At 67.4% G+C, this 110,320-nt stretch carries 122 protein-coding genes and 1 tRNA gene; 34 read left to right on the top strand and 89 right to left on the bottom strand.

The annotated features are described in order from the left end of the window. Positions 1-30: 30 nt before the first annotated feature. Genes recO through ACFWPK_RS22855 form a run of 3 tightly spaced genes read right to left on the bottom strand, consistent with a single transcriptional unit; the run spans position 31 to position 2,319 of the window. Positions 31-819, bottom strand: coding sequence for a DNA repair protein RecO (gene recO, locus ACFWPK_RS22865; protein WP_378918855.1), 789 nt, complete (start codon positions 817-819; stop codon positions 31-33). Between the two features lie 47 nt (positions 820-866). Further along, entirely contained in the window at positions 867-1,466 is a 600-nt protein-coding gene (locus tag ACFWPK_RS22860; RefSeq protein ID WP_378918853.1) for a TetR/AcrR family transcriptional regulator, read from the bottom strand. Further along, positions 1,453-2,319, bottom strand: a complete 867-nt coding sequence (locus ACFWPK_RS22855; RefSeq protein WP_378918852.1) for an alpha/beta fold hydrolase — start codon at positions 2,317-2,319, stop codon at positions 1,453-1,455. Before ACFWPK_RS22855 ends, ACFWPK_RS22860 begins: the two co-directional genes overlap by 14 nt. Positions 2,320-2,461: 142 nt before the next feature. Here ACFWPK_RS22855 and ACFWPK_RS22850 point away from each other — a divergent pair, with 142 nt between their 5' ends. Then, positions 2,462-3,889, top strand: a complete 1,428-nt coding sequence (locus ACFWPK_RS22850; protein WP_378918850.1) for an amidase — start codon at positions 2,462-2,464, stop codon at positions 3,887-3,889. A 21-nt stretch (positions 3,890-3,910) separates the two neighbouring features. Here the strand turns inward: ACFWPK_RS22850 and ACFWPK_RS22845 are convergent, their stop codons facing one another. The 9 genes from ACFWPK_RS22845 to hrcA all read right to left on the bottom strand — a co-directional run bounded on the left by ACFWPK_RS22845 (position 3,911) and on the right by hrcA (position 14,370). Further along, positions 3,911-6,751: an ABC transporter substrate-binding protein gene (locus ACFWPK_RS22845; RefSeq protein ID WP_378918848.1), complete on the bottom strand. Its 2,841-nt coding sequence runs from the start codon at positions 6,749-6,751 to the stop codon at positions 3,911-3,913. A 90-nt stretch (positions 6,752-6,841) separates the two neighbouring features. Then, positions 6,842-7,753 (bottom strand): GTPase Era, encoded by a 912-nt coding sequence (gene era / locus ACFWPK_RS22840; RefSeq protein WP_378918846.1) that lies wholly within the window; start codon positions 7,751-7,753, stop codon positions 6,842-6,844. After that, complete coding sequence (locus tag ACFWPK_RS22835; protein WP_378918844.1) at positions 7,746-8,081, bottom strand: cytidine deaminase; 336 nt, start codon at positions 8,079-8,081, stop codon at positions 7,746-7,748. The genes era and ACFWPK_RS22835 overlap by 8 nt, the downstream gene beginning before the upstream one ends. After that, a complete protein-coding gene (locus tag ACFWPK_RS22830; protein WP_378918842.1) occupies positions 8,074-9,432 on the bottom strand; it encodes a hemolysin family protein in 1,359 nt (452 codons plus the stop codon). Before ACFWPK_RS22830 ends, ACFWPK_RS22835 begins: the two co-directional genes overlap by 8 nt. Further along, positions 9,429-9,977: an rRNA maturation RNase YbeY gene (gene ybeY / locus ACFWPK_RS22825; protein ID WP_364410399.1), complete on the bottom strand. Its 549-nt coding sequence runs from the start codon at positions 9,975-9,977 to the stop codon at positions 9,429-9,431. Before ybeY ends, ACFWPK_RS22830 begins: the two co-directional genes overlap by 4 nt. 63 nt (positions 9,978-10,040) lie before the next feature. Then, positions 10,041-11,105 (bottom strand): PhoH family protein, encoded by a 1,065-nt coding sequence (locus tag ACFWPK_RS22820; protein WP_378918930.1) that lies wholly within the window; start codon positions 11,103-11,105, stop codon positions 10,041-10,043. 200 nt (positions 11,106-11,305) lie between these two features. Next, positions 11,306-12,046: a 16S rRNA (uracil(1498)-N(3))-methyltransferase gene (locus ACFWPK_RS22815; protein WP_378918840.1), complete on the bottom strand. Its 741-nt coding sequence runs from the start codon at positions 12,044-12,046 to the stop codon at positions 11,306-11,308. 4 nt (positions 12,047-12,050) lie between these two features. Continuing rightward, a complete protein-coding gene (gene dnaJ / locus ACFWPK_RS22810) occupies positions 12,051-13,205 on the bottom strand; it encodes a molecular chaperone DnaJ (protein ID WP_378918838.1) in 1,155 nt (384 codons plus the stop codon). 130 nt (positions 13,206-13,335) lie between these two features. Continuing rightward, the gene (gene hrcA / locus ACFWPK_RS22805) at positions 13,336-14,370 is read right to left on the bottom strand and encodes a heat-inducible transcriptional repressor HrcA (RefSeq protein ID WP_101463915.1); all 1,035 of its coding nucleotides are present in this window, start codon (positions 14,368-14,370) and stop codon (positions 13,336-13,338) included. A gap of 352 nt (positions 14,371-14,722) precedes the next feature. Here hrcA and ACFWPK_RS22800 point away from each other — a divergent pair, with 352 nt between their 5' ends. After that, the gene (locus ACFWPK_RS22800; protein ID WP_378918836.1) at positions 14,723-15,136 is read left to right on the top strand and encodes a hypothetical protein; all 414 of its coding nucleotides are present in this window, start codon (positions 14,723-14,725) and stop codon (positions 15,134-15,136) included. Next, entirely contained in the window at positions 15,133-16,518 is a 1,386-nt protein-coding gene (locus ACFWPK_RS22795; protein ID WP_378918834.1) for a hypothetical protein, read from the top strand. The genes ACFWPK_RS22800 and ACFWPK_RS22795 overlap by 4 nt, the downstream gene beginning before the upstream one ends. A gap of 66 nt (positions 16,519-16,584) precedes the next feature. Here the strand turns inward: ACFWPK_RS22795 and ACFWPK_RS22790 are convergent, their stop codons facing one another. The 3 genes from ACFWPK_RS22790 to ACFWPK_RS22780 all read right to left on the bottom strand — a co-directional run bounded on the left by ACFWPK_RS22790 (position 16,585) and on the right by ACFWPK_RS22780 (position 18,850). Further along, entirely contained in the window at positions 16,585-16,827 is a 243-nt protein-coding gene (locus ACFWPK_RS22790) for a hypothetical protein (protein WP_378918832.1), read from the bottom strand. A gap of 322 nt (positions 16,828-17,149) precedes the next feature. Then, entirely contained in the window at positions 17,150-18,370 is a 1,221-nt protein-coding gene (hemW, locus tag ACFWPK_RS22785; protein WP_378918830.1) for a radical SAM family heme chaperone HemW, read from the bottom strand. 51 nt (positions 18,371-18,421) lie between these two features. Next, positions 18,422-18,850, bottom strand: a complete 429-nt coding sequence (locus tag ACFWPK_RS22780) for an SgcJ/EcaC family oxidoreductase (RefSeq protein WP_378918828.1) — start codon at positions 18,848-18,850, stop codon at positions 18,422-18,424. 433 nt (positions 18,851-19,283) lie between these two features. Here ACFWPK_RS22780 and ACFWPK_RS22775 point away from each other — a divergent pair, with 433 nt between their 5' ends. The 5 genes from ACFWPK_RS22775 to ACFWPK_RS22755 are packed head-to-tail and all read left to right on the top strand — an operon-like array spanning position 19,284 to position 24,844. Beyond that, positions 19,284-21,068 (top strand): nitrite/sulfite reductase, encoded by a 1,785-nt coding sequence (locus ACFWPK_RS22775; protein WP_378918826.1) that lies wholly within the window; start codon positions 19,284-19,286, stop codon positions 21,066-21,068. A 20-nt stretch (positions 21,069-21,088) separates the two neighbouring features. Next, positions 21,089-21,808 (top strand): phosphoadenylyl-sulfate reductase, encoded by a 720-nt coding sequence (locus ACFWPK_RS22770; protein WP_378918824.1) that lies wholly within the window; start codon positions 21,089-21,091, stop codon positions 21,806-21,808. Beyond that, positions 21,787-22,764 carry a sulfate adenylyltransferase subunit CysD gene (cysD, locus tag ACFWPK_RS22765; RefSeq protein ID WP_266298608.1) on the top strand — a complete coding sequence of 326 codons (978 nt, stop codon included), beginning with the start codon at positions 21,787-21,789 and terminating at the stop codon, positions 22,762-22,764. The genes ACFWPK_RS22770 and cysD overlap by 22 nt, the downstream gene beginning before the upstream one ends. Next, positions 22,764-24,059, top strand: coding sequence for a sulfate adenylyltransferase subunit 1 (locus tag ACFWPK_RS22760; RefSeq protein ID WP_378918822.1), 1,296 nt, complete (start codon positions 22,764-22,766; stop codon positions 24,057-24,059). The genes cysD and ACFWPK_RS22760 overlap by 1 nt, the downstream gene beginning before the upstream one ends. Beyond that, positions 24,059-24,844 (top strand): sirohydrochlorin chelatase, encoded by a 786-nt coding sequence (locus ACFWPK_RS22755; protein ID WP_378918820.1) that lies wholly within the window; start codon positions 24,059-24,061, stop codon positions 24,842-24,844. Before ACFWPK_RS22760 ends, ACFWPK_RS22755 begins: the two co-directional genes overlap by 1 nt. Here the strand turns inward: ACFWPK_RS22755 and ACFWPK_RS22750 are convergent. After that, positions 24,802-26,418 carry a hypothetical protein gene (locus ACFWPK_RS22750; protein WP_378918818.1) on the bottom strand — a complete coding sequence of 539 codons (1,617 nt, stop codon included), beginning with the start codon at positions 26,416-26,418 and terminating at the stop codon, positions 24,802-24,804. The two genes, ACFWPK_RS22755 and ACFWPK_RS22750, sit on opposite strands and share 43 nt — an antisense overlap. Positions 26,419-26,529: 111 nt before the next feature. On the opposite strand from ACFWPK_RS22750, the gene ACFWPK_RS22745 reads away from it, so the two are divergent. Both ACFWPK_RS22745 and ACFWPK_RS22740 read left to right on the top strand, forming a co-directional pair. After that, the gene (locus ACFWPK_RS22745; protein WP_378918816.1) at positions 26,530-27,180 is read left to right on the top strand and encodes a hypothetical protein; all 651 of its coding nucleotides are present in this window, start codon (positions 26,530-26,532) and stop codon (positions 27,178-27,180) included. Positions 27,181-27,301: 121 nt separating this feature from the next. Next, a complete protein-coding gene (locus ACFWPK_RS22740; protein ID WP_378918815.1) occupies positions 27,302-28,291 on the top strand; it encodes a hypothetical protein in 990 nt (329 codons plus the stop codon). Between the two features lie 100 nt (positions 28,292-28,391). Here the strand turns inward: ACFWPK_RS22740 and ACFWPK_RS22735 are convergent, their stop codons facing one another. After that, on the bottom strand, positions 28,392-29,015 hold the full coding sequence (locus ACFWPK_RS22735; RefSeq protein WP_378918813.1) for a TetR/AcrR family transcriptional regulator: 624 nt from the start codon (positions 29,013-29,015) through the stop codon (positions 28,392-28,394). 102 nt (positions 29,016-29,117) lie between these two features. On the opposite strand from ACFWPK_RS22735, the gene ACFWPK_RS22730 reads away from it, so the two are divergent. Further along, entirely contained in the window at positions 29,118-30,536 is a 1,419-nt protein-coding gene (locus ACFWPK_RS22730) for an MFS transporter (RefSeq protein ID WP_378918811.1), read from the top strand. 12 nt (positions 30,537-30,548) lie between these two features. Then, entirely contained in the window at positions 30,549-31,244 is a 696-nt protein-coding gene (locus tag ACFWPK_RS22725; RefSeq protein ID WP_378918809.1) for an SGNH/GDSL hydrolase family protein, read from the top strand. 59 nt (positions 31,245-31,303) lie between these two features. Here the strand turns inward: ACFWPK_RS22725 and ACFWPK_RS22720 are convergent, their stop codons facing one another. Then, the gene (locus tag ACFWPK_RS22720; RefSeq protein ID WP_378918807.1) at positions 31,304-32,242 is read right to left on the bottom strand and encodes a helix-turn-helix transcriptional regulator; all 939 of its coding nucleotides are present in this window, start codon (positions 32,240-32,242) and stop codon (positions 31,304-31,306) included. Positions 32,243-32,336: 94 nt separating this feature from the next. Between ACFWPK_RS22720 and ACFWPK_RS22715 the strand changes: the two genes are divergently transcribed. Next, positions 32,337-32,735 carry a VOC family protein gene (locus ACFWPK_RS22715; RefSeq protein WP_378918805.1) on the top strand — a complete coding sequence of 133 codons (399 nt, stop codon included), beginning with the start codon at positions 32,337-32,339 and terminating at the stop codon, positions 32,733-32,735. A gap of 4 nt (positions 32,736-32,739) precedes the next feature. Here ACFWPK_RS22715 and ACFWPK_RS22710 read toward each other — a convergent pair whose 3' ends face one another. Together ACFWPK_RS22710 and ACFWPK_RS22705 are read right to left on the bottom strand one after the other, a co-directional pair. Then, positions 32,740-33,537, bottom strand: a complete 798-nt coding sequence (locus ACFWPK_RS22710; RefSeq protein ID WP_378918803.1) for an HAD family hydrolase — start codon at positions 33,535-33,537, stop codon at positions 32,740-32,742. Between the two features lie 115 nt (positions 33,538-33,652). Beyond that, the gene (locus ACFWPK_RS22705; RefSeq protein ID WP_378918801.1) at positions 33,653-36,001 is read right to left on the bottom strand and encodes an Hsp70 family protein; all 2,349 of its coding nucleotides are present in this window, start codon (positions 35,999-36,001) and stop codon (positions 33,653-33,655) included. A gap of 524 nt (positions 36,002-36,525) precedes the next feature. On the opposite strand from ACFWPK_RS22705, the gene ACFWPK_RS22700 reads away from it, so the two are divergent. After that, positions 36,526-37,287 carry a glucose 1-dehydrogenase gene (locus tag ACFWPK_RS22700; RefSeq protein WP_378918799.1) on the top strand — a complete coding sequence of 254 codons (762 nt, stop codon included), beginning with the start codon at positions 36,526-36,528 and terminating at the stop codon, positions 37,285-37,287. A 58-nt stretch (positions 37,288-37,345) separates the two neighbouring features. Here the strand turns inward: ACFWPK_RS22700 and ACFWPK_RS22695 are convergent, their stop codons facing one another. The 7 genes from ACFWPK_RS22695 to ACFWPK_RS22665 all read right to left on the bottom strand — a co-directional run bounded on the left by ACFWPK_RS22695 (position 37,346) and on the right by ACFWPK_RS22665 (position 44,415). Beyond that, on the bottom strand, positions 37,346-38,932 hold the full coding sequence (locus tag ACFWPK_RS22695; protein WP_378918797.1) for an FAD-dependent oxidoreductase: 1,587 nt from the start codon (positions 38,930-38,932) through the stop codon (positions 37,346-37,348). A gap of 12 nt (positions 38,933-38,944) precedes the next feature. After that, positions 38,945-39,958: a diiron oxygenase gene (locus tag ACFWPK_RS22690; protein WP_378918795.1), complete on the bottom strand. Its 1,014-nt coding sequence runs from the start codon at positions 39,956-39,958 to the stop codon at positions 38,945-38,947. Between the two features lie 360 nt (positions 39,959-40,318). Beyond that, a complete protein-coding gene (locus ACFWPK_RS22685) occupies positions 40,319-41,314 on the bottom strand; it encodes a sulfate/molybdate ABC transporter ATP-binding protein (protein WP_378918793.1) in 996 nt (331 codons plus the stop codon). Next, positions 41,311-42,117 carry a sulfate ABC transporter permease subunit CysW gene (gene cysW, locus ACFWPK_RS22680; protein WP_378918791.1) on the bottom strand — a complete coding sequence of 269 codons (807 nt, stop codon included), beginning with the start codon at positions 42,115-42,117 and terminating at the stop codon, positions 41,311-41,313. Before cysW ends, ACFWPK_RS22685 begins: the two co-directional genes overlap by 4 nt. Beyond that, positions 42,114-43,016: a sulfate ABC transporter permease subunit CysT gene (gene cysT, locus ACFWPK_RS22675; protein WP_378918789.1), complete on the bottom strand. Its 903-nt coding sequence runs from the start codon at positions 43,014-43,016 to the stop codon at positions 42,114-42,116. Before cysT ends, cysW begins: the two co-directional genes overlap by 4 nt. A 35-nt stretch (positions 43,017-43,051) precedes the next feature. Then, a complete protein-coding gene (locus ACFWPK_RS22670) occupies positions 43,052-44,101 on the bottom strand; it encodes a sulfate ABC transporter substrate-binding protein (RefSeq protein ID WP_378918928.1) in 1,050 nt (349 codons plus the stop codon). Positions 44,102-44,325: 224 nt separating this feature from the next. Beyond that, positions 44,326-44,415 (bottom strand): Ms4533A family Cys-rich leader peptide, encoded by a 90-nt coding sequence (locus ACFWPK_RS22665; protein WP_019045829.1) that lies wholly within the window; start codon positions 44,413-44,415, stop codon positions 44,326-44,328. A 74-nt stretch (positions 44,416-44,489) separates the two neighbouring features. Between ACFWPK_RS22665 and ACFWPK_RS22660 the strand changes: the two genes are divergently transcribed. Beyond that, on the top strand, positions 44,490-45,539 hold the full coding sequence (locus ACFWPK_RS22660; protein ID WP_378918788.1) for a M48 family metallopeptidase: 1,050 nt from the start codon (positions 44,490-44,492) through the stop codon (positions 45,537-45,539). A gap of 111 nt (positions 45,540-45,650) precedes the next feature. Here ACFWPK_RS22660 and ACFWPK_RS22655 read toward each other — a convergent pair whose 3' ends face one another. Next, the gene (locus ACFWPK_RS22655) at positions 45,651-45,887 is read right to left on the bottom strand and encodes a hypothetical protein (RefSeq protein WP_378918786.1); all 237 of its coding nucleotides are present in this window, start codon (positions 45,885-45,887) and stop codon (positions 45,651-45,653) included. Between the two features lie 141 nt (positions 45,888-46,028). Here ACFWPK_RS22655 and ACFWPK_RS22650 point away from each other — a divergent pair, with 141 nt between their 5' ends. Then, a complete protein-coding gene (locus tag ACFWPK_RS22650) occupies positions 46,029-47,996 on the top strand; it encodes a glycoside hydrolase family 15 protein (protein WP_378918784.1) in 1,968 nt (655 codons plus the stop codon). Between the two features lie 45 nt (positions 47,997-48,041). On the opposite strand, the gene ACFWPK_RS22645 is transcribed toward ACFWPK_RS22650, so the two are convergent. Both ACFWPK_RS22645 and ACFWPK_RS22640 read right to left on the bottom strand, forming a co-directional pair. After that, a complete protein-coding gene (locus ACFWPK_RS22645) occupies positions 48,042-49,844 on the bottom strand; it encodes a GTPase (RefSeq protein WP_378918782.1) in 1,803 nt (600 codons plus the stop codon). 47 nt (positions 49,845-49,891) lie between these two features. Further along, positions 49,892-51,922, bottom strand: coding sequence for a hypothetical protein (locus ACFWPK_RS22640; protein WP_378918780.1), 2,031 nt, complete (start codon positions 51,920-51,922; stop codon positions 49,892-49,894). 280 nt (positions 51,923-52,202) lie between these two features. On the opposite strand from ACFWPK_RS22640, the gene ACFWPK_RS22635 reads away from it, so the two are divergent. From ACFWPK_RS22635 to ACFWPK_RS22625, 3 genes are read left to right on the top strand one after another with little or no spacing between them, the layout of a single operon-like run. After that, the gene (locus tag ACFWPK_RS22635; protein WP_378918778.1) at positions 52,203-52,634 is read left to right on the top strand and encodes a hypothetical protein; all 432 of its coding nucleotides are present in this window, start codon (positions 52,203-52,205) and stop codon (positions 52,632-52,634) included. A gap of 35 nt (positions 52,635-52,669) precedes the next feature. Next, entirely contained in the window at positions 52,670-53,362 is a 693-nt protein-coding gene (locus ACFWPK_RS22630) for a response regulator transcription factor (RefSeq protein ID WP_378918776.1), read from the top strand. Then, positions 53,359-54,630 carry an ATP-binding protein gene (locus tag ACFWPK_RS22625; RefSeq protein ID WP_378918774.1) on the top strand — a complete coding sequence of 424 codons (1,272 nt, stop codon included), beginning with the start codon at positions 53,359-53,361 and terminating at the stop codon, positions 54,628-54,630. The genes ACFWPK_RS22630 and ACFWPK_RS22625 overlap by 4 nt, the downstream gene beginning before the upstream one ends. A 21-nt stretch (positions 54,631-54,651) precedes the next feature. Here ACFWPK_RS22625 and lepA read toward each other — a convergent pair whose 3' ends face one another. Next, positions 54,652-56,526 (bottom strand): translation elongation factor 4, encoded by a 1,875-nt coding sequence (lepA, locus tag ACFWPK_RS22620; protein WP_378918772.1) that lies wholly within the window; start codon positions 56,524-56,526, stop codon positions 54,652-54,654. 124 nt (positions 56,527-56,650) lie between these two features. Here lepA and ACFWPK_RS22615 point away from each other — a divergent pair, with 124 nt between their 5' ends. Continuing rightward, on the top strand, positions 56,651-57,202 hold the full coding sequence (locus ACFWPK_RS22615; RefSeq protein ID WP_101463946.1) for a type II toxin-antitoxin system PemK/MazF family toxin: 552 nt from the start codon (positions 56,651-56,653) through the stop codon (positions 57,200-57,202). A 54-nt stretch (positions 57,203-57,256) separates the two neighbouring features. On the opposite strand, the gene ACFWPK_RS22610 is transcribed toward ACFWPK_RS22615, so the two are convergent. The 4 genes from ACFWPK_RS22610 to ACFWPK_RS22595 all read right to left on the bottom strand — a co-directional run bounded on the left by ACFWPK_RS22610 (position 57,257) and on the right by ACFWPK_RS22595 (position 61,546). After that, positions 57,257-58,033 carry an aquaporin gene (locus tag ACFWPK_RS22610; protein WP_378918770.1) on the bottom strand — a complete coding sequence of 259 codons (777 nt, stop codon included), beginning with the start codon at positions 58,031-58,033 and terminating at the stop codon, positions 57,257-57,259. A gap of 66 nt (positions 58,034-58,099) precedes the next feature. After that, complete coding sequence (locus ACFWPK_RS22605) at positions 58,100-58,942, bottom strand: transglutaminase domain-containing protein (RefSeq protein WP_378918768.1); 843 nt, start codon at positions 58,940-58,942, stop codon at positions 58,100-58,102. Next, the gene (locus ACFWPK_RS22600; protein WP_101463949.1) at positions 58,939-59,916 is read right to left on the bottom strand and encodes an alpha-E domain-containing protein; all 978 of its coding nucleotides are present in this window, start codon (positions 59,914-59,916) and stop codon (positions 58,939-58,941) included. The genes ACFWPK_RS22605 and ACFWPK_RS22600 overlap by 4 nt, the downstream gene beginning before the upstream one ends. A gap of 4 nt (positions 59,917-59,920) precedes the next feature. After that, positions 59,921-61,546, bottom strand: coding sequence for a circularly permuted type 2 ATP-grasp protein (locus tag ACFWPK_RS22595; RefSeq protein WP_378918926.1), 1,626 nt, complete (start codon positions 61,544-61,546; stop codon positions 59,921-59,923). 309 nt (positions 61,547-61,855) lie between these two features. On the opposite strand from ACFWPK_RS22595, the gene rpsT reads away from it, so the two are divergent. Together rpsT and ACFWPK_RS22585 are read left to right on the top strand one after the other, a co-directional pair. Beyond that, positions 61,856-62,116: a 30S ribosomal protein S20 gene (rpsT, locus tag ACFWPK_RS22590; protein ID WP_056821462.1), complete on the top strand. Its 261-nt coding sequence runs from the start codon at positions 61,856-61,858 to the stop codon at positions 62,114-62,116. Positions 62,117-62,226: 110 nt separating this feature from the next. Continuing rightward, on the top strand, positions 62,227-62,481 hold the full coding sequence (locus ACFWPK_RS22585) for a hypothetical protein (RefSeq protein WP_378918766.1): 255 nt from the start codon (positions 62,227-62,229) through the stop codon (positions 62,479-62,481). 17 nt (positions 62,482-62,498) lie between these two features. Here the strand turns inward: ACFWPK_RS22585 and ACFWPK_RS22580 are convergent, their stop codons facing one another. The 3 genes from ACFWPK_RS22580 to ACFWPK_RS22570 all read right to left on the bottom strand — a co-directional run bounded on the left by ACFWPK_RS22580 (position 62,499) and on the right by ACFWPK_RS22570 (position 66,863). Continuing rightward, positions 62,499-63,707 (bottom strand): LCP family protein, encoded by a 1,209-nt coding sequence (locus ACFWPK_RS22580; RefSeq protein WP_378918764.1) that lies wholly within the window; start codon positions 63,705-63,707, stop codon positions 62,499-62,501. A 192-nt stretch (positions 63,708-63,899) separates the two neighbouring features. Next, a complete protein-coding gene (holA, locus tag ACFWPK_RS22575; RefSeq protein ID WP_378918762.1) occupies positions 63,900-64,871 on the bottom strand; it encodes a DNA polymerase III subunit delta in 972 nt (323 codons plus the stop codon). A gap of 9 nt (positions 64,872-64,880) precedes the next feature. After that, positions 64,881-66,863 carry a ComEC/Rec2 family competence protein gene (locus ACFWPK_RS22570; protein ID WP_378918924.1) on the bottom strand — a complete coding sequence of 661 codons (1,983 nt, stop codon included), beginning with the start codon at positions 66,861-66,863 and terminating at the stop codon, positions 64,881-64,883. A 43-nt stretch (positions 66,864-66,906) separates the two neighbouring features. Here ACFWPK_RS22570 and ACFWPK_RS22565 point away from each other — a divergent pair, with 43 nt between their 5' ends. The 5 genes from ACFWPK_RS22565 to ACFWPK_RS22545 all read left to right on the top strand — a co-directional run bounded on the left by ACFWPK_RS22565 (position 66,907) and on the right by ACFWPK_RS22545 (position 70,324). Then, positions 66,907-67,389: a hypothetical protein gene (locus ACFWPK_RS22565; RefSeq protein WP_378918760.1), complete on the top strand. Its 483-nt coding sequence runs from the start codon at positions 66,907-66,909 to the stop codon at positions 67,387-67,389. After that, positions 67,386-67,679, top strand: coding sequence for a hypothetical protein (locus ACFWPK_RS22560; protein WP_378918758.1), 294 nt, complete (start codon positions 67,386-67,388; stop codon positions 67,677-67,679). The genes ACFWPK_RS22565 and ACFWPK_RS22560 overlap by 4 nt, the downstream gene beginning before the upstream one ends. A 190-nt stretch (positions 67,680-67,869) precedes the next feature. Then, the gene (locus ACFWPK_RS22555) at positions 67,870-69,690 is read left to right on the top strand and encodes an FtsK/SpoIIIE domain-containing protein (RefSeq protein ID WP_378918756.1); all 1,821 of its coding nucleotides are present in this window, start codon (positions 67,870-67,872) and stop codon (positions 69,688-69,690) included. A gap of 36 nt (positions 69,691-69,726) precedes the next feature. Then, entirely contained in the window at positions 69,727-70,029 is a 303-nt protein-coding gene (locus tag ACFWPK_RS22550) for a hypothetical protein (protein ID WP_378918754.1), read from the top strand. Positions 70,030-70,045: 16 nt separating this feature from the next. Then, positions 70,046-70,324 (top strand): hypothetical protein, encoded by a 279-nt coding sequence (locus tag ACFWPK_RS22545; RefSeq protein ID WP_378918752.1) that lies wholly within the window; start codon positions 70,046-70,048, stop codon positions 70,322-70,324. On the opposite strand, the gene ACFWPK_RS22540 is transcribed toward ACFWPK_RS22545, so the two are convergent. Continuing rightward, complete coding sequence (locus tag ACFWPK_RS22540) at positions 70,321-71,487, bottom strand: helix-turn-helix domain-containing protein (RefSeq protein WP_378918750.1); 1,167 nt, start codon at positions 71,485-71,487, stop codon at positions 70,321-70,323. The genes ACFWPK_RS22545 and ACFWPK_RS22540 overlap by 4 nt on opposite strands. Positions 71,488-71,601: 114 nt before the next feature. Between ACFWPK_RS22540 and ACFWPK_RS22535 the strand changes: the two genes are divergently transcribed. From ACFWPK_RS22535 to ACFWPK_RS22515, 5 genes are all read left to right on the top strand, one after another. Further along, complete coding sequence (locus ACFWPK_RS22535; RefSeq protein WP_378918748.1) at positions 71,602-71,784, top strand: hypothetical protein; 183 nt, start codon at positions 71,602-71,604, stop codon at positions 71,782-71,784. Then, entirely contained in the window at positions 71,781-72,029 is a 249-nt protein-coding gene (locus ACFWPK_RS22530; RefSeq protein ID WP_378918747.1) for a hypothetical protein, read from the top strand. The genes ACFWPK_RS22535 and ACFWPK_RS22530 overlap by 4 nt, the downstream gene beginning before the upstream one ends. After that, entirely contained in the window at positions 72,026-72,457 is a 432-nt protein-coding gene (locus tag ACFWPK_RS22525) for a hypothetical protein (protein ID WP_378918745.1), read from the top strand. Before ACFWPK_RS22530 ends, ACFWPK_RS22525 begins: the two co-directional genes overlap by 4 nt. A gap of 41 nt (positions 72,458-72,498) precedes the next feature. Continuing rightward, positions 72,499-72,657, top strand: a complete 159-nt coding sequence (locus tag ACFWPK_RS22520; protein WP_378918743.1) for a hypothetical protein — start codon at positions 72,499-72,501, stop codon at positions 72,655-72,657. Positions 72,658-72,800: 143 nt separating this feature from the next. Then, positions 72,801-73,238, top strand: coding sequence for a hypothetical protein (locus ACFWPK_RS22515; protein WP_378918741.1), 438 nt, complete (start codon positions 72,801-72,803; stop codon positions 73,236-73,238). Between the two features lie 19 nt (positions 73,239-73,257). Here ACFWPK_RS22515 and ACFWPK_RS22510 read toward each other — a convergent pair whose 3' ends face one another. Genes ACFWPK_RS22510 through ACFWPK_RS22495 form a run of 4 tightly spaced genes read right to left on the bottom strand, consistent with a single transcriptional unit; the run spans position 73,258 to position 75,546 of the window. Further along, positions 73,258-74,076 carry a hypothetical protein gene (locus ACFWPK_RS22510; RefSeq protein WP_378918739.1) on the bottom strand — a complete coding sequence of 273 codons (819 nt, stop codon included), beginning with the start codon at positions 74,074-74,076 and terminating at the stop codon, positions 73,258-73,260. A 54-nt stretch (positions 74,077-74,130) separates the two neighbouring features. After that, the gene (locus tag ACFWPK_RS22505; RefSeq protein WP_378918738.1) at positions 74,131-74,682 is read right to left on the bottom strand and encodes a hypothetical protein; all 552 of its coding nucleotides are present in this window, start codon (positions 74,680-74,682) and stop codon (positions 74,131-74,133) included. A gap of 11 nt (positions 74,683-74,693) precedes the next feature. After that, a complete protein-coding gene (locus ACFWPK_RS22500) occupies positions 74,694-75,152 on the bottom strand; it encodes a hypothetical protein (RefSeq protein ID WP_378918737.1) in 459 nt (152 codons plus the stop codon). Between the two features lie 4 nt (positions 75,153-75,156). Further along, positions 75,157-75,546 (bottom strand): hypothetical protein, encoded by a 390-nt coding sequence (locus ACFWPK_RS22495; protein ID WP_378918735.1) that lies wholly within the window; start codon positions 75,544-75,546, stop codon positions 75,157-75,159. An 86-nt stretch (positions 75,547-75,632) separates the two neighbouring features. On the opposite strand from ACFWPK_RS22495, the gene ACFWPK_RS22490 reads away from it, so the two are divergent. Further along, on the top strand, positions 75,633-76,421 hold the full coding sequence (locus ACFWPK_RS22490) for a hypothetical protein (protein WP_378918733.1): 789 nt from the start codon (positions 75,633-75,635) through the stop codon (positions 76,419-76,421). Here the strand turns inward: ACFWPK_RS22490 and ACFWPK_RS22485 are convergent. The 38 genes from ACFWPK_RS22485 to ACFWPK_RS22300 all read right to left on the bottom strand — a co-directional run bounded on the left by ACFWPK_RS22485 (position 76,409) and on the right by ACFWPK_RS22300 (position 106,198). Continuing rightward, positions 76,409-76,600 carry a hypothetical protein gene (locus ACFWPK_RS22485; protein ID WP_378918731.1) on the bottom strand — a complete coding sequence of 64 codons (192 nt, stop codon included), beginning with the start codon at positions 76,598-76,600 and terminating at the stop codon, positions 76,409-76,411. The two genes, ACFWPK_RS22490 and ACFWPK_RS22485, sit on opposite strands and share 13 nt — an antisense overlap. Positions 76,601-76,603: 3 nt before the next feature. Beyond that, entirely contained in the window at positions 76,604-76,906 is a 303-nt protein-coding gene (locus tag ACFWPK_RS22480; protein ID WP_378918729.1) for a hypothetical protein, read from the bottom strand. Further along, a complete protein-coding gene (locus ACFWPK_RS22475) occupies positions 76,906-77,223 on the bottom strand; it encodes a hypothetical protein (RefSeq protein ID WP_378918727.1) in 318 nt (105 codons plus the stop codon). The genes ACFWPK_RS22480 and ACFWPK_RS22475 overlap by 1 nt, the downstream gene beginning before the upstream one ends. Positions 77,224-77,226: 3 nt before the next feature. Continuing rightward, on the bottom strand, positions 77,227-77,826 hold the full coding sequence (locus tag ACFWPK_RS22470) for a glycine-rich domain-containing protein (RefSeq protein ID WP_378918724.1): 600 nt from the start codon (positions 77,824-77,826) through the stop codon (positions 77,227-77,229). Next, positions 77,826-78,950: a hypothetical protein gene (locus ACFWPK_RS22465; RefSeq protein ID WP_378918722.1), complete on the bottom strand. Its 1,125-nt coding sequence runs from the start codon at positions 78,948-78,950 to the stop codon at positions 77,826-77,828. The genes ACFWPK_RS22470 and ACFWPK_RS22465 overlap by 1 nt, the downstream gene beginning before the upstream one ends. After that, the gene (locus tag ACFWPK_RS22460) at positions 78,947-79,702 is read right to left on the bottom strand and encodes a hypothetical protein (protein ID WP_378918720.1); all 756 of its coding nucleotides are present in this window, start codon (positions 79,700-79,702) and stop codon (positions 78,947-78,949) included. The genes ACFWPK_RS22465 and ACFWPK_RS22460 overlap by 4 nt, the downstream gene beginning before the upstream one ends. Further along, positions 79,699-79,971: a hypothetical protein gene (locus ACFWPK_RS22455; RefSeq protein WP_378918718.1), complete on the bottom strand. Its 273-nt coding sequence runs from the start codon at positions 79,969-79,971 to the stop codon at positions 79,699-79,701. Before ACFWPK_RS22455 ends, ACFWPK_RS22460 begins: the two co-directional genes overlap by 4 nt. Continuing rightward, positions 79,968-80,294, bottom strand: a complete 327-nt coding sequence (locus ACFWPK_RS22450) for a hypothetical protein (protein WP_378918716.1) — start codon at positions 80,292-80,294, stop codon at positions 79,968-79,970. Before ACFWPK_RS22450 ends, ACFWPK_RS22455 begins: the two co-directional genes overlap by 4 nt. Then, positions 80,291-80,758 (bottom strand): hypothetical protein, encoded by a 468-nt coding sequence (locus ACFWPK_RS22445; protein ID WP_378918714.1) that lies wholly within the window; start codon positions 80,756-80,758, stop codon positions 80,291-80,293. The genes ACFWPK_RS22450 and ACFWPK_RS22445 overlap by 4 nt, the downstream gene beginning before the upstream one ends. After that, the gene (locus tag ACFWPK_RS22440; RefSeq protein WP_378918713.1) at positions 80,758-81,651 is read right to left on the bottom strand and encodes an N-acetylmuramoyl-L-alanine amidase; all 894 of its coding nucleotides are present in this window, start codon (positions 81,649-81,651) and stop codon (positions 80,758-80,760) included. The genes ACFWPK_RS22445 and ACFWPK_RS22440 overlap by 1 nt, the downstream gene beginning before the upstream one ends. Further along, complete coding sequence (locus ACFWPK_RS22435) at positions 81,648-82,151, bottom strand: hypothetical protein (RefSeq protein WP_378918711.1); 504 nt, start codon at positions 82,149-82,151, stop codon at positions 81,648-81,650. Before ACFWPK_RS22435 ends, ACFWPK_RS22440 begins: the two co-directional genes overlap by 4 nt. Before the next feature lie 16 nt (positions 82,152-82,167). After that, positions 82,168-83,859, bottom strand: coding sequence for a hypothetical protein (locus tag ACFWPK_RS22430; RefSeq protein WP_378918709.1), 1,692 nt, complete (start codon positions 83,857-83,859; stop codon positions 82,168-82,170). Next, positions 83,859-84,776 carry a hypothetical protein gene (locus ACFWPK_RS22425; RefSeq protein ID WP_378918708.1) on the bottom strand — a complete coding sequence of 306 codons (918 nt, stop codon included), beginning with the start codon at positions 84,774-84,776 and terminating at the stop codon, positions 83,859-83,861. The genes ACFWPK_RS22430 and ACFWPK_RS22425 overlap by 1 nt, the downstream gene beginning before the upstream one ends. Further along, entirely contained in the window at positions 84,773-90,292 is a 5,520-nt protein-coding gene (locus ACFWPK_RS22420) for a hypothetical protein (RefSeq protein WP_378918707.1), read from the bottom strand. The genes ACFWPK_RS22425 and ACFWPK_RS22420 overlap by 4 nt, the downstream gene beginning before the upstream one ends. Before the next feature lie 48 nt (positions 90,293-90,340). Continuing rightward, the gene (locus ACFWPK_RS22415; RefSeq protein WP_378918706.1) at positions 90,341-90,718 is read right to left on the bottom strand and encodes a hypothetical protein; all 378 of its coding nucleotides are present in this window, start codon (positions 90,716-90,718) and stop codon (positions 90,341-90,343) included. A 68-nt stretch (positions 90,719-90,786) separates the two neighbouring features. Continuing rightward, positions 90,787-91,131, bottom strand: a complete 345-nt coding sequence (locus ACFWPK_RS22410) for a hypothetical protein (protein WP_378918705.1) — start codon at positions 91,129-91,131, stop codon at positions 90,787-90,789. 98 nt (positions 91,132-91,229) lie between these two features. Then, positions 91,230-92,123, bottom strand: coding sequence for an Ig-like domain-containing protein (locus ACFWPK_RS22405; protein ID WP_378918704.1), 894 nt, complete (start codon positions 92,121-92,123; stop codon positions 91,230-91,232). Between the two features lie 92 nt (positions 92,124-92,215). Beyond that, positions 92,216-92,746 carry a hypothetical protein gene (locus ACFWPK_RS22400; RefSeq protein ID WP_378918703.1) on the bottom strand — a complete coding sequence of 177 codons (531 nt, stop codon included), beginning with the start codon at positions 92,744-92,746 and terminating at the stop codon, positions 92,216-92,218. Continuing rightward, entirely contained in the window at positions 92,743-93,069 is a 327-nt protein-coding gene (locus ACFWPK_RS22395; protein ID WP_378918702.1) for a hypothetical protein, read from the bottom strand. The genes ACFWPK_RS22400 and ACFWPK_RS22395 overlap by 4 nt, the downstream gene beginning before the upstream one ends. A 1-nt stretch (position 93,070) precedes the next feature. Further along, positions 93,071-93,394 carry a hypothetical protein gene (locus tag ACFWPK_RS22390; RefSeq protein ID WP_378918701.1) on the bottom strand — a complete coding sequence of 108 codons (324 nt, stop codon included), beginning with the start codon at positions 93,392-93,394 and terminating at the stop codon, positions 93,071-93,073. Next, a complete protein-coding gene (locus ACFWPK_RS22385; RefSeq protein ID WP_378918700.1) occupies positions 93,394-93,879 on the bottom strand; it encodes a hypothetical protein in 486 nt (161 codons plus the stop codon). Before ACFWPK_RS22385 ends, ACFWPK_RS22390 begins: the two co-directional genes overlap by 1 nt. Beyond that, the gene (locus ACFWPK_RS22380; protein WP_378918699.1) at positions 93,879-95,036 is read right to left on the bottom strand and encodes an Ig-like domain-containing protein; all 1,158 of its coding nucleotides are present in this window, start codon (positions 95,034-95,036) and stop codon (positions 93,879-93,881) included. Before ACFWPK_RS22380 ends, ACFWPK_RS22385 begins: the two co-directional genes overlap by 1 nt. Before the next feature lie 63 nt (positions 95,037-95,099). Next, entirely contained in the window at positions 95,100-95,741 is a 642-nt protein-coding gene (locus tag ACFWPK_RS22375; protein WP_378918697.1) for a hypothetical protein, read from the bottom strand. A gap of 65 nt (positions 95,742-95,806) precedes the next feature. Then, a complete protein-coding gene (locus ACFWPK_RS22370) occupies positions 95,807-97,171 on the bottom strand; it encodes a hypothetical protein (RefSeq protein WP_378918695.1) in 1,365 nt (454 codons plus the stop codon). Next, the gene (locus tag ACFWPK_RS22365; protein WP_378918693.1) at positions 97,171-98,625 is read right to left on the bottom strand and encodes a phage portal protein; all 1,455 of its coding nucleotides are present in this window, start codon (positions 98,623-98,625) and stop codon (positions 97,171-97,173) included. Before ACFWPK_RS22365 ends, ACFWPK_RS22370 begins: the two co-directional genes overlap by 1 nt. Position 98,626: 1 nt before the next feature. After that, a complete protein-coding gene (locus tag ACFWPK_RS22360; protein WP_378918691.1) occupies positions 98,627-100,276 on the bottom strand; it encodes a hypothetical protein in 1,650 nt (549 codons plus the stop codon). Then, positions 100,276-100,731, bottom strand: coding sequence for a hypothetical protein (locus ACFWPK_RS22355; RefSeq protein WP_378918689.1), 456 nt, complete (start codon positions 100,729-100,731; stop codon positions 100,276-100,278). The genes ACFWPK_RS22360 and ACFWPK_RS22355 overlap by 1 nt, the downstream gene beginning before the upstream one ends. 237 nt (positions 100,732-100,968) lie before the next feature. Next, positions 100,969-101,274 carry an HNH endonuclease gene (locus ACFWPK_RS22350; RefSeq protein WP_378918687.1) on the bottom strand — a complete coding sequence of 102 codons (306 nt, stop codon included), beginning with the start codon at positions 101,272-101,274 and terminating at the stop codon, positions 100,969-100,971. A 64-nt stretch (positions 101,275-101,338) separates the two neighbouring features. Further along, complete coding sequence (locus ACFWPK_RS22345; protein WP_378918685.1) at positions 101,339-101,740, bottom strand: hypothetical protein; 402 nt, start codon at positions 101,738-101,740, stop codon at positions 101,339-101,341. A 2-nt stretch (positions 101,741-101,742) separates the two neighbouring features. Continuing rightward, positions 101,743-102,486, bottom strand: coding sequence for a DUF4417 domain-containing protein (locus tag ACFWPK_RS22340; RefSeq protein WP_378918684.1), 744 nt, complete (start codon positions 102,484-102,486; stop codon positions 101,743-101,745). A gap of 132 nt (positions 102,487-102,618) precedes the next feature. Then, positions 102,619-103,062 (bottom strand): hypothetical protein, encoded by a 444-nt coding sequence (locus tag ACFWPK_RS22335; protein WP_378918682.1) that lies wholly within the window; start codon positions 103,060-103,062, stop codon positions 102,619-102,621. 85 nt (positions 103,063-103,147) lie between these two features. Next, on the bottom strand, positions 103,148-103,360 hold the full coding sequence (locus ACFWPK_RS22330; RefSeq protein ID WP_378918680.1) for a hypothetical protein: 213 nt from the start codon (positions 103,358-103,360) through the stop codon (positions 103,148-103,150). Positions 103,361-103,497: 137 nt separating this feature from the next. Then, a tRNA-Met gene (locus ACFWPK_RS22325) sits at positions 103,498-103,574 on the bottom strand. A gap of 44 nt (positions 103,575-103,618) precedes the next feature. Then, complete coding sequence (locus ACFWPK_RS22320; RefSeq protein ID WP_378918678.1) at positions 103,619-103,909, bottom strand: hypothetical protein; 291 nt, start codon at positions 103,907-103,909, stop codon at positions 103,619-103,621. Positions 103,910-104,405: 496 nt separating this feature from the next. After that, on the bottom strand, positions 104,406-104,753 hold the full coding sequence (locus ACFWPK_RS22315; RefSeq protein ID WP_378918676.1) for a hypothetical protein: 348 nt from the start codon (positions 104,751-104,753) through the stop codon (positions 104,406-104,408). A gap of 402 nt (positions 104,754-105,155) precedes the next feature. After that, a complete protein-coding gene (locus ACFWPK_RS22310; protein WP_378918674.1) occupies positions 105,156-105,383 on the bottom strand; it encodes a hypothetical protein in 228 nt (75 codons plus the stop codon). Then, entirely contained in the window at positions 105,383-105,517 is a 135-nt protein-coding gene (locus ACFWPK_RS22305; protein WP_378918672.1) for a hypothetical protein, read from the bottom strand. Before ACFWPK_RS22305 ends, ACFWPK_RS22310 begins: the two co-directional genes overlap by 1 nt. A gap of 399 nt (positions 105,518-105,916) precedes the next feature. Further along, positions 105,917-106,198, bottom strand: a complete 282-nt coding sequence (locus ACFWPK_RS22300; protein WP_378918670.1) for a hypothetical protein — start codon at positions 106,196-106,198, stop codon at positions 105,917-105,919. 173 nt (positions 106,199-106,371) lie between these two features. Between ACFWPK_RS22300 and ACFWPK_RS22295 the strand changes: the two genes are divergently transcribed. After that, positions 106,372-106,593 carry a hypothetical protein gene (locus tag ACFWPK_RS22295; protein WP_378918668.1) on the top strand — a complete coding sequence of 74 codons (222 nt, stop codon included), beginning with the start codon at positions 106,372-106,374 and terminating at the stop codon, positions 106,591-106,593. Positions 106,594-106,698: 105 nt separating this feature from the next. Here the strand turns inward: ACFWPK_RS22295 and ACFWPK_RS22290 are convergent, their stop codons facing one another. From ACFWPK_RS22290 to ACFWPK_RS22255, 8 genes are all read right to left on the bottom strand, one after another. After that, positions 106,699-106,935, bottom strand: a complete 237-nt coding sequence (locus ACFWPK_RS22290; RefSeq protein ID WP_378918667.1) for a hypothetical protein — start codon at positions 106,933-106,935, stop codon at positions 106,699-106,701. Further along, positions 106,932-107,330 (bottom strand): DUF6221 family protein, encoded by a 399-nt coding sequence (locus ACFWPK_RS22285; protein ID WP_378918666.1) that lies wholly within the window; start codon positions 107,328-107,330, stop codon positions 106,932-106,934. Before ACFWPK_RS22285 ends, ACFWPK_RS22290 begins: the two co-directional genes overlap by 4 nt. A gap of 98 nt (positions 107,331-107,428) precedes the next feature. After that, a complete protein-coding gene (locus ACFWPK_RS22280) occupies positions 107,429-107,653 on the bottom strand; it encodes a DUF6221 family protein (RefSeq protein WP_378918665.1) in 225 nt (74 codons plus the stop codon). Positions 107,654-107,789: 136 nt separating this feature from the next. Beyond that, positions 107,790-108,323, bottom strand: coding sequence for a hypothetical protein (locus ACFWPK_RS22275; protein ID WP_378918664.1), 534 nt, complete (start codon positions 108,321-108,323; stop codon positions 107,790-107,792). Continuing rightward, the gene (locus ACFWPK_RS22270) at positions 108,320-108,562 is read right to left on the bottom strand and encodes a hypothetical protein (protein WP_378918662.1); all 243 of its coding nucleotides are present in this window, start codon (positions 108,560-108,562) and stop codon (positions 108,320-108,322) included. Before ACFWPK_RS22270 ends, ACFWPK_RS22275 begins: the two co-directional genes overlap by 4 nt. Beyond that, positions 108,559-108,828 carry a hypothetical protein gene (locus tag ACFWPK_RS22265; RefSeq protein WP_378918660.1) on the bottom strand — a complete coding sequence of 90 codons (270 nt, stop codon included), beginning with the start codon at positions 108,826-108,828 and terminating at the stop codon, positions 108,559-108,561. Before ACFWPK_RS22265 ends, ACFWPK_RS22270 begins: the two co-directional genes overlap by 4 nt. Further along, a complete protein-coding gene (locus ACFWPK_RS22260) occupies positions 108,825-109,832 on the bottom strand; it encodes a hypothetical protein (RefSeq protein ID WP_378918659.1) in 1,008 nt (335 codons plus the stop codon). The genes ACFWPK_RS22265 and ACFWPK_RS22260 overlap by 4 nt, the downstream gene beginning before the upstream one ends. Beyond that, a complete protein-coding gene (locus ACFWPK_RS22255) occupies positions 109,829-110,149 on the bottom strand; it encodes a hypothetical protein (RefSeq protein WP_378918657.1) in 321 nt (106 codons plus the stop codon). Before ACFWPK_RS22255 ends, ACFWPK_RS22260 begins: the two co-directional genes overlap by 4 nt. Between the last annotated feature and the right edge of the window lie 171 nt (positions 110,150-110,320).

The following is a 110,320-nucleotide window of genomic DNA, read 5'->3' as shown; positions in this document are numbered from 1 at the left end:
CGGCCTACGGACGCGGGGCGTCGACCCTGATCAGCCGACCCGACCGACGACAGCGGCAGCGGACCGATCCACGGTCGGGGATTCGATGCGGGATCGCTCGATCAGCGGCAGCGTGCGCAGCTGACGTTCCAGATGCCACTGCAGGTGGGCGGCGACCAGACCGCTGGCCTGGCGGCGGACGTTGTCGGGGACGCTGTCGATGTAGGCCCACTCCCCCTTCAACAGGGCGACGAGCAGATCGAGCACCCCGGTGACAGGCGTGCTCGCGCCCGGCGGACGACAGTGCACACAGACCGCGCCGCCCGCTGCCACATGGAAGGCGCGATGCGGGCCGGGGGTGGCGCAGCGGGCGCATTCGTCGAGCGCGGGTGCCCAACCGGCAAAGCCCATGGCGCGCAACAGGTATGCGTCGAGGATCAGCTCGTGCGGGCGCTGCTTGGCGGCGATGGCGCGCAGGGCGCCCGCGGTGAGTACGTGCAGCTTCGGGGCGGGTGCGCGTTCTTCGCCCGCGAGGCGTTCGGCGGTTTCGAGGATCGCGCACGCGGTGGTGTAGCGGCCGTAGTCGTCGATGATGTCGGCGGCGAACGCCTCCACGGTGATGACCTGGGTGACGATGTCGAGCGTGCGGCCCGGATGCAACTGCACGTCGATGTAGGAGAACGGCTCGAGCCGCGCCCCGAACTTCGACTTGGTGCGCCGCACCCCCTTCGCCACCGCCCGGACAAGACCGTGTTGCCTGGTCAAGAGCGTGACAATGCGATCGGCCTCGCCCAGCTTGTGCTGGCGAACCACTATCGCCTCATCCCGATACAACCGCACGTGGCCAGTCTTCCATGCGTGCCCGACACCGGGGTCACGGACACGGATCAGGACCGGAGCAGGCCGGCAATGAGCAGCAGCAGCGATTGCTGGGTTTCGAGACGGGCGCGCTCGGGGTCGTCGGCGTGGGCGACGATGAGCGAGGCTTCGGTGATGGCGCTGAGCAGTAGTTGCGCGAGCACCGGGACCGGGGCGACCGGAATCAGGTCCGCGTCGGTGGCGCGTTGCAGTTCGGCGGTGATGAGGCCGAGTCCGTGGCGCGCTTCGAATTCGCGGAAAGCGGGCCAGCCGAGAACGGTCGGGGCGTCCATCAGCACGATGCGCAGCATTTCCGGGCGGGCGCAGATGTCGAGGAAGCGGGCCAGGCCCGCGGTCATCCCGCCGATGATGTCGGCGCGGTCGACCGCGGCGACCGCGCTCGCGATCTCCTCGGTGGCCTCGGTCTCGACCTGTTCGAGGACGGCGAGGAACAGTCCGCGCTTGTCGCCGTAGTGGTGGTGCAGGGCGCCGCGAGTCACACCGGCGGCGGCCACCAACTGCTCGGCCGACGTACCGGCGAAGCCGCGCTCGGCGAACAGGCTGCGGCCTGCCTGCTCGAGCGCGGCTCGGGTAGTGCGGGAACGATCCTCCTGACTACGGCGCTGCATGCAGCCGAGTGAACTCCACGATCAGTTCGGTGAGCAACTCCGGCCGGTCCTCGGGGACGAAAGTGTAGGAATTATCGATGGTGCGCAGGCTCGCCCGCGGTAGATCGGCGACCAGGCGTTGCGCCAGCGCCATCGGGAACAGTTTGTCCTCGGTCGACCACACCAAGAGCACCGGCACATCGACCATGGGGAAACGTTCGGCCGCGGCGATGGTGCATCGGTTGTCCACGGCGGCGGCGAAACGGCGCAGGTCGTCGCGGATGGCGGCGCTGCGCCGGGCGGGACCGAGGTAGGACTGCGCGATGTCCTGCGGCAGATCGTGTTTGGTCACCCAACCGAAGCCGAGCGGCAGGCGCTGCGCGAACTTCCAGCGCATCGGTGCCAGCAGCGGACGGATCACACCGGGAATCTTCGCCACCTTCAGCAGACTCGAGAAGGGCTGGGGCGGGAACACCTCGTAGCAGTCGACGGCGGCCAGGACGACGCGGCCGATCCGTTCCGGTCGGCGGGTCATCAGGATCTGGGTGAGCGCGCCGCCGGTGTCATTGGCGACGAGGGTGACATCGGTGAGGTCGAGTGCGTCGAGGAACTCGGCGATCAGGTCCGCGATGCCGACGGGGCTGAGGTCGGCGTCGGGCATCGGGATGGAGTGGGATCCGAGTGGCCAGTCGGGTGTGAGGCAGCGGTGTCCGGCCGCGACGAGGCCGGGTACCACCCCGCGCCAGATGTCGGCGTTGACGAGCAGTCCGTGGACGAATACGACCGGCGATCCGGTGCCGGTGTCGTGATAGCGGACGCGGCCGGACGACAGAGCGATCTCGTGCGCCGGGCCGAGTGCTGAGCTGATTCCCATGGGGTCCTCCCCTGGTCGAGTGCTGGACCCGTCCACTGTTACATACATCCCGTATGTATGTCTATACCCACCCTAGGGGATGTGGACGGGTGACCAGTTACGCGTTACGGTCGAGCCACGTACCAGCAGAGACGGAGCTCACATGTCCGCGCCCGACCACATCGCGCCGAATTCCTCGGCCGACCTCGGCCTCACCGACCTGTCCGCGGCCATTGCCGACGGCAGCATCTCCTCGGTTGCCGCCGTCGCCGACGCACTCGACCGGGTCGAGGCGTCGCAGCCGACGCTCAACGCGTTCCGGGTCGTGCGTCGCGAGGCCGCGCTGCGGGAGGCGGCCGAGGCGGACGCGCGATGGGCCGCGGGGGTGCGGCTGCCGCTGCTCGGCGTGCCGATCGCGGTCAAGGACGACACCGATATCAGCGGCGAGATCACCGCGTTCGGGTGCGGTGGGGAGTTCGCGCCGAAGACCGCGGACGCGGAATCGGTGCGCCGGATGCGCGCGGCGGGTGCGGTGATCGTCGGCAAGGCCAATACCTGCGAGCTGGGGCAGTTGCCGTTCACCAGCGGTGACGCGTTCGGATACACCCGCAACCCATGGGATCGCGCGCGCACGCCGGGTGGGTCATCGGGTGGGTCGGCGGCGGCGGTCGCGGCCGGATTGGTCCCTGCCGCACTGGGTTCCGACGGTGCGGGGTCGGTGCGCATCCCGGCGTCGTGGACGAACCTGATCGGGATCAAGCCGCAGCGTGGGCGCATCTCCACCTGGCCGCTGGCGGAGGCGTTCAACGGGCTCACCGTCAACGGCCCGCTCGCGCGCACCGTGCGTGATGCGGCGCCACTGCTCGACATCGCCGCCGGGCCGCACGACGGCGACCGGCACAAGCCCGCGCCGATCGATGCGAGCGCGGCCGTGGGGCGCGATCCCGGCAAGCTCAGAATCGCCGTCTCCCTGAGCATTCCGTATACCGCGACCAAGACCGCGCTCGATCCGCAGATCGCGGCGGCGGTACACGCGCTGGCCGCCACTCTGCGCACGCTCGGCCATACCGTCACCGTGACGAACTTGCACTACGGGCTGATGATCGGCGCGTCCTTCCTGCCGCGCTCGCTGGCGGGGATCAGCCGGGTGCACCGGAATATGCCCGGGGTCGTCGTCGACCCGCGGACCACCGCCAATGCGCGCATCGGCCGAGTGCTCAGCGGGCCCGCACTCGCTGCGGCGCGGCTCGCGGAACCGCTGCTGCACAAGCGAATCGGTTCATTCTTCGACGACTACGACCTCGTGCTGTCGCCGACCACCGCGACCCCTCCCCCACAGGTGGAAGAGATCGACGGCATCGGCGTCGGCGCGACCAACAATCTGATCACCGCCGCGTGCCCGTACACCTGGCCGTGGAACGTTCTCGGCTGGCCGAGCGTGAACGTGCCGGCGGGCTTCACCGAATCCGGGCTGCCGATCGGCGCGCAACTGATGGGCACCGCCGACAGTGAACCGCTGCTGATCTCTCTCGCGGCCCAGCTGGAATCGGAACTGCACTGGGACCGGCACCGGCCCGAGCGGTGGTGGTGATTCACCAGGTGCGCACGAGCGCTACCCGGCCGGCTCGACCCACCCTTCGAGATCGCTCTTCGTGCCCGACGGACAGCCGTCCTGACCGGTCTGCCGGGGAAACATCATCAGGCAGCGCTGCGGGCCCGATCCGCCGACCGCGGTGGTGACCAGGACCGCGATCGACGAGCCATCGGCGACCCGACTGGTCGAGAAGCCGAGCGTGCCGGTGACGCCGCGATAGTCGGACTCGCGCAACTGGACCGCGATGGCGGTCCGGTTCGGCGGAAGGTCGGCGAGGACGCCACGGCTGTTGCGCACAGCCTGGAGGAACAGGCCGCTCACGTCGAAGGCGAGACCGGTGCGGTCGCCTGCCCAGGTGGGCCGGTAATCGGTGAGGTCGGGGTAGCCACGGAGTTCTTCGATCAACCCGGCCAGTTCGGTGCACAGCTGCTCGTGTTCGAACGGCACCGGCTGGTCGCCCAGTTTGCCGATGCCCCTGACACAATCGGCGCCGCCGAGCATGACCGGCGAAGCCTTGGACACGTAGCGCACGGTGAGGTTGGCGGGCAGTGCCGCGGTGGCTTTCGGATCGGTGATCAGCCTGGTCACCGCGTCATTGCCGAGGATCGCCGGGCCAGCGCCGCTGATGCAGCCGCGACTCACCGATTTGGCGAAGGTCGGGAAGTCGTCGTTGCGGCCCGCGAAGAACAGCAGGGTGCGGCGGTCGAATCCGGCGGTCTCACACGGCGCGGGGAAACGATAGAGCTGCTGCTGTTCACGCCAGCTCATACTCTGCTGCGCCACCCCCCGTTTGGTGAGTTCGGCCTGCACATCCTCGACGAGCGTGGTCACGTACAGGTCACCGGCCGCCTCGGGGTGATAGATCGCCACCTTGTCGTAGCGGGGTGTGCCGTTGCGATCACGGGCACCCTGCACGTAGTCGGCGACGAGGCGAGCCTGCACTCTATTGCTCGGTGCCGCCTGGAAATACAGCGGAGATGCCTGTTCGAGACCATCGGCGGACAGTGTCGTGGCCACCGCGGGCACGCCGAGTTCGCCGAGACGGGCGATAGCCCTGCGGGTTTCGTCGTTGCTGCGATCGATCCCGACGACGCCGAGCACGCTGGGGTCATCGGCCACGAGCTCGCGCAGCGAATTGTCGACTACCCAACCGGCGTGGCGCATATCGGAACCGCCATTGGCGATGATGATGCGCAGCAAGGGTTCCGATTCGTCGGAGGCCAGCAAGGCGCGACGCTGCTGCACCGCCAGGCCGGCGAGTTCCTCGACCTGAGCGTGCGGGTAGCGAACGTTGGTGTCGACGTAGCTGAGGCCGGCGAAATACACCAGCGAGACCAAGGGCCGGTTCGGGTTGCTCGCGCGCGCGTCGGCCGCGGCGACATTGAGCCGGAACACTTCTCGCTGCATCGCCGACAACTCGGGGTCATCGGCGAAGGTCTGGCGGGGGTTGTCGCTGTAGCCGACACATTCACCGTCACGCAGACTCACCGAGACTCCGCCGGTCCACGGCCAGTGCGAACATTCGGCACCACGCAACGGCGGGAAGTAGACCAGGGTCGCGGCCACGGCGAGCACGATCGGGATCAGCACACACAGACCGACGAACCAGCTACGCGCGGCGAGCGGCGGCGCGGGCGGCAGTGCGAGACCACGGAATCGAGCATCGCTGACGCGCGGTGCGGTGTCGGGCGGCAGGATCGCGCGCAAGGGCAGGAACCACGCGTCGGCCTGGCGATGAGTGCGCCGGTTGTCGATCTCGCGCACCCACTCCTGCAGCGGATCGGTCGGCTGCGGGGTCGGGGCGTCGGCGAGACTTTCCAGGGTGCGCAGCGGCCGCAGATCGCTGATGTGCGAGAGCTCGCCGACCTCGCGGCTCGGCCCTTCGTCACGCAGCGCCACGACCACCAGCGGATCGAAAAGGCCCGTCTCGTTACGGATTTCGTTGATCCAGGTGAGGATGCGCGCACCGTCGCTGCCCTCGGCCAGACCACCGAGCAACGCCACCGGATACGCGGTGCGCCGCCAGCTCGACGGGCGCCAGATCCGGCGCCGGTAGGCGTCGCGCAGGTCCTCGAGAAACGCGTGCACGAGGAGCTTGGCGACCTGCTCCTCGTTCTCGTCGACCCGGTGCGACGCCGTGAGCCGGGACGCGAAACCCAGGAAACTGCCCGACAATTCGGGTGCCAGGTAACGCTGGTGCAGGAACCACCGCGTCACCTTCGACATACCGGGAATGCGCCCGGACACCCACAGCCACAACCGCAGCACCGGCCACAGGGCCAGCACACCGAAGACCACGCGCGAAAGCGTGTCGCCCGCAACGCCTTCGGCGGTATCGGAACGGCTGGTCGGCGAGCCGCTGCGCAGCAGTTTGGGCAGTCTGCGGCGCAGTTCGTCGGGTGCCTCGGATTCGTCGGAGGTCACCCGCTGGCGGGTCAGCCAGTCGGCGGTGCGGTAGCGCGGGAACTTGATCGCGCCCATCGCGGTGTCGTCGGCGGCGAAACCGGCAACCAGCTGCTGGACGATCGGGAGGCAGTGGCCGGGGATCTCCTGATCATTGGCGTGCGGACCCGCGTCGATCGCGTTGAGGTCGGGGGTGAGCTGAGTGCGCGGCAGGTCGGGCGCGTGCAGGTCGATCTTGACGCGCGGCGTCGCCCGCCTGCCACCGGATTCACTGAGCCAACTGTAGATTTCGGCGATCAGTGCCGTATGCCCGGCGACGCCGACCACTTCGACGATCGGGCGTGGCAGCGCCCGCCGCCCGTGTACCAGTGCGCGCAGCACCCGCGGGCGGGCGTCGGGAATCTCGAGCGCCCGCAGCAGCTCCAGCAGCTTGCCGACATCATTGGCATCGGGCACTTCTTCGGCCTCCCCGGACGATCAGCGAAGCACGCCGAACGAACCGGCGTGTTCGCCGAACGATACCCCGAACCGCCGACACTCAAACGGTCAAAAGCCCAGCTTCCCCAGCTGTTTCGGGTCGCGCTGCCAATCCTTGGCGACCTTCACGTGCAGGTTCAGGTAGATGCGGGTGCCGAGAATGTGCTCGATCTGCTTGCGGGCATTGGTGCCGACCTCTTTGAGGCGGGCGCCGTTCTTGCCGATGATGATCGCCTTCTGGCTGGGCCGCTCGACGTAGAGCAGGGCATGCACTTCGAGCATGTCCTCGTTCGCCGCGTAGGGCTCGATGTCCTCGATGACCACGGCCAGCGAGTGCGGCAGTTCATCGCGCACACCCTCGAGCGCGGCCTCGCGGATCAGCTCGGCCATGAGGGTTTCCTCCGGCTCGTCGGTGATCTCGCCGTCGGGGTAGAACGCCGGCCCCTCGGGCATCTGCGAGGCGATCACGTCGACCAGCACCTCGACCTGTTCGCCCTTCACGGCCGACACCGGGACGACCTCGGACTCGGGACCGAGCAGCTTCACCAGCGCCATCAACTGGTGGGCGATCTCGTCGCGGCCCACCTTGTCGATCTTGGTGACCACGCCGAGGATCTTGGTCTTGGGCGCCATCATCTTGATCTGCTCGACGATCCAGCGGTCACCGGGACCGATCTTCTCGTCGGCCGGGATGCACAGCGCGATCAGGTCGACCTCGGAGTAGGTGTCGCGGACCAGGTCGTTGAGGCGCTGGCCGAGCAGGGTGCGCGGGCGGTGCAGGCCGGGGGTGTCGACCAGGATCAGCTGGGCGTCCTCGCGGTGCACGATGCCGCGGATGGTGTGGCGGGTGGTCTGCGGGCGCGAGGAGGTGATCGCGATCTTGGTGCCGACCAGTGCGTTGGTCAGCGTCGACTTGCCGGTGTTGGGCCTGCCGACGAAACAGACGAAGCCGGAATGGAATTCCTTGCCGGAATCAGCCACCGTGCACCTCGCTCAGCACGGCGCCGGTGCGGTCGGTGCGGACGACCGTGGCCGACGGGGAGACCTCGCGCACCGCGTCGATGCCCGCGTCGCCCGCGTCACCGCCGACGACGACCGCCGCCTCGAAACCCTCCGCGCCGCTCGAGATCGCGGCGGCAACGGCGGCCTGCAGTGCGGTCAGGCGCAGCGCGGTCAGCGCCACCTCGCCCGCGGCGTAGGTGCGGCCGTCGGTGTCGCGCACCGCGGCACCGCTCGCGCCGCCGGTGCGGCCCAGCGCGCCACGCGCCAGTACCAGCAGTTTGTTGTCCTCGGCGTCCAGTTCACTCATGGTTTTCTCCGTTGTCGTCGGGCACGCGCACCTGGTCGGTGTCGGCGGTTGCCTCGTCGTTGTTGCCCTTGCGTGGCTTGTCGGTCTTCTTCTCTTTATCGGCGGCCCGGCGCACCAGCACGGTGTTGACCCGCATGCGCCCGCGCGCGTCGGCGCCGCCCTCGCCGCGCAGCACCAGCCCGTAGACGGTCACCTTGGAGCCGGGCAGCGGCACGCGGCCCAGCTCGTGCGCGAGCAGCCCGCCGACCGTGTCGACGTCGTCGTCCTCGATGTCGAGGCCGTACAGCTCCCCCAGGTCTTCCACCGACAGCCGCGACGAGACCCGGTATCGGCCGTCGCCGAGGTCCTCCACGGGCGGGGTTTCGTCGGTGTCGTATTCGTCGGCGATCTCACCGACGATCTCCTCGAGCACATCCTCGATGGTCACCAGTCCCGCGATGCCGCCGTACTCGTCGACCAGCAGCGCCATGTGATTGCGGCGGCGCTGCATCTCGTCGAGCAGTTCGTCGAGCGGCTTGGAATCGGGAACGAAGACCGCGGGCCGCATGACATCACGCACCGATACCTTGCGGGCGCGATCGGCATAGGGCACAAGGTCTTTCAGGTAGACCACGCCGCGTACGTCGTCGACGTTCTCGCCGATCACCGGGATTCGGGAATGGCCGGAGCGCACGGCCAGTGACATCGCCTGGGCGGCGGTCTTGTCGTCCTCGATCCACACCATCTCGGTGCGCGGCACCATCACCGCGCGGGCCGGGGTGTCGCCGAGTTCGAAGACCGACTGGATCATCCGGCGTTCGTCGTCGGCCACCACGCCGCGCTCGCGGGCCATGTCGACCACCTCGCGCAGCTCGATCTCGGAAGCGAAGGGGCCGTTGCGAAATCCCTTACCGGGGGTGATCGCGTTGCCGAGCAGAATCAGCAACCGGCTGACCGGGCTGAGCACCGCGCCGATGATCTGCAGCGGCACGGCGGCAGCCAGCGCGATCGAGTAGGCGTGCTGGCGGCCGAGGGTACGCGGGCCGACGCCGATCACGACGTAGGAAACGACGACCATCAGCGTCGCGGTGACCAGCAGCGCCGTGCTCTCGTTCCACAGGTCCAAGGTCGCCGCGGCCAGCAGGACGGTGGCGGTGATCTCGCACAGAATGCGCAGCAGGACAGCGAGATTCACATAACGCGGGCGGTCGTCGACGATCTTGCGCAGTCGCACGGCGCCGGGGCGCTCCTCGCGGACCATGTCGTCGAGCCTGGCCCGTGACACCGTGTTCAGTGCCGAGTCCACACCCGCGAACATCCCACCGATGCCGATCAATCCGATCGCCAGCGGGATCAGGGTCAGTGCTGTCACGCGGGGCCTTCACCGGGTGCGGTGAAACCTGCCTTGCCGAGTAGTCGGTCGTCACGCTCGGCCAGCTCGGCGCGGCGCTGTTCCTCGCGCAGGCTCACGTACCACTCCTCGAGCAGCTGTGCCTGCAGCGCGAACATCTCCTTCTCCTCCTCCGGCTCGGCATGGTCGTAGCCGAGCAGGTGGAGCACGCCGTGCACGGTGAGCAGGGCCAGCTCGTGGTCGAGCGAATGATCGGCCTTCTGCGCCTGACCCATCGCGAACTCCGGGCACAGCACGATGTCACCGAGCATCGACGGGCCGGGCTCCGGGCTGTCGGGGCGACCGCCGGGCTCCAGCTCGTCCATCGGGAACGACATCACGTCGGTGGGGCCGGGCAGGTCCATCCAGCGCACGTGCAGGTCGGCCATCGTGTCGAGATCGACGAGCACCATCGACAGTTCGGCGGCCGGATGTACGTCCATCCGGCCGATCACGAAACGTGCGACGCTGACCAGGTCTTCTTCGGGAACGTCCATGCCCGATTCGTTGGCGATCTCGATGCTCACCTGTTCAGGGTACGGTGCCGACCCGACGCCGCCGGGAGCGGCATCGGGCCAGCGTGGCGCCGGTTAGCGCCGGTCGGTGCGACCGGCGGCCCTGCGCTGGGCTCGATTGCCCGGGTAGTGCGGACCCGGCACGGCGCGGGTGTCGGATTCGAAGCGGTCGTAGGCGTCGACGATGTCGGAGACCAGCCGGTGGCGGACCACGTCGGCGCTGGTGAGCTCCGAGAAGTGGATGTCGTCGATATCGGTGAGGATCTCCGCGGCCGCCCGCAGACCCGAGCGCTGCCCGTTGGGCAGGTCGACCTGCGAGATGTCACCGGTCACCACCATCCGCGAGCCGAAGCCGAGGCGGGTGAGGAACATCTTCATCTGCTCGGCCGTGGTGTTCTGCGCCTCGTCGAGAATGATGAACGAATCGTTGAGGCTGCGACCACGCATGTACGCCAGCGGCGCGACCTCGATGACACCGGACGCCATCAGCTTGGGAATGGCCTCAGGGTCCATCATGTCGTGCAGGGCGTCGTAGAGCGGGCGCAGGTACGGGTCGATCTTGTCGTTGAGCGTGCCGGGCAGGAAGCCGAGACGCTCACCCGCCTCGACCGCGGGCCTGGTCAGGATGATGCGGGTGACCTGCTTGGACTGCAGGGCCTGCACCGCCTTGGCCATGGCCAGATAGGTCTTGCCGGTGCCCGCGGGGCCGATGCCGAACACGATGGTGTTGTCATCGATCGCGTCGACATAGCGCTTCTGGTTCAGCGTCTTGGGGCGGATGATCTTGCCGCGCCGCGACAGGATGTCCAGGCTCAGCACCTCGGCGGGCGATTCGTGCACGCCCTCGTCGGTGAGCATCGAGATGGTGTGGCGGACCGCCTCGGGGGTGATCACCCGGTTGCGGCCGGTCAGCGCCACGAGCTGCTCGATGACCCGCTCGGCCAGCGCCACATCGCCCGCTTTACCGGTGATGGTGACGGTGTTGCCGCGGACATGGATGTCGGCAGGAAGCAGTTTCTCCAGCTGACGCAGGTTCTGGTCTGCCGAGCCGAGGAAACCGAAAACCGACTCCGGGGCGAGCTCGATGCTGGAACGCACGGTTCGCGCCGCGGGACCAGCATTGTTTCCGCCTGTGCCGATGTCTGATACGGGGTTGGTGGGGTTGCCGATCTCGCCTGAGTTCTTCAAAAGTGGCTACAGCCTGCTTCCGGTTTCGACCTGGTGTTCGATGAGATCAGTTTACCGCCGAGCACTGACACCGCACAGTGGTTAAAAATGTGCCCGTGGTATGCGGTTCGCGACACCATGGGAATACCCGATCCCGGGCGGTCCACTCCTGCTCACCAGCGTGCGGTCAACGCCCCCAGCGCACCTAGCGCGACCGCGGCCGCGGTGGAGGTGCGCAGGACGGTCGGGCCGAGGAGCACGATGTCGGCTCCGGCCTCCGCCAGTGCGGCCAGCTCGGCGTCGTCGAGGCCGCCCTCGGGGCCGACGATCAGCACCACTTCGCTCGCCTCGTCCAGCCGCAGTTCGGTGAACTTGCCCGCGCCGGATTCGTGCAGGGCAGCGACGATCGCGCCGTCCGCCTTGGCTTTTCGCACCAGCTCCACCAGGTCGCGGGTGCGGTGCAGTCCGGCGATCTCGGGGATGTAGGCGCGACGGGATTGGCGCGCAGCAGACTTGGCTGCCGCACGCCACTTCTCGATGCCCTTGGCGGCCTTGGCTTCCCAGTTCGCGACGCAGCGCGCGGCCTGCCACGGCACGATCAGGTCCGCGCCCGCCTCGGTCATCAGCTCGACGGCCAGCTCGGAGCGGTCCGACTTGGGTAGCGCCTGCACCACGGTCACCGCCGGGGTGGGCGGCGCGGCGACACGACGGTCACGGACCGCTAACTCGAGCCGATCCTTCTGGGCCGCAACGACTTCCGAGTCCGCCAGTATCCCGTGTCCATCGGACAGCGTGATCGGCTCACCGACTTTGATCCGGCGCACGGTCGCGGCATGGCGACCCTCCGGACCGTCGAGCACCGCGACGGCACCCGGCTCCGGCACCTCATCGAGATAGAAGACCGTCGCGGCCACGGGCTCAGCGTCCGCTGAACGACGCGCGCAGCCGGGCGAACAAGCCGCTGTTGTGCTCGGACTGGGTCGACATCACCTCGGCGCGATCCTTGTCGCGCATGCCCTTGAACTTGCGCAGCAGATCGGTCTGCTTGCCGTCGAGCTTGCTCGGCACGACGATGTCGAGGTGGGCGAGCAGGTCGCCACGCGCACCCGAGCGCAGGCGCGGCATGCCGTGCGCACGCAGCTGGATCACCTCGCCGGGCTGGGTGCCCGCCGCGATGGAGAGCTCGGTGGGGCCGTCGAGGATGGTGTCGACGACCACGGTGGTGCCGAGGATCGCGTCCACCATCGGCACCCGGACGGTGCAGTGCAGGTCGTCGCCGTCGCGAACGAAGGTGTCGTGGGGCTGCTCGACGACCTCGACGTAGAGGTCACCGGCATGGCCGCCACCGGGGCCGACCTCGCCCTGAGCGGCCAGGCGAACCCGCATACCGCTGGCGACACCGGCCGGGATGGGCGCGGCGATCTCGCGACGGGCGCGCACTCGGCCGTCGCCACCGCACTTGTTGCAGGGGTCGGGGATGGTCTCGCCCGCGCCACGGCAGGTGGGGCAGGGACGCGAGGTGAGCACCTGGCCGAGGAACGAGCGCTGCACCGACTGCACCTCGCCCGCACCGTCGCAGGTCTCGCAGCGGATGGGCTTGGAGTTGCCGTTGGTCCCCGAGCCCACGCAGACATCGCACAGGATCGCGGTGTCGACGGTCAGGTGCTTGGTGACACCGACCGCGCATTCGGCCAGGCTCAGCCGGGTGCGGATCAGCGAGTCGGCGCCGGGCTGCACGCGGCCACGCGGCTTGCGCTGGCCACCGCCCTGGCCGCTCATCCCGCCGAAGAAGGCCTCGAAGACGTCGCCGAGACCGCCGAAGCCCGCGCCGTTGAATCCTGCTCCGCCGCCGCCGTTTTCGAGCGGGTCACCACCGAGGTCGACGATCCGGCGCTTCTCGGGGTCGGTCAGCACCTCGTAGGCGGTGGAGACTTCCTTGAAGCGGGCCTGCGCGCCCTCGTCCGGGTTCACATCGGGGTGCAGTTCGCGGGCCAGTTTGCGGTAGGCGCGCTTGAGCTCCTGGTCGGTGGCGTTCTTGCCGACGCCGAGCAGTCCGTAGTAATCCCGTGCCACGTGAGTTCTCTAGTCCTTGGTCGCTGTGGGCCGGCCGAGCGCCGGGCGCATCCCTTAGTCGAATCCACTCAACTTTACCGGCCGAAGTCTCGACCTTAACAGTCCGGTTGTTGTGGTTCCCGAGCTGGCTTCACCTTTCGGCGAGCACTTCACCGATATAGCGGGCGACGGTCGCCACCGACGCCATGGTGCCCGGGTAGTCCATGCGCGTGGGGCCGAGCACGCCCATCCCGCCCAGTACGGCACCGGCCGCGCCGTAGCCGGTGGAGACCACCGAGGTGCCGCGCATCTGCTCGACCTGGGTCTCCTCGCCGATCTGCACCATCACCTGGCCCGGTTGCTGCGCGGCGGCGAGCAGTTTGAGCACGATGACCTGTTCCTCCAGGGCTTCCAGCACGGTGCGCAGGGAGCCGGGGAAGCCGAAATCGGCGACATTGCGGGTGAGATTGGCCGTGCCGCCGAGGACCAGGCGTTCCTCGGGATGTTCGACCAGCGTCTCCACCAGGACGGTGGAGACCCGGACCAGCACGTCGCGGATCTTGGCCGGTGCGCGTTCGGGCACCCCGGCCACCGAGGCGCTGGCCACCGAGAGCAGTTTGCCGTCCATGGCCCCACCGAGCAGGCCGCGCACGGCGGCGAGGTCCTCGTCGGAGATCACCGCACCCAGGTCGACGATGCGCTGGTCGACTCGGCCGGTGTCGGTGATCACCACCAGCAGCAGGCGGGCGGGGTTCAGCGCGACGACCTCGATATGGCGCACGATCGACGCCGAGACGGTGGGGTACTGCACGACGGCGACCTGGCGGGTGAGCTGGGCCAGCAGTCGCACGCCACGGCGCAGGACGTCGTCGAGATCGACACCGGATTCGAGGAATTCCATGATCGCCCGGCGTTCGGCGCCCGAGAGCGGTTTCACCTCGGCGATCCGGTCGACGAACTCGCGGTAGCCCTTGTCGGTGGGGATGCGGCCCGAGCTCGTGTGCGGCTGGGTGATGTAGCCCTCGGCCTCGAGCACCGCCATGTCGTTGCGGATGGTGGCGCTGGAAACGCCGAGGTTGTGCCGTTCCACGAGGGACTTGGAGCCGATCGGTTCCTTGGTGGCGACGTAATCCGCGACGATCGCTCGCAGGACCTCGAAACGTCGATCTTCGGTGCTCGACGCCATCGACCCCACCTTCCTCGCTCGTGCTGTACGTCATGCCTACCGTGCTGCGTTCGCACAGGGTCGCACGCGGACGCTCGCAGCGTCTCGTTGTCCAGTCTAATTGTCTTGTTCCCGATCGCCGGATCGCACGGCTGTCCGGCATCGAACTGTCATCCGGCGATATTCCGCCGTGGGGGCGGTGTTCGCCCTGTTGACGCGGTCGAGCACCGCGGAGAGTTATCCACAGGCCCGAGTTGTCCACAGTTGGGGTTTCGGGGGTTGTGGGGCTCGGGTAGCCGACGTAGGTTCGGGACTGAATCAGGGGATCTACCAGCATTTCTCAGCTATCGACAAGTTGTGCGGGGAGGCAACAGTGGTGCGTCCGGGTGGGGTCGGCGAGGCGTGGCATATCGGGTCGAGCGCGGTCGCGGTGCGGCCGGCGGAGTTCGCCCGGATCGATGATGCGTGTGAAGAATTTCTGCGGGCGATCGCGCAGATTCGGGCACTTGCCGTGGAAGTCGGCGATCAGGTGCATTGGGGATTGGGCGAGGGGGAAACGCGGTTGATATCCGCTGCCACATTGGTAGCGCGATTGCGTGGCGTTGCGGCGGCGAAGGAGAACAGCATCACTGCCGTAATGGAAGGGCATTCCCGGATCGTGGGCGATATTCGCCAGTCGTTGCGGAACGTGCGCGATCTGATGATGGTTGCCGACGAAGAGTGGGCCGATCGGCTTCGGTCAGTGGAAACGTCTGTAGGGCAACATATTTCCGTGGAGTCAGCGTGACTCGCCCCGAGCCGGGCGGCATTCTCGGCGGCGGGGAGAACACGCATTCTTGGCGACACCGGGAGATAGTCGCTGCGTTCGAGTCGCTCGAGGTTGCCGATGCGTTCGCCCAAGCGGATCGGTTCGAGCAGATCGCGCGGTGGTGGGATGACGGTCTGCGCGCTTTCCGGCACGCGATGAACGGGACGCTCCCGTTGGCTTGGTCGGGCGTGGGCGCCGCGGCGGCCGGTTCCGCGGTCGACCGCTACGTCGCGCAAGCGCACGAGCTGACTGTGGCGCTGGAGGAATTGCCGCGGGTGGTCCGGGCGGCGGCCGAGGCGATCGTGGCAACCAAGTACGCGGTCGGGTCGCCGGTTGTCGAAGACACCGGGGCTTCGGCGTGGTCGGTGAGTGGAGCGGTCCACGCCACGGGCTCGGCATCGACGCACGGTGCGGCTTCGGTCGCGGAGGAGAATGCGCGAGCCGCGATGCGGCAGCGATATGTGTTGCCGTTCGCCGAGCTGGTAGCCCGTATTCCATTGCTGTCCATGCCGCTTCGGCCGTTCGACTCCGACGGGTCGGGCGATCGACAGTCGCTGATCGGCGCCGCGGGGCAATCGCCGGGCGGGAGACGTGCACAGTCGCCGGTCGAGACTTCGGCAGACACGGAGAACGCGTCCGCCACGACATGGGAGAGCTCGGCCCCGCACCAGGTGTTCGGGGATTCAGTGGGACGTGGTGGTCGCGGAACGGGCGTTCCCGCCGACGGTTCGGACGGGATCGACAGCCGGGCGGCGGAGTCCGATGACGGAGCGGCGCGTTCGGGCAGTGCACCGACGGTGGCTTCGGCATCGACGGTCGTCGCCGGTGTGACGCCGCCGAGCGGTACCGCGGCGTTGACGACACCTGGCGGCCCAGGGTTGCTCACAGCGCCTACGGGGACTTCCCCGGCGGCCATCGACCCCGCGGTCGTTTCGACGGTCCGCAATCCATCAGCTGACCCCGTGGCAGGGCGTAGGAGGCCGACCGTCACCGCGAGCGGGGCCCTTGACCGAACCTCAGGTGGCACTGCGCGGTACCGGCCGCCCGGTCAGCACGACGTATCGAGGCCGGGCACCGGGCACAGCATTCCAGGATCGACAGGCCCGGTCATCGGCGTCAACCCGCCACCGGGGCATACCCCAGCCAGGTCGAGCGATCGGTTCTTCCATTGCGGCGGAGCACCGCCGACAACGCCGGCACCGGACGCGGATGCAATGCGCGACCTGCCGGAGTACTTGATCACACTGGCGAACACCGCGGAACTGCTCGGCGAGCCACGACCGGCGGTAGCAGGTGGAGTGATCGGGGGTGGCGATGACATCGTGCCCGGCGAGCAGCGCTCACCGGCGACTCGGGACTGACGGCGATGTCAGCGAGTCGACCGGACTCTTCAGCATGGGCCGCCCAGGCGGGCGGCCCATGCCGAATCAGACTCGGGCAGCTGCGCCGCAGCGAGCGGCCGAGTCGGGAGCGCCGACCTCTTTGCCCGCGAGGGCATCCAGGCCGAGCATCGCCAGCAACGCGCCGCAGTCGTCGGCGTCGTTGGAGTGCGACGCGACCGTCCTCGCGGCGACCGCGCACTGACGCGCGTTCTCCGCCTTCTCAGCGGAGCGCGCTTCAGCGAATTCGCTCTGCTCGTGGACGAGGGTGATGTGCCGTTCGGTGGACATATAACTCCCTAGGATCGAGTTGAAGCCTACGCCCCTAATCGTTATCTTCCACCCCGAACCCACCGAACATACCCTTAGAGCACCCCACTGTTCCGAGCCTCTCACCAGATGTGCATTGGCTTGATACACCACGATGACCGGGCAATCTTTGGGTTCGATCCCAAGCCCGAGAAATCTCGAAATTCAGATCACGATGACATCACCGCCCGCGCGATTCCCCGACCTGCTCAACAGCATGTCGAACGGCCACCGCTGAGTCGACAAATCTTCGGACAAGACCGCCGCGGATCGGCCGGGAAACCTCCAGCGCGGCCTTCGATGGTCAGGTGAGAAGGTCGCGGACGATGCCGTCGGCGAGGAGACGGCCGCGGTCGGTGAGGACCAGGTTGTCGCCGGTGATGTGGGCGAGGCCGTCGGCGAGGATCCGGTCGAGAGCGGGGGCCGCGGACGGCGCCAGGTCCGCTAGGGGCAGGCCGGTGCGGAGACGGACCGTGAGCATGAGGTGTTCGGTGTAGCGCTCGTCGTCGGTGAGGGCTTCCCAGCCCGCGGCGGGGAGTCCGCCGAGGGCCACCCGGTCGGCGTAGCGGGCGGGGTGTTTGACGTTCCACCAGCGAACACCGCCGACGTGGCTGTGCGCACCGGGACCCGCGCCGAGCCAGTCACCACCGTCCCAGTAGCCGAGGTTGTGCCGGCAGCGGGCGGAATCGCTTGCGGCCCAATTGGAAACCTCGTACCACGTCAGACCGGCGTCGGCGAGGCGGGCATCGATGCGTTCGTAGCGGGCGGCGAGGACATCGTCGTCGGGTGCGGGCAGTTCACCACGGCGGACCTTGCGTGCCAGCGCGGTTCCGTCCTCGACGATCAGGGAGTAGGCGGAGACATGATCGACACCGGCGGCCAGCACCGCGTCCAGACTCAGATCCAGATCGGCGTCGGTCTCACCGGGGGTGCCGTAGATCAGATCGAGGTTCACGTGATCGAACCCGGCCGCACGCGCTTCCTTCGCCGCGGCGACCGCGCGACCCGGGGTGTGCGTGCGGTCGAGCACCTTCAGCACGTGCTGCGCGGCGGACTGCATGCCGAGCGAGATCCGGGTGTAGCCGGCAGCGCGAAGCCGCTCGAAGAACTCGGGCGAGGTGGATTCCGGGTTGGATTCGGTGGTCACCTCGGCGTCGGCGGCCAGGGTGAAGTTCGCCCGCACGGCATCGAGCACCGAGGCCAGCCCGTCACCACCGAGCAGCGACGGCGTCCCGCCGCCGACGAAGATCGTCGACACCTCGGGGGTCGCGCTCGGCAGGGCACCGAACTCGGCCGCGGCGGTCGCGAGCTCTCCGCGCAACGCCTCCAGCCACGACTGAGGCGACGCCGAGGTACCAAGCTCCCCCGCCGTATAGGTGTTGAAGTCGCAGTACCCGCAGCGGGTGGCACAGAACGGCACGTGCACGTACACCCCGAACGCGCCGCCCCCGAAATCGCGCAGCACCGGGCGATCGGCATCGGCCGGTGTCACGCCGGGAGCCCCGGTAGCAGCGCTGGTAGTCACCCCTCCAGTCTGCCGGGCCCCGGTATACCGTCCCGCGCGGCCCCTCGCACGTCAGTCCGTCACCACCGGCGTGTTCTGGTTGGCGGTGAGCACCCAGGCGCCGTCTTCCTTGGTCATCACATACATCGGCGTGCCCTGACCGGACAGCTCGCCGTCGAGGGTGAAGTAACTCTGGCGGATCTTGACAGCGGCGACATCGGGCCGCAGGAAGAGCACGTGCTCGACCTCGTAGGTCGCGCTGCCCTGCGTCGTCGCGCCGGGCAGCACCTGCGCGGTGAACTCGGCGATGGCCGGGCGACCGAACAGGCGCTTACCGTGCCCGGTGGTCCAGATCGCGTCTTCGCGGAAGACGGCGACGAACTCCTCGGCCAGTTCGTTGGCCTGGGCGTGGGCGATGGTGTCGACGACGGCGCGGATGGCCGCGAGTTCGGTGTCGAGATCGGTGGGGGTCTGACCGGCGGCAGTGGCGTCGTTGCTCATGGCACTACTGTGCAACCTCGACCGCGCTCCAGGTCAACCGCGCTGTGCGGCACCGCACACGCGCCGGCGCGGCGTATCACAGGTCGGTTCCGAGCGGTGGGCTATGACCCCCGTCACAGAACAGGACAGCCGTCCAGGGAATTTCCCCCAAAAGTGCGGGAAATATCTCCTTGCGGTCGGAACGACCCGGTTGACGTGGCACAATAGGCGCATGCACGCAACTGGAGTACGACTCGTGGCCCGTCGCCACGTCGACTTCCAGCGTGTCTGTAGCGCCTGCTGTCGGCCCGGTTTCCACCGGTAGCGCAGCGGCGTCCACGCCCGGGTATCCCCCGGTGCCTTCGACTTTCATCGGCCCGCTGACCGCCTGACGCGAGCCAGCCCCTCGCGCCTTCAGCACGGATGTCCAATCACCCCGCAGGAGCGACCCACCATGACGTCGAGCACCGACGCCGGTTCGACCGAACAGTCGACGGCGCAGGCCCGCACTGAGCGTTCAGCTGCCCAGCGCCCGGCCCGCCCGAGCACCGATGCCCCGGTCGCACCGCGCGCCCGCACCGGCAAGCCGGTCCGCCGCCGCTCCGAAGGCCAGTGGGCCCTCGGTTACCGCGAGCCGCTGAACCCGAACGAACAGTCCAAGAAGGACGACAACCCGCTCAACGTCCGCGCGCGCATCGAGAACATCTACGCCAAGGGCGGCTTCGACTCGATCGACAAGGCCGACCTGCGTGGCCGTTTCCGCTGGTGGGGTCTCTACACCCAGCGTGAAGAGGGCTACGACGGCACCTTCACCGACGACGACAACATCGACCTGCTCGAAGCCAAGTACTTCATGATGCGGGTGCGTTGCGACGCCGGTGCGCTCAGTGCCGCCCAGCTGCGCACCGTCGGGCAGATCTCCACCGAGTTCGGCCGCGACACCGCCGACCTGTCCGACCGCGAGAACGTCCAGTACCACTGGATCGAGGTCGAGAACGTCCCGGAGATCTGGCGCAGGCTCGAGTCGGTCGGTCTGCACACCACCGAGGCGTGCGGTGACTGCCCGCGCGTGGTCCTCGGTTCCCCGCTCGCGGGTGAGTCGCTCGACGAGATCATCGACCCCACCTGGGCGATCGACGAGATCGTCAAGCGCTACATCGGGAAGAAGGAGTACTCCAACCTTCCCCGCAAGTTCAAGACCGCGATCTCGGGCCAGCAGGACGTGGTGCACGAGATCAACGACATCGCCTTCGTCGGCGTGAACCACCCCGAGCACGGCCCTGGACTCGATCTGTGGGTCGGTGGTGGTCTGTCCACCAACCCGATGCTCGCTCAGCGCGTCGGTGCCTTCGTGCCCCTCGAAGAGGTGCCGGATGTGTGGGAAGCGGTCGTCTCGCTCTACCGCGACTACGGCTACCGCCGCCTGCGCACCAAGGCCCGCCTGAAGTTCCTGATCAAGGACTGGGGCATCGAGAAGTTCCGTCAGGTGCTCGAGGACGAGTACCTCAAGCGCAAGCTCATCGACGGTCCCGCCCCCGCGCAGCCTGCCAAGCCGATCGACCACGTCGGTGTGCAGAAGCTGCGCAACGGCCTGAACTCCGTCGGCTTCTCCCCCATCGCCGGTCGCGTCTCGGGCACCATCCTGAGCAAGGTCGCCGACGCCGCCGAGAAGTACGGCTCCGACCGCATCCGCTTCACCCCTTACCAGAAGCTGATCGTCCTCGACATCGCCGACGACCAGGTCGACGCGCTGATCGACGAACTCGAACCGCTCGGCCTGCAGGCCCGCCCGTCGGTCTGGCGCCGAAACCTGCTGGCGTGCAGCGGTATCGAGTTCTGCAAGCTCTCCTTCGTCGAGACCCGCAAGCGTTCACAGGTGCTGGCACCGGAACTCGAGCAGCGCCTCGCCGACATCAACGCCGAACTCGATGTGCCGATCACCATCAACATCAACGGCTGCCCGAACTCGTGCGGCCGGTCCCAGATCGCCGATATCGGCTTCAAGGGCCAGCTCGTCGATGACGGCACCGGGAATCAGGTGGAGGGTTTCCAGGTTCATCTCGGTGGCAGCCTCGGCCTGGACAGCGCGTTCGGCCGGAAGTTGCGTCAGCACAAGGTGACCAGCGTCGAGCTCGGTGACTACATCGATCGCGTCGTCCGCAACTTCGTCAAGAACCGGGAATCCGGTGAACGCTTCGCGGTGTGGGCTGTGCGCGCCGACGAGGCCGACCTCCGATAGTCGATGAGGAGATCCCCACTGTGACAACCAATCTCGCGGCCAAGCTGTCCGAAGACGAACTGCGCGCACTCGCCGAGCAGGGCGCGGCCGAACTCGGCCCCGATGCCTCACCGGCCGATCTGATCGCCTGGACCGATCGCAATTTCGGGAACGGCTACATCGTCGCCTCGAATATGCAGGACGGCGTGCTGGTCCACCTGGCCGCACAGACCCGCCCCGGCGTCGACGTGCTGTTCCTCGACACCGGCTACCACTTCGCCGAGACCATCGGCACCCGTGACGCGGTCGAGGCCGTGTACGGCGTGCACGTGGTCAACGTGGCGCCCGAGGCCAGTGTCGCCGAGCAGGACGCGCTGCTCGGCAAGGATCTGTTCGCCCGTGACGCCGCCGAATGCTGCCGGCTGCGCAAGGTCGTCCCGCTGAAGCGCTCGCTGAGCGGCTACAACGCGTGGATCACCGGCATCCGCCGCGTCGAGGCGCCCACCCGCGCCAACGCGCCGCTGATCTCGTTCGACGAAGCCTTCGGCCTGGTGAAGATCAACCCGATCGCACCGTGGTCCGACGACGAGATGCAGGCCTACATCGAGGCCAACGGCATTCTCGTCAATCCCCTGGTGGAGGAGGGTTACCCGTCCATCGGCTGCGCACCGTGCACGCGCAAGCCCGAGCCGGGGTCCGATCCGCGCAGCGGCCGCTGGGCCGGTATCGCCAAGACCGAATGCGGATTGCACCAATCATGACCATCACCACCACTGGGAGTGAGCCTGTGAGTACCAACACCACCGAACGCGAACTCGGCCTGACCGAGTTCGACACCCTCGCGGCGCTGGAATCCGAGGCGATCCACATCTTCCGTGAGGTCGCGGGCGAATTCGAGCGCCCCGTGATCCTGTTCTCCGGCGGCAAGGACTCCACCGTCCTGCTGCACCTGGCGCTCAAGGCCTTCTGGCCCGCGCCGCTGCCGTTCACGCTGCTGCACGTGGACACCGGGCACAACCTCGACGAGGTGCTCGAGTTCCGCGACAAGGTGGTCGAGCGCTACGGCCTTCGCCTGCACGTCGCCTCGGTCGAGGAGTACCTGGCCGACGGTCGCCTGACCGAGCGCCCCGACGGCATCCGCAACCCGTTGCAGACCGTCCCGCTGCTCGACGCCATCACCGAGCACCGCTTCGACGCGGTCTTCGGCGGCGGCCGTCGCGACGAGGAGCGCTCGCGTGCCAAGGAGCGGATCTTCTCGCTGCGCAACGCCTTCGGCCAGTGGGATCCGAAGCGTCAGCGTCCCGAGCTGTGGAACCTCTACAACGGCAAGCACGCGCCGGGTGAGCACGTGCGTGTGTTCCCGCTGAGCAACTGGACCGAGCTCGACATCTGGCGCTACATCGCCCGCGAGGACATCGACCTGGCGTCGATCTACTACGCGCACGAGCGTCCGGTGTACTCCCGTGACGGCATGTGGATGACGCCCGGCGTGTGGGGCGGCCCGAACGAGAACGAGGTCCTCGAAACCCGTTCGGTGCGCTACCGCACCGTCGGCGACGGTTCCACCACCGGCGCCATCATCTCCGACGCCGCCGACAACCAGGCCATCCTGGCCGAGGTCGCGGCGTCACGACTGACCGAACGCGGTGCTACCCGCGGCGACGACCGTGTGTCCGAGGCCGCCATGGAAGACCGCAAGCGAGAGGGTTATTTCTGATGTCCGACCTATTGAGGCTGGCCACCGCCGGTTCTGTCGACGACGGTAAGTCCACCCTGGTCGGGCGGTTGCTGTACGACACGAAGTCCGTGCTGGCCGATCAGATCGACGCCGTCACCCGCGCCTCGGTCGACCGTGGGCTGTCCACGCCGGACTTGTCGCTGCTCGTCGACGGCCTGCGCGCCGAGCGTGAGCAGGGCATCACCATCGACGTGGCGTACCGCTACTTCGCCACGCCCAAGCGGTCTTTCGTGCTCGCCGATACGCCGGGGCACGTGCAGTACACGCGCAACACGGTGTCGGGTGCGTCCACCGCGCAGCTGGTGATTCTGCTGACCGACGCGCGCAAGGGTGTCATCGAGCAGACCCGTCGCCATGCGGCCGTGCTGGCGCTGCTCGGTGTGCCGCGTCTGGTGCTCGCGGTGAACAAGATCGACCTCGTCGACAACCCGGCCGAGGTGTTCGCCGAGATCTCCGCCGAGTTCAACGACCTCACCTCGAAGCTGGGCTGGGCCACCGAAGACGTCATCGAGATCCCGGTCTCGGCGCTGCACGGCGACAATATCGCCAGCCGCTCCGAGAACACCCCGTACTACGACGGCCCCTCGCTGATCGAGCACCTGGAATCCGTTCCGGTGGACGCGGATTCGACCGGCACGCACGCGCTGGGTCTGCGTTTCCCCGTGCAGTACGTGATCCGTCCGCGCACCGCCGAGTACCCCGATTACCGGGGTTACGCGGGTCAGATCGCAGCCGGTTCGGTCTCCCCCGGTGACGAGATCGTGGTGCTGCCCTCGGGTAAGAAGACCACCGTCGAGCGCATCGACACCCCCGACGGCGAACTGGCCGTCGCGCAGGTCGGGCGCAGCGTGACGCTGATCCTGGCCGACGAGGTCGACATCTCGCGCGGCGACATCATCGCCTCGGTGCACGACGCGCCGGAATCGATCGACTCCTTCGACGCGACGGTGTGCTGGCTCGGTGACAAGGCCCTGCGTCCCGGCGCCCGACTGCTGCTCAAGCACGGCGCCAAGACCACCCAGGCCATCGTCGGCGCGCTCGTGGAGCGGTTCGACGAGCAGACACTCACCGCGCAGCCGAGCCCGGAGTCGTTGGAGCTCAACGACATCGGCCGTGTCTCGCTGCGGCTGGCCGAGCCGATCCCGGCCGACGACTACCGCACCAACCGGCACACCGGGTCGTTCCTGCTGATCGACCCCGCCGGTGGCAACACCCTCGCGGCCGGCCTGGTCGGCGATGTGCTGACTTCGGTCGAGGTCGGTACCGCGGTCTGATGAATCGCACGTTCGCCCCGCTGCGCGGCCCCGCTGTGGTGCCGCGCGGCGGGGGCGAGCCCGCGCTGATCCTGGTCGCCCACGGCAGCCGTGACCCGCGTTCCGCGGCGAACGCGGCGGCCGTGCGCGATCGGATCGCCGCCGCACGACCGGATGTTCTCGTGCGGCTCGCCTTTCTCGATCTGAATGCGCCGTCCGTCGACCAGGTAGTCGATGCTGTCGCGGCGCAAGGGTGTTCGCATGCCATCGTGGTGCCGCTGCTGCTGGGCAGCGCGTTCCACGCCAGGGTCGATCTGCCCGGCCTGCTCGATGCCGCACGACGCAGGCATCCGCTGCTCGACCTGGTTCAGGCCGATGTGCTCGGCCCCGATCCACGACTGATCACCGCCCTGTGTGCGCGGATCACCGAGGCGACCACGGGCTACGCCCCTGGCCGGATCGGTATCGCCGTCGCCGCGGTCGGTTCCTCGCGCACCGGCGCCAACGAGCGCACCGCCGAGATCGCCGTCGCGGTCGCCCGGCGCACCGGGTTGCTCACCGAAACCTGCTTCGCGACAAGCGAACCCACCGTCTCTGCCGCGACCGAACGACTGCGCGCCCGCGGTGCGGAGCACATCGTGGTCGCGCCGTGGTTCCTGGCACCGGGTCTGCTGACCGACCGATTGCGTGCCACCGCACCGGGACTCGTTCATACCCCGGCACTCGGAGCCCACCCGGCGCTGACCGAGGTCGTGTGGGATCGCTACGACACCGCGCTCGGCGCCGAATGGGAACTCTCCGCCTGAGACACCGGCGGTCCGGCCGAGTTCGCCTCGACGACGGCATCGGCGCTCGACCCGGCTTCCGCGACGACGTGTGGCGACGACTGCGTGCTCGACGCGACGGTGCCGGTTGTCGATTCCATTGCGGACGTGAGGGTTTCCGTAGTCGACGGTGCCGAGCCGGGTCCCGTGTGGTCGATCACAGGGCCTGCAGCAGCCGGCGCAATGGGGAGATCGGGTAGCGCGAACGCCGGAATCACGATCGACAGCGCCGGTGGCCGGCGGTTACCGGCTGAATCCGGCACCCCCTGCGAGTCGGGCAGCGGCGCACTCGGCGAGCCTTCCTGGACGAGCTCGACGGCATCGACCGCGGGCGACATCGTGGACGGGTCGATACCAGGCAGATTCGCCGGAACCGAGAGAGCCCCTTGCGTTCGAAGCGACTCCGGCACAACGACCGCCGCGCGGGGGTTCCACCACATCGCCGGGAGCTGGCGCGGCAGGGTCGCGACTGTGCCCGGCAACGGCGCCGGTGCCCCGGCCCGCCCGTCGGCAGGCCGGCCGGGCAGACTGCGACCGGGTGACGCCACCACGCCGGACCTGTCGTCGTCGGCACGTAACAGCCCGAGCACGGCCGGAATGAGCAGTGGCACAGCGAGCGCTGCGCCGGCGAGCACGGTGCGCGACATCGGGCGCCGGACCGGCACCAGCACGGTGCCGGTGGCCGACCGCCGGGCCCCGAGCAGTGCGGCACCACGGGCGACGGACTCGGCCGTCACGGGACCGCGAACGACCGGGCGGCCCAGCCCGTCGGCGAGTGTGTGCGCCACCTCGAGCGGCGCGGCCGCGCCACCGGCAAGCAGGAGCGCACCGAGATGATCGGGGGAAAGTCCTGCGGTGCGCAGGCATTCGTGTACCAGCGGCAGCGAATCCCGCACGAGCTGCGCGCGAACCGCCGCCGTCCGGACGGGATCCGGCAATCCGGCGACCGGTTCGTCCGTTGGTGCCAGATCGTGCTCCATGGCGGCTACGGCCGCGGCGGTGGACCGGCCACCGAACGCATAGGACCGAATCGGCCGACCGGCGATCCGATGCCCCTGCCGGTCGCGCACGACCACGGTGAGGTCGAGGGAGGTCGCGCCGAGGTCGTACACCAGCATCGAATCCGTGGCGTCGCCGGATTTCTCGTTCGGTTCCGCCGGCTGTTCGATCGGGTCGAGGGCCACCGCTGCCGCGATCGGCTCCGCCACCAGCTCGACTTCGCCCAATTGCGCCCGCACGAGCGACCGCCGCAGCGCGGTGACGTGCTGCTCGGTGTAGACCGCCGGGTGTGCGAGCACGGTGTGCTCGGCGACAGCGCCCGCGGCGGCCATCGCCGCACCGAGAACCCGGGCGACAAGGTCGGCAGCCTCGGCGGTCGGCGCGAAGGACAGCTCGGCCGCGAGGGTCAGATCAGCGAAGCCGAGAATCCGTGGGTTCGCACCGAAGCTGTCCGCCACCGTGGTGCGACCGCTGCTGATCACCGGATCGGTGCCACCGCCGACTGCCGCGCAGACGATGTTCCGCGCACCGATGGACACTCCCCAGCCGACCGTCATCCCTCACCAATCTCTCGCGGCCGAAGTGCGACCGGAGAACGTTTTTACTAGAACCGAAAATCTAGTTTAGCCTCTCCTAACATTTTGTTGGGACACCAGGCGGAGGCATCCATGCCACAGGGTTTGCTGGTCATTCGACCGAATATCGTGATGACACCGACGGTCTGGGGCACGCCACATGCCCCGGCCCAGATACCGCGCGGTGGTCGCTGGCCTGCCCCGGAACCGTCGCGGCCGATCGGCCTGCTCGACTCCTGGTGGCTCGTCACCGCCGCCGCGCTGGCATCGACGGGACTCCTCGGCGCGGCACTGTGGATCGCCACCCACGTGAACCCGGACCCGGCGCTGCACACCGCGGGATTGTTCGTTCACCTCGCCGGGCTGACGCTCGGCTTCGGCGGCGTCCTGATCGCCGACTATCTGGCCGCCCTGTGGCTGCTCGGGCGCAGCACCCTCGCCGAGGCGATGGCCGGAGTCTCCCGGATGCACGTGCCGATCTGGCTCGGGCTCGCGGCGCTGGTTGCCAGCGGCTGCGTACTGGAACCGAACCTCGACTCCCCACTGACGCAGACCAAGATGGTGTTGACCGCGCTGCTCACCGTCAACGGATTACAGACCACGGTCTTGAGCAGGCGCCTGGCCGACCACTCGGCAGCACCACTGCCACCCCGATTGCTGGCGTGGGGCGCCACCTCGGGCGCGATCTCCCAGGTCTGCTGGTGGGGAGCGATGGCCATCGGCTTCTGGAACGCCCAGCGCTGACGGACCACGTCCAGCCGACCCACCCTCCGTGATCCAGATCACGGAGCCACCCCTCTTGTTTGCATACCCCCAGGGGGTATAGTTCGTGGCAACACACAGCGAACTCAGAGAGGCGAAAACGATGACCACCAACGCCCACGCCGGACACCACACCCACGCTGACGCCGCGACCCAGCCCGCGCACGCCGGACACCATGCCGCGCGCGGAATCGATACCGACGACCATGCGGCGCACCAGCATCACGGCGAGCACGCCGCGCCCGAGCAGACCGACCCCAACGGTGAGCACGCAGGTCACAGTGACGCCCACGCGGGCCACGCCGCCGGAGCTCCCGGCGGTCTCCTGATCACCCAGGACGGGTACACCCTCGACCCCGAGACCACGATCGCCGAGCCGGGCGGTATCGACTTCCGTTTCCGGATCCTCGGGCCGGACGGATCGCCCGTGACCGAGTTCGATCCGATTCACGATCGGGAACTGCACCTGATCGTGGCGCGACGGGAACTGACCGGGTTCTGGCATGTGCATCCCCAGCGGGAAGCGGACGGCACCTGGGCGATCCGATTGGAACTGCCGGAGGCGGGCGCCTACCGGGTGTTCACCGACATCGCCCCGCGAGCACTCGGCCGCACGATCACCCTCGGCGCCGACCTCGCCATCGCGGGACACTATGCGCCGCAACCGGTTCCGGCGATTGCCCGCGCCACCGAAGTCGACGGCTACGACGTGACCGTCGATGGCGAGTTGCGCGCCGAGGGCGATCTGCTGACGCTCACCGTGCGCAAGAACGGCGAGCCGGTGACGGATCTACAGCCCTACCTGGCGGCTTTCGGCCACCTCGTCATTCTGCGCGCAGGAGACCTCGCGTACATCCACGTCCACCCCAACGGCGAACCCGGCGACGGCATCACCCCCTCGGGATCCGAAATCACCTTCCACACAGCAGTTCCCGGCCCTGGCACCTACCGCCTGTTCCTGGACTTCCAACACAACAATGTCGTCCGCACTGCCGCCTTCACCCTCGCTGTCCCGCCTCTCCGGGTATTCGAGCCGGGTTCAGGTGCGACACCGGCAGCGTTGGCGGCCGACGGTGTGGCGCGGGGTAAGTGAGCCCGTTCCCGGTGAGTTACCCATGTGCTCTGGAGATCAGTGGGTCTGACGCGGCGGTATTCGCCGCGTCATACCTGAGCACACCCGCCGCCCCTACCGGCTAGGTCCCGCTCGGCGCGTTCGACAACAAGCGGTTCGCGATTGTGCGCGCGGCCTCGACGCGGGTCGAATCGTCGGTCTGGCGGGCGATATTGGCGGCACTCAGGATCGCGTCGAGTTCGAAGACGAGGAGATCCGGGTCGGCGTCGGCGAGTTCGCCCATGGCCTGGGCCTTACGGACCTCGTCGGCCAGGAAGGACAGCCAGTCGTCGTGGTCGGCTACGACGGCGTCGCGCACGGGGCCGGGCTTGCTGCTGAATTCGGTGAGGGTGGCCACCCGGAAGCAGCCGCCGGGGAAGGGCGGATTCTCGATATGGGCGAACCAGCCGTCGACCATCGCGCGGACCCGGGTTCCGCCGCGTGGGGCACGCAGGCCGGGCGCGATGACCCGTTCGATGAAGATGTCGCGCCCGGCCTGGACAGCGGCGAGCTGCAGGGCTTCCTTGGTGCCGAAGAGAGTGGCGATGCCGCTCTTGCTGATGCCGAGGTCGGTGGCGAGCCGACCGATGCTCAGGCCGTCGAGACCTTCGACGGAGGCTAGTTCGGCGGCGCGACGGGCGATGGTGGCGCGGGCACGGGCGCCCTTGGCCAAACGCTGGTCGCTCGGTTCCGTCAGCTGGGTCATGTGAGTCATTGTTCCACCGCGGGGTTGCAAAGGCGAACGATCGGTCGTACTTTTATTTACGAACGATCGTACGTTCTTATTTCTCCCCTCGAAGGATTCCGCATGACCGACGTGTCAGCTCGGCCCGAAGATCCGCTCCGCACAGCGACTCCAGACTCCAGTGCCGCAGGCCGCACCCTCGCAGTGGCCGCGGGCGCGGCATTCATCGCCTTCCTCGATCTCTCCGTTGTCAATATCGCGTTCCCGACGATCGCCCTGAGCTATCCCGGCACGTCCACCGGCACGCTGACCTGGATCGTCAGCGGTTACGCGATCGCGTTCGCCGCGCTACTCACGCCCGCGGGGCGCATCGCCGACGCATTGGGCCGTCGGCGACTGTTCGCCCTGGCACTGGCCGGATTCGCGGTCACCTCCCTGCTGTGTGGACTCGCACCCGGCGCGGACTGGCTCATCGCGGGACGGGTCCTGCAGGGCATCACGGCGGCGTTCATGGTGCCCGCGGCACTCGGACTGGTCCTGGAAGCCACGCCTCGGGCGAAGATCGGCGCCGCCATCGGCGCTTGGTCGGCGGCCGGCGGGTTCGCGGCCGTGGTCGGTCCGGCACTGGGTGGTGCGCTGGTCGAGGTGTTCGGCTGGCGTGCGGTCTTCCTGATCAATGTGCCGATCGCGTTGGTGTTGATCGTGCCGGGGCTGCGGCTGCCCGGCGGTGGCAAGGCCTCGAGCGAGACGGCGCTGCCCGATCCGCTCGGCACGGTCGCCGTCGCGATCGGACTCGGTGCGATCGTCGCCGCCGTCACCGAAGGTCAGTCATGGGGTTGGACTGCGCCCGGCACGCTCGTCGCGTTGCTCGGCGGTATCACGCTGACGATGTTCGCGCTGGTTCGCTCGCGTCGGCATGCCAATCCGGCTGTCGCCGTGACGCTCTGGCGTGATCGGCAATTCGCGCTCGCGAACGCGGGTTCGTTCCTCTTCGGCGCCTCGATGTTCGCGTGGCTGCTGGCCGGGCCGCTGTTCCTGAACGCGATCTGGGGCTATTCCGTCCTCGAGTCGGCGGCCGCGCTGACCGTCGGCGCGGTGGCATCGATGGTGACCGCCGTTGTCACCGGCCGGATTACGACACCGCGCGGCCAGCGGTGGGTGGGAGTGTTCGGTGGTCTGATGTCGACGGCCGCGCTGGCCTGGATGAGCACCGACGCCTTCGGCCCCGAACCCGCGCTGTGGACGGCGTGGGTTCCCGCCGGTGTGCTCGGCGGCGGCGGGATCGGCATCGTCGTCACGGTGCTCGGCACGGCGGCGGCGAATTCTGTTCCACCGCAACAATTCGCGGCCGGAATCGGGATGAACCTCACTGCTCGTCAGGTGGGAGGGGCACTCGGCATCGCCGTACTGGCGGCGATCTTCTCGGCGACGGCCGACGACCCGCTCCGTGGTTTCCACCTCCTGTTCGCCGTGTGCGCGGGGATCAACATCGCCGTCGCCCTTGTTCTCGCCTTGCCTTCGCACGCCCGTTCGACCAACTGACTCGGAGTCGATATGTCTTCCAGCACACCACTGTCCGTGAAATTCACCGTCGAAGCCGACGACCCGCTGGTGCTGGCGCCGGAGCAGTCCGCCGCGCTGCTCGCGGGGGCACCGTGGCAGCGTTTCGCGGTACTCGGCGATTCCATCGCTGCGGGGACCGGCGATCGGAGTCCCGGTTATGCCCCGACCGGCTGGGCCGATCGGGTCGCGGCGGACCTCACCGCGATCAATCCCACACTGACCTACCGCAATACGGGCCGGATCGGAGCCACCAGCGGACAGGTCATCGACCGGCAGCTAGCCGAAATCCTGGACTTCGCACCGGATCTCGTGCATGTCAGCTGTGGCGGCAACGATCTGTTCACGGCGGGCGGTGATGTCGATCAGCTGCACGAGAATCTGTCGACGATCCTCACCGCGCTGGCCGCCACCGGGGCACAGCTGTCGATTTTCACCATGGCAGACGTGTGGGCCGTCGAGCGGATGGCGCCGATGCGAGCCATGCGCCCGCGAATGATCGCGCTCAACGAAGTGCTGCGGGCGGTGGCCGCCGAGTTCGATGCGGTCCTCACCGAGTTCTGGGACCATCCGCTGCGGTCGCGACCCGAGTTGATGAGCGCGGATCTCATCCACTTCACCACGAGTGGGCATGCGGTGGTGGCCAGTGAAGTGGTCAGGTCGCTGGCCCCGCTCATCGACAGGTCCTAGGGGATGCGGGGCGGTCGAAGGGGGATCGCCCCGCACAACACTGCGCAGGAACGCGGCGCTCACCTGTTGTCGCGCACCAATCGAGTGCCGAGTGCCACCAGTTCGGATCTCACCTCGGCAGGACCGATCACCTCCACGTCGCCGCTCCAACCCGCCAGCTGCCGGGCGACCATTTTCGCGGTGTCGGCGGTGATCTGTGCGCGCACCCGACCGTCAGTCGCTGGGCCGAGCAGAGTGCAGTTGCGGCCCTGCTGGTCGGCCAGGATGGGCGCGAGCTCGGCGGAGACGAGAACCGTCGCGGAAACGGCGGCGCGACGACCCTCCATCTGCTCGACGATCTGAGACCACTCGGCGTGAAGATCGAAATCCACTGGCCGGTCGGCTGTCTCGTCGAGCGTGGTGACCTCGGCGATGCGGTCCAAGCGGAAGGTTCGCTGCCCACGGTCGGTGCCCGCGATGAGGTACCAGACCGTTTCCTTCTCGACCAGGCCCCACGGATCGATCGTGCGGACCGTGCGTTCACCTTTGCGCAGATATTCGATGCGCACGCGGCGGCGATCCACCACCGCGCGCCGCACCGTATCGAGGACAGCGGGCGCCGCTGGATCGGGTCGCCCCCAGCGGGCCGGGTCGACGACAACGGCGTCGGCCGCGGCGGCGGCATCGGCGCGGAAGGTGTGCGGGAGGGCGCGAACCAGTTTTCGGAGAGCCGACTTCAGTTCGGGGGCGGCCTGGGCGGCGGGGCCCGCGAGCAGGAACAGCGCTCTGGTCTCCCCCGCCGTGAGTCCGGAGAGGTCGGTGCGGGCGCCGCCGATCAGCGACCAACCACCCCCGCGGCCCGACTGCGGGTAGACCGGGATGCCTGCGGCCGACAAGGCCTCCAGGTCACGCCGGGCTGTCGCCACCGAGACTTCGAGTTCGGACGCGACCTCGGCGGCTGTCACCCGCCCCCGCGCCTGCATCAACAACAGGGTGGCTACCAATCGGTCGGCTCGCATACTCGGCAATTCTGCCGAATAAAGTGCTCATTTGGTGAGCACTTTGGCTGGCAAAGTCGTTTTCACACCGAAGCGACAACCGAATGGAGCAGACATGCTGCGCGGAATGGCCACCACCACCTACTACGCCGACGACCTCACCGCCGCCAAGGACTGGTACAGCGAATTCCTCGGCATCGCACCGTATTACGAGGTTCCCGGTGGGTACTACGAGTTCCGGCTCGGGCCGTTGCAGGCCGAGCTGGGAATCATCAATCGCGCGTACGCACCGGCGGGTGCGCGCAATGCGCCGGGCGGAGGTGGAGTGGTCTTCTGGCAGGTCGACGATCTCGCGGCCACCTTCGACCGGTTGCTCGAGCTGGGCGCCACCGAGTACGAGCCGATCACCGAGCGCGGGGAGGGCGCGGGCTTCGCGACCGCGGCGGTACTCGATCCGTTCGGCAATGTGCTCGGGATCATGGCCAACCCGCACTATGTGGCGATGACGTCCTAGGGATTCAGGCGAACCAGCGTTCGAGGACGGTGGCGACACCGTCCTCGCTGACGTCGCCGGTCACTTCGTCGGCCAGGGCGAGCACGGCATCGGGCGAGCCGGCCATGGCCACCGAATGTGCTGCCCAGCGCAACATTTCGCGGTCGTTGAAGCCGTCACCGATGGCCAGGGTGGCTTCGGCCTCGATGCCGAGCAGAAGCCGAAGTTGTTCCAGCGCCCAGCCTTTGGACACCCCACGGCGGGAGACGGTGAGCCACGGGCCGTACTCACCGTGTACCCAGGACGCATCGGGAACGTCGAAGGTCTGCAGCAGCCGCAGCATCTCATCGGGGCTGCCGTCGGGCCACCAGCCGTTGAGGCGCGGCGTCGGCACACTGCTCAGCTCGAGGTGGTCGACGAGCTGGAAATCGCCGATCGAGAACTCCCCCGGCCCGTGCCCGGTCGCCCAGGTGCCGACGCCTACTCGTTCCGCGGCGAAGATCATCTCCGGGAACAGTGCGCGCAGAGCGAGCACCGCCGGTCCCGGATCGAACGATTGGACCGCTACCGGCTCACCACGGGCCACATCGATGTGCACGGCACCGTTGGAACACAACGCATGTCCCTCGGCGAGGCCGAGCTCACTCAGCACCGGGCGCGTGGTGAGCAGGGTTCGTCCGGTGGTCACCACCACGTGCGCCCCCGCCGACACCGCCGCGCGCACCGCGGCCCCCACCCGCGCGCTGATCTCGAACCCTGTCGCGAGCAGGGTCCCATCCACATCGAGCGCGATCAGCTTCGGCGCTCCCCCGAGTACAGCCACCGCCCTATTGTGCCCGCCCCCACCGACACCCACCCCCGTTTCACCACCGGCGCAGGCGGGACTACCCGGCATCCGGTGCGGCACTTACCGTCGCGGGCCCGACGTGGCTGGTCGGTCAGCGGCGAGAACCGCCACCTCCACCGCCGCCACCACCGCCTCCACCACCTGCGGAGCCGCCCGACGACGCGCCACCCGAAGACGCGCCACCCGAAGACGCGCCACCCGAAGACGCGCCACCTGAAGACGCGCCACCTTTGGAGCTGCCACCAGACGATGTACCGCCAGACGATGCGCCCCCGGAAGATGCGCCGCTGGAGGACGCCCCACTGTCCGATCCGCCGCCCGATGCTCCACCACCCGAAGCACCACCACCCGAAGTACCACCGGAGGCGCCCCCACCCGAAGCACCACCACCCGAAGCACCACCGGAGGCGCCCCCACCCGATGCGCCCCCACCCGATGCGCCCCCACCGGAGGCACCGCCACCGGAAGCACCACCGTCAGATCCGCCACCGGAAGCACCACCGCCCGACGCACCACCGCCCGACGCACCACCGCCGCTACCGCCGGTCGATGCACCACCACCGGACGCACCACCACCCGACGCACCGCCTCCGCTACCGCCGCTCGACGCACTACCACCGGACGTGCCACCGCCCGAAGCCCCACCGGAAGTGTCTGTGCCGCCGGTGGTTCCACCGCCGGTCGAACCTCCCGTGGCACCGCCGCCGGTGGTACCGCCGGTCGGGGTCCCGCCCGAGGTACCGCCGACCGATCCGCCGGGATCGGAAGGTGTTGTGCCACTGCTGGTTCCACCGGTCGGCGCAGATCCCCCGGTTTCGACGGAGACACCACCCGTGCTCGGTGCCGCTGTCCCGCCGGTCGGAGTGGATGTACCACCGGTCGGTGTGGATGTGCCGTCCGTCGCCGCTGTGCCGGGCGTCGGCGCGGTACCGGCCGCCGGAAGAGTGCCGGGATCTGTTGCGCCGGGAGCGGTCGGGATGCCAGGTGCTTCCGGAGTGCCTGGGACCGTGATCGGGCCGCCATGGGGAAGTTCGGGCGCACTGGGGTTGGTCGGTGTGTTCTGGGGTTGGGCGACCTGCGGGCCGAAGGGTAAGGGGTTGATGAAGCGGGCCGGGTCGCCGTAGGTGGTGCGGGCGAGGACCGGCGACTTGCAGTCGTTGTCGACACCCTGGTGGCCGGGACCGCCGCGGTCGGCGCCACTGCCGGCGGATCCGCCGGGACGCGACTTGCCGCCGGGCGCGGTCGCGGGGGCGATGAGGTTCTCGTAGGCACTGCGGGCCGCGGCGATGCCCGCTACCTGGATGCGGCCGGTGACCGGGTCTACATCGCTGACCAGACCCGCGGTTCGCGCGGCGAGGAGGTCGGCGCTCATGTCGTAGAGCAGCGCGTCGACGGGTGCGCCCAGGACGGGGAACCGCTCGAGGACCGGCATCAGGCCGGGATCGAAGGGGCTGCCGAATACCGTCATGGCCGACATGGCGAGCGCGGAAACGACTGCCGCGCTGGAGAACACCGCCACGTGCGGCACCGGGCCACCGGTCTGCTGCTCGGGTGCGAAGGTGCGGGCGGCCAAACCTGCCGCGCCCGAGGCGATCACCTGGCCGGGGTCGGCCACGGTGACAAGCGGAACGCCGAGTTCGGCGAGGGTGCGGGCGACTTCAGGCGGGCGCGAGGCACCACCGACGACCAGGATGCGCGACAAGTCGGCCAGCCGCAGGCCCGCCGCGGCCACACTCTTGCTCACCAGTGGGAAAGTGTCGCGGATGTGTTCGGCGCGCAGCGCGTCGATGTTCACCATGGAGGTGAGGGTCTGGGTCGCGCGGCCAAGACCCGGTTCGCCCGCGTAACGGGCGACCATCTCACCGAGCGGCTTGCCGCCGAAATCGGTGGACCGCGTGGGTGTTCCGACCATCGGATGGTGCGGCCAGTCGGGACCCACGCGCAGCACGGTGAGGTCGAGGCTGGTGGCACCCAGGTCGTAGACGAGCACGAAGCCCGGCTCCAGTGGACCGCGATCGATCTCCAGCCATTCCGCGGCGGCGACCGGTTCGGGCGCGAGCAGGACCTCGCCGGCGCCCGCGAGATGCAGCGCCTGGCCGAGTAACGAGACCTGTTTGTCGGTGTAGACCGCCGGATAGGTCAAAACGATCCCGGCGGGTGGTTCGGCCAGCTCGATCAGACCGGTGACCACCGCGGCGATCAGATTGGTCGCCGAGTAGAACCGCCCACCCATCACCATCGGCTCCGGTTCGCGGGTGAGGTCCGCGAAATCCGTGATCGCCGAAGCGAATTCGTTGATCGCGCCGATGCGGGGCCTGCCCGCCTCGTCGAATGTCAATGCGGTGCGTCGTGTGCGCACCGCCGGTTTGGCTGGATCGTCGGCGACTACCGCCGATATCGCATTGACCGCACCGATACTCAAGCCCAGACCTCTGGTCATGTTTTTGCTATCCCGTCAACGCACCGTGACCACGTCCAGCACGCGAGCGCACCATGTGGCCGCGGTCGTCTTCCAAACAGCTCGCCTAGATTAACTGGCACGTCCGCGAATTGCTGCCGGATTGATACGCAATCCGCAACCATGCGCCACCACAAGACGATTCGCGCAGGTGAGATGGTTGAAGGCTAAATATCCACCCCCCTGAACGACCCCTCGGTGATTCACAGACTCCGAGAGGCAGCTACCTGCGAGTAATCGGACAGAGCCCCCATTAAATACATTCTTCGAGTTTGTTATCCCGGCCATAAAGCACACTTACCGACCGGTAACCAATTCATTTACTGCCGAAGCGATTCAACTGGCGGCAAATTACATTCCCTCATTTCGGAGTTGACCCACTGTTCAGTGACACGTCAACGCAGCGACCGATTCCCGCCAGCACGGCCCAGCGCCCGCCGGTTGACTGAGAAGGCGGAGAGACACCGACCGGATCTCGAAACACCAAGGGAAAGAAGGCACTACGCATGTCCACTCGATTCGCCGACCAGGTCGTACTCATCACCGGCGCCGGCTCCGGCATCGGCAAGGCGGTCGCACTGCGGGTCGCGTCCGAAGGTGCCGCCGTGGTCCTCGGCTCCCGCGGCAAGGACCAGGGCGAGCAGGTCGCCGAGCAGATCAGGACGGCGGGCGGACGCGCGCTGTTCGTCTCGACCGATGTCACCATCGACGCCGACGCCGAACGACTCGTCCAGGCCGCGCTCACCGAGTACGGCCGCCTCGACGCGGCCTTCAACAACGCGGGCGCGGTGAACGCCTTCGGGCCGATCGCCGAGATCGACGACGTCTCCTGGCGCGCCGACATGGATCTGAACCTCGACGGCGTCTTCTACGGTCTGCGCCACCAGGTTCCGGCCATCACCGCCGCCGGCGGCGGCGCGATCCTGAACAACGCCTCCAACCTCGGCGTGGTCGGGATGGCACAGGTGGCGCCGTATGTGGCGGCCAAGCACGCTGTCGTCGGACTCACCAAGTCGGTGGCGCTCGAGACCGCGGCGGCGGGTGTGCGGGTCAACGCGCTGGTCTCCGGTGCGGTCGACACCCCGGCGTTCCGCGCGTCGATGGGCGCCACACCGGAGGGTGAGGCAGCCATCGCGGCGCTGCACCCCCTGGGGCGGATCGCCCAGCCCGACGAGATCGCCGCGCTGTGCGCGTTCCTGCTCAGCCGCGAGGCGTCCTTCGTCACCGGTGCGGCCATCGCCGCGGACGGCGGGTTCACCGCACAGTAGGAAAACGGAAGGCCCGCAACGTCTCCCAGTGACGTTGCGGGCCTTCCATTTTCAGTTCTCAGCTGCGAGCGAACAGCCGCTTCACCGAACGTTCCCTCGGGGCCACGGCACCACCGGCGACCGCTTGCGGGCGACGGGCGCGCACGAGACGGCCGAACTCCTGCGCATTGCGAACGGGCTCACGCAGCCTGCCACCGTTGAAATCATCGGCGAGCTGCTGCACGGTCTCCTGCGCACACGACTTGTTGGTCCCGATGAAACCGGTCGGGCCGCGCTTGATCCAGCCGGTCACATACGTGCCGGGGTAGACCTCGCCACCGGGCGCGGTGAGCACCCGGCCCGCGTCGTTCGGGATCACCGCACGAGCGTCGTCGAACGGCAGACCCGCGGTCGGCACCCCTCGGTAGCCGACCGAGGTGAGCACGACGCCCGCCTCGAGCAGCGCGGTATCGCCGGTCGGCGTGGCGGCCACGCGACCTTCGGCGTCGGTGACGAGCTCGTTGCGCTCCACCCGCACCCCTGTCACCGTGTCGGTGCCGACGATCTCCACCGGCGAGGACAGGTAACGGAACACGATGCGCTTGCGTGCGCCGAACGGGCGATTCGCGACGCTGTGCAGCAGGCGCAGCTTCTGCTCGACCTTGTAGGGCAGATCGGGCGTGACCGCGGGCAGCTCACCCTCGATCGCGATGTCGATATCGGCGGCCAGCAGGCCGACGAACTCGGGCACCGTGAACGCCGACTCGGCCGGACCACGACGGCCGAGGATCACGACCTCTTCGATCTTGCTCTCGCGCAATGCCTTCAGCGCGTACGGCGCGATGTCGGTGTCGGCGAGCAGGGCCGGATCGACGGTCAGGATGCGGGCCACGTCGAGGGCGACGTTGCCGTTGCCGACGATGACGACCCGCTTCTGGTTCAGATCGAACCGGTCGTCGGCGTGGTCGGGATGGCCGTTGTACCAGGCGACGAAGTCGGTGGCCGACACATTGCCTGCCAGACCCTCGCCCGGGATGGCGAGCTTGCGATCCGAGGACGCGCCGACGGCGTAGATCACGCCGTGGAAGTGCTCGAGCAGCTCGGCATGGCTGATGTGCTTGCCGATCTCGACATCGAGATAGGTACCGAAGTCGTCCTGCTTCGACATGATGTCGAACAGGTCGGCGACCTTCCTGGTGTGCTTGTGATCGGGCGCGACGCCGAGGCGGGCCAGACCGTAGGCCTGCGGCAGGCGGTCGAACATCGTGACCGCGACACCGGGCTGGGTGAGCAGCTCGTCGGCGGCGTACATCGCCGACGGGCCCGAGCCGACGATGGCGACCCGCAGCGGGGAGCGCTGCGTGTCGATCGCGGGCGGCATCACCGGTGCGGCCAACGTCGGCCGGTCCCGCTGCACGCGGAAGAAGTCGGCGTTGATCTCGATGAAGGGCTTCTGCTCGTCGGTCAGCTTCTTCGACGAGGTGATGGCGTCTACGGGACACGCGGTGGCACAGGCGCCACAGTCCACGCAGGCCGCCGGATCGACGTAGAGCATCTCCGCGGTACGGAAATCCGGCTCATCCGGGGTGGGATGAATGCAGTTGACCGGGCATGCGTAGACGCACGAGGCGTCACTACAGCATGACTGGGTGACAACATATGGCATATCGCTATCGCCTCAGGCGGCGTGCTTGGCGGAGCGCTTGGGCTCCGAGCGGTAGCGGCTCGACGGTCCGTCGATGCCGAACATCTTCCACACCCAGCGGGCGACCGGGTTCATCAGACCGATGTCCTCGGCGAGCGCGCGCACGTCGATGAAGTAGTCGGCGAAGACCTGCTTGGCCTCCTTGGAACCGTAGAACAGCTCCTTGCGCACATCGGCGGGCATGTCGAACTGCTTGAAGAACGTCTTCGGCGGGGTCGCGATGGCCCGGCCGAGGATGAACATGATGGTCGGCATGGCGATCGACAGCACGAACTTGTTGAACGAGCGCTGCGCGGGCACGTTCTTCTCGAGGAACGCATGGGCGAAGGAGATGTGGCGAGCTTCCTCGGCCACGTGGATCGCCATCACACCGCGCATGATCGGGTGGATGTCGTCCCCCGAGCGCAGGATGTCCTTCTGGATGTGGTCGATCGGCTCCTCGCCGGCGAGCACGGCCATGAAGAACAGGTTCGGCATCAGGGCGCCGACCGGGGAGACCAGGTGGCGCAGCTGACGCACCAGCGGGTTCATGCCCGGCACGTCGGCGACGCGGTTCACCATCTCCTGGAACATCAGGGTGTGGTTGTGCTCTTCGATCATCTCGTGTGAGCAGTACCGGAATTCCGGGTCGTTGTTCTTCAGGTTGAAGATGTGCTGCATCATGCCGACGATCAGGATGGCCTCGAACTGCAGACCGACCTTGGCGACATTGGCCTGACGGACCTTGCCGATCTCGATCTTCTTCTCCAGCGGCAGCGCCTGGTACCAGGGGTGGCGACCGATGGGGTCAGCCGAGGTCACCAGGACCCAGCGCTCGGGCTTGCAGTTCGGATCGAAGTCGGGGGCGTCCCAGTCGATGTCCTCGAACGGGTCGAAGTGGCGATCGACCGATGCCTCGGACAGCATCAGCAACTTCTCGGCGTACGCCTGAGCCTCTGCGACTACAGGATCGACGTCAGGGGTGGTGGGCGCAGACATCGTCGTCACTGCCTCTCCTCTAGGGACGTTTACTGTTTCCAATGGTTACACCTACACCGAGTCACGTCAACTCTGCGCAGTGCCGAATTTCGCGTGCTCGGCGCGCCGAAAGCCCTGTTGAGGAAGCTACTCGCCAGTAAAAGAGCTTCTACCTGTGACACTGCGTCATGCACAGTCTTCGGGGGTCTGCGGTAAGTCGCGGAAAATAGTTGTCCGCCGAGCGCGTCGTTCCGGCCTGCGAACCACCGGTACCGGTTAACCTGCGCCGATCCGCGTCCATCGAGGGTTTCGTCGGGCCGGCGAATCCCCCGGCAACGCGAACGGGGCCCCGCGAGGTGTGTCGCGGGGCCCCGTTCGCAGCAGGGTGGATCAGGCGTGCGGAAGGTCCGGGATCCGGGTCGCCCTGGCGTAGACCGTCTCGCCCTCGGTCAGGCGTAGCGCCGCGGCGTCACCGCGGGTTACCTGGGCGGCGAACTGGTCGCCGGTCGCGGCATTGCGCAGTTCCAGGCGCACCTCGAAACCGAGACGCACGATCCGCTCGACCGTGGCCCTGGTGACGCCCGCCGATTCGGCGGTGCCCTCGTGCTCGGCCATCGCCATGCTCGGATCGCGGCCGACCCGGATGTCGTGCGGGCGGACCAGATGGCCGTTGAGCCGGGCGACCGCGCCGAGGAACGACATCACGAACTCGTTGGCGGGCCGGTCGTAGACCTCCTCGGGCGAACCGACCTGCTCGATGCGGCCCTTGTTCATCACCGCGATCCGGTCGGCCACATCCAGGGCTTCCTCCTGGTCGTGGGTGACCAGCACCGTGGTCACGTGGACCTCGTCGTGCAACCTGCGCAGCCACTGCCGCAGATCGGTGCGCACCTTGGCGTCGAGCGCGCCGAACGGCTCGTCGAGCAGCAGCACCTGCGGGTCGACGGCCAGCGCACGAGCAAGTGCCATGCGCTGACGCTGACCGCCCGACAGCTGCGCCGGGTAACGGTGCTGGAAACCGTCGAGGCCGACGATGCCGAGCAGCTCGTCGACGCGCTTCTCGATTTCCTTCTTCGGCCGCTTGCGGATGGTCAGCCCGAACGCGACATTGTCACGCACGGTCATGTGCTTGAACGCGGCGTAGTGCTGGAACACGAAGCCGATATCGCGCTTCTGCGGCGCCACGTGGGTGACGTCGTTGCCCGCGATCACCACCACGCCCGAGTCGAGGGACTCGAGACCGGCGATCGACCGCAGCAGCGTCGACTTGCCCGAGCCCGAGGGGCCGAGCAGGGCGGTGAGCTGGCCTGCGGGGATATCGATACTGACATCGTCGAGGGCGGCGAAGGAACCGTAGTTCTTGCGCCCGTTGGTCACGGTGATCATTCGGTGCCCCGCTTGCGTTCGAGGAGAGTCATCAGGAGAAGGACGATCAGGGCCATACCCATCAGCAGGGTGGCCGCGCTGTAGGCGCCGAAGGTGTTGTGGTCGTTGATATAACGGCCGTGCACCAGCAGGGTCAGCGTCTGGGATCTGCCGGGCAGCGCGGTGGAGACCATGATCACCGCGCCGAATTCGCCCAGCGCGCGGGCCACGGTGAGCACGACGCCGTAGGTCAGGCCCCAGCGGATGGCGGGCAGGGTGATGCGCCAGAACGTCTGCCAGCGCGAGGCGCCGAGGGTGGCCGCGGCCTGCTCCTGATCGTCACCGATCTCGTGCAGCACCGGCTCCACCTCGCGCACCACGAACGGCAGCGTGACGAAGATGGTCGCGATCACCATGCCGGGCAGGCTGAAGATCACCTTGAGACCGAGTGACTCCAGCCCGCCGAACCAGCCGCCCGCACCCCACAGCAGGATCAGCGAGACACCGACGACAACCGGCGACACCGCGAACGGCAGGTCGACGATGCCCTGCATCAGGCTGCGCCCAGGGAACTTGCTTCGCACCAGCGCCAGCGCCGTGACCACACCGAAGACCACGTTCAACGGCACGACGATCAGCACGATGATCATCGACAGCTGGAACGCCGAGATGGCCGCGGGCGTGGTGATCGAGTCGATGAACGCGCCGATCCCCCGCTCGAACGTGCGCAGCAGGATGATCACCAGCGGCAGCACCAGCAGGATCAGCAGGTAGCCGAGCGCCACCGTGCGCAACGAGATCCTGGTGAACGCGGACAGTTTCATCGGGCCGCCTCTTCCTTGCGCGCCGTGCGTTCGGCGAGGATCCGCAGCACGAGCAGGCTGACGAACGAGATCACCAGCAGCGCCACCGACACCGCGGCCGCGTTGACCGGCCGATCGACCTCGATCTGCTGCTGGATGTACTGCGAGGTCATCTGCGTCTCGCGCGGGATATTGCCACCGATCAGCACCACCGAGCCGTATTCGCCGATCGCCCTGGCGAAGGCGAGGCCGCCGCCGGAGATGATCGCGGGCGCCAGGGTGGGCAGCACGATGCGGCGGAAGGTGATCCAGTTGCTCGCGCCGAGGGACAGTGAAGCCTGCTCCACTTCCTTGTCGACCTCGATCAGCACCGGCTGCACCGAACGCACCACGAACGGCAGCGTGACGAAGGCCAGCGCCACCACCAGACCGGGCTGGGTGGCGTTGAGGTGGATGTCGACCGGGCTGTTCGGGCCGTAGAGCGAGAGCAGCACGATCGAGGCGACGATCGTGGGCAGCGCGAACGGGAGGTCGATCAGCGCGTTGACGATGCCCTTGCCGGGGAACTCGTCACGCACCAGCACCCAGGCGATGAGGGTGCCCATCACGACATTGATCACGGCCACGATCACCGAGACGCCGATCGTCACCTTCAGCGAGTCGAGCGCCGAGGGCGCGGTGACCGCGTCCCAGAAGCCCGACCAGCCTTCTTCGAAGGAGCTGACGGTGAGCGCTGCCAGCGGCAGCAGCACGATGATGCTGAGCCACATCACGGCGACGCCGATGCCGAAGGGACCGACCGAGCCGGTGACACGCAGCCACGACCAGCGTCGGCCCGCGGGCTTGCGTTTTTCAGGTTTGCCGGGGACGCCGGGATCGGGGGTTTCCCCGGTCCCGGCGGGCCCACTGCTGTCAGTCACAGTTGTCCAGTATCGCGTGTGAGCCGGGTCACGGCCTACTTGGTGGCCTTGTCGTAGATGACGGCGACCTTGCCGGTGCCCTGCGCGAACAGATCCTTGTCGACGGCCTTCCAGCCACCGAGGTCGTCGATGGTCCACAGCTTGGCCGGGGTCGGGAAGTCCTTGGCGAACTCGGCGGCGACCTTCGGGTCGACCGGACGGAAGCCTGCCTGCGCCCACGCCTTCTGGCCCTCGGCGGTGAAGAGGAAGTCGCGGAAGGCCGTGGCCTTGGCCAGGTTCTTGGAGTTCTTCAGCACCGCGACCGGGTTCTCGATCTTGAAGGTGGTCGGCGGGTTGATGTGCTCGATCGGGTCGCCGTTGCGCTCGGAGAAGATGGCCTCGTTCTCGTAGCTCAGCAGCACGTCACCGGTGCCCTGCAGGAAGGTTTCGGTGGCTTCACGGCCCGACTTCGGCTGCACCTTCACGTGTTCGGGCGAGATGAGCTGAGACAGGTAGTCCAGACCTGCCTGCTGGTTCTTGCCGCCGTCGCTCTTGGCGGCGTAGGGCGCGAGCAGGTTCCACTTGGCCGAGCCCGAGCTGAACGGGTTCGGGGTGACGACCTCGACACCGGGCTTCAGCAGGTCGTCCCAGTCCTTGATGCCCTTGGGGTTGCCCTTGCGGACCACCAGGGTGACGACCGAGCCGAAGGGGATGCCCTTGGTGGCGTCGGCGTTCCAGGTCTCCTCGACCAGGCCCGCGTCGACGAGGCGGGTGATGTCGGGCTCGACGGAGAAGTTCACGACGTCGGCCTCGGCGCCGTCCTTGACCTTGCGCGACTGGTCGCCCGAGGCACCGTAGGAGGCCTGGACCTGCACACCCTTGCCCGCTTCGGTCTTGTTGAACTCGGGCACGACCTTGTCGAAGCCCGGCTTCGGGACGGCGTAGGCGTAGAGGTTGATGGTGCCTCCGCTACCGTCGGCGGCCGCTGCTCCGTCGGTCGAGTCGCTGGCGCCACCACCGCAGGCGGTCAGAGCGACCGCGGCGACGGCGGTGAGAGCGATGGCGGCGGCGCGGCGGCGCGAACCGATCCAGATGGTGCGAGACAGCTTGGAAGACACTGGGGGTGAACCTTTCGGGAAAGGACCTGCGGCGCAACGATTTTCGTGGCTGCAGGGAACGCTCATGTCGATCGGTAGACCTGCCGTGTGCGGATACACGACAGTTGGCGCGACTCGGGCCCGGTGGCCCCCGGAGTGACGGACTACGACTGCGAAAGGAAAGCGCGCGCCAGTCTACTGGGCAGAAACGCGCAGACGAGTCCGGTAGCCGATCATCGACAGAGAATGTCTGCGACCGCGAGGTTGCCGACAGCGATCAACGCCAACTCATGGCGGATCTGCGGGGCGACACTCGACGACACAGGCAGACTGTAGCAGATTGCGACATGATGATCGCAATCGACGAGAGTTCTCTAACCAGGGGGGATTTCATCCTATGACCATGGCTCCAGACCGGGTGCGCACGCGTTTTCCGGAGATCAGCACGCGCGCTTGGGAACACCCGGCCGACCGCACCGCGCTCGTGGCACTGCGCTCACTGAGCGGCTTCGACACGGTGCTGCGGGCGCTGTCGGGGTTGCTGCGCGAGCGCCAGCACCGGTTGATGTACCTGGCGACCGCCGTGCGGGTCGACGATCGGCAGTTCCGCACGCTGCACCAGTTGCGCGCGGACTGCGTCGGCGTGCTCGACGCGCAGTCGACACCGGAGATGTTCGTGCTGCAGGACCCGTCGGTGAACGCGTTCACCATCGGGATGGACAAGCCGTTCATCGTGCTCACCACCGGCCTGCTCGAACTGATGGACACCGAGGAGCTGCGGTTCGTGGTCGGCCACGAACTCGGGCACGCGCTGTCGGGGCATGCGGTGTATCGCACGATGCTCATGCACCTGATGCGCCTGTCGGCCTCGGTCGGCTGGATGCCGGTCGGCGGCTGGGCGCTGCGCGCGATCGTGGCGGCGCTGATGGAGTGGAGCCGTAAGTCGGAGCTGTCCGGCGACCGGGCGGGGCTGCTGTGCTGCCAGGACGTGGAGGCCTCGGTGCGCGTGCACATGAAGACCGCGGGTGGCGCATGGCTGCACGAGATGAACCACGGCGCGTTCCTCGACCAGGCCGACGATTACATGCGCTCGGGTGACCTGCGCGACGGCGTGCTCAAGCTGCTCAATCTGGAATTGCAGTCGCACCCGTTCTCGGTGCTGCGCGCGGCCGAGCTGCGTCGCTGGATCCAGTCCGGCGACTACGACCGGGTGCTCGGCGGCACCTACCCGCGCCGTGAGCACGACCGCAACGCGAGCATCAGCGAGGAGGTCAAGGAGGCGGCCCGGCACTATCGTGAGTCGTTCGATCAATCCGAGGACATGCTGGTTCGCACGGTGCGCGACCTCGGACGCGATGTGGGCTCGGCGGTGAGCACGGTGGGCCAGGAAGTCGGCCGCACGGTGTCGGACCTGGGCAAACGGTTCGACGACTGGCGCAAGAACTAGCCGCGGCGTCGGCGCGGGCGCTCGCTCGCGCCGATCACCGCGTGAAGAACCAGGCGATGACGACGAGGACGAGCAGGGCGACGAGAGCGAGCTGAACGCGAGAACGTGGCATCAGCGGGCACCGCTGCTCACGGTCGGGCGTTCGGCGAGGGTGACCGGTATCGGCGATTCGATGCGATCGTCGCGGCGCAGAACGCGGAAGGCCATGCGCAAGCCGCGGTCGAGGAGGAAGGCGATGGCGAAGCTGATCGGGACCATGCCGACCAGCACCACGAGAAACTGCGGAATGAACGGCAGCCCGGCTACCCAGAGTTCGAAGCCGTCCCACCAACCTGCGATGCGTTGCACGCCGACCAGCCTAGTCGGTCACCGTGAACGCCCTCGCCGTCCGCATCGGTGCGGGGGAATTCCCGGGCCGCGACCAGCGGATCAACCGAGATCGCCACCCGCAGCGGTGGACGCGCGCCCGCACCGCCGTGATGATGGGGTATGGAGTCTCCCAGCGTAGACAGCCTGCCGATTCTGAGCCCGGTCTCCTCCAGCGGCCGTCGCGGTGCGTTTCCACCCATCGACGACTACGCCTTCCTGTCCGACTGTGAATCCAGCTGCCTGATCGCCAGCAGCGGCTCGGTGGAGTGGATGTGCGTGCCACGCCCCGACTCCCCCAGCGTTTTCGGCGCGGTCCTCGACCGCAGCGCCGGACATTTCCGCATCGGCCCCTACGGCAAGAACGTGCCTGCGGCGCGGCGGTATCTGCCGGGCGGGATGATCCTGGAAACCACCTGGCAGACCGAAACCGGCTGGCTGATCGTGCGCGACGCGCTGGTACTCGGCCCGTGGCACAACAACATCGCCCGGTCCAAGACCCACCGGCGCACCCCGATGGACTGGGATGCCGAACACGTGCTGCTGCGCACGGTCAAGTGTGTGAGCGGCACCGTCGAGCTGGAAATGAGCTGTCAGCCCTCGTTCGACTACCACCAGGGTGGGGCGAAATGGGAGTACACCGGCAAGGTCTACGAGCAGGCGACCGCGCGGGCGACGAGCGACCCGGAGGCCGGGCCGTGGCTGGTTCTCACCACCGACCTGCGACTCGGTTTGGAGGGCAGGGAGGCACGGGCTCGCACCAGGATGTCCGAGGGTGACCAGGTATTCGTCGCGCTGACCTGGTCGGAACTGCCCGCGCCCGCCACCTTCGACGAGGCGGCAGAGAAGATGTGGGCGACCGCCGAATGCTGGCGGCGCTGGATCACCCAGGGCGACTTCCCCGATCATCCGTGGCGCAGCTACTTGCAGCGCAGCGCGCTCACCCTGAAAGGACTCACCTACGCGCCGACCGGTGCGCTGCTCGCCGCCTCGACCACCTCCCTTCCGGAAACCCCTGGTGGACACCGCAACTGGGACTACCGCTACACCTGGGTGCGCGACGCGAGTTTCGCGCTGTGGGGCCTGTACACCCTCGGACTCGACCGCGAGGCCAACGACTTCTTCGCCTTCCTCGATGACGTCACCACCGCCGACAACGGGGACGCGGTCCCCCTGCAGGTGCTCTACGGGATCGGCGGGGAACGTCACATCACCGAATACGAGCTGCCCAATCTTTCCGGCTACGACGGCGCGCGCCCGGTCCGTATCGGCAACGCCGCCTACGACCAGGACCAGCACGACATCTGGGGCACCATGCTCGACGCGGTGTACCTGCACGTGAAATCGCGCGGGCAGGTGCCGGAATCGCTGTGGCCACTGCTCGAACGCACCGTGGACGCGGCGGTCGCGAACTGGCGCAAACCCGATCGCGGGATCTGGGAGGTGCGCGGTGAACCGCAGGACTTCACCTCGTCGAAGGTGATGTGCTGGGTGGCGCTGGATCGCGGTGCCCGGCTGGCGCAGATGCACGGCCAGCACGAGCGTGCGGCCGAGTGGTTCGAGATCGCCGAGGAGATCCGGGCCGACGTCCTCGAATTCGGCGTCAGCAAAGAGGGCATCTTCACCCAGACCTACGGCGGCGACACTCTCGATGCCTCACTGCTGCTGGTGGTGCTGACCCGTTTCCTGCCGCCCGACGATCCGCGTATCCGCGCGACCGTGCTCGCCATCGCCGACCATCTCACCGTCAACGGGCTCGTGCTGCGCTACCGCACCGAAACCACCGACGACGGCCTGGAAGGCGAGGAGGGCACGTTCACGATCTGCTCGTTCTGGCTGGTCTCGGCACTGGTGGAGATCGGCGAACTCGAACGGGCCACCAATCTGTGCGAGCGGCTGCTCGGACTGGCCAGCCCGCTGCGCCTCTACGCCGAGGAGATCGACTCGCGCACCGGGCGTCACCTGGGCAACTTCCCACAGGCGTTCACCCACCTGGCTCTGATCAACGCCGTGACCCACGTGATCCGGGCCGAGGACCAGCGCAACGCCGGTCAGTTCCAGCCCGCGCACGCACCCTCGCACCGACCGTGAAGGCCCGAACCCTCGTCCGCGGTGGTCGGCCCACCGCGCGGCTGTTCAGTAGGTGAGACGTTCGGCGCGGGCTCGTAGCCCGGCCACTGTGCGCAGGCCGGCGTCGATCTCGGTGATGCGCAGTTCGCGGTGGTCGCCGTAGCGCAGGCCGGTTTCCTCGGCGGCGCGCAGTGCCTCGTCGGCGGTGCGGCCCACTTCGGCGGCGATCTCGGTGTAGTGGTCGCGCAGCACTCGTTGCAGTGCGCGCAGGCGGTTGCGTGATTCCTTGCCCACCTGGAAGATCACGTCATCGGCCAGCCGGGCCACGGCCACCTTGGCCTCGGCCTGCCTGCGCTGCTTGCGGTTCTTGCGGTCGTCCCAGAGCGCGTTCACGCCGAGCAGCACACCCGCGCCCGCGGAGTACCAGTTGACCAGCGACATGCCGAGCAGGCTGGTGGCGAGACCGACCATCAGGATGCCACCGTAGGAACCGCGCAGCGCGGTGAGCAGCTGTTGTCCCACACCGGCTTTGGCGCTTTCGAGGGGTTCCAGCGGCTGTACCGGTTCCAGGACCTCGCCGGGGTTGGTCAGTCGCAGTTCGGGCAGTGGCGGGGTTCGGTTGTCGGGCGGGAACTTCGAGGCCACCTGCTCGGTGAGCTCGACGGCACGGTAGTGCGCCATCACGAAGTTCTCCTCGACCGCCTCACAGATCCTGGCGTCGAGTTCGGAGGCGAAATCGGCCCACTTGCGAGCGGGATCGGTGCGGGTGATCTCGGCCTCGGCCTCCCGGACCAGGCTGCGTAACCGGTGCCGCAGATCGTGTTCGATATCGGCGCTGAGCTCGGAACTGCCGTCGACGAGGGTGACCTGCCAGGTGGCGGTGCGCTGGCGCAGCTGATCGGCGGTGGTGCGCGCGGCCGCCAGGCGCTGGGTGATCTCGGCGCGCCTGCGCGGGTCGCGCAGCGTGTCCGACTCGGCCCGCAGGGTGACGGTGAGCTGGTCGGTGATCAGCGCGATATCGCGCACCGCGGCAGCCACCGCCACCGAATCGGCCTGGGCGACAACATATTCGTGCAGGTGATCGATGAGCTGGGGCACCCCCGACTCGGCGTCACGCTGCTGGTCGCCGCGCTCGGTGGCCTCCCGGTGCAGCAGACCCGAGACAGGAGCCACCGCGAAGTTCAGCCCGGCACCGTCGAGCAGCGTGCGATTGCGCCGCTGGGTCAGTGACCAGTGCGGGTTGCGGTCGATCTTGGTGAGCACGCACACCACCGACGGGCACACCTGCTCGACCCGGCGCAGGTAGTCCAGCTGGGCCTCGGTGAGTTCGGCGGCGGAATCCGTGGCGTAGAGGACCACGTCGGCGGCGGCGATCATCGACCAGGCGGCCGCCTCGTGGGCGGTCGAGCCGGGCGCGTCCATCACGACGAGACCGTCGGCCAGCAGCGCGCTCGGCTCGGCGAACTCGGCGCGCAGCACGCCGAGGGCGGTCAGGGCGGGAAGGGGGTTCAGCGGATCGACGGGCACCCGTTCGACCTGGCCGCCCGGCGCCGATTTCACCAGCGTCGCCTTCGGCGCCTGACCGTATTCGACGATCACCGGAACGCTCGGCTTGCCCTCGGTGGCGCTGACCGGGGACCCGACCATGCTGTTCACCAGCGTGCTCATCCCCGCCTGCGGTTCACCGACGACGACGATCCGGACCCGTGGATCGCTGAGCCTTGCCCGCACCATCCCGAGACAGGCGTCGAGGTCGTTGCGGCCGCCCGAGCGGACCAGTTCCCGCAGTTCGTCGACCAGCGCGACAACGGGAGCCATCACATCCGGATGCTTCACCGTCGCGGTCTGCAGTCCGGCTGCGGCAGACAACTGTTCCTCACTCTCGTCGCATCGAACACGGCCGAAATCGTCGTGTTTCAGACCACGAAGTCATACCCATGGTGCTCGACGGGAAACGCGGTAGCGAGCAAATCTCCGCCACCCACACCCGAATCGAACAGTCCGGCCGAAACGCCATGGTAACCGCCGTGGTGCTGGTCGAACTCGGCGGCGATCGGCTTGGTCTCGATGACCGGGGGTTTCACCGGCACGACGGTCGGCTGCACGGTGACCACCGGCGGCGGGGTGACCACGGTCGGCGGATCGATGTCGACGGTCGGCTGCTTGGTCGGCTGGTCGATGGTCGGTTGCTTCGTCGGAGCGGTCGGCTGCTGGGTGGGCACCGGCGCGGTCGTGTGGGGAGCGGTCTGACTCGGCACATCGACGGTCGGGGTGCTCCCGCCGGTGGAGGGTGTCGTCACGCCGCCGGTGGTGGTGCCCGGCTTGGTGGTGAAGTCGTCGTCGGGGACGGTCGGCTTGACCGGACCGGTCGGCGACACCGTGATCGGCACCTTGGTGTCATCGGGCGCGGTCGGGACCGTGGCCGTGGGAACGGGCAGCTTCACCGTCGTCGGGGTGTCGACGTCGACGGTCGGGACCTTGGACGGGACGGTCACCGGCACCGTCGTCGGGGTGTTGCCGCCACCGGAAACATCGGGCAACACAGCGGGTTTCGTCGGTGTGGGCGGGGTGAACAGGGCGGGCACCGAGGCCGCGGGCGCGGTCAGCGGCGAAACGCCCTGGTGGCCGAGCACATTCGCGATCGGGGTGGTCGCGACATCGGGCTGGATGGTGGTCTGCAACGGCGTGCTGACCACGGGGTTGACTGCGACCGGCGCGGGTGCGGCGGGGGCGATCGGCGCGGGCACGGGGGCGATCGGCGCCGGGGCGGGTGCGGGAGCCGGAGCGAACGGCGTCGCGGCGACCGGCGCGGGCGCGGGAGCCGCGACGGCAGGCGGCGCCGGCGCGGCGATGGCAGGAGCCGGGCCCGTCGCACCCGGCAGACCCACGCCGGAGGACGACGATCCGGGCAGGCCGGGAGCACCCGACGAGGAGTTGCCGAGGCCGGTGCCACCGGACGAGGAGGTACCGAGGCCCGACCCGGTCGGCGAGGTGGCTGCTGGGTCACCGGGAACCTTCAGTCCGTCACCGAGCCACTGGCCGTAGTCGTCGAGCTGATCGCCGACCTGGCCGACCTGCACGTCGACCTTCATCTGCGAGGTGGCCCATATCCCGTCGAGCCCGACGTGGACGTCGACCTGCCAGTCGGTGGTCACCATCGCGCCGACGCCGTCGAACATGCCGCCGATACCGTCGAATGCGCCGTGGGAGCCGCCCGGATCGCCACTGGGCATGCCGACGTTGTCATAGCCGGGGATGCCGAAACCCTGTCCGGGCAAGCCGTCGTAGCCCGGGATGCCGATGCCACCGCCCGGCAGACCGTCGAAACCGGGCAGGCCGTTGCCGGTGCCCGGTAGTTCGAAGCCGGGGAGGTTGCCCTGGCCGGGCGGACCTTCGAAACCGGGGAGGTCGAAGCCGGGGTCCGGGGTGGTGCCGGGTAGTGGGAAGGGGCTGTTGCCGTAGCCGGGGCCTGCCGGTGTGTGCCCGTAGTCCGGAATGCCGATACCGCTGGACGGCTCGTCACTGCCGGGGATCCGGAATTCGCGATCACCATCGGAGCCCGGAATCTCTGGGCGCCAGCCGGATTCGTCCGGCACGGCGACCATCGAGGCCTCGGCCTTCGGCGGCGCGAAGATCGGCGCGTGCGGCACCACGGGGGCAGGCGGGGGCTCGACAGCCAAGTCGGGGAAGGTCACGATGGGGCTCGGCGCGTCCGGGCTCGGATCGGTGGGCACGGTCTGCTGCGACCAGCCCGCGTACCGGCTGTCGGCATTGCTGGTGCCCGGCTCGCGCGCGGTCCCGTTGGCCGCGACCAACGCGCCACCGGTGACATAGGCGCCTGCCCTGGCCACCCGGGCTACGCCGTTGGCGATCCGGTAGGCCGTGTCCGACCCCTCCGACCCGTCTGCGCGCGCGGCACCGTCATCGAAAGGCAGATCACGCGTCATCAAAGCTCCAACATCGCATCGCTGTGGTTCCCCACCACAAACAGCGGCGAAGTGAGGCCCATCCAACACTATTTCCCGGACTTCGACCTGTCATTTCGTCCAGGCCGGTTGGTACTCACCTTATGGCGAGCAACATCTTTCGGCGAGCCCGGGGAATCAGGGGCGCGCACGATCCGAAGAGAACTCTAACGATTGCTCAACGGAGCGTGAAGATCGGCGCCATAACGTCGGGGCTCGCCGGCCGAGGAGGTCGGTGAAACGCATAGTCAGGAGCCCGATCATGACCGCACTCTCCACCCGCAATCGCGTCAAGGCCGCCGCCGTACTCGGCGGCGCCGCCGTGATCACCGCCACTGTCACCGGCGTCGCCTCCGCCGCTCCGGGCGAGCGTCCCGACGACGGCCGGGCAACCACGATCATCTGCACCGCGCCGGGCGGCCCCGGCGTTCCCGGACCGCCCCCGCTGGCCACCGGGCCTCGTGTCCACTTCGAGCACACCGTTCCCGGCCGACCGAGCGAGGAATCCGGTCAGATCCGCATCGAACGCGCGGCCCCAGGCCACCCCGCTCCGCCGATGGACGGTCCGGTGGAATGCCAGCGGATCCACCCCGACGGTGAGCACACCATCGTCCCCGCGCCCGGCGGCTTCGCCGACGTCGTCCCGGCACCGGCAACCGGTTCTGCCGACGCCGAACCCGCACGACCGTTCTGACCAGCGCGAACAACGGAAAACACTAGGGTGAGTGCATGACGGGACAGCAGATCTTGGTCGTCGACGACGAGGTCCGCGTGCTCGCGTCGCTGCGGCGCGGCCTCGAACTCTCGGGCTTCGAGGTGATCACCGCACCCGACGGCGCCCGTGCACTCTCCCTGGTGGGTTCGGCCGCACCCGACGCCATGGTGCTCGATGTGAACATGCCGGAACTCGACGGTGTCGGCGTGGTCACCGCGCTGCGCGCGATGGGCAACGACATCCCCATCTGCGTACTCAGCGCGCGCAGCGCGGTCACCGACCGGATCGCGGCGCTCGAGCGCGGCGCCGACGACTACCTGACCAAACCGTTCGATCTGGGCGAGTTGGTCGCGCGGCTGCGCGCACTGTTGCGGCGCAGGCCGGTAACCGCCGTCGCCACGACCGACACGATCCAGGTCGGCCAGGTGGTGATCGATCTGACCGGGCATCGGGTGCACGCCGGTTCGGCGCCGGTCGACCTCACCAAACGGGAATTCGAGCTGCTGGCCATGCTGGCCCGCAATGCCGGGGTCGTGCTCGGGCGTGAGCAGATCCTGTCTGCCGTCTGGGGTTACGACTTCAGCACCGACACCAATGTGGTCGATGTGTTCGTCTCGTATCTGCGACGCAAACTGGAGGCCGACGGTGTCGCACGGGTGGTGCACACCGTCCGCGGGGTCGGGTTCGTGCTGCGGGATCAGCCGTGAAGGCCTCGTGGTCGCTGCGGGTCCGGGTGGCGCTGGTATCGGCCGTGGTCGCCGCGATCGTGGCGGTCACCCTCGGCCTGACCTACGGCGCGCTGCTGAAGGTGGCGGGTACCAGCCAGCTCGATCAGACCGTGTCCAGCATGCGGGTGCAGGTCGCGCAACGGTTCGACGGTGATCCCGGGGCTCCTGCGGTACCAGGGCCTCCGGTCCTCGCACCGCCCATCCCTCGTGAACGCACGATCGTGGTCCCCGGCATACCCGCGAACGAGTCACTGGCGCAGGTGCAAGGCGCGCCGGGGCTGGTGGTCCGGCTCGACCCCGATCGCGAACTCGTCGATGCCGCCATCACCCGCAGCCAGCTGATCGGACTCGCCATCGGGGTGGCCGGGGTGATCGTCGCCGCCGTCTTGGGTTGGATACTGGCCGGATTCGCCGCCAGACCCCTGCGCAGGCTGGCCACCGCCACCCACGAAATCGACACACTCGACGAGTTGCCACCGCTGTCGGGACGTGGCGCCAAGGAAGCCGAAGAACTCTCCGACGCGATCAACCGGATGCTGGCGCGTCTCGAGACCGCGCACGGCGAGACACGGCAGGCGCTGGCCAGTGCCCGCGACTTCGCCGCCGTCTGCGCCCACGAACTACGCACCCCGCTCACCGCCATGCGCACCGACCTCCAGGTGCTCGCGGGCACCGAATTGCCCGCCGACCAGCGCGGCGCCGTCCTGGCCGACGTGCTGGCCGCCGAGGGCCAGATCGAGCGCACCCTCACCGATCTGGAACGTCTCGCCGTGGGCGAGCTGACGGATCAGGGCGCGTTCGAACCGTTCGAACTGTGCGAAACCCTCGATCGCGCGGTGCAGAACGCGCGCCGCGCGAATCCCGGCGTCGACGTCACGCTCACCGCGTGCGACCCGGTCCCGGTACACGGGTTGCCCGGCGGGATCATGCTGATCGTGACCAACGCCGTCGCCAACGCGGTCCTGCACGGGCACGCCACCGAGGTCATCGTCGCCGCGCGGGCCACCGGCACCGGCGCCGAGATCACCATCGACGACAACGGCGCGGGCATTCCGGACCACCTGTCCCCCACCGCTTTCGACCGATTCGCCAAACGACCGGGCTCCCCCGGCTCCGGTCTCGGCCTCGCACTGGTCCGCCAGCAGGCCGAATTGCATTCCGGCACAGCCGGACTCGACCGGAGCCCACTGGGCGGCGTCCGTCTGCGGGTGGAAATAGCTCAGGCGCCGGTGAGCACCGGCGCCTGAGCTGTCGTTCTGGGGCTTGCCCTACTTCTTCGGCTTGTCCGAATCCGAGGACAGTGCCGCCACGAAGGCTTCCTGAGGGACCTCCACGCGACCGATGGTCTTCATGCGCTTCTTGCCCTCCTTCTGCTTTTCGAGGAGCTTGCGCTTACGGCTGATATCGCCGCCGTAGCACTTGGCGAGCACGTCCTTGCGGATCGCCCGAATGTTCTCGCGGGCAATGATCTTCGCGCCGATCGCGGCCTGGATCGGCACCTCGAACTGCTGACGCGGGATCAGCTCGCGCAGCTTGGTCGTCATCTTGTGGCCGTAGGCCTGCGCGGCGTCGCGGTGCACGATCGCGCTGAACGCGTCGACGGCCTCGCCCTGCAGCAGGATGTCGACCTTCACCAGATCGGCTTCCTGCTCGCCCGCCTCTTCGTAATCGAGGCTGGCGTAGCCGCGAGTGCGCGACTTCAGCAGGTCGAAGAAGTCGAAGATGATCTCGGCCATCGGCATGGTGTAGCGCAGCTCGACGCGGGTCTCGGACAGGTAGTCCATGCCGCCCAGCTCGCCGCGACGCTGCTGACACAGCTCCATGATCGAGCCGATGAACTCACTCGGCGAGATGACGGTGCACTTCACGATGGGTTCGTACACGTGCCGCGACTTACCCTCCGGCCAGTACGACGGGTTGGTGACGACATGCTCGGTGCCGTCTTCCATCTCGACCCGGTACACCACGTTGGGCGCGGTCGAGATGAGCTCCAGATCGAACTCGCGCTGCAACCGTTCGCGGGTGATCTCCATGTGCAGCAGACCGAGGAAGCCACAGCGGAAACCGAAACCGAGCGCCACCGAGGTTTCCGGCTCGTAGGTGAGCGCGGCATCGTTGAGCTGCAGCTTGTCCAGTGCGTCACGCAGATCCGGGTAGTCGGATCCGTCGACCGGGTACAGACCCGAGTACACCATCGGGCGCGGCTCGCGGTAGCCGGTGAGCGCCTCGGCAGCGCCGTTGCGGGCGCTGGTGACGGTATCGCCGACCTTCGACTGGCGCACGTCCTTCACGCCGGTGATCAGGTAGCCGACCTCGCCGACGCCGAGCCCCTGGGTGGCCTTGGGTTCGGGCGAGACGATGCCGACCTCGAGCAACTCGTGGGTCGCACCCGTCGACATCATCTTGATCTTCTCGCGCGGGGAGATCTTGCCGTCGACCACGCGGATGTAGGTGACCACGCCGCGGTAGGTGTCATAGACCGAGTCGAAGATCATCGCGCGAGCGGGTGCGTCGGCGTCGCCGACAGGAGAGGGAACGGCCTCGATCACCTTGTCCAGCAGTTCTCGCACGCCGACACCGGTCTTGCCCGAGACCCGCAGCACGTCGTCCGGCTCGCAGCCGACGATGTGGGCGATCTCGGCCGCATACCGATCGGGATCGGCGGCGGGCAGGTCGATCTTGTTCAGCACGGGAATGATCGTCAGATCCTTCTCCAGCGCCAGATACAGATTCGCGAGGGTCTGCGCCTCGATGCCCTGCGCGGCATCGACCAGCAGGATCGCACCCTCACAGGCCTCGAGCGCGCGGGAGACCTCATAGGTGAAGTCGACGTGGCCCGGAGTATCGATCATGTGCAACACGTACTCGGTGCCGTCGACCGGCCACGGCAACCGCACGTTCTGCGCCTTGATCGTGATGCCGCGCTCGCGCTCGATGTCCATCCTGTCCAGGTACTGGGCGCGCATGGCCCGCTCCTCGACCACACCGGTCAGCTGCAACATCCGATCGGCCAGGGTCGATTTGCCATGGTCGATGTGGGCGATGATGCAGAAGTTCCGGATCCGGGACGGATCGGTGAACGTCGTATCGGCAAAACTGGAAGCCACTCCACTCCTCGAGGGGTATCGGCGAACTGCGCCCATCGTCCCATGCACCCAGGCCCACCCGTGCCACCGGTGCACCCGACCGCAAGTAGACGACCCATTTCACCCCGCCCCACCCCTGTCACCGGTGCACCGAAGTGCGAGTCGGCGTTATATTTCACAGATGGCCAGCAGTTGGAACAGTCTCGGCAAGCAGCTCGGCGTCATCGCCAAGGAGCAGGGGCCCAAGATCGTGCGCAAGCAGGGGCCGCGACTGCTCGAGAAACTGGTGGACGCACTGGCGACCAAGCCCGGACCCGCCGTCGCGGTGCGCCCGACGGCCTCGACACCCGTGCCGACGGCTCATCGCGCCCGCCAGATCGTCTACTGCCCGCAACTCGACGGGCGCGCCGACCCCGGCGAGATCGTCTGGACCTGGGTGCCGTTCGAAGAAGACCCGACCAATGGCAAGGACCGGCCGGTATTGGTGGTGGGACGCGACCGCAAGACCCTGCTCGGACTGATGCTGTCGTCCAAGGCCGACCGCGCCCACGACCACAACTGGGTCGGGATCGGCACCGGGCCGTGGGATCACGACGGCAGGCCCAGCTGGGTGCGGCTGGACCGGGTGCTCGACGTGCCGGAGGACGGCATCCGGCGCGAGGGCGCCATCGTCGAGCGCAAGACCTTCGACCTGGTCGCGCACCGCCTGGTCGCCGAATACAGCTGGAGCTGAACGACAATCGAACCCCGACCCGGGGACACCGGATCGGGGTTCGATGGTTCGTAGCTAGGAGTGCACGTCCTTGGACCGGCCGAAGATCAGGCCGTAGAGCAGTGCCCCCAGCGCCCCGCCGATCAGCGGGAACACGATGAACGCCCACACCTGCGCCATCGCACCGTCCTGATACGGCGCGACGCCAAGGCTGCGCGCCGGGTTCACCGAGGTGTTGTCGATCGGCAGCGACACCAGGTAGATCACCGTGAGAGTGACGCCGATCGAGAGCCCGGCCAGCGGCACGTCGGAGATCTGATCGGTCGAGGCGAGCACCACGAACACCAGCAGCGCGGTGAGCATCACCTCGATGATGATGGTGGCCGCCAAGCCGTACCCGTTCTGCACCACGACCTCACCGAGGGGCCCCGTCACCGCCGACGGGCTGTGCGCACCCCAGCCGTTGGCGCCGAGGCCGTCGACCGGGCGGTCGTAGGCGGGCAGATTGTTGGCCAGCGCGAACAGCACCAGTCCGGCGAGGAACGCGCCGACCAACTGGGCGATCACATAGCCGACCGCGCCGATCGCACTGATCCGCCCGAGCAACATGTGCCCGAGCGTGACAGCTGGATTGACATGGCAGCCCGAGATCGGCCCGATCGCGTAGACCAGAAACATCAGCGACAGCCCGAAGGCGAAGGCGACGCCGAGCGCGCCTACCCGATCGCCCGCCAGCACCATCGTGCCGACGCCACACATCACGAGGATGAAAGTGCCGAGCCCCTCCGCCGCCCACTTCTTCGGCTCGGGGACTACTTCGATTTCGACGAGTTCCTGTGCAGTGGGAGACATCGGCTGCCACCTCTCCGGGAGGAATCATCCCCGCGGCGAGCGGGGTCCGCACGAGCCTCTCGGACATTACGCGAGGCGGGTGACCTCCACAACGACCTCCAGGTCTGTCGAGCCGCCGCCGGAGAACACACCTTTCAACGGCGGCACATCGGCGTAGTCACGTCCGACACCGACCGACACGTGCTGTTCGTTGACGGCGAGATTGTTGGTCGGGTCATATCCCCACCACTGTCCGGTCCATGCCTCGATCCACGCGTGCGACTGGCCCGCCACCGTCTCGCCGATCTCCGCGCCCGGCTTCGGATGCAGGTAGCCGGACACGTAGCGACTGGGAATTCCCATGCTGCGCAACAACACCAGCGTCAGGTGGGCGTAGTCCTGGCACACGCCACGACGCTCGGCGAAGGCCTGCAACGCGGAGGTGTGCACCGAGGTCGTGCCCGCGATGTAGTCCATTTCCTTGTGCACCCACTCGGCCGCGCGCACCACCGCCTTGGCCGGCTCCTCACCGCGCGAGAGCTGGCGCGCCACGGTCGCCAGCTTGCGATCGCGCGGCACATAGGCGGTGGGGCTGAGCATCTCGTCGAACCGGTCGATGACACGCCCGCCCTGCAGCTCGTCCCAACTCAGTTCCTCGGCCGGTTCGGCGAACGGTTCGGTCTCCACCACCGAGGACCCGGTCACCTCGAGTTCGGTGTGCGGTGCGTGCAGATCGAAAGCCGTGACCGCGGTACCCCAGTAGTCGGTATAGCGATAAGCCCTTGTGGCGGGCACGGTTTCGACGCGATTGAGGATCACGTTCTGTCTGCTGTCGGCGCGCGGGGTGAGCCTGGCCTCGTTGAACGATCGCGTCACCGGCGCGTCGTAGACATAACCGGTGGTGTGCACCACCCTGATCCGCCAACTCATAGCTCTCCCTCTACCTGCACGCGGCTGTCCTGCTTGCTGCGCACGTCGGTCCACGCCACCCACGGGGCGGCGTGAAAGTACTGGCGTGACACGGCTTCACTGAGCTCACGGCACGATTTCTGCAGAGCGAGCAGGCGGCTCTGCAGATCTTCCAACAACACTCCCGGCGGCAGGAATTCGAGTTCGCTGCGTGCGCGTCCGAGCACCCGTTGCGCCTCGTGCCGCGCGCCGACGCGGCTGCCGGGTCGCTGATCGAGCTCGGTCAGGCAGGCCTCGGCGACCCGCAGCGTGTGGAACACCGACCGCGGGAACAGGCGGTCGATCAGGATGAACTCGGCGACCCTGGCGGCGTCGAGGGCACCGCGATGGGTGCGCAGGTAGGTGTCGTGCGCGCCCGCCGAGCGCAGCACCGTCACCCAGGCGGGCGAGGAGGTCTTGTCACCGGCACGCGAGAGCAGCAGCCGCACCATCATGTCGACGCGTTCGATGGAGCGGCCGAGCAGCAGGAAGCGGTAGCCGTCGTCGCGACTCAGGGTCGAGTCGGTCAGTCCGGTGAACATCGCCGCCCGCCCCTTGATGTAGGAGAAGAACTCGTGCGGACCGAGGCCACGTGCCGCCCGCTCGGCCGCGGCCATGCCGTTGTAGGTGGCATTGAGGCACTCCCACATCTCGCTCGAGGTGACTTCGCGTGCGCCGCGGGCATTCTCGCGGGCCTTGGTGATGGAGTCACTGATCGAGACGCCGTGGTCGTGGCTGTAGGCGACGAGATCGGTGACCGACCACACGTCGAGGCGCAGGCCCTCGGGCGGTTCGATCCCGAGCACCTTCAACAGCACGCGGGAGGTGCGGTCCGCGTCGACAGTGGCGTCTTCGAGCAGTTGGTGCACTGCCACGTCAAGGATGCGCGCTGTGTCGTCGGCGCGCTCGACGTATCGGCCGATCCAGTAGAGGGATTCGGCGTTTCGAGCAAGCATGTCTCTATTCCCCGATCAGCCGCTGTGTCTGCTGTTGTTGCTGCTGTTGCTGGTTGGCCTGCGGCGTGCTGAGTTCGCGACCGAGTTCGAACGAATCCGCTTGCGGCGGTTCGCTGACGAGTTCGGGTCCGGCCAGTTCCCGGTCGACCGACCCCGCGCGCCCGGCCAGCACCCAGGTGTCCTTGCTGCCGCCGCCCTGGCTGGAGTTCACCACCAGCGAGCCCTCCGGCAACGCGACCCGGGTGAGACCGCCGGGCAGCACCCAGATGTCGTCGCCGTCGTTGACCGCGAACGGGCGCAGGTCCACGTGGCGGGGCGCGAGATCGTCACCGATCTTGGTGGGCACCGTCGAGAGCTGCACCACCGGCTGCGCGATCCAGCCACGCGGGTCGGCCTTGATCTTGCGCTTGATCGCCTCCAGCTCGCGCGGTGAGGCGTCGGGCCCGATCACGATGCCGTAGCCACCGGAACCCTCGACCGGTTTGACCACCAGTTCGCCGACCCGATCGAGCACTTCCTCGCGTTCGTCGTCGAGCCAGCAGCGGAAGGTGTCGACATTGGGCAGGATCGGCTTCTCGCCGAGGTAGTACTCGATGATCTTGGGCACGTAGGTGTAGATGAGCTTGTCGTCGCCGACGCCGTTGCCGACGGCGCTCGAGATCACCACATTGCCCGCGCGAGCGGCGTTGAGCACCCCGGCGACGCCGAGCACGGAGTCGGGGCGGAAGTGCATCGGGTCGAGGAAGGTGTCGTCGATGCGCCGGTAGATCACGTCGACCTGACGCTCGCCCGCCGTCGTCCGCATATAGACGACGTTGTCACGGCAGAACAGGTCGCGACCCTCCACCAGTTCGACGCCCATCTGCCTGGCCAGCAGGGAATGCTCGAAGTAGGCGGAGTTGTGCACGCCCGGCGTGAGCACCACCACGGTCGGGTCGACCTCGTTGGGCGCCGCCGAGGCCCGCAGCGCGCGCAGCAGGTGGCCCGGATAGTCGCCCACCGCGCGCACCCGGTGCGAGGAGAACAGATCGGGGAAGACCCTGGCCATCGTGCGCCGGTTCTCCATCACATAGGACACTCCCGACGGCGAGCGCAGATTGTCCTCCAGCACCCGGAAGTCGCCTTTTTCGTCGCGGACCAGGTCGATGCCGGAGACGTGGATGCGTACACCGTTGGGCGGTACCAGCCCGGCGGCCTCGCGATGGAAGTGTTCGCACGAGGTGACCAGCCGCTTGGGGATCACCTGATCACGCAGAATGTTCTGTTCGCCGTAGACGTCGGCCAGGAACAGCTCCATCGCGGTGACCCGCTGTTTGATCCCGCGTTCGAGCTTGGCCCACTCCGCGGCGGCGATCACCCGCGGCACCAGATCCAGCGGAAAGGGCCGCTCCTGACCCGAGAGGGAGAAGGTGATGCCCTGGTCGATGAACGCGCGGTCCAGTGCGTCCGATCGTTTGGCCAGGTCATCGACGTCATTGGCCGCCATCGCGGCATGGATACCCTTGTAGGGCGCCCGCACTTTTCCCGACCCGTCGAACATCTCGTCGAACGCGTCGGCGAAGCGGCCGGGGCCGTACCCCTCGAACAATCCGGTGTGCGTGGCTGCCGGATGTCCGTTCGTTCTCACCATCGCCGGTGATGCAGATCGAGCCGTACCCGGCGCAGTGGTGGAGGTCATGACAAAAACTGTGCATCACCCGGGAGCAGCGTCGTGTGTGACACAGGTAAATTCTTTGCATCACCTGAAACGGGTGAAATCGGCGCCGTCTCCCCGATCCGGTGGATCGAGGGCCGATTTCGCCGGGGGGTGCCGAGCTGGTAACCTCGATCTTCGGCGCGGTGTTACCCGTAGTTCAGCACCACCTGCTGCATCGTGGGCGCGCGCCCGACGAGCTTTCAAGGAATACCACCCAGCGACAGGAAACCAGAGGATACAGGCGTGGCCAACATCAAGTCCCAGATGAAGCGGATCCGTACCAACGAGGAAGCGCGCAAGCGCAACCAGTCGGTCAAGTCCGCGCTGCGCACCGCGATCCGCAACTTCCGTGAAGCTGCCTCCAGCGGTGACAAGGAAAAGGCTGCTGAGCAGCTGCAGTTCGCGAGCCGCAAGCTCGACAAGGCCGCGTCCAAGGGCGTCATCCACGCCAACCAGGCGGCCAACAAGAAGTCCGCGCTCGCGCTGGCTCTGAACAAGATCTGATCGTCGGCGAGCCTGGTGCTCGCTGGTAGTACTTCGCAAGACGCAGCCGCCGTGGCCTCGATGACCACGGCGGCTTTTGTCGTTCCCTTCCACCGGCTACCATTCGCGCCATGTTGACGGTGTACGCGAATCAGACGGTGGTACGAGGCGACGACCTGGCCGAGGTGATCCGCGCGGCGGAGATCCTGGGCATCGGTCTCAAAGTCGAAAATGTGATGGTGCCCGACGAGGACGGTGGTTACGGCGCCGCGTGGATTGTCACCCGTGAGGACGAGGTTCCCCTCTACGACGAGTGGGAGGGACGCTACGACGACCTCGACGACGACGAGGATGTGGACATCTCGCTCGTCGTCGCCGGCGAGTAGCTCAATTCACGAGTAGTTCAATTCACGCAGGGCACCTGCCCCGAGGTGATGTCGCTGCGGACCGGCGTGCCCGCGTCAGGAGTCTTCGGCTCGGATGTGGTCGTGCTGGTCCGCCAAGCGCCCGCGGTCGACTCCGACGACCAGGCGGCCGGCGGTTCCGTGCGTTGTCCAGTGCGCTCGGTCGTGGTGGCGGTCGGCACCGGCATCCCGAAGGCCGCGGCGATCTCGCGGCGGATCGCGGACCGGTCGACGATGTTCACGTCCTGGCCGTTGATCACGTCGTAGCGCAGCACCGGCAGGGTGCGGAACTCGACCTGCGGATCGTCGGCGGTACCGAGAGTGCGGACGAATTCGGTCATGTTCCAGCCGTCCGACAGCACGATATTGCGATGCGCCACATCCATCAGCGCCGAGAGCTTGCCCGGGTCGGTGAACGTGCCCGCGCTACGTAGCTGTCGGGCTACCGAAGTCAGGAACGCCTGCTGACGGTGGGTGCGGTCCAGATCGCCGTTCTCCAGCCCGTGCCGTTGCCGGACGAAGGCCAGCGCCTGTGCCGGATCGAGCTGCTGGCGGCCCGCGGGGAAATCGGCGCCGGAGAACTCCGAGTCCTTCACCGGCTTGTTCAAGCAGACTTCCACGCCGCCCAGCGCGGCGGCCAGATCGTAGAAGCCCGCCAGGGTGACCTCGGCGAACCTGTCGATCGGTACCCCCGTCAGATCCCGGACCGCGGCCACGGTCGAGGCTCGCCCGGCCTCCCTGCCCGCCTGTTCCAGCTTCCGCTTGTCGGTGATGCCCCGCGCGATCAGCTGGTCCTGCACGGCGGCCTTCTTCAACCCGTACGCCTCCTTGATCTTGGCGTGGGTGTAGCCCGGGATGCCGGTGACCGGCACGTAGTCGTCACGGGGAATCGACACCGCGACGATCTTGTTCATCGCGGCCGGAATGTGCACCAGGATCAGGGTATTGGCGTTGTACCCGCCTTCGTCACCGTCGCCCGCGTGCAGTTGGTCGAGGACCTCGGCCGGCAGTTCGTTGCCGTTCTGATCGCGCCGGGTATCCAACCCGATCAGCAAGATATTGAGATCGCCCCCGAGTGAATGCGGTGCGTCGTCACCGATCGCGCGCGACCGCAAGAACCCCGCATCGAAACTCCCCGCCGTCGACCACCCGTACGCCGTCACCATCACCACCGCGGCCGACAACACCGCCGCGACAACCTTCACCACCTGCCGCGCTGTTTCCCCCGCCGAGCCCCGACCGCGTCGACCGCGCCCGCCTTTTCCATCCCGGCTACCACTCGGCTCAACCATCTCATGATCAACTGTGCCAGCCGCGACAGCGAACAGACATCGCGATTCGATCCCGATTGGATGGCGGTGCGGCGCGCCTGATCAGTGGGGACGGGTACCGAGGTCGGTTCAGCCGGTGGCGCGAAGGTCCAGGATGCGGGCGAGGGCGTGTTCTACGGCGTAGGTGGCGTCGGCGGCGCCGCCCTTGACATCGGCGTTGAGGGTAGCGACTACCTGCAGGGCGGTGCCGATGGTGGTGGGGTTCCAGCCGCGGGCCTGGGCCTGGGCTTTCTTGATCTTCCAGGGGGGCATGCCCAGTTTCTGGGCGAGGGCGAACGGATCGCCGCGGCCTGCCGAGCCGACTTTGGCGATGGTGTGGACGGAGTCGGCGAGGGCGTCGGCCAGCAGGACGTGTGGAACACCGCGGTCGGTGGCCCAGCGCAGTGCCTCCATCGCGCCGGGGCGGTCGCCCGCGACGGCGAGGTCGGCAACGTCGAAGCCGGTGACCTCGGCTCGGCCGGAGTAGTAGCGACGGACCGCGTTCGCGTCGACCTTGCCACCGGTGTCGGACACCAATTGTGAACAGGCGGCGGCCAATTCGCGCAGTTCGGAACCGACGGATTCGAGCAGGACCTGAACGACTTCGGTCGGCACCTTGACCCCGAGGGACCGGAATTCGCCCCGTACGAACTCCACCCGCTCGGCGCCCTTGTTGAGCTTGGTGCACTCGTGGACGGTCGCGCCCTTCTTCTGCAGCGCGGGTGCCAGCGCCTTGGCCCGCCCACCGCCCGAATGCAGCACCATCAGCACCACACCGTCGGGCGGATCGGCCGCGGCCTCGGTGATCACCGCGACCGCGTCCTTGCCCGCTTCCGACGCCGACTCGAGCACGATCACCCGGTCTTCGGCGAACAGCGACGGACTGAGCAACTCGGCCAGCTCGGCAGTGCTCGCGTCACCGGCGCGCAATCGATCGACGGGCACCGAATCCGGATCGGGCGCACAGGCCCGCACCTGCGCGGTCACCTTCGCAACCGCGCGTTCGACCAGCAGTTCCTCGTCTCCGAGGACCAGATGTACCGAGGCAGGGCGTTCGCTCACCAGCCGATCCTACGTACGCCCACCGACAACCGGGACACGCGCCACACCCGGCGCCTTACCCTGCGACCGTGCCCTCGCCATCGAGTCACGGGTCTGTGGTGCGCGTCGACGGGAGGTGACAGTCCGTAGGTCAGCGGCGGTACCCACGACCACGACATCACCATCGAGGTCGGTCCGGGCCACGGATGTGCCGAGCGCGGCCAAGGCGGTGGTCACCGTGGGGTGCGGATGCCCGAAGGTGTTGCCCGACCCGGCACTGACCAATGCCAGGCGCGGACCGACGGCACGCAGGAATTCGGGTGTGGTGGTGCGAGATCCGTGATGCGGCACCTTGAGAATGTCCGCCCGGACATCGCCTTCGCGCAGCAGCCGCCCCTGCGCCTGTGCCTCGATGTCACCGGTGAACAGGATCGTCCCGGCCGGAGTACGAGCCCGCATCACCAGCGACCGATCGTTGGCCTCATCGGCCGCCAATGACGTCGGCACCTCCCGACTCGGGGCGAGCACACGTAATCCGACTGTCCCGAAGGTCATTTCATGCCCCGCGTGGAGTTCCATCAGCGGAATACCGGCCGCGCCAGCGAGTTCCGCCACCCGCTCGACTCCACCGGTGTCGTCACTATGGCCATGCGATTCCCGCTGGGCAACACCGTGGTCCGTTGACCGGGTTTCGCCCGTAGCCAACCTTTCCCCGGGGGTCCCACTCTGGCACACGACCTGATCACCTCCCGTCCTCGGCCGCGCGTCAGCGCCCACAACTGACGATCGCTCCACCGGATGTGAGGCTGCCGTCGGTTCCAGTTCCCGTGGCACGGCCGGTGTCGCCGAGTGCGAGGGAGTTCCGGTTGCCGCCGTGAGGTTCGGCGGTGTCGGCACCGAGACCGACTCGTGGGTTCGGCTTGCGACGGCACAGGTGTGGGCGATAGCTGGGCGGAGTTCGCCTGGGGCAGTGGCTATCGCGTCGACGGTGCGGCCGCGGAGGGCGCCTGTGAGGCCGTTGATGTGGTCGGCGTGGGGGTGGGAGAGGACGAGCAGGGGGATGTGGGTGATTCTCAGGCGGTCCAGGCAGGCACGCATCGGGCGAGGGTCGGGACCGACATCTATGACGACCGCGGCACCAGGAGCAACCGACAAGGCCAAACCATCGCCCTGGCCTACGTCGCACATCGCGAGCACCCAACCCGGTGGCGGCCAACCCGGTTGTAAGAAGCGCACCGGGAGCAGCACTATCGACACAGCCAACGCCGTGACGGCGAGGTATCTGCGGGTGTGCTGCCAACGCAAGGCCGCCACGACGGCAACGACGACCACTGCCGCGACCGCTCCCCCGACCGCGCCTCCCGGCACCGTCACAGTGGCGCCCGGCACCGCGGCAGCGCGATCGGCGACGCCGAGCAACCACCACATCGGTGGGCGGGCACACCAGAGCACCCACACCGCACCATCAACCCACATGCACGCCACGACCGCGCCCACCGCACCGATCACTGTGATCAGCCCCACCACCGGCGCGACGAGCGCATTCGCCACGATCGCCACCAGGCTCACCTTCCCCGACAGGGCGACCATCAGCGGCAACGTGACGACGAACGCGGCCGCCGACACCGCGACGATCTCCGCGGGTGCGCGCCACCATCCGCGCGCTCGCAACCAGTCCGCCCAGCAGGGCGCGAGCAAGATCAGTCCCGCCGTGGCGAGCACAGACAATGCGAATCCCGCGCTCACCGCCAATTGCGGTGCGACGGCGAGCAATCCGATCACTGCCGCGCACAGCGCCGGTAGCGCCTGCCTGCGTCGTCCGGTGAGCAGGGCCAGCACTGTCACCGAGCCCATCGCCGCCGCGCGCAGCACACTCGGGTCTGGACGCGCGATGACGACGAACAGTGCGACGACTCCCGCCGCCGCAGCAGCACTGGTCCGCGGGCCTGCCGTGAGCAGTCGGGTGAGCGCCAGCAGGGCTGTCAACAGAATCGTGAAGTTTGCCCCACTGATGGTTGGTTAGGGATATTCCTCACTCCAACCAAAGGCCGTCTCCATGACCACCACCGAACCTCCCCTCACCCCCGCCCGCCTGGCCGTCGCGGCCGAAGGGCTTTGTCCACCCGGCATTATCACCAAAGGTCGCGAATGGAGCGACGAGTCCGCCGAGCTCGAGCTGCGCAGCGGCTACGCGATCACCATCACCCGCGAGCAGGGCAGCCTCCGGTGGTCAGTCGTCACCCACAACGCTGACCTTCCGCAGCCCGGAGAACTCGCCGTCGTCATCGACGAGGAGCTGCCCGCCGACCGCGACGCTGCGGCCGCCAAGGTGGCCGAGATGTGCGAGAAGTGGGCCGACGCCATGGGCGATGCGCGATCTTTCGACCGGTACACCATGCCGATCATCGAAGGTGTCGACCCGTCGGAAGTCGGCCCGGACGTTTGCGATGTCCTCGCCGAGCAGATGGCGCTGAACGCGCTGGGTGAGACCTCGCTGCGGGTCTACTACCCGCCGACATCCATGGGTGATGCGCGATGACCGCCCCCACCCAGTCCGCGACCCTCACCCCGCAGGCTCTGGCCGCCGCGACGATCGCCCTGTGCCGACCTGGCACCATCACCCGCCGGCATTTCTCCGACTGTGACGGGTCGGCCACGCTGACGCTGCGCGGCGGCGCGACAATCGAGATCGGTCGATGGAGCTGGGCCGCGGGCGGCCTGCTCCATTTCCAGGTCTGGGGTGAGCACGGCTGCCGCGACCTTCCCGTCGACCGCTTCGAGAGCGTCCAGGCGATGGTCGGCGTCTGCGAGTCGCGGGCAGGGGTCTAGCACCCGCGCGCGTAGACCCCACTTCTCTGCCGGGCCTCAACCCCTCAACCCCGCAGGTCACACGGGGTTGACCCTCTCAACCCATCAACCTCCCAGGTCAACCCCATCAACCCGTCCAGAAACAAAGTCGGCTCCGACACCCCTTGCCGGGGGTATCGGAGCCTTTCCACGCATTCCTCAGGAGAACACCGTGGACCGCAAGAGCATAACCAGTGGACCCCGCCGCGTCGCGGATACGCTCACCCCGCACTGCGCAGGCATCACGCGGTGGTGGGACGCCGAGGCCCGACGCCGTCAAGATTTGCGCACCCCCGACCACCTCACCGCGCTGATCGACGCCCAGCGAAACCACCGCGCCGCCCGCGCGAAAGCGACCCGTGCCCGCGCCGAACGCAAACACGCCAATGCTGCGACCCGGTGGCCGTTGGCCTCCACCCGCCGCGCCGCCCGCACCTCCCATCGCGCCGCCCGCGGGCAGGTACGCAGCACCCGTCTCGCATTGCGCGCCGCCCATCGCAACTACCCGCCCACCATCTGGGGCGTCGCCGCCAAGGTCCACGCCGCCCACACCTGCTTGTCGGTGGCTGCTGCCTACTGGGACGCGTGGGCGCGGTGGCCGATCATCATCTCGGCCGCCATCCTGGTCGGGCACCTCGCCGTGCTGTGGCTCGGCCACCGCAGCGTCAGCACCGAACTGCCCGACGGCCTCACCGCCGAGGAGCACCGCCTGGCGAAGCGCCTCGATGCCTCCTGGTGGACGGCGAACGCCGAGGCGCGCGGTCTCGCCGGTACCCTGCCGGGGAGGGCGACGCTCACCCCGGCAGGGCTGGTGTCACATGTGCGTCTCGACGGCAGATGGACCCCCGCGTCACTGCGGGCCCGCACCGCCGAGATCCGGGCCCTGCTCGGCGCCCGATCCGACCTGCGCATCGAGGTCTCCGAAGGCAGCCACGGCGACCGGGCCACGATCACCCTGCGCACCCGATCCGCCGCCGACGGTATCGACCTCACCGGCTGGACGCCCGGCGCACCGTGGGGCGTGGACACAGTCACCGGCGAGCCTGTCCCCGTGTCGAAGGGGCGGCGCAAGCTCGTCGCTGGGATGAGCGGCTCCGGGAAGTCCTGGGCGCTGCGGCCGCTCATGGCCGAGGCGTCCGAGTACCCGGACGAGCGCTTGGTGCTCATCGACCTGAAAAAGGTTGAGGCCCGCTGCTGGGAGCATCGCGCCCGCACGGCCACCACGGTCGAGGAGATCACCATCGTCACCGCCGAGCTGGTCGCCGAGATGCAGGAACGCCTGGACCTGATTCCGCGCGGGGACGATGTCGTCAAGATCAGCGCCCGGTGCCCGCGGATCACCGTCGTGGTCGACGAGGGTTCCGAGCTGCTCGCGGTCTCACGCGGGGATGACGCGGTGATCATGGACAACCTGCGCAGCATCGCCCGCATGGGCCGCGCGGCGGAGATCATCCTGGTCTGGGCGACCCAGAAACCGACCATCTCCGGCGCGAACGCTGGGCTTGACCCGCAGATCAGCGCCCAGATCAGCGTCCGCGTTGCTCTGGCGCTGTCCACCCCCAGCGAGTCCCGGGTGGTCATGGGCGAGGACGCCACCGAACGCGGCTGGAACGCCCACGAACTGCCGATCCCCGGCGTCGCGCTCATCCGATCCGGGCCCACATCGTTGCCGCACCCGGTGCGGACCAGGGCGATACCGCCGCAGGACGTGATCGACCTGCCCGCGCGGCCGATCTGGGTAGGCACCGCCGCACCCGCCCCGACCCTTGTCGTCGAGTCACCGACGCGGACGGAAAAGCTGGTGCCCACCGCAACCTCGAACCGCGACAAGGTGCTCGATGCAGTGCGCGGTGGGCACAGGTCGGTGACCGCTATCGCAAGCGGCACCGGACTGCACAAAGGCACCGTGAGCACTCACGTAAAGGTCCTGGTCGAGTCAGGTGATTTGGTGCGCGACGAGACCGGGCTCGTGCCCGTCGGAACGCCTTCATGATCCTCTGGGGCGCGTGTTCCATTTAGACTTCGACCCGTGGACGACGACCCGATCTCATCGGAGGAGGCAGCCATCATGGCTGCCGTGATCGACGCAATCGAGCCCGACACATCGATCACTGCCGAGCACCTGCACCAGCAGCTCGTCGCCGAGATGGCAGATCCACCTACCCTGGCCGACGTGCAAAGTGCGCTGGCAATCCTGCGGATGCCACACCTCGGCTACACGCCAGGCGAGTCCGCGACCGCAGTGCTGGATCGGATGCGCGCCTTGCTCGACCGCGCCGAGAATCCTCCGGCCGTCGACCTCGATCAGTACCTGGGAAACCTCCCGTACTGAGCGCTAAGATTCGCACATGCGTTCGATCGTGTGGCGTCTCCGCGACGGCACCGAGGTCCAGCCCGGCCGCCTCTACCAGGTGCGGCACGGATACTGGGTCGAGCCCGAACCCGTCGCCTGCCCGAACGGGCACCGGCTAGGCCCCGGCCGGGTGCTCGTCGGCAGCCTCGCCTGCCCCGCCGCCGGCGGCCACCACCGCACCCACTGCTGCCGAACCTGCGGCGCGGTGATCATGTGGCCACCGCCCACCGAACGCTGCGCTCACACCGTGTTCGATGAGCGGCGAGCCCGCTAGTCGCGCACGCCCGCGTAGTTCGCCAGGCTCCGCAGACTTTCCGATGCTCGTCGCTGCTGCGCCGCAGCGGTCTTGATGATGTTCTTCGCTGACGACGACGACCGGAAGTGCTCCGGCGCCGCAAGCCGCGACTCGTACAGCGCACCAATCGCTTCGTCCACATCGCCCGCCAAGAGGTGCGCACGAGCGGTATCCAGCCAGAAGTAGCCCATGCGTTCCTTTGGAAACCGGTCAGGGAACCTAGTCCCCTTCGCCACCTCGAGCGCCCTGCCCGGCTCTCCGAGATCGACCTCCGCGCACACTCGGTACAGGGCAATGTTCGTCGCGCCGACGGGGGTGTCGTAGACAATCCGCTCCGGACCGAAATGCCTTGCGAGTTGGGAGGCTTCGGCGAGGTGCGAGCGGGAGGTGTCCGCATCGCCCATCGCTGCGGCGATGGTCCCAGCGCGCATGTGCAGGATGCTGTAGACGGCGGCGGCTGTGGCGTCCTCATCAACGATGGGCTCAATGTCGGACATTGCCCGATTGAGTAGCCGGAGCGCCTGCTGCGGCGCACCAACGCGCGACAAGGTGGCCGCCTTGACATAGTGCGTGGTCGCAAGGAGCAGCGGATCACCGGACCGAGTTGCCGCCCACTCCATTCGTTCCGTCGCGGTGAGGGACAAGTCGGAGTACCCGAGCTTGTGCGCCACCGTGTTCGCCGCACGGTAGGCGTCGCACAGCAGCGCGAAGGCGGGCTCGCCCCCATGGTTCCCGGCGATCAGCAGCTGGTCAACAAGGTCGGGGAGGGCACCGACGACCTTGCGGTAAGCGGTGTCCTTCCGCCAGCGTGCGACCTGCGCCGAGAGGGCTTGGAGTTTCTCGATCGGCTGCGGTTCCAGGTCTGGGTCCATAAGATCGGTCGCGGCCAACGCACGCCGCAACACTGGTAGGACGTCGAGAAGTTGCTCCGGTTCGTCCTGCCCGTACAGGACGCCGGCGTCGACGCCGAGCGCTCCGGCGATGGCGCCGATCCACACAGTCGATGCAGCGGCGTGGCCGTTCTCCACCGTTGACAGGGTTGCCCTGCCGACGTGAGCGGCGGCGGCGAGCTGACCCTGGGTCATGCCGCGTTGGTTGCGGATTCGCTTGATGTTCGCGCCTACGGTGTCACCCTCGTGCATGGTCCCCACGGTACGCGTGTTCGTTCCGAACAAACATCGAACATTCAAAGCGCCATGCGGTCTTAACGTCTGAGTCACCCCTCGATTCGCCGGGGGCTGACGGCAGGGGACGCCATGACCACATTGGAAACCGAGGTGCTCGACGCACGGCGTCAACCTTCACGACTGTTGTACCCCGAGACCATCGCCGCGATCTTGCAGCGCCCGCGGTCCGAGATCGAACAGGCAGTGGAGTCGCTGCGCACGCAGCAGCTCGTGGTGCCCAACCGCTGCGGTCAGTGGATGGCGATCCGATGAGCGCCCCCGATATGCCGAGCAGGGTGCAGCTGATGGTGCTGCGGAACCTGTGCGGGTATGACGCACTGCCCTGCACCGCACCCGAACTGGCCTCGGCCGCCAAGCAGAGCACGCTCCATGTCGAGCAGTACCTCGAGCAGCTTCGCGCCGGGCGCTGGGTCAGCAAGCGCAACAAGGCCAGCGGCGCCGTATGGCAGCCCACTGACAAGGGCCTTGCTGTGGCGAGTGCGGAGGTTCAGGCGTGAGGCCGACCGCCATCGGCTACATCCGGGCCGACGTCTCCGGCTCGCGGAAGGTGTGGGACCAGATCCAGATCCGCACTCTCGCTGAGCGTCTCGGCTACCGACCGATCAAGACCATCGAGTTCAGCGAGCACACTGCCGACCCGATTGCGCAGCTGCTGTCGACCATCGCGCGCGACGAGGTCGAGGCAGTGGTCGTGCCGTCCGTCGAGCACCTCGGCGGCGAGATCCCCGAGTCCCTGATCTCAGCAGCCGACGTCGTCATCGTCTCGCCCGAGGAGGCACACTCCCGCCGCCTCCCCAATCTGTTCGACCCACCCAGTTCGACAAGCGAAGGAGATCCGCATGGACGTGGTTCTGCTGGTGCTCGTGATCGTGCTGTTGCTGGGCGTGGCTTGGCTGGTCGTCGATTCGATCCGCCGCTGACCTGATCCATCCGGCTCGACCGATATTCGAGAGGAGGTGAAATCACATGCAGATCCTCGTGACTGCTGGTCCCGACGGCAACGCCGGTGGCAAGGCAGACGGCGACAGCTCCGAAGCTTCGATGGAGATCAGCTACGGCCCCGGCACCTGGAAGTCCCCGCGATCGGCGGGCGGCATCCGCGCAATGGACCAGCGCAACGAGTGACCCGCACGTGAACGACGAAATGCGCCCCGCCGGAACGAATCCGACGGGGCGCTTTTGTATCGATTGCGGGACACACTCCGATGCAGCGTGCAGGATCATCCTGCAGCCGACCGAGGCCGCCCTCTCCCACTTAGGACCAGCTGGTGAACTCCATCTCCAACGAAGTGCCCGCTTCCCCGCGCTGGCCGCTTGCCGTGCTCGGAGCCGTCGTAGCCATTGTGCTGGTTGTCGGTGGAGCAATAGGCGGTGCGTGGCTATACAGCCAGTCTCGCGAAGAGCCTGCCATGGCTTCGACTGCATACTGGGAGACCTCGGCCGGACAGACGGAGATGGCAACCGAGGCGAAAGCCGCCATCGCATCGCACGTTGTTGGATCCGGATACTTCATCGACGCTTTCGGTCCGCCAGCCTTCGACGGCCTACTGGTCAAAGTCTGGGTCGACGTGGTGGCCAACGAAAACGGCCAGCACGGCACCGAGAAGTCACGCATGTGGTTTGAGCAAGCCTTCGCCGCGGGCGACGACGACTCACTGACCGCGTTCGGCAAACCCAAAGTCGCGCTTTCCGAAGGCGGACTGTAGATATCGGTCGAGTTTCCGATCACCGCGCTGGAGCGAGCACCCGCCGGTCAGCCGGAATCTGCTGTGTACGGTCCTCGTGCCCGACAACCAGGACCCTGTCCTCCGCGGCGATCTGCAGTGTTCGTTCCGGTGGAGTGAGCGGGTCTGGTGCGCCGAGGATCCGGGCGATCGCGGTGAGCCCGGCCTGGACGACGAGCTGCTGGACGCCCGTGTGAAGGGCAACCGATGCCTCGGCGTCGAGGCTTACATTGACGACGGTGGGCGCGGCGCCCGGAGTCGTGCGGACCGCGCCCGCGGTTGTGGTTGCCACGACCGCGAGTTCGCCGTTGGCGGTCTTCACCCCGGCAGCTGTTCGGACCGCTGACGCAGACCGGGCGACCGTGACCATGGTGGTCTGTGCGGCGACGAAGATGCCGGCCGCCGCGGTGAGCGTTGCAGTGACCTCGGTGCTCGCGGCCATCGGTCGCGACATCGCTGCTTCCGCCGAGATGGTCGCTGTGACATCCGTTCCCGCACCGAGGACGGTCGCCAGCGCGGCCACCGCATCGGTTGTGGCTGTGACCGCGGTGCTAGCCCCGCCGACAGTTGCGCGCGCGGCCGCCGCGGTGAGGGTCGCGACGACCTCGGTGTCCGCCTCCACCGTCGGCCCGACGAATGCGTCGGTCGGCAGGCTGGCCGTGACCGCAGTGGTCGCGCTGACGTTGGCGGTCCGGTGCGCGACCGCGGTCAGCGTCGCGGTCACCGCGGTGGACGTGGCTACGTCGACGCCGCGCACCGCAGTGGCGGTCAGTGTTGCGGTGATCGCCAGGTCGCCCTCGTCAGTCAGCTCGCGTGCCAAGACGCTTGAGCTGGAGGAGTTGAGGACTGGCCATGCCCGGCCGAGGCGAGGCACTTACTCCTCCCAATCGATCCAGCAGTGCAACGCGAGCGCGGCAGCCGAAGTCGGAGTTGCCCGCAGCCGTAGGCAGTTGCCTACCGGGATCTCTGGTTCGCGCCCGAGCTCGAATCGCCAGTAGAACGACAGCCCGTTCTCGAACCGGCTGTCCAGAAGACGGGTGGTGCTCGCGGTGTAGGTGCCCTCAGTGCTCGGAGTACCCGCAGCGGTCGTGCAGTATCCGGTGAGCGCCGTGCCCAACTGAACACTGGACTGTTCAGCGGCTGGGCCGTTCATACGCTGAATCCCGGCGGCCACGTGCGCGGTCAAGCTGGACGCGAAGATGGCACCAGAGTCGACCAGGTCCATCACCACGTTCGCTGCTGGTGGTGCCGCGAACGCGTACCCCCAGCCGATCACGCGGATACTCGGCGCGGTTGAGCTCGGCGCGATCTGGAGCATGGTGCGGGTGAGGTTCGCCGAGGAACTCGTCGACTGTGTCGACATGACCGAGGTAGCGGCCAGCGACCCGGATGCGCCGTTGTAGGCGCGAAATATCTTGGCAGGCATGTGATCTCCTCTCAGTACAGCGAGGCACGCTGTATGGCTGGCGTGGTCGATCCGCGGCTCCCGGGCCCATACACCTCGTAGGTGATGAAGGTGACCGTCGGACCGGACGCGACCTTGTGGACGACACCGTTTCCGTTGTCCGTCTCCCACAGGGTCAGCAAGTCCCCGTCGCGGGCGCCGAGATAGACGAATCCGACGCTGCTGGCGAGCGCCGTGCCCCCGGTGGCCACGGTGTTGCCATTGATCCGCAGCTGTGCTGTGCAGGTCGCGCCCGACGGCATGCTGCACTGCGCTGCGATCACGATGGGCCCAGTCCCGCGCACAACCAGGCTGTTGCTCGAAAGCGCCAGCGTGTACGGAAAGCCGGTGTGAAGAGTGTCGAGCGGCACCTTCTTGGCGGGCTGGCCGCTGCCCGCCACGGCAGCGGCTGTCGATGCGAGGTAGCAGCCGCCCCGGATCGGACCGGCCATCAGCTCACGCAGCCAACGGCGCGAGCGAGAAGCCGAGCGAGGTCAGCGTGAGGGTATCGCCGTTGACGACGGACTTCGCGCTGGCGAGCTGCGCGGTCCACAGCACGTTGCCGCCGGAGCTCGCATCCCACACGCTGATGTGGCTGATCGTCTCCGTAGCCGTCATCGAAAACGCGGGGTTGGTGCCGGTGAGCGCGATGGCACCAGACGCAGCGGCAGCGAAGGTCGCGGCGATCCTGGTCGTCACCGTGGAGGGGTTCGCGGTGGCCGCGCTGCCGGGATCGCCGATGTGGAGCTTGACGTAGATCCCGCCCGGCTGAGTCCAGGCGGTGCCACCGCGCAGGTGGTCGAGAATGCGATTCGCCAAGTTGGTCGTGTGCAAGCCGACGCTCATGACAATGCTCCTTCTTCATATAAACTTGCAATGTGGGAAGAAAAGGGACGGATCTGACTGGCCAGAGATTTGAGAGGTTGACGGTCGTGTCCGCAGCCGAGTCGCGAACACGTAGCAGCGGAAAGACGCAGCGGTACTGGCGCTGTCGGTGCGACTGCGGAGTCGAGCTCGAAGCGACCACGGGAAATCTCCGGTACGGCAACACCAAGTCCTGCGGTTGCCTGCGGCGCGAGCCTGCACACAACCGAAAGGACCTGATAGGGACGGTGTTCGGTGCGCTGACTGCTATTTCTTCCGCGCCGTCGCGGCAGCAATACGGAACGACTGTCAGCTACTGGCAATGCCGATGCGAGTGCGGCCGCGACGTCGTGGTTCCGACCGGAAACCTGCTGAGCGGCAACACCAAGTCGTGTGGCTGCCTGGTTGCCCAATCACTGCTCGGCAACCGCCGAGCCGAAACCCACGGGTACGCGCAAACGGCTACTTGGGAGTCCTGGCAGGCGATGCACCGCCGCGTCAGCCAGAATCGCCCGCGCTACGGAGGCCGCGGCATCACGATCGATCCACGATGGGACACCTTCGAAAACTTCATCGCCGACATGGGCGAGCGGCCCGAAGGTCACACGATCGATCGAATCGACAACGATGGGAACTACTCACCCGAGAATTGCCGTTGGGCAACTGGACTCACGCAGGGCAACAACCGGGGTAACAATCGGCACCTGACGCACCGTGGACGCACGCAGACGATGGCTGAGTGGGCCCGCGAAGCTGGCCTGCCGAATGGGGTCTTTTACAACCGGGTAATGGCGCTCGGGTGGAGTGTCGAACGAGCTCTGACCGAACCTGTTCAACGACGTCGTCAGTCCTCCTGATCGGCCAGCTCGGTGTGCATACCCTCGAGCTCGTGCGCGGCATCGGCGCGGCTGGCGGCGAGGTCCTTCTGTGCGCGCATGGCGGCCTGGTCGGCGTCGACAAGCGCACGGTTGGCGTCGGTGACGGCGTGCGTCACTTCGGCTTCCGCGGTGAACGAGATTCCGAAAGCTGCGGTCATGGGTCACTTCCTGATGACGGGGACCGACATGGTCCGCTCGGCGGTGCGGGAGACATTGGTGGTGATCGAGCACAGGACTTCGTAGGTCTGGCCGACGGTCCCGCCCGCGAGCCACACCACGACGGCACGGCCCGCGTCGACGATCTGGTCCTCGGTGACGGTGATCCCGGGGTCGGCGGTGATCGAGTAGGCGGCGATGGTCTCGCCTGGCTCGAGGTAGGGCGGCTGCCCGCGAACCGTTGAGCCCCAATCGAATTTGAAGTCGAGCGACTCCCCTGGCCCCTTGGGCAGCGACTTGAACAGCATCAGGCGTCCTGGGCGCGGACGAGGTAGCCGCCGAGCAGCTGGAGCGCTATCCAGTAGCAGCCCTCGATGTCAGGGTCGCCGTCGAGGGTGCAGGAGCCGACCCGGCGGGTGAGCTGCAAACTCGCGCTCGCGCCGCTGGCTTGTGCGGGGTAGACCTTGACCTCGGCGGCCTGTGGCCCGACCCGCTGCTGTACCACCACGGTGACGTACTCGTGCGCGTGTCCGTCGATCGTTCGGGGCGGGTCGAGCTGAAAGCACCGAGCCGCGACGCCGAAATATCCGTCAACAGACGGGATGTGGACGGTAGCTGTCTTCACTGGTCAGACCTCCTGTGTGTACTCGATGACTACGACGGCGCCGTGTGCGCCCGCGGCCCCCGCGCCGCCACCCCCGGAGGGGAAACCTCCAGCGCTGCCGGAGTTTCCGCCGCCGCCTGATTGGCACCACTGCCAAAAGGTCGGGCTGGTGCCACCGGCTGGGACCAGCCCGGACAGGCCGCCGGTCGATCCGGACCCGGCGCCGCCGCCTCCCGCAGCGAGCAGTCGGACAACACCGCTCGTAGCCGCCTGTCCGGGCTGTCCGGCGGATCCCCCGTTGCCGCCGCGCATGCCCGCTACCAACCCGCCGATCCCGCCGTTGGCGCCTCCCGCACCGCCGGGGGCTGCGATGCTTCCGAACTGGCTTGCACCGCCGTCACCGCCGCTCGTCCCGCCGAGGCCGACGACGATATTGACGGTGGCGTCGAGGTCGTCGGGTCGGATCCGCTCGAGCAGGACCGCCGCACCGCCACCACCGCCCGTGCTGGCGCTACCGCCGCCGCCCGCACCGCGGACCAGGACATCGACGCGTAGGAGCCTGTCCGGCTTCGTCCACACCGCGTCATCGGTGTAGACGCGCATCGTCGCCAGTGCGTTGGCCACTAGGTGAACCGTTCGATCACGAACGCGATCCCGTTGCCGCCGTTGCCGCCAGCGGTCCAGCCCGAGCCCAGCGGGGCGGCAGCCCCGCCGCCACCACCTCCAGCGGGCACCGCGCCGTGGCCGCCGGGGTGCTCATATCCGCCGCCACCACCACCGCCACCGGTGGCGATTACCGACGCCGGAGCCGTACCGTTTTCATTCACGCTTCCACCCGGGGAGATTCCCCCGGTGCCGCCCGCGCGCGCGACGGCTGCGTAGCCGTTTCCGCCGCCACCGCCACCGCCACCGCCGTGCAGGTCGAACTCCGAGCTGGAGTGCCCACCGCTGGAGGAGGTGCCGGTGGAGCCGTTGGTCCCGCTGCCCATGCCTCCAGTGCCGCCGGGGATCATGCCGGTACCGCCGAGCCCGCCGATGGAGGGCTGGCCTTGACCGCCCTGTCCGCCGTTGCCGCCTCCAGCGGTCAAGAAGGTGCTGAATGTGGTGTTCCCGCCGCCATTGCCAGGCGCCTGCGATCCTGTCCCGCCGCCACCGCCAGCCCCGATACCGATCGGAATGGGATCGAACACTCCCCCGGTCCGAGGTAAGAGATTCGCCGGAATGGATGTGTGTACTTCTCCGCCGCCACCCCCGCCGGCCCCGCCGCCACGGTTTGTGCCGAGGACGTCCTCGCGCCCGCCACCCCCGCCCGCACCTGCGCCGATCAGGATGACGTCGATGGACAGCACGCCCTCCGACGGGGTGTAGAGCTCGCCGTCGGTGAAGACGAGCGCGTCTCCTTGCAGGACGAGCTGCTGGAAGGCGTCCTCGAGGTCTGCGAGCTGCTGAGTGTGGTCGGTGATGATCGGCAGGTCCTTGACATAGTCGTCGTTGACCGTGCCGAAGATCGCGTCAACGATGCTGACGAAGCCACCGAGAACCCCGCCGATCGCAGCGCCGATGAAGGACAGGATCATCGCGATCAGTCCGCCACCGAGCCCCGCGAACTGCTCGGACGTGAAGCTGTCCTGGAGCTGCTGGGTGATATTGGCTTCGGTGTGGTGTTGCTTCGACGGGATCGACCCGTTCCCGCCGGTGACGCCCCACCCGCCTGGTGTGAGCCCGCCGGGCCCGCCGGGACTACTCATCGGCGCACGAACGCTTTCATATCGCGCACCAGGCGGTCGATGTCAAGCCCCGGTGCGTTCGCCGCCCCTGCCCCGAGAAGGTCCGGCGGCAGGTACGCAATCGCCTCGTCGCAGTAGCGCCGATAGAACCTCTCGGTGAACTCCTGCGCGCGCCCGTGGGTGATGGCATAAAAAAAGCCGCCGCGGCGAGCGACGACCGGTGTGTAGTGGCCTCCTGCGAGTGGCGGCATCCCGTGCCGCACATCCCAGGGTCTGCCTGCCGAGATGTCCTCGACCGCATAAGCGGGTAGCCGCCATCCGACTCCGACCGCGCCGAAGATGTAGGCGGCGGCCGCGAGCTCGTCCGGATCGCCAGGCGTGATCGAGACGTATGCGCCGATGCGGTGGCGGCGTCCCGCGGTGTCGACGATCCCGGCGCGCCGCCGGTACGACGCGGCCGCCTGCAGGTCGGTCCCGCGATCGGTTTCCGGCTGCGACTTGTCATACCCGGTGCAGGCCGCGTAGTCCGAAGCGATCGTGTCAGCGTCGAATTCGACGTCGTCACCTGCTTCGCGCGCCCACAGCAGCGTCTCGTGTGCAGCGCCCGCCCACACGCTTACCGCGAGCTCGTCGGCACCGAGCATCGGGTAGTCCGCGATCGTGTGGTCGTAGCCGAAATCGGCCGGGATGCGCTGACGCAAGGCCGGATCGAGGTAGCTGCTGAGGTTCAGCATGGTCGCGTTGATACGCGCGGGGAGCTTGCCGAGCCTCACAGCTGGTCCTTGAGGCTGGTCGGAAGCTCAGGCTGCGGAGGGACTGGTTCGCCGCGCTCGTGGGCGATATCCCTCCGATCGGACCAGACCCAGAACCTTCGGATGTACTTCATCGCGTCGATGCCGAGTTCTTTCCATTGCTTCAGCTCTTCTTCGAGCGCGCCGACGCGGCCTTGCAGCTCGGACACCTTCTTGCCCTGCCAGGCCGTCACGGCGCCGAGGATGACGGCGATGATGCCGCCGTAGGCGACGATGTGTTCGGGGCTCACGCGCCCTCCCGCGGGTATAGATCAGCCTGGTGCCGCCTGCGAACCACTCGGTCGACAGCTTCGGCGGCCTGCTCCGGAGACAAGCCGGGCGCGACGTTCACAGTGAGGGCGCTGCCCGGCGGACGCTGGGATCGAACCGGCGTAACGGCCTGCCGGATCAGGAGGCCTGCGGCGAGGGGTGCGACCAGCATGTAGATACCGATCGTGGTGTCGACCCATTCCGTGTCGACCTTGCGGCCGAGCACCGCCGCGGCGAGCGCGGTGATCGCGACAAGCAGACCGCGCAGGACGGCGGGCTCGGTGCGCAGCAAGCGGAGGATCATCGTGCACCGCCCTCAGTGAGCAGCTTGAGGATGGCGTCAGAATTGCGCCGGGCCAGCGTCGCCTCGCGGTAGGTCGCGAGCACGTAGCCGATCAGCGAGCTGCGGCGCGCCTGGTTCGGTGAATTGGGGTGCTGGTCGGGGTCGTCCTTCTTGTCGATGTGCAGGTCGACCGGATTGATGTAGCCGTCCCAGACCACCTCGTTCCAGATGTCGGCGAGCCCCGCGCGGTTCCAGAACTTGCCGTCCTTGATGTTGTAGTAGGTCTTCTGGAAGACCTGGCGGACGGCATGCGGCACGCCGATCTGGTTGTGAATATCGGTGATCTGCTGGTCAGACATGATGACGCCTCCTGGCGGGTTGTCGATGATCTTCTGGACGTCCCGACGGAATGCGTCCATGTCGATGCCAGCGGGGTCGATCTTCCCCTCGCTGCTGTACTCGCGATGTGCCACAACGTCGCCCATCAGGCGGCCCTCCGTCCGAGCTTGCGCATGATCGCCGCGGCGCCGCGCTTGTAGGCGTCGAGCTGCACCGGGGTCCAGTCGCTGCCGTCGCCGCGGCTGACGGCCTCGATCCCGATGACGTGGTAGTTGGCGTTGTCAGTCGGCCAGCCGGGCCACGAGCCGCGGCCCGCATGCCAACAGACACCGACGGCGATCACCCGGAAGGTGCCGTCGCGTTCGAGGACGAGCTGGGCGAGTGGACCTTCGAGGCCGGGGCGCCCGTTCTGGACGATGCGCCAGTCGTTCGACCCGCCACCAGCGGTGTGGTGGCAGAGCACTCCGCGTATGTCGCGGAAGTCGCCGTGGCCGCGGTCTTTCCAGCCGTCGTGCTCGATGACGTTGAGACCTTCGTCCCGCAGGACATCGGCTAGCCAGATGGGATCTCCTGTCCAACCCATCGGCGCACCTCCTTCTTGATCGGGTTCGCGGGCGCCCGCGAGCCATGGCAGGGGGTCGAGACGATCACCGCTATCTGCGGGCGCCCAGAGAGCGCGGTGGATCTCCAGGTGGAGGTGCGGGGCGACGTTGCCGTTAGTCCAGGGGTCCGGGTCGATATGCCCGATGCGCTGGCCGGCCTCGACGCGTTGGTGCAGGTCCACTTCGGGGACGATGTGGCCGTAGACGCTGTATCCGCTGCCGTCGGCTTCGGAGTGGTCGATGCACACCCACCGGCCGAATCCCGTTGCCGGGCCGACCCGGTCGATCCAGCCACCTTGCACCGCGTTGACAGCCATTCCGGCGGAACCGCCGGGGCGGCCGAAGTCGAGCCCGTAGTGGAACTCTCCTGCACGGTTGCCGAACGATGAGGTGACGATTCGGCCTGCGCCGAGCGGCCAGTACCGTGCCGCGGTCACGACGGCTCCTCGGCGCCATGCTGCTCGGCGAGCTCGGCCAGGCGGGAGAACGCGGCGGGCAGGGTTTCGCGCTGCACCGCCGCGGCGGCCGCCCGCTCCTCCGGCGTCATCTCGCTGATCCGCTGCGCCATCTTCGGATCGAGCTCGCCGAGGAGCTTCTCCGCAGTGGCGCGCCACTTCTCAGCTGCCTCCGGATCGGCATTCGCGGTCTTCCACTCGTCGTACTCGACCCGGTCGACTACCTTCGGCACGTTGAGCCAGCCCGCTTCGGGGTGATCGCCCGGGATCAGCCACTTCCTCTGGAGGGTCGGGTCGTGGCGAAACCCGAGGCTGACCAGCAGTTCCGACAGCAGCGGTCGAACGCCGGGGTGGACGGGGACCTCGCCCATATCCTGGTTCGGGCTGGGGAAAGATCCGAGCGCCCACGCGATGTGCTGGCGTGGGTCGTCCATGTTGGCGGTCTCTTGTGTGATCGCCGTGCTCAGTCCTGCAATTTCCATTGCGTCCCTTTCGAATTCAGCTGATGAGGTGGACGCCGATGTTGGAGATCGTGGCCAGCGCGAAGGTGATGGCGCGGTTCTGTCTCTCGGCGAGGGTCATCGCGGCCTGGGCGAGTCCGATCTGCGCTTTGTATTCGTGCGGCTGACCGGCCTCGTAGTCCCAGGAGAGGGTGACCTCCTCGACCTGGTCGACGCGGATCGTGCTCGTCGCCTGCTCGAAGGTGGAACCGATCCGGTGACCGGGCATGAACATCAGGCCGGGCAGGAATCGACCGCCGGAGCCGAGCGACATAACGTGCGCGGACTGCGATTTCGTGGCGAGCAGCGCACCGCGCAGCGCGACCACAGCACCCAAGCTCCATGCGTTGTTCTCGGCACCCTGGCCGTAGACCTCGAAAAGGTGAACCCAGCCCAGCTCGTGCGCGCGGCCGTGGTGTTGCCATTCCAGCCACGCGAGAATGGTGCCGACCAAGAACGGCATCACGACATCGGCGATGATGCTGCCGAGCCCGGAGAAGCCAGCCAGCAAAAAGTAGCCGATCAGAGCGCCGATGGATTCGATCGTGAGACGGGCAAGGCTGTCTGCGAGCGGGTTGTCACCGCCGACAACGGCCCTCACCGCGGTCGCGGCCCCCCACGTCCACTCACTCGTCTCGATCGCGTTGTATTTGCTGTCGCGGATGACGATCCACGTTCGGGTGGGATCACCGGGCCCGAGGTAGTCCGCATCGAAGTAGGACGCCGGCCAGCCTTCCGGGTCCTCGACGAAGACATCGACGGACTCGACGAACCCGCCGACGAACTGCTGCGCGGTGCGAGTCAGCCCACCGGCCAGGCCACCGCCCGTAGCGGTGCCATCAGGCGAAAAGTAGCCCGAATCGTCGGCGACCTCGAGGACAAGGGCGCCGTTGGCGACGACGGGCACACCGGGGACGTCGGATGTTTCGCCGTCGTCCGTGATGATCCTGCGGTACCGCATCGTCAACTGCGCGTCGTCGAGCGCGTTCTGGATGACCTGGTCCATGCGGGTCATGCGGGTGGCGAGCAGCGTCCACGTCGACGAGTCGTCGAGATCGATCGGATTGGCTTTGATCAGGACTTGCCAGGATGACCAGTCGAAGAGTCCTCCGCCCTCCGCGAACAAATCGTCCGGAAGCGTCCAGAGGTTTCCCTCGAGGCGGATCAGATTGAGCAAGATCATCATCGAAATCGCCCACTTCGCGGGCCCGAAAATTGGCAAAACGCGAGGGAACTGGAAGATCGGGATAGGCAGCAGCGGGTTCGGTGCGCCCAACATGAACTGCAAGTACTGGAGGTCGTCGACGAAGACGATGTCCAAATACCAAAGGCCGCCCTTGCGGACGGCCTTGAAGTACTTCATGATCCCTGACCAGCGAACTTTCCCGCCGTAGTGGTCGACGGTGATGACCACGTTCTTTTTGGCATTCGGGTCATCGGGAATGTTGATGACCCTCTTCGCCAGCCAGTGGTCCATCCGCAGGCGCAGCGTGCCGCTGGTGCCGAATTCGTTGCGCTTGAATGGAAAGTCTCCAGCGATGCTGTCCGGGCATTCCCCCATCAACGCCAACCCCGGTGAATCGTCGGCACGGTTGGTCCACAGGCGCGACCGCGGGCGTGCGCGGCGCATCTGGGTGATCTGGTCGCGGCGCAGCTGGCAGCGTTCGTGGATCTCGGTGTGGCTCAGCATCAGATGCTCATTCCGAACGGCCGCGAGAACCACCTGTCGACTTCGATGGTCGCGGTGACACCGGCGACCGCACCGGTCACCGATACCCAGGTGGTGAATGGGTCGGTGTGCGGCGCGACCGGGTAGAACGCTTCCCGTCCGGCCGACCGCATCCACGGGCCGAGGCTGCCCGCTTGGGTGATCATGTAGGGGTTGTTGGTGTTGGTGTCGATCTCGACGTCTTCGCCAGCGAACAGCGGGGTGACCGGGTAGCGACGATCGGTGTCTTGTCCGGGTGCACGCTGGAAGTCGATTTCCTGCCCGAGTGATGGGTCGGGGATGTCCCAGGTGCCGGGGGCGTTCAGCGTCCAGCGCGGGTGCACGGCCACGTCGCCAGGGTTGCCGGGGTGAACGAATTCGGTTGTGGTGCCCGAGCTCCCGCTCTCCAACGTCCAGGAGAACGTTTCCGGGTCGCCCGCCCAGTGAGGTTGCTCGGCGGCGGCGCTGATCATCAAGGTGTTCGCCGGGAGGTTGAACGGGTCGCGGCCCTCCCACTCGCCGGTCTCGAATGCCTTCGGGTCTTCGAGCAGGCGCATGGTCAGGCGCCGCACACCCCACTCGGCGGTCTCGGCCTCGAGCATGAAAGTGTCGTCCGGATCGCCGAGGTCCATGCGGACCTGGTCGTGGATCCGGACATCGTCGGCCGGGTCGTCGCCGGAGATGACCAGACCGAACAGCGGGTCACGCCGCTTGTACGAAAACCCCTGGTACTTCTCCAGTGCCCCACCGGATTTGATCCAGTAGGTGATGACCGGGGAGTCGTAGAAGGCCTTCGGCTTCGGCATCAGCTCGGCGCCTTCGACACCGCCCTGCGGGCCCGAGATGTTCCATACCCGACCGGACTTGCCGATCAGGCGCAGTGCGAGATGGTCGCTCATCGACCCACCGCCGCGAACTGGCCCATCGCCTTCACATGGTTCTGCCGTTCGACCAGGTCCGCGAGATCACGGACGTCGGCGACGCGCGGCTCGTTCACGTTGGTGATGAACTGCGTGCCACCGCCAGCGCTGTCACCGCGGGGAGCGAACGAGCTCGGATCGATCGACACAGGCGACCACCTCCCGGCATTGATGGCCTCGAGCGCATCGCCATTCCTGACGGACTCGTAGGCGTTGACCATGAATTCGTCCGGGCTGGCCCAGATCGGGATGCCGTCGGAGCGTTTACCGCCGGTCCCCTTGATACGGCCGCCATCGGCGTAGCCGTGGCCCTTGCCCCAGACCTCGGTGGCATCGCCGTACCGCTTGGCGGTGTATTGCACTGATGAGGCGATGTTCGACTCGCCGTTCCAGATCCCGCCGCCGTAGAGCGGGCTGCGGTTCTCGTTGTAGGTGGTGTCGAGCATCTGCATGAGGCCCTTGACGACCTGCTTGCCACCGTTGCCGTCGGTGTCGTTCTCGTTGACCGCCTTCTCGTTGCCGTCGGACTCGAAGTCCATCTGCGTGAGACCGGGCTCCAGCCACGTCGACGGCTTGCCGAGCCGCGACAGGATCGACGAGAAGGCGCCCCGCCACCGCTCGACGGCAGCCGGGAAGTTGCTTGCCGTAGTGGCGTTCTCACCGGTGGTGACTGGACCGGCGCCGGGCACGGTGGTCGACAACGACGGATCCGTCACTGGCGCATCCGATTGCGTGGTCGTCGAGGTGACGACCGTAGGCAGGTTCTGCGGGGTGTAGGAGTACCCGCCGCCCAGGGTGTTGTCGTTGGTGTTGAACTGGTCGTAGAGGCTGTTCGCTGCCTTGTTGTAGACGTTGTTCTCGGACAGGATCGAGTTCTCCAGGCCGAGGCCGGACAGGATCGCGTCGGCGAAGTAGCCGCCCGCCTTCGAGAAGATCCCCTTGAGCGACAACGACGAGTCGTCCTCGGATTTGTTGCCAGCTTCGAGGGTGTTTTGCGCCTTCTGCAGCGCCCGGTCGGCAGCCTTCTTGTCCGCATCGGTCGAGGCCGGGTTCGCGTAGACCGCATTCCGCTGTGAGTTGGCGACGTCGACAGCCGAACGGTTCTCCTCGGCCGTCAGCTCGGTGTCCGACGCCCTGCCCACCGCGGGCGCCTGGGGATTCGTCACCGTGCTGGTCTCGGTGTTCGTCGTCGCAGCACTCGCGCCGGTGGAATTGCTGCCGCCGCTGGTCATCTGCAGGTAGGCGTGATCCCGGAACATGGGATCACCGGCGCCGACGGCGAGGCCGCCGTACATCACCTTTTGGCTGGCGCCACCTGCTTCGACGTTGACACCGTTGGGCAGGGTGCCCGCGGTGTGCCCGCCGCCCGCCATACCCGGGTCGTCGACCCAGCCGACCCGGAAAGCGCCAGCGCTGGCACCGATTCCGGACTTGAAACCGAGTGCCTCGAGGAACTCACCCTCGCTGGCGGTCGACATGCGTCCGGACTGTGGCTCACGCCCGACCGCGACGTTCGACAGGCGCGAGATGTGGCCGGAGCAGTCGTCGTAGGTACCGAAGTCGTAGGCGCGCCCGTTGAGCGACCGCGCGTAGGAGACCAGCTCGTTGACCCGGTTGGTCGTCGTCGTGTTGGTGTTCTCCCCGATCACACCGCCTTCCTGGTGCCCCGGCAGCGACTGGAAAGTGCCGGCGTTGATCTGCGCCAGTTCCTTGTCGTACTGCTTCGACGAGTTGCGGTTGATGACCCACTCGCCACCGTCGACCCGCACGAGGGGAGCGCCGGATCCGTTCACGGCGAGGAAGCCGTCGCGAGTTTCCGAGCCGGGGCCGGTCGAGGGCACGCGGCCGCCAGTGGCGCGGCCGCCGACGTGTCCGCCGGTGATGGTGGTGTAGTTCCCTGACCCGGGGTTCAGCGCTTGGCGCGCAGCGACATTGAGCTGCTTCTCATCGAACGCGACCAGCACGGTCTGGGTCTTGTCGGGCAGCTTCTTGTCGATCAGCGCCTGCAGGCTGGCCATCGCCGCCTCATTCGGGGCGGTGATCCGGATCTCGTCCGGCTTGCCGACTACCTCGGTGACCTTCACGCCGAGCTTGTCGAGGTCGGCGCGAGCCTCCGCTGTCAGCGCCTTGGTCGGGATCGTGATCCCGTCCTTGTTCCTCTTGAGTTGCTCGGCGATCACGACGAGCTGCTGGTTCACGTCGGTAGCGCCGTCGAGTTTCGTCAGGATACGAATCTCGTCAGGCAGGTAGCCGATACTCGCTGCGAGCGCATCGATCTGGACCCTGTCCAACCCGGTCGCCGCGGCGAGCGCATCGAACTGCACCTTGTTCTTGGCGAGGATCGGGTCGAGGTCGTTGCCCGCGACCGCAGCCTCGGCGGTGGAGTCGCGGATCGCCTTGAGCGCGTCGTAGAGCTTCTTGCCGTTGGCGGTGGTCGTGTCGATTTCGTCGCCCTTGACCAGCTGGGCGCCGACACCCTTCTCCGGATCCCAGTTGTCCGCGAGCTCCTGGGTCGTGCGGACCTGCTCGTTGTAGCGGGCCAGCGCATCCTGTGCGGACACGGACTTGCCCGACAGAACATCGAGGGCGGTCTTGAGCGCGGATACCTTGTCGCCAGCGGTCGACGACGTGTTCGCCAGCGTCTTCACGGACTCGGACAGCGTGAAGAACCCAGGTGTGGTGTCCTGTGCGATCCGGCGCGCGTCGAGGATGCCCTGGCGCAGCTCGTTCATCTGGGTCAGGGCGTAGCGGCCGTCCTGACCCATCCCCTGGAGCTTCGCCGACAGGTCAGCGAACGCCCCGTTGTTGCCGAGCTGCTCGGCGAGCTGCTTGTCCGACAGCTTGAGGTCGTCGATGATCTTCTTCGCACCAGCCCAGCGGTCCGCTTGGAAGTCCTTGTTAGCGGTCTCGTTCGACCACGGCGCCTCCCAACCACGTTCCAGGAACCCCGAGCGGGCATTCGCGGCCTCCTCGAGGGACTTCTTCATGGTCTGGACCTGGCCGGTGACGTTCGAAAGCGCCGACGAGTCAAACTCGCCACCGGTGGAAGCGAAGATGTCGACCAGATCGCTGCGGGCAGAACTGATTTCGACCATGGTCGCGCGCAGCGACTTTGCGTGTTGCTCGGCAGCCTTGGACTCGCTGTTGAGCTGGTAGGCCGCGGCCGCGACTGCCATGATCGCGACGACCCACGGTCCACCGAGCGCGCTCACCAGGCCACGCCCGGCGCTCGCTGCGCCGCTCGCTGCCGACCGCAAACCGCTCGCGGCAGCAGCAGCGGTGCCAGCGGTGCGTCCGAAACGATTTGCCGCTGTGGCAGAGTCGAGGAACGCGCGCTGCATGCTCGCGACCGCAGGCACATGGTTGCCGAGCTGCTGTACCGACGACCCGAACCGGCCGAGCGCGACGTGGCCGTTGTTCGCAGTCGCCGCGACGCCTCCCGTAGCAGAAGCCACGGCGCCGATGCTGCTCGTGGCGGTAGCTGCTGCGGCCTGCGTGCGGTTGAGCGCGCTGTTGGTGTCGGTGATCTGGGTGCGGATTCCGCCGAAGATCGGCCCGAGGGTGCGGAATCCTAGGTAGGCGGCGACGGCCGCGGTCACCAGTCCGGGGTGGGCGTTGAGGAGCTCCGCGGCCACGTGCAGGAACGGCGCCATGATCGCTGCCCAGGTCTGGAAGCCATCGACGACGGCAGACAGAATGCCAGGCAGCGCTGCGAGCAATGGCTGCAGCTGCGCGAGGTCTTCCCTGGCTTCGCCGAAGAACGCTGTCATCTTCGACTGGCCCTGAGTCGATTTCAGGAATGCCGCAAAATCGGCGGTGATGAGGCGCAGATTCTTCGACGTGTCGCCGGCGTCGGCGGCGCGGAAAATGCTGGCGGTCATCGACCCGACGTCACGAAGGATCCCGAAGAACGTCTTCGCGGCGTCGATACCGTCCTGAATCCACTCCCGCAGCGAGCCGTCTGCCGCACTGAGCTGGATCTTTCGGTTGAAGTCGTTCGCGAACCGCGCGAAGTTCTCCCCCGCACGCGGCAGGAAGTCGGTGCCGATCGTGATGAGCTTGGTCAGCGCGTCGGTGAGCGGGCCCGCGCCGCGCGCAGCGTTGCGGAAGCCGGTCGCGACGTTGGTCAGGCTCTTCGAGAAGTCGGCCTTGTTGGTCTCCGACGACAGCGACGCAATCGACGCGCGCAGACCGGAATTGAGTGCCGAGTTGATGCTGACCATGCCGTCACGCAGACCAGGCAGCTGAACCTTCGCGAGGTTGGTGACCGCTTCACCCATACCGTCGGTGAGTGCGTCTTGCGATGCCTTGCGTGCCTCGGTCCACGCCGGACCCAGAGCACGAATATCGGTGACGAGCTCCTTCGCGTTCGGGCTGAGCTTGGCCATCGCCTTGTCCAGCGCGCTCTGCGAGGAGCTGCCCACCGACTGCTCACGCTCAGCCCTGGCCAGCGACTGGTGCGCACGGCGCTGGGCCTCGACCGCGTCGACGACCCGCTCGCGGGCCTCGGTGACACGGTCGGACCCATCGATCCCAGCCGCGTTCGCCGCGGCGGTATCGGCCTGCAGATCGGCGGTCTTCTGCTGCTGCTCCTTGAGCCGGGCCACCGCCTGCCGGTACGACAAGTCCGCGCGGGCGCGCGCAGTGCTGTCCGCCGAGGGATCTGCCCGCACCTGCTGCATCCGCTGGGCAGCCTCTTGGACTCCGAGCGCCGCGTCCTCAACCGAGAGCTTCTGATCGTCGAGCTCGCCGTTCATGTCGCGGAGCTCGCGGGCCGCGTCCTTGTAGCTGTTGTTGAGGTCCTTCTGTGCGCTCGCGGCCGCACGGTTGGAATCGGCGACGTCGACCTGGGCGTTCTCGACGGCATTGAGTTTGTCGGCGACGTCACCAGCGTTCTCGGCGGCGTTCTTCGTTTCCTCCGACATCGCCTTGAAAGTCGCTGGGATACCCGAGAATCCGGTGATCAGCGAGGCAGCACCGGCAAGGACACCGAAGCCCGCAGCCGGAAGCAGCGCCAGGGCGTGGGTCGCCTTGGCTGCGGCGCCGGCCACCGCGAGCAGGTTGGCGATCGCACCTGGCGCGCCCAGGATCGTGACCGTGGCGGCCGGTATCGCCAGCACGCGCGTGAGACTGCGAACCAGGCCACGGCTCTGCCCCATCGCACGCGAACCGTCGATCCCGACCCGGGTGGAGATCGCGCCACCAGCGAGCGCCCGCACCGCGGCGATCTGAGCCATAGCCGTCGAGGTATCCGCGTCGAGACGGGTGGAGATCGCACGACCACCCAGCTCCCGCACCGCGGCGATCTGAGCGGTCGCCGAACCGGTGTCCGCGTCGAGACGGGTGGAGATCGCGCGACTCGCGAACTCCCGCATCGCCTCGATATCGGCGTAGGCGGTTGCCGTTTCGGCATCCACCTGAACACCGACATTCAAGCTCATCACCTTGAGCTTGTTCTCGGCCTCGATCTTGAAGCCCTCGAAAGAGGGCCTCATCCGGATCGCTCCGGTTCCAGCGTCGTACTGCGGCATCGCCCACCCCCTCTACGCGTCGAGCTGCGGCGTCAAACCCACGTGCTGTGGGCTGAATTGGGAGACGAGTCGATTCATGCCGGCCTGCCGTTTACGCAGGGCATGCATTTCGGCACCGGTGAGGGGCCGTGGAAGTGCCGCTGTCCGTGGGTCTTTCACGATCTGGGCGAGCATGATGTCGCCCAGATCGCGCAGGGCATGCATTTCTGCGGTGAAGCCGACCGGGTCAGGGTGCTTCTGCCGCTTCACCGGACCGATTTCGGCAGCGAGGTCGGGGTCGGTGAGCAGCGCGGAGTGGGTTTCGCTACCGACAGTGCGGGACACCTTGCGGTAGAAGCGGAAGAACTGGGGCCAGGACTTCTCCCGGGCAATCCAGTCCAGGGCGTTCACGCCGAGGATCTGCTGAAAGTCGGCTTCGATCTGGTCCCAGTAGTCCTCGACGACCCGCAGGACCCGCCTTATTTTCCCGGGACAGCCTCAATGGTCTCGCCTGCCCAGTGCTTGCGGAGGTCGGTGATGAGGGCTTCCCACTCGGCCAGCGGACGGTCGTCGTACAGCTTGACGATCGCGTCGTAGGCGTCGCCGAAGAACGCGCGGTCCGCGTCTTCGTGGGTAGTCGACTCGATCAGGCCCACGTTGCGGCGCCGGGTCAGCGGCATGATCACGATGTCCTCGGTCAGCTGGTACGGCGTAGGCGGGATGACTTCCTGCTGCAGCTCGTAGAAACGGCCGACAGGTGCCTTCGCGGCGAGAGGTGCGGGAATGTCGGTGTGCTCGGTTTCGGTGGGCTTGCGTGTGGTCATGATGTGCCTCCCCGGCAATCAAATTGGATGGAATCCCCGGCGTGATGGAGAGCCGCCCGCGCCCGCCGGGGTGGGGCGCGGACGGCGATCAGGGGCGATCAGGAAACGGTGATCGCGGTGGTGTCGGTGAAACCGGCGTAGGTGGCGGTGATCGTGGCCGAACCGGTCGCGACCGCGGTGACCAGACCCGACGACGAGACGGTCGCCTTGGCCGCATCCGAAGTGCCGTAGGTGGCCTGGGACGTACGGACGACACCGTTGGAGTCGGTCACCACCAACTGCTGGGTGGCAGCGGCCGCCAACGTGGCAGTCGGCGGAGTCAGCAAGATCGCGGTGACCGGCGGGAAGTAGCCCGCGGCCGGGGCGAGCTCCTTCCAGCCGAGGCCGGCCTGGGTGATACGGGTCGCGTACCCCAACGTCCGGTGCTTGAGGAACTGCAACGTCACCGGGTACATCGCGATGCCGTCGTCGTTGTAGGTGATGTCACCGGACTTCGACAGGGTCGCGCGACCGGAGTCGATGATCGTGTAGACCTCTTTGTCCTCTTCGCCGTCGACACCGATCATGATCAGGCTGTATTCCTGGTTGAACGCGCCTTCGCGGATCACCAGGTGCACCTCGCCGGAATCGGCGTCGGCAGTGACATCGGAGAAGTCCTGGCCCCAGTACAGGCCCGCGCTCACCATGCTGGTTTCCTGCATCGTGAAGTCGACGGTGGTGTCGCGCGACTTGCGGATGATGCGGGTCGCGGTCTGCTCGCCGTAGGTGTCCACCGGGGTCGAGTTGATCGCGGTGGCCAGCTTGGTACCGGCCTTCTTGTCGAGGTTGCCGACCGGAATGTAAGCGGCGGGCAGCGGGGTGATCGTGCTGTCGTTACCGGTGAAGTCGGTGGGGATCGGAGTGTTCTTCGGGGCAAGGTAGATAGCCCAGTCGAGTACCGCGATCTCCAAATCCGGGTTGCCCTTGCGCAAGTCGGTTGCGAAATCGGCCATGATGATCTCTCCTAAGTCGTCAGGTCGCCCGGGTGCGGGCATGAAGCGGTGACACACGCCGGACGGACGTGCGTGGGAACGGGGATGTCAGATCAGGTGAGGGATTCGCGGACTTTGGCGTAATCCGGACGCGGCGAAGGCATCCGGCACACCACCCGGTAGGTCAGCGGCACCAGCCGCGAATCCGGGCTCAGCTCAGGCAGCTGCTGGGGGCCGATGAACTCCTCGATGCAGTCGATCAAGGTGGTCGACCCATCAGCTCGAGCGACGCTCCCGCCACGGGAGAAGCTGAGCATCCACTGGCGGCAGTACTCGGCGAGCTCCCAGGACTCCGAACGGGTGCGCCCGATGGTGGCGACCTGGACGTTCGCCGGGTCTTTCATCGCCACGGACTCCGCCGCACCACCACCGCGATAGACCCGCACCAACGGCAGCCGGGACACGAAATCATCAGGGAGCCAGGTGCAGGCCATCGGCCGCCGCGGCACCCCGCCGTCAAGGATGGGGTCACCGTTGGCGTCGAGGACACCGACCAGATCGAGGAACGGCTGCAGCAGGTCCATGACGACTTCCTCGCGGTCCGGGAAACCGCCCTCCCATATCGCGGGGAATTCGAGACTCACAGCGCCGCCATCATGTTCAAGGCCCTGTTCAGGTCGTGCGCGCCGTCGCCAGGGTGTAGCCCGCCCACGGTGCCGAATTCGTGGGATGCCCCGTAGAAGGCGGTCGCGTCACCGACCTGCAGCGTTGCGACCCAACGATCGCCGACGAACGAGGTGTAGACGCGCGCCGACCTAGCAAGCCGCCCAGTCCTTTTCGCCACGATCTCCTGGTAGAGCGCCTTGTACATCTCAGCGGCCTCGAACAGGATCGACCGGCAAATCGGACCGGCCAGCCACTGCGTGATGAACGGGTTCGGTTCCGGGTACAGGCGAACATCGTCCATATCAGGTGACTCCCTTCACGCGGAACACCTCTTCGCCGAAGTCGTATCCGGTGAGGGGATGAGGGCCGCCCCACCGCTCGCGACCGACGATCTGGAACCGTTCACCTGCTGGCGATTTCGGCCTGTCGGTCTCCTTGATCCCCTCCGAGGAGGGCACGGAGAGCAAGCCGCGTGAGATGCGGGTGTCGCGACCGAAGTCTTCAATCGACTCGCCTTCGGTCCAGAACACGCAGCCCTCGACGGTCAGCGTGGTGTCGGGGAGTCGATCGCCGTTGCGGTCCTTCTCACCTGGGCGCTCGAACGTCCAGGTTTCGCCAGGCCACATCAGAACCCCGGGTAGTGGTCGGCCTGGTCGAAGCCGGGGTCACCGGCGGCGAAGTAGGCGATCGGATCAGACCCGGGCCGGGAGTCGGAGACGAACCCGGTCTCGAAGTCGGAGTCGCCTCGGGTTGTGGCCAACGTCCACAGCCCTGATCGTGGCCGCAGCTTCTGCAGCCACCTGGTTTCGGCGGCGGTGAAAGGCGACCCTGCCACTGTCGCCGCGGCGCGGGTCGCCGTGATCGGCCCCCGCGCCTCGACGATGAACCCGCCGGGGTTCTCGAAAACCCTGCGCGCACCGGACAGGACGATCGCGACCACTTCGCCCGGAACACCGGTCGGAGCGTCGGGCCAATCCTGTTTGGCGATGCCCCGGGCCAGTGCCGAGACATCGGCGATGGCCGCCTCGGCGCGCGCGAGGTCGGCACCGGCGAGGGTGCGTCCCAAGCGCGCGCCGAGCGCGGCCGCCGTGGTGATGTCCGGCAACGGCATCAGGAAACCGTCACGGCGCAGGTGTCGGTCAGCGCCGAACCACCGGTGGGCGGGGTGTAGGTGGCGGTGATCGTGGTGGTGCCCGCGGAGACACCGGTGACCAGGCCAGCCGAGTTCACGGTCGCCCTCGACGGCGTCGAGCTGACGTAGGTCGCCGTCGCGGTGACGTCGAACCCGTTGGAGTCGACCACCTTCAACTGCCGGGTCGCGGTGCCTACGATCGCTGCGGTTGAGGGGGTGACCTCGATCGAGGTGACGGTCAGCAGCAGACGCACACCGCGCACGAAGCCGTCGGCGCCGTCGGTGACCGCCTTGTAGCCCGCGTAGGAGTTGATGATCGAGCGGTCGGTGGAGGTCATCGCGTCGTAGTCCTGGATCGCGCGCAGCGACAGGCCTTCCTCGGCACGCACTGCGCCGTAAACAGCGCCGCGCGGGACCAGGGGAGCACGGTTCGCGAAGATGAACGCGGACTTGTGGTACAGGTACGCCTCACCTTCGCGCAGCGCGTTGGAGGTGATGAACTCGGTGTTGCCGATGCGGCCGATCTTCGCGTCGCGCAGCGCGGTGTTGGCCGAGTCGCCGGTGTGGTCGTACTGCACGAACTGTGGGTCGGTCAGCAACGCCGCTTCCCAGCCCGCACCACCGACCAACGTACGGTTCGCCATCGGCACGTCGGCCGTGTTCAGCGCCTTGCGCGCCGCGACGTAGGCCTTCCAGGTGTCGCCCGAGCCGGTGCCGACATGGACGGTGGTCTCGTAGGTCGCGCCCTGGATCATCGCTGCGATGTCGTCCTCGAGGCCTTCGACCACCGCGCGGACCTGCGGGAGGATGATCTGCCTGCCGAAGTCGGTGATGTCGAGGGTGAGTTCCTCGTCGGTCACCGGGACGGCGTTGTAGACGTCGTCGGTGAGCTGGACCGGGATCTTGGTCTCCGACAGCGAGTCCAGCTGGATGTTGCGGTCGGAGCCCGTCGCGCGCAGCTCCCGCCGGCGGGCGGTGGTGCGAGCAGGGATCCGGATATCCACGGTGTCCTGCAGAGTGCCGCTGAAGTCGCCGATCCCGTTGGTCCACACGATGCGTGGAAGGACGATCTCGCGCAGCAGCAGACCGATCGCGGTGTCGACGACGCGCGTGGGCTTTTCGAATACGTTCGGCATGATTACCTCCTGGGGGGTGGTGGCCACCGTGGGCCGCTCATGCCGAGCGGTGGTGGCGGATACTCAGCGCGGAATCCGCGCGGCGAGCTTGTGGGGGTCGTTCTCTTCCGGCTCCGCGTCCGGCTTGCCGCCGCCCCGCAACTGCTCGCGCGGCTGCTGGGTGAGGGGAACCGGTTTCGGGAAGTCCTCGAGAAGGTCGTCGGCGTCGGCCTCGAGCTCCTCGCGGGTCGCACCGCGCAGGCGCGCGGCCTGCTTCGGGGTCAGGCCCTTCGCCGCGGCCACATCGGCACGCAGCTGGTTGGCCTTGAGCTCGGCGTTCTCTTGCTGGACCTGCGCCAGCTGGTCGTTGAGACGCTGCTCGTTGGTCTTCTGCGAGTCCTTGAGCCTGTCGAACTCCGTGGCCTTGGCCTTGTAGTCGTCGTAGCCCGCGTACTGGGCTTTCAACTGCCCCAGCCGTTTTCCGAGCAGCCTGTCGAGCTGGTCCTGGCTGGTGATCGGCGCGAACGCCGGAGTTGCAGGATCGGTGTCAGGTTCCGGGTCCTGCTGCGCGCCCTGATCGGGCGTGGGGTCCGCGTCTGGGATAGCGGGATCCGCTGGATCACCATCGGGGGACGCGCCGAGCTGCGGCCAGATCGGGCCGCGCTTTCCGATTCCCAGGGCCCGAAGGCCCGTGAGCGGGTGGATCGGCAAGGTGGTGTCGAACATGTTTCCTTCTTCCGTGAGCCCGTCGGCATGACCGGTCATTGAGCGCTGACCGTGGGCGCCGACCGCTAGGCGGCCGAAACTTTGGGGAGCCTCGCGCGGAAGCTCTCGATCGCTCGCACGAGGACCTGCACACCGGCTGAGTCCTCGGGGATGCCCGCGGCGATCGCCTTGTGGAGCTCTCGTTCGAAGCCGGGCAGGAGTCGTCGTGCGCGGTCGACAGCGGTCTCGCGCTTGGACTTCGAGGTGGTCTTTCCGCCGCGCCGGGCGCGGGCCGCGGCGATCTTCACAGCGTCATCGGCACCGATAGCGGTCTCGACGAAGGCATCGAATCGCCCGATCTGCTTGTCGACCCATCGGACCTGGTCGGAGGTTTCGCCGAACCCGTCCTCGAGTAGGCGGTTTCGCACGACGAGCAGCTGGTGGAGGTCCACGCGCGGCGCCGGTGGCGGATCGGGGGCGACGTACCCGCGGCGGAAGGCGTTCATGGCCTCGCGGCGGCTCATCCTGCGGTTAGTGAGCTCGTACCACTGGTCGAGTGCGTCTTGGGCTGTCGGATCGTGGAAGTCCGACGAGGTGTAGACCGGGCGCATCCCGCAACGGCATCCGTCGTGGACTTTCGCCGTGCCGATGCCCTCGAACTGCCGGTCAGACGCGTCGAACGAACCGCGCTTGTACGAAGCGCCCCGCGAGGCGAGGATCGCGCAGAACGAGCACGGGCTGATGTTGAGGACCCGGGCCCAGCCGATAGCGTCCGAGTCGAGGTCCACGGCCCGTTGGACGACCGCCCGGCCGCCGTCGGTGGTGATGCGAGTCGCGACCTTCGCCGCCAGGAGCCGTCCGGCTTCCATCGCGTCGGTTTCGGGTGCCGGCATCCGCCGCTGTACCTCGCCGGGCCCGGTACCGAGCAAGCTGACCGCGGCGATCTGTGGCTCGAATACGGTGTCGGTCAGCACCTTCGCGGCACGATCCGATTCGAGCAGCTTCGCGGCCGCGGGTTCCTCGCCGAGGGCTGATTTCAGCGCCCGCCCGAGGGCGTCGCCGACATCGATCGTCGTCGGCGGGGCCTCGGTCGACGAGTCGCTGATCGGTGCAGCCCGGCCGGTGATGGCTTCGAGTTCCGGCGCCGCGGGGAGCTTCGCGTGGCGGTAGTCGGTCACGAATCGCTGTGCAGCGAGCTGGGACTGCCGGTAGCCATCTTCGACGATCGGCAGAACGGCCTGAATCCACGCCGTCTGACTGCCACGCAGGTCCTGAAAGTTGAGCAGCGCCCACAGCGGCAGCATCCGTGACACGACCCCGGCTGCGATCTCGATCTGTTCGTCCTGGTGTATCAACACCAGCAGCGCAGCGAGCCAAGCGAGTTCCTCGGCGGTGCTGTCTTGCTCTTCGGGCTGCTCCTGACGCTGCCGCTGGCCGACCGGGGTGGTCATTACGCTCCGGGCGCGTCCGGAAGCATGCTGCCCGAGTTGCGTTCACCGAGGCGGCGCAGGAACTCCGAGGTCGGGTCGGTGTCGAGGAGGTGTTCGGACCACTCCTCGACATCGTTCGCGGTGACGCCAGGGATCATTCGCCATAGGTACTGCTTCGGGATGCCGAGCATCTGCGCGGCCTTACCGAGCGCGTCGACTGCCTGGGCCAGCGAGCGGACCTCGACGTCTTGCCATGTCACGCGGGCCATCACGTCCTGCGCGGCGTCCTTGTCGCCTTCGAGCGCCGCACCTAGGCGCAGCGACTGCGCATGCGACGCGCCCAGCGACACCTTTCGTTCGTAGCCCTTCTGGGTGACGCTGGCGCGGGCCGCGGCGAGAGCTTCCGCTGACAGGTTCACGAGCTTGCCGGTCAGCAGGTGTGCGGGCAGCTGTGTCACCGCTGCCAATGCCTCGATGTCAGCGCTTCCGGCCTCGATGAAGCCGGTCAGCTGGGTCTCATCGAGGGTGCCGAACTTCGTGTCGGGATCCTCAGCGACAAGGAAGTCCTGTTGGCGCAGCTTGAGCTTCTTCATGTTCGCCTCCTCTTCGGAGTCGGCGAAGTCCTGCATGCCGGTGACCGTGCGCACCTTCCAGCTGTTCCAGTGCTGGGTGCTGAGACGGTCGTAGGACGTCTTGTCGATTCGGGAGGCGACCGAGATGAACGGTTCAACCTCGCCTGGGGTCCACCCGTCCAGGTCCAGGTTGTTGCAGTACCGGACGACGGGGCAGACGCTGGCACCATGGACATGCTCTGTCACGTAGGACCATTTGCCGTCCTTGACCCGCATCTCGTGCCGCAATTCCTTCTCCAGCAGGAACACCTGCAATGCCCCGCCGCGCTGCGGCTTGACGTGGAGTGCGTACACCGGCCACTCGTCGGCGCCGGGATCCTCGTAAACGGCGTACATCCGTTTCGGGGATACGCCACGCATGACGCTGAGCTTCTCTCCCACCAGCGTGGTGCCGGGCAGAACGGTCTCGTAGGAGTACCCATATCCGACTGCCGCGCGATGAATCGCGATCTGGCGAACGTCTTTTCGGTTCGCGTTCCACGTCCTCCAGGGGCCGGGGACGTTGTCCGGCGTGCCAGGTGACCGGTATCCGTCGACATACAGTGTCTGGGCAATCGTGGTCACGACGAGGCCGAGCCAGGGCGTTTTGCTGAGTGCGAGAAGGTTCTTCAGCTCAGTTGTGGCACCGCGCGGCACTCGCTGATCAGCCTGTTCGCCCTTCAACCACAGGTCGATCACCCGCAGCCGTTCACGCTCGGCCAGCCACGCCGGGTACAGCACGTCTTTCGCGTACTTGACCAGCTCGGCCTTGGAATCGCCGTGCGGCTTCGCCTCACCAGCACCGAGTGGTTCCGGCTGCGCGGCCGCGGCGAATGCCCATGGCACCGCATTCAATCCCGACATCTCACCAGACCTTCCCTGTGCGTTTGGGCTCGTCGGCGCCGGCGGATACCGCGTCCAGACTGGCCTTCCACGCCATGACCGCCGCGTAGGCGGCGTCGATCTTGTCCGGGCTGTCCGGGGACCGTTTGAAGAGCAGATAGCCGGTTCGCGTCGGGCGACGGCGGGCGTTGAGTACGTGCCTGGTCAGGGCGGGCCCGTACTGGGTGACCTCACGGTTGAGCACCGCTTGCTCGAGGTTGCGGACGTAGAGCTCGACCTTGGAGTCCTTGCCGCGCGGCCACACCTGGATCGGGTTCGCCGGGGTGGCCTTCACACGCAGCTGGTTCCGGTATCGGGCTTCCCATTTCGAGATCCACTCGACCCAGCCGCTCGGATCGGCGTAGAAGCCGATCACGTTGTACCGCTCGAAGGCCTGCTGAACGGCGTGGTCGAAGTCGAGCGGGTTCGGTGCCCAGTCCTGCCCGTCTTCCTTGCTGGGCTCGGCGACGAGGATCTCGAACAGGTGCGCGTCGCTGACACGGCAACCGATCAGCGCGGTCGCGTCAGCCTTGCCCTTCACGCGGCCCTTCGAGCCGTCGAAGCCGAGCACGATGGTGTCGCCGGGCTGCAGCTGCTTGTCGAGGTCCTCGCAGGCCTTCCACGTCGGCTGCGACAACCAGGCGTCGCTCGAGTGGGTGATCTGGTTCAGGTAGAAGCGGCGCGCTTCCTGCGGGTCGGTGTCGGGATCCCAGTAGTCGGCGACGATGCGGTCCATCGGCGCCCAACCACCATTGACGTCCGCGGAGTCGCCGTAGGCGATGGCCAGGCCAGCGCGCAGCGACTTCTCGTCGGAGGGGTCGGTGTCGGCTGGTGCTTCGCGGTGGTCGACCAGGATGCCCGCGGGCATTTTCGTGCGGCCCTCGAGCTGGAGCCGGTATGCGGCCATCGACTTCTCCGCGACCGAGTCCACGCCGGGCTCAGGTGCGTTCGGTGTTTCCACCGAGCAGCCGTTCACCTTGGCGAGGTTGCGGCGGATCGTCGAGGCGAGCTTGCGGCCGCCGTTGCTCACCGTCCAGGACTCGGTTTGGTCCATCGCTGAGAACACCGGCCGGAATCCCTCACGCGAGGTTCCTGACGAGGTGACCGCTTCGATCCGGCCGCGGGGGACGTTGATGAACGTCTCCATCGGGTCGATGTCGTAGTTGTCGTAGACCGGCCCGTTGCGGGCCATATCCAAGCACGGCTCCCAGGTGTTGGCGGTCTGGTCTTCCGAAACTGCCACGATCTGGACCTTCGGCTTGAACCCGAGCGAGTTCCACGGGCGCCCGACCGGCTGCCCCGCGGCATCCCACCCGTCCATCACGACATCGCCGAGCGCCTCCACCAGACACAGCCCCGCGACCAGAGGCGACTTGCCCCACCCCTTTGGCCGGGACAGCACCGCACGACGAACCTTGCGCCCGTTGACCATTGAGCGGCCCACGATGGCGCCGCCGGAAAAGTTGGGGTCGATCTCGTACAGCTTGAGGATGAACTGGGCCTGCTCCCGGGTGAACGTGAGCGGTTCGCCCGCGGTCGGCCCGTCCGGAACGACGAGGTTCTCTTCGATCCAGTCCAGGACCGCCCAGCCGAGCGTCGGCCGTTCACCGGCCTCGGACGGCTTCCACCGCATCAGTCCGCCAGTCGAAGGCCGTCGTAGCGGCCCTTGCTGGACGTCCCCTTCTTCGCGCCCTTCTCCTCGGCCTGGTCGGCCGTGGCCAGCGTGATCCGCAGTCGCCCACGGTCTTCGGGAGTCGCGCCGAACTTGGCCTCACGCAACCGCAGCTCCGCCGCCAACTTCACATCGCCCGCCCAATACCGCGCGTGCAGCACCGCAGTATCCGCAAGCACCGACCAGTCGTTCAACGTGAACTCGGCGGCCAGCGGCGACTCTCCCCACATCCGCCACCACTCCTGGGTGCGTGTCGGCCACCGGAACTCCACCAGCGCACCGTCGACCTCGATCTCGAAGGTCGGAAGGTCCGGTTGCTCGACAGGTTCTGCGGTGATCACCCGCAGCGGAACGGGGTCCTTGTTCGTCCTAGCCCGCTTCGAGGGGTCCTTGGGTGCTGGTCCGCGACCGGCCATCTCGATCACCTCCCGGTGGACTGCACTGCCCACCACCCCGGAAGAACCCCAGACCCGTAGCCAACCCGAGCCGCTGCGGGATCCGACGTACCACCTAGACGGGGCGGGGGGCTCCCCCCAGGGTGTGCCTGGTGGGTACCTACGTGGGCCGGTGGTGGGGTGCTGTGAGAGGAGCTGAGTGGGAGTTGGTTGGTGTCGGCTCACCCGTGTGTGGGTGAGTGTGTTCGGGTCTATGGGTTAGATCAGGCCGGGGTGTTGTTCGCGTGGGATGCGGAGACTCGCGGCCTTGATGCGTCGGGCTCTCGCTGCTTCCTTGCCGGTCTTGACCTTGTGGCAGGCGATGCACACAGCCTGTGCGTTGGAGTCGTCTTCGATTCCGTCGTTAGCGACGTTGTCGATGTGGTCCATCTCCTCGGCGGCACCAGTGCAGACGTTGGGGTAGCGGAGCTGGCATGCGTAGCCGTCACGGGCGAACACGCGAGCACGTCGCTTTCGGTGCTCGGATGTGCTGGTGCGGGCTCGTGATTCAGTTCCCCATGCCATCAGCGGCCGGCCTTCACTGTGCGGGTGCAGTCGTTGGCAAGGTTGTGTCTCGGCTCGGTGCGCATCAGGCCCACGGATCGCGCTTGAGCTTCTTGCCGTGGACGCGGGTCTCGATCGTGAGGTGGTGGCGCATCGTCCCGCCCAGCACCACGCCATCGCGCTTTTGTCGATCGGTCAGGATCTTCCGGTCGACTTCCTGTCGGACGTGGACGCCATCATGGTTGGACAGGTCCGCGATTGCGGCGTCGAATTCGGCTCGGCTGACACGGCTTCCGACGGCGGCACGTAGGTCGTCCAGCTTCACTGTGTTGTCGCCTTTGTGGTATTTGCCGTCGTCCCACGGGTGTGCGATCTTCCCTCGGTAGAGCAGTTCGTAGAAGCTGTCGGTGATGCTCTCGTTGAGCGTCCGCTCTCTGCTCCACGCTGCAGCCGCGGCGGAGTGGCTGGCTGCACCTCGTCCACCCATGGTCAGTCCTTCGGTTGTCGTGGTGGGCGGCGTCCGTCCCACCACGACGGGTACTCGCGGACGCAGCCCAGGTTCGGTAGGTCGGTGCAGTCGGCCGGCAGTCGGCCGTACACCAGCAGGAGGCGGGGAGTCGTGCGGTCCAGGAGTTCAGCAAGGCCTTGGCGGAACAGTGGTTTCGCGGCCGGGTCGCGTAGGCCGACCGCGCTGATCGCGATCGTCGCGCCGGCGGGCAGTCCGTCGAAGGCGAAGCTGTACGTGTCCGGGCCGCCCCACGATGCGGTCGGGATGACGGTCAGGCCGCGGTCCTGCCAGAACGCACCGACCCAGCGGGATCGGTAGATCTGCCAGATCTGCATCACCGGTGGCATGTCTCGCCAGATGCTGAAATCGGGGGTGAGTGCCGCACCGACCTCGGCGACACGGGCGAGTGCGGCGTCGGGCTTGGTCCACACGCGTTCGAAGCGGTAGTCGTCGAGGAAGAAGTGCAGCGCGCCCGTACCGGCCGCCTCGGTGCGCTGGGTGGGGTCGTGCCAGGCAGCGAGCGTTTCGGGCTCGAAGTCGCACGCCGCGAGGTCGGGTATGCCGAGAGGGCTTGCGCTCGGCCAGATGCGCCCGGCGTTCAGCAGGTCCATTCGGCCCGGCTTGGACTGCCAGCGCCAGCTTGAGCGGGTGCCGCCGAGAGAGATCGCCGCGGTCGTCATGGCCAGCGCTTGCCGATCGTGGACGCGATCAACCCGACCACCCACACGATCAGTCGGTCAAGCCAATCCGGCATCTGACAGCGGCGACTGAGGTGGACGCCACGGCGACCGGACGGCCCGGCGCTGAGGTGCCAGACCGAGCCGTCGCGGCCGAGGAGCCTTACGGGGAAGGGCATTTCACCGGCCGGCCATCGCGAAGCCCTGCGGCGGCGCGGGAACCTCGCTCCAGCGGATCTCCATCACCGGTTGGCGGCAGTGCTCGCACTCGGGACAGGCGCCGACCCTGGTGATCGTGAACCCGTCGAGCACACCCGCCCATCGGAGACCGCCGTCGTCGACAGTGAGGCGGGAGCCCTTGGATTCGTTGGCGTTGTCGTTCAGCCAGCGGGCCACCTCGTGGCCGATCGGAAGTGCGGCCGTGAACGAGTCGCCGTCGCGCTTGACGAGGTCACCAGCGAGCTGGGACATGAAGGTCCAGTCGAGATCCCACACGCGGACGAGGCGATGCGGCAGGACCCCGACTGCGGTTACGACTGCGGTCGGCGGGTGCCACACACGCCCGACACCAGCACCGGGGCCTCCACTGCCGATCTCGATCCCGGCATCAGCCATCTTCACCACGGCTAGAAGCCGATCGGTGTGGTCATGGGCTGCTCCAGCGTGCGGATGGGCTGGTGCATCAGGCAAGCGAGCAGGGTTGCGAGTGTCATTCGCTCCCACCGCCCAACACGAAGGTCTGCTTGCCCGCGCCGACCTGGTCGGCCCTCAGCGCGTGTGCGAGCTTCTCAGCGTCGTCGGCCAGCGGGGCGAGGGACTCGTACATCGCCCGGCCGGAGACACCGAGGGCCGCGCCGAGAGTGGCCGCCGTGTTGAACACCGTGTCGAGGAACGCGTCGCGGACCAGGCTGGGATCGGTCACAGAAGCGCGCCGATGATGGCGCCAGCCACGTCGACAAGCGCAGCGCCGAGGACCTTCCAGTCGATATCGGCGGCGATGGCGGAAAGGGTGCTGAGCATGGTGATCTCCTTGGGGTTCAGATGGTTTGGTGTTCCGGTTGGTGCCGGAGGCGGGATTCGAACCCGCGACCTACGCCTTATGAGGGCGCCGAGCTACCGAACTGCTCTACTCCGGTCCGACTCGACCCCAATTGCGGGATCGAGGGTCTAGCTGGTGGGATCAGCCCTCGGCAGGCACGTCTTCGACCGGGACCTGGTCGGGCACAACATCGTCGAGGGCCTGTGCGGCGCTCTTGAGCTCAGCCAGGGCGGCGAGGTCGGTGTCGTCGAGCTTGCCCGCGTCGACGAGGAGCTGTTCGAGGTTGGCGATCTTGCCGACGATCTCGGCCTGAGCCTTGGTCAGCTGGTCCTTGATGCCCGCGAGGGATTCGGCTACTGCGCCCATGAGGGGCTCCAATCGTGTGATGGTGTCGAGGATTCGCGCCGCGTCGCGCAGCAAGTTGCCCAGCATGGGCACCTCCTGTGTCCGGAGGCGATCGAGTGCGACCAGCGACTACGTCGCACTCTCCTGGGGGTTTAGGTCCGCACGACACCGCCCGCTGGCTGGGCTGCGGTTGGTGCCGTGCGGGATGCGTGGGGCGCAGCTTGAACCCTGCGCGGTACGGCCAGGAAGGGCACTTCCTGTAGCGGCCGGGGTGCGGTCGTTGGGTGCTTGCCGGCATCTCCAGTCCGGTTTGACTCCCCACGCACGACAAAAACCGCCGGACGTTTCGTGCTTTGCGCACGGGTCGTCAGCAGCGGTTTCGAGTCCAAACACTACACGATCTTGTGGGATTGCATGTTTGACCTGGGCGTGTGTCGCACCGGAACGAGGTCAGGCCACCAGCCTGTTCGCTGGTGGCCTGACGTGTTCGGCGTTCTCAATCAGATAGGTTCGTCCGAGCGGCCGGGGAAGCTACGGCAGACGTAAGACAGGCATCGCAGGTCAGCGCTTGGCGTGTTGAACGTCAGGCGCAGACGAGGTCAGCAGGCCGCACGGTGGTGACCAGGTCACCGGACTGGAGCGCTGCTTCGGCAGCTTCGTCCCATTCCTGTGCAAGGCCGCCACTGCGGTGGATGGCTTCGGAGACCGCCGACATGGCGCCGGTGATCGCCTTCGCTGGCGACAGGGCTTCGATGTACACCGAGACCTCGATATCGCCGGTTCGGCCCGCCGCCGTCACGTCAGCGTCGGTCACGGTCTTCGAGTCCAGGAGCGCATCCATGAGGTTGAGCATCGCGTCTTCGACCGTGTCGATCGGGTACGCGCCGAACGCGAGGACTACGAACCATTTCCTGGAAGCTTCTTCCAACATGTCGCCCTCCTTAGATGGCCCTCGAGGTTCCGCTGGTAGTTCGGATCCGATGGTGAGAGGTGGATGGTCTTCATGTGCTTCTCATCACATGGACATTTCGCGACGTAATACGCGCGCGGATTCTTTGTAATCCGCCAACTCTGCTCTTCCAAGCTTGAGAGTAGGCGCTCGAGGTCACGATCTGGGTGTTTTGGCCTCATCTGCGTTTCTTGTCTCACCTCTTCGCTCGGGATATCAGCGCAGTCCATCTTGCCCGTCACGTGGTGCGTGTCACAGGAGTTCGCGCCAGTAACTTCCGATCGGCAGCGTGCTCACACCGCCCAGTCCGATCGGAAGTCGGGTGGTTGGCCCAGATCGCGGCGATCGGTGCGGGGCCGAAGCTTGACCCCGCACCGCGCCGTTTCAGCCCTCCAGATCAGTGCGTGCACCGCGGCCCGGGCGGTTGGCATGCCATTCGTCGATGGTCTCAGGCAGCCAGCCGCGGTGAGTGCCGCGGGGAATGGTCCCGTCCTCGTTGACGGGACCGGTGATGCTGTCCGGTTCGGGTAGGTCGTAGTTGTTGACCGAGTTGGGGCGTACGCCGATACGTGCGGCGACCTGGGCGCGGTTGAGATAGACGATGGTCGACATCAGCGCCTCACGATCCACAGGACCGCGGCCAGGACGGCGAGCACGCCCCAGATGATCCAGAAAATGGCCGGCGCGCCGATGACAGCGAGTACCGCGGCGGTGATGCCGAAGACGAACAGTTGGGTGGTGCGCATGAGGTTCTCTCCCTCGTTGTGCTGGGTGTTGCAGAGGTGGGAGGATTGGAGGTGGTTCGGGGCGCGCTCCCAGCGCCCCGAACCTTCAGGGGATCAGTTGTCGGGCTGATCCGGTTCCCGCGCCTCCCTGCGCTTGTCGCGGCGGTCGATCCACCAGCGAATTTCGTCTAGGACGACCTTCCCTGCTGTGAGCGATACCGCTGCGATGGCGCAGATTTCGGTAGTTGTGATTCTGTATCACCTCCTCTCTGCCTTACATCTGTAACTATACCTTCCGGAAAGCCATAGTGCAAGCGGATTGGCAGATCATTTTCAACCAATATTGTTGTGCCCCAACGAATTCCGGATACCCGGCGGCAGGTGCGCCCGCCAGTCAACAACCGGCGGGCGCACCCTATGTCACTGAGCGAAAGGCCGCGTCGAGCTCGTGCTCTCCGCGCCCTGCACACGCAACCTCACGGCCTTGCCGTCGATCGTGGTCTCCACGATGTCACCGGCGCCGAGCCCGATAAGCGCCTGGCTCGCGGGAAGGCTTTCGCCGTACCACTCCTTCGCCAGATCGGCTTGGTCGTCTGGGACGATCCGCCAATCGAACTGGCGCAGGATCGCGTCGTTCTCATCGAGCTCGGACAGCAGCAGCTGGGACCACACAGCGATGACGACGTGCTTCGGAAGGGTCATACATGCCTTTCAGATAGGTGTGCGCCCGGCCAGGACAGCCGAGCACCACCTACATATCTCGGTCACGTTCCCGATGTTTCATTCTGGAATCAACCTTCCGGGAACCGGGCGGACGGCTACCGTTTCCGCTGCCTGCCGAGTGCCGGTAGGAGCATGGACCGGAGGAGCTGAGGATGGCAATCGCATACCTGCACTACGGCGCAGGTCAGAAGTTGCAGCTGGACGACAGCATGGTTGATGAGTTCGAGACGGCGGTGCAGGCAGCGTTGCCCGGGCCGAATTTTGTGGCGGTGGAGTTGGCCGGTCGCGGGTCGCTGAATGTGCTGGTGTCGGCGAGTATCCCTCTGATGATCGAGCGGGGAGAGGGCGCGACACCGTTCATGTCGCGAGGCTGAACATGACTGTGCCCGCCCCGTTCACAGGTTCGGGGCGGGCACAGCGGTGTTCAGCGCCGGGGGGAAGAGCGCCGCGAGACAGACTATTCGCGGGGTCCGACAGGTTCAGCGTTCCGGCGTCCCAGGTCCAAGCCTTCGGACTTCCTTGATCGGACCGACGCGGGGAACGGAGCGCCACCCCCAATCCTGCTTGATCCACAGAGCGCCGACCTTGGTGAGGGCATCCATGTACTGGCGGGCGGCGGCCTCGGTGGGGAAGACAGCGCGTCGGCGGCGTTTACCGCCGTCGCTGGTGTCGTCCTCGATCAGCTCAAGCTGCTCGGGCGGATGGTCTGCGCTCACGGCTTCCACTCTGCCTGGTAGCCGGGGTCGTCGGCCCAGATACTCGCCAGCGCACCGAGAACGGTCTCAGCAAGGATCGCAGTCTCAGGCGCGTGATTGTCCTTCACCGCCTGCCGCGTGGCTTCGACTACCTGCCGGAGCGCATGAACCTGGCGCTGAACACGCGCCGGATCGTGCCGTTCGATGTGCCCGGTCTCGCCGTCTCCAACCCTCCCGAGATCACCGTGAGGCGGGGCGTCAGCCGGGAATACGTAGATGCCTTCGCCGAAGGTGGGGTCGCCATCGATGCGGTAGACCTTCCACTCGTCGCCGCGAAGCGCGCCCTCCTTCCAGCCGCCGGTGGCGATGGTGAAGTCTTCCTGCAGTCGGGCGTTGATGAAATCCTCGACAGTCATGCTGATCTCCGATCCGGTTGTGCTCGTGGGTGCATGGCTAGTCGGCCCCGACGATCACAACGGCCACAACGACTCACGTCGTCGTTTTGTGCCCGTGGTCAGGAATTCGACCACTCTGGTCGGAAGTCGGGATGGTCGGACCAGATCGCAGCGATCGGTCCGAACTCCACGATCTTGCGCTCCTCGTGCATCTGCCTGCCTGCTGACATCTCATCCTCTACCGCGTCCACCAGCGAGGTCATCAGGGCGCGCGTTGCCGCCACCTGCCGAAGCACACGGGCGGGGTCGTGGCTGGCGATGTGCTCGATGACGTTTGCGTCCATGTCGTACCCGACGCGGGCACGCGGTCCAGCTACCCGTCGTAGTCGGCGCACCAATGGTCGCCCCGAGCCTCAGCCGCGACCCTGGCTTGGCGCTCATCCTCGGCGAGCCTGGCCTCGATGAACTCCGCGATGGTGGTCACGACCCTGGCTCCTCTGGCAGCCATCGCGTGACGCGAGCCACCCGGGTCTCTGTCTCCTCGACGGAGTGCACAGGAGTGATGGTGGGCAATCCGCCAGCTGGCCAGGACGGATCGGGGTCGAGGCCCTCAGGTAGGTATGACCGGAAGTAGGTCCAGGCGTAGTGCTGGCCGGACGGGCCCCGGACGATTACATGGCCGGCGTCGCGCCGGGTGTCGTGGTCGGTCTCGCCGTCCTGCTCGTCGATGTAGACGAACCCGGCGCCGATGTCGTCGCCGCGGCGACCGTGTATCAACCGGAGCCACTCGTCGTCGGCCCAACACTTCGCGACGATCGCAGCGAGAGCTTCGGGCTCGGTCCGGTTGTACTTGGCCAGCAGTTCGCTGGCTTGGAGAGCGATGACGGAGAAAAACTCCTTGCTGAGGCCACCGCTGCCCTTCCATGCCTTGGCATCCTTGCGCAGGGCCTCGATGTCACGGTCGGCGACCAGTTTCGCGAGTAGGGCGCGTACGTCCTCGGGCAGTATGGTCATGATCCTGATCCTTCCTCGTTCGACCCGAAGATGATGCTGGCACTTTGCAAATAGAACTCGGTGTGCCCTTCGGGGGTATCGGGACAGCTTCGTATCGAATCGCGGATGTCATCGAACTTGCGACCGAGGCGCATCCATTGGTCGGCGCGGGCCCGCTCGACGGCGATGTCCTTCTCCGCTATCAGCTGCGCGGCAGCGTCGACGAGCCGCATGAACTCATCGGAATCGGACCCGCTCATGGTGTCTCCTCGATGGCCACGGGTGCTGTGGGCAGGAACGGGTTGGACGGCCAATCCATCGACTTGAGGAACTCGATGTCGTGAACCGGGGCACCATCGACGATTCGACCCGACCACCGCGTCTCGCCTTCAATGTCGACCGTCAAGCGTCGGCCGTCGATCAGTTCGTCAGACGGCGGCATCTGCAACCAGGTGCCGATCAGCCGATAGTTCTCGTCGAAGAGACGGTACGAGCGGCCAGTGTCCACTTTCACGATGGCGCTCATGCTGCTTTGCCTTTCCGTGAGCGTTTCGCCGGTTCGGGTTGCTGGTCCTGGTCTGCCTTTGCTGCTCGGGCGAGGATATCGCCGAGCCGGAAGACGGGGCGGTCGGTCGGGTCGACTTGGTAGTCGGTGATCCGGGCGCCGTGCTGCCAGCCGCGGGGTTGGATGTGCCCGCGGGATGCCCACCAGTACAGGGTTTGTTTCGGGACCGGTGCGCCGAGGCGCTTCGTCACCCGGATCAGTTCCGGGATGGTGGCGAGCATGTCTTCGGCGTCCGCGCGGGCGGTGGCCTGGAGTGCGGCAATGGGATGCTGTGTGCCGCAGAGGTTGCAGCGCACGGCGGTGGCGTCGGAGACCGCGCGCAACGGGTTGCCGCAGCCGAAGCCGTCCTCACCGGTGGCCGAGCAGGCGCCGACCCAGTGCGTCGGTACCGGGTCGACCATGGTGCGGAGCTGCTTGATCGCCTTGTAGAGGTCTTCGGCGAGGCGGGGGGCGTCGTCGTAGCGGCGCAACAGTTTCCAGTGCTCGGCGAGCCAGACGGCGCACTGTTCGGCGACGCTGGCCGGCGCTGTGCTGAGCGCGGCGGGATCGTCGACGGGTGTGGCGGTTCGGGCGGTGGCGGGGAGGTTGTCGGAGCGGCCGCGGCCGCGGTGTTCCTGGACCTGGTCGACGAGGTAGGCAGTGCCGATCGCAGGGCTGACGTGAAGCGATTCGGCGATGCGACGCGCCCACTCGATCAGGGTCAACTCGAGGTCGCGGACGGCGCGCTCTCCGACGAGGGCGCCGCGGCCGGTGATCCGGATCGGGATCGGGGTGTCCGCTGATGCGCCACCGACACGGCCGCTGCTCGCACGGCCTTGCCCGGACCGGGTTGTGGTCAGTTCGCTAACCAGACTGGGGATGTCGCGCAGGTCTGCCCGCAATCCCTTGCCGCACTCGGTGCATAGCGGAGCGCCGTCGGCGACAGGGCGTTCGCAGCGGCTGCACGCTGCCCGGTTCGTGGTCACAGGTGGCCCTCCGGTGCGGTCGGATTCGCCGCCCAGTCGGGAAGCTGCTCGAATGTGGTGACCCGCTCCGGATCCGCGCGCACCGCGAAGGACCTCGAGGCATCCCGAACCCGCTCGTGGACGATGGCGGCGTCCTCGCGCACGTTGATCGTTCGGCCCGCGGCGAGGGTGATCACCGTTCCAGTCGGCGGGGTGAGATGCGGATGCGTGAGCGACAGTGCCATCCACGATTCCGTCGTAGCGACCGGTTCGACTGCGGCGACTTCGATGGGATTGACGTAGACGTGCTGGTCGTTCCAGCCGGTCAAGGTGATCATGTGGCCTCCTCAGCGTGCGATGTGAATCAAAGCGACGATCCAGCCGAGTAGGCCGGGAAATGCGGGCTCGAAGGGCTCGTCGGGCTCTGTGGGCGGCAGGAGCGGTGCGGGCGGTGGTGACGTAGGCCGTGGCGGGTTGTCGCGCAGGCGTGCAGCGCGTCGGCGCCCGGC

This window comes from Nocardia sp. NPDC058519, from assembly GCF_042719755.1.
Lineage (GTDB): Bacteria > Actinomycetota > Actinomycetes > Mycobacteriales > Mycobacteriaceae > Nocardia.
Note: the sequence above shows the minus strand (reverse complement) of the source record. Positions and strands in the feature narration are given on the sequence as shown.

Excerpts from the sequence above, each read along its gene's own strand:
- ACFWPK_RS22380 (WP_378918699.1), bottom strand. The coding sequence starts at position 95,036 with ATGCCGAACGTATTCGAAAAGCCCACGCGCGTCGTCGACACCGCGATC.
- ACFWPK_RS22465 (WP_378918722.1), bottom strand. The coding sequence starts at position 78,950 with ATGAGTAGTCCCGGCGGGCCCGGCGGGCTCACACCAGGCGGGTGGGGC.
- ACFWPK_RS22495 (WP_378918735.1), bottom strand. The coding sequence starts at position 75,546 with ATGAGCGTCGGCTTGCACACGACCAACTTGGCGAATCGCATTCTCGAC.
- ACFWPK_RS22860 (WP_378918853.1), bottom strand. The coding sequence starts at position 1,466 with ATGCAGCGCCGTAGTCAGGAGGATCGTTCCCGCACTACCCGAGCCGCG.
- ACFWPK_RS22760 (WP_378918822.1), top strand. The coding sequence starts at position 22,764 with ATGTCCGACCTATTGAGGCTGGCCACCGCCGGTTCTGTCGACGACGGT.
- ACFWPK_RS22740 (WP_378918815.1), top strand. The coding sequence starts at position 27,302 with ATGACCACCAACGCCCACGCCGGACACCACACCCACGCTGACGCCGCG.
- ACFWPK_RS22685 (WP_378918793.1), bottom strand. The coding sequence starts at position 41,314 with ATGATCACCGTGACCAACGGGCGCAAGAACTACGGTTCCTTCGCCGCC.
- ACFWPK_RS22835 (WP_378918844.1), bottom strand. The coding sequence starts at position 8,081 with ATGAGTGAACTGGACGCCGAGGACAACAAACTGCTGGTACTGGCGCGT.
- cysW (WP_378918791.1), bottom strand. The coding sequence starts at position 42,117 with ATGAAACTGTCCGCGTTCACCAGGATCTCGTTGCGCACGGTGGCGCTC.
- ACFWPK_RS22375 (WP_378918697.1), bottom strand. The coding sequence starts at position 95,741 with ATGTTCGACACCACCTTGCCGATCCACCCGCTCACGGGCCTTCGGGCC.
- ACFWPK_RS22705 (WP_378918801.1), bottom strand. The coding sequence starts at position 36,001 with ATGACCAGAGGTCTGGGCTTGAGTATCGGTGCGGTCAATGCGATATCG.
- ACFWPK_RS22605 (WP_378918768.1), bottom strand. The coding sequence starts at position 58,942 with ATGAGTTGGCGGATCAGGGTGGTGCACACCACCGGTTATGTCTACGAC.
- ACFWPK_RS22640 (WP_378918780.1), bottom strand. The coding sequence starts at position 51,922 with ATGACGCGTGATCTGCCTTTCGATGACGGTGCCGCGCGCGCAGACGGG.
- ACFWPK_RS22505 (WP_378918738.1), bottom strand. The coding sequence starts at position 74,682 with ATGCCTGCCAAGATATTTCGCGCCTACAACGGCGCATCCGGGTCGCTG.
- ACFWPK_RS22425 (WP_378918708.1), bottom strand. The coding sequence starts at position 84,776 with ATGAGCGACCATCTCGCACTGCGCCTGATCGGCAAGTCCGGTCGGGTA.
- ACFWPK_RS22745 (WP_378918816.1), top strand. The coding sequence starts at position 26,530 with ATGCCACAGGGTTTGCTGGTCATTCGACCGAATATCGTGATGACACCG.
- ACFWPK_RS22560 (WP_378918758.1), top strand. The coding sequence starts at position 67,386 with ATGACCGCCCCCACCCAGTCCGCGACCCTCACCCCGCAGGCTCTGGCC.
- ACFWPK_RS22350 (WP_378918687.1), bottom strand. The coding sequence starts at position 101,274 with ATGGCATGGGGAACTGAATCACGAGCCCGCACCAGCACATCCGAGCAC.
- ACFWPK_RS22280 (WP_378918665.1), bottom strand. The coding sequence starts at position 107,653 with ATGGACGCAAACGTCATCGAGCACATCGCCAGCCACGACCCCGCCCGT.
- ACFWPK_RS22360 (WP_378918691.1), bottom strand. The coding sequence starts at position 100,276 with ATGCGGTGGAAGCCGTCCGAGGCCGGTGAACGGCCGACGCTCGGCTGG.
- ACFWPK_RS22730 (WP_378918811.1), top strand. The coding sequence starts at position 29,118 with ATGACCGACGTGTCAGCTCGGCCCGAAGATCCGCTCCGCACAGCGACT.
- ACFWPK_RS22520 (WP_378918743.1), top strand. The coding sequence starts at position 72,499 with ATGCAGATCCTCGTGACTGCTGGTCCCGACGGCAACGCCGGTGGCAAG.
- ACFWPK_RS22540 (WP_378918750.1), bottom strand. The coding sequence starts at position 71,487 with ATGCACGAGGGTGACACCGTAGGCGCGAACATCAAGCGAATCCGCAAC.
- ACFWPK_RS22485 (WP_378918731.1), bottom strand. The coding sequence starts at position 76,600 with ATGACCGCAGCTTTCGGAATCTCGTTCACCGCGGAAGCCGAAGTGACG.
- ACFWPK_RS22285 (WP_378918666.1), bottom strand. The coding sequence starts at position 107,330 with ATGACTGTCGAGGATTTCATCAACGCCCGACTGCAGGAAGACTTCACC.
- ACFWPK_RS22750 (WP_378918818.1), bottom strand. The coding sequence starts at position 26,418 with ATGACGGTCGGCTGGGGAGTGTCCATCGGTGCGCGGAACATCGTCTGC.
- ACFWPK_RS22790 (WP_378918832.1), bottom strand. The coding sequence starts at position 16,827 with ATGTCCACCGAACGGCACATCACCCTCGTCCACGAGCAGAGCGAATTC.
- lepA (WP_378918772.1), bottom strand. The coding sequence starts at position 56,526 with ATGGGCGCAGTTCGCCGATACCCCTCGAGGAGTGGAGTGGCTTCCAGT.
- ACFWPK_RS22295 (WP_378918668.1), top strand. The coding sequence starts at position 106,372 with ATGGCAATCGCATACCTGCACTACGGCGCAGGTCAGAAGTTGCAGCTG.
- ACFWPK_RS22660 (WP_378918788.1), top strand. The coding sequence starts at position 44,490 with ATGACCATGGCTCCAGACCGGGTGCGCACGCGTTTTCCGGAGATCAGC.
- ACFWPK_RS22755 (WP_378918820.1), top strand. The coding sequence starts at position 24,059 with ATGAATCGCACGTTCGCCCCGCTGCGCGGCCCCGCTGTGGTGCCGCGC.
- ACFWPK_RS22310 (WP_378918674.1), bottom strand. The coding sequence starts at position 105,383 with ATGTCGACCATCGTCTATCTCAACCGCGCCCAGGTCGCCGCACGTATC.
- ACFWPK_RS22255 (WP_378918657.1), bottom strand. The coding sequence starts at position 110,149 with ATGATCACCTTGACCGGCTGGAACGACCAGCACGTCTACGTCAATCCC.
- ACFWPK_RS22775 (WP_378918826.1), top strand. The coding sequence starts at position 19,284 with ATGACGTCGAGCACCGACGCCGGTTCGACCGAACAGTCGACGGCGCAG.
- hrcA (WP_101463915.1), bottom strand. The coding sequence starts at position 14,370 with ATGGCGTCGAGCACCGAAGATCGACGTTTCGAGGTCCTGCGAGCGATC.
- ACFWPK_RS22780 (WP_378918828.1), bottom strand. The coding sequence starts at position 18,850 with ATGAGCAACGACGCCACTGCCGCCGGTCAGACCCCCACCGATCTCGAC.
- ACFWPK_RS22345 (WP_378918685.1), bottom strand. The coding sequence starts at position 101,740 with ATGGGTGGACGAGGTGCAGCCAGCCACTCCGCCGCGGCTGCAGCGTGG.
- ACFWPK_RS22430 (WP_378918709.1), bottom strand. The coding sequence starts at position 83,859 with ATGCTGAGCCACACCGAGATCCACGAACGCTGCCAGCTGCGCCGCGAC.
- ACFWPK_RS22270 (WP_378918662.1), bottom strand. The coding sequence starts at position 108,562 with ATGAGCGGGTCCGATTCCGATGAGTTCATGCGGCTCGTCGACGCTGCC.
- ACFWPK_RS22370 (WP_378918695.1), bottom strand. The coding sequence starts at position 97,171 with ATGACCACCCCGGTCGGCCAGCGGCAGCGTCAGGAGCAGCCCGAAGAG.
- ACFWPK_RS22300 (WP_378918670.1), bottom strand. The coding sequence starts at position 106,198 with ATGACCCTTCCGAAGCACGTCGTCATCGCTGTGTGGTCCCAGCTGCTG.
- ACFWPK_RS22275 (WP_378918664.1), bottom strand. The coding sequence starts at position 108,323 with ATGACCATACTGCCCGAGGACGTACGCGCCCTACTCGCGAAACTGGTC.
- ACFWPK_RS22695 (WP_378918797.1), bottom strand. The coding sequence starts at position 38,932 with ATGCCATATGTTGTCACCCAGTCATGCTGTAGTGACGCCTCGTGCGTC.
- ACFWPK_RS22420 (WP_378918707.1), bottom strand. The coding sequence starts at position 90,292 with ATGAGGCCCTCTTTCGAGGGCTTCAAGATCGAGGCCGAGAACAAGCTC.
- ACFWPK_RS22450 (WP_378918716.1), bottom strand. The coding sequence starts at position 80,294 with ATGATCCTCCGCTTGCTGCGCACCGAGCCCGCCGTCCTGCGCGGTCTG.
- ACFWPK_RS22410 (WP_378918705.1), bottom strand. The coding sequence starts at position 91,131 with ATGACCACACGCAAGCCCACCGAAACCGAGCACACCGACATTCCCGCA.
- ACFWPK_RS22355 (WP_378918689.1), bottom strand. The coding sequence starts at position 100,731 with ATGGCCGGTCGCGGACCAGCACCCAAGGACCCCTCGAAGCGGGCTAGG.
- ACFWPK_RS22650 (WP_378918784.1), top strand. The coding sequence starts at position 46,029 with ATGGAGTCTCCCAGCGTAGACAGCCTGCCGATTCTGAGCCCGGTCTCC.
- ACFWPK_RS22585 (WP_378918766.1), top strand. The coding sequence starts at position 62,227 with ATGTTGACGGTGTACGCGAATCAGACGGTGGTACGAGGCGACGACCTG.
- ACFWPK_RS22615 (WP_101463946.1), top strand. The coding sequence starts at position 56,651 with ATGGCCAGCAGTTGGAACAGTCTCGGCAAGCAGCTCGGCGTCATCGCC.
- ACFWPK_RS22595 (WP_378918926.1), bottom strand. The coding sequence starts at position 61,546 with ATGGTGAGAACGAACGGACATCCGGCAGCCACGCACACCGGATTGTTC.
- ACFWPK_RS22395 (WP_378918702.1), bottom strand. The coding sequence starts at position 93,069 with ATGGACGATGTTCGCCTGTACCCGGAACCGAACCCGTTCATCACGCAG.
- ACFWPK_RS22315 (WP_378918676.1), bottom strand. The coding sequence starts at position 104,753 with ATGTTGGAAGAAGCTTCCAGGAAATGGTTCGTAGTCCTCGCGTTCGGC.
- ACFWPK_RS22365 (WP_378918693.1), bottom strand. The coding sequence starts at position 98,625 with ATGTCGGGATTGAATGCGGTGCCATGGGCATTCGCCGCGGCCGCGCAG.
- ACFWPK_RS22535 (WP_378918748.1), top strand. The coding sequence starts at position 71,602 with ATGACCACATTGGAAACCGAGGTGCTCGACGCACGGCGTCAACCTTCA.
- ACFWPK_RS22610 (WP_378918770.1), bottom strand. The coding sequence starts at position 58,033 with ATGTCTCCCACTGCACAGGAACTCGTCGAAATCGAAGTAGTCCCCGAG.
- ACFWPK_RS22855 (WP_378918852.1), bottom strand. The coding sequence starts at position 2,319 with ATGGGAATCAGCTCAGCACTCGGCCCGGCGCACGAGATCGCTCTGTCG.
- ACFWPK_RS22435 (WP_378918711.1), bottom strand. The coding sequence starts at position 82,151 with ATGGAAATTGCAGGACTGAGCACGGCGATCACACAAGAGACCGCCAAC.
- ACFWPK_RS22600 (WP_101463949.1), bottom strand. The coding sequence starts at position 59,916 with ATGCTTGCTCGAAACGCCGAATCCCTCTACTGGATCGGCCGATACGTC.
- ACFWPK_RS22700 (WP_378918799.1), top strand. The coding sequence starts at position 36,526 with ATGTCCACTCGATTCGCCGACCAGGTCGTACTCATCACCGGCGCCGGC.
- ACFWPK_RS22405 (WP_378918704.1), bottom strand. The coding sequence starts at position 92,123 with ATGGCCGATTTCGCAACCGACTTGCGCAAGGGCAACCCGGATTTGGAG.
- ACFWPK_RS22305 (WP_378918672.1), bottom strand. The coding sequence starts at position 105,517 with ATGCGCACCACCCAACTGTTCGTCTTCGGCATCACCGCCGCGGTACTC.
- ACFWPK_RS22390 (WP_378918701.1), bottom strand. The coding sequence starts at position 93,394 with ATGTGGCCTGGCGAAACCTGGACGTTCGAGCGCCCAGGTGAGAAGGAC.
- ACFWPK_RS22720 (WP_378918807.1), bottom strand. The coding sequence starts at position 32,242 with ATGCGAGCCGACCGATTGGTAGCCACCCTGTTGTTGATGCAGGCGCGG.
- ACFWPK_RS22480 (WP_378918729.1), bottom strand. The coding sequence starts at position 76,906 with ATGCTGTTCAAGTCGCTGCCCAAGGGGCCAGGGGAGTCGCTCGACTTC.
- ACFWPK_RS22630 (WP_378918776.1), top strand. The coding sequence starts at position 52,670 with ATGACGGGACAGCAGATCTTGGTCGTCGACGACGAGGTCCGCGTGCTC.
- ACFWPK_RS22320 (WP_378918678.1), bottom strand. The coding sequence starts at position 103,909 with ATGCTGGGCAACTTGCTGCGCGACGCGGCGCGAATCCTCGACACCATC.
- ACFWPK_RS22850 (WP_378918850.1), top strand. The coding sequence starts at position 2,462 with ATGTCCGCGCCCGACCACATCGCGCCGAATTCCTCGGCCGACCTCGGC.
- ACFWPK_RS22715 (WP_378918805.1), top strand. The coding sequence starts at position 32,337 with ATGCTGCGCGGAATGGCCACCACCACCTACTACGCCGACGACCTCACC.
- cysD (WP_266298608.1), top strand. The coding sequence starts at position 21,787 with ATGCGGATTGCACCAATCATGACCATCACCACCACTGGGAGTGAGCCT.
- ACFWPK_RS22500 (WP_378918737.1), bottom strand. The coding sequence starts at position 75,152 with ATGGCCGGTCCGATCCGGGGCGGCTGCTACCTCGCATCGACAGCCGCT.
- ACFWPK_RS22735 (WP_378918813.1), bottom strand. The coding sequence starts at position 29,015 with ATGACCCAGCTGACGGAACCGAGCGACCAGCGTTTGGCCAAGGGCGCC.
- ACFWPK_RS22445 (WP_378918714.1), bottom strand. The coding sequence starts at position 80,758 with ATGGGCGACGTTGTGGCACATCGCGAGTACAGCAGCGAGGGGAAGATC.
- ACFWPK_RS22530 (WP_378918747.1), top strand. The coding sequence starts at position 71,781 with ATGAGCGCCCCCGATATGCCGAGCAGGGTGCAGCTGATGGTGCTGCGG.
- ACFWPK_RS22635 (WP_378918778.1), top strand. The coding sequence starts at position 52,203 with ATGACCGCACTCTCCACCCGCAATCGCGTCAAGGCCGCCGCCGTACTC.
- ACFWPK_RS22565 (WP_378918760.1), top strand. The coding sequence starts at position 66,907 with ATGACCACCACCGAACCTCCCCTCACCCCCGCCCGCCTGGCCGTCGCG.
- ACFWPK_RS22385 (WP_378918700.1), bottom strand. The coding sequence starts at position 93,879 with ATGCCGTTGCCGGACATCACCACGGCGGCCGCGCTCGGCGCGCGCTTG.
- ACFWPK_RS22545 (WP_378918752.1), top strand. The coding sequence starts at position 70,046 with ATGCGTTCGATCGTGTGGCGTCTCCGCGACGGCACCGAGGTCCAGCCC.
- ACFWPK_RS22725 (WP_378918809.1), top strand. The coding sequence starts at position 30,549 with ATGTCTTCCAGCACACCACTGTCCGTGAAATTCACCGTCGAAGCCGAC.
- ACFWPK_RS22265 (WP_378918660.1), bottom strand. The coding sequence starts at position 108,828 with ATGAGCGCCATCGTGAAAGTGGACACTGGCCGCTCGTACCGTCTCTTC.